The sequence below is a fragment of the Bacillus sp. CHD6a genome (assembly GCF_001293645.1).
Lineage (GTDB): Bacteria > Bacillota > Bacilli > Bacillales > Bacillaceae_I > Sutcliffiella_A.
In genome coordinates this window covers 1-114,381 of record NZ_LBMD01000011.1, presented here as the reverse complement: position 1 = coordinate 114,381, position 114,381 = coordinate 1, and the positions used below count along the sequence as shown (strand labels likewise).

Annotated in this window: 123 protein-coding genes, 1 tRNA gene, 1 other RNA gene, 1 pseudogene and 3 riboswitches (1 of these 129 only partly in view); of the genes and pseudogenes, 21 read left to right on the top strand and 105 right to left on the bottom strand. The window is 40.2% G+C overall.

Annotated elements, in window-relative coordinates:
* A protein-coding gene (locus AAV98_RS10450) for a hypothetical protein (RefSeq protein WP_060665504.1) crosses the window boundary here: on the top strand, positions 1-169 show its 3' portion. 1,145 nt of this gene lie to the left of the window's left edge; the window shows 169 of its 1,314 coding nt (coding positions 1,146-1,314); the start codon falls outside the window, past its left edge; the stop codon is at positions 167-169.
* A 180-nt stretch (positions 170-349) separates the two neighbouring features.
* On the opposite strand, the gene AAV98_RS10445 is transcribed toward AAV98_RS10450, so the two are convergent.
* The 15 genes and pseudogenes from AAV98_RS10445 to AAV98_RS10385 form a co-directional block, all read right to left on the bottom strand.
* Positions 350-1,444: a hypothetical protein gene (locus AAV98_RS10445; RefSeq protein ID WP_060665503.1), complete on the bottom strand. Its 1,095-nt coding sequence runs from the start codon at positions 1,442-1,444 to the stop codon at positions 350-352.
* Positions 1,445-1,994: 550 nt separating this feature from the next.
* Positions 1,995-2,922, bottom strand: a pseudogene (locus tag AAV98_RS10440) (HNH endonuclease).
* 46 nt (positions 2,923-2,968) lie between these two features.
* On the bottom strand, positions 2,969-3,541 hold the full coding sequence (locus AAV98_RS10435; protein WP_060665502.1) for a recombinase family protein: 573 nt from the start codon (positions 3,539-3,541) through the stop codon (positions 2,969-2,971).
* A gap of 172 nt (positions 3,542-3,713) precedes the next feature.
* Positions 3,714-4,541, bottom strand: coding sequence for a hypothetical protein (locus AAV98_RS20750; protein WP_231687735.1), 828 nt, complete (start codon positions 4,539-4,541; stop codon positions 3,714-3,716).
* Positions 4,516-6,324 carry a DEAD/DEAH box helicase gene (locus AAV98_RS10430; RefSeq protein ID WP_231687734.1) on the bottom strand — a complete coding sequence of 603 codons (1,809 nt, stop codon included), beginning with the start codon at positions 6,322-6,324 and terminating at the stop codon, positions 4,516-4,518. Before AAV98_RS10430 ends, AAV98_RS20750 begins: the two co-directional genes overlap by 26 nt.
* 33 nt (positions 6,325-6,357) lie before the next feature.
* Positions 6,358-6,936 carry a hypothetical protein gene (locus tag AAV98_RS10425; RefSeq protein WP_060665501.1) on the bottom strand — a complete coding sequence of 193 codons (579 nt, stop codon included), beginning with the start codon at positions 6,934-6,936 and terminating at the stop codon, positions 6,358-6,360.
* Positions 6,937-7,164: 228 nt separating this feature from the next.
* Positions 7,165-8,322: a hypothetical protein gene (locus tag AAV98_RS10420; RefSeq protein ID WP_060665500.1), complete on the bottom strand. Its 1,158-nt coding sequence runs from the start codon at positions 8,320-8,322 to the stop codon at positions 7,165-7,167.
* 957 nt (positions 8,323-9,279) lie between these two features.
* The gene (locus AAV98_RS10415; protein ID WP_060665499.1) at positions 9,280-9,801 is read right to left on the bottom strand and encodes a DUF1643 domain-containing protein; all 522 of its coding nucleotides are present in this window, start codon (positions 9,799-9,801) and stop codon (positions 9,280-9,282) included.
* Between the two features lie 237 nt (positions 9,802-10,038).
* A complete protein-coding gene (locus AAV98_RS10410) occupies positions 10,039-10,413 on the bottom strand; it encodes a hypothetical protein (protein WP_060665498.1) in 375 nt (124 codons plus the stop codon).
* A 35-nt stretch (positions 10,414-10,448) separates the two neighbouring features.
* Complete coding sequence (locus AAV98_RS20825) at positions 10,449-10,583, bottom strand: hypothetical protein (protein WP_269433459.1); 135 nt, start codon at positions 10,581-10,583, stop codon at positions 10,449-10,451.
* A 38-nt stretch (positions 10,584-10,621) separates the two neighbouring features.
* Positions 10,622-10,858 carry an HNH endonuclease signature motif containing protein gene (locus AAV98_RS20935; protein WP_197284280.1) on the bottom strand — a complete coding sequence of 79 codons (237 nt, stop codon included), beginning with the start codon at positions 10,856-10,858 and terminating at the stop codon, positions 10,622-10,624.
* Positions 10,859-11,631: 773 nt separating this feature from the next.
* Positions 11,632-12,663 carry a tyrosine-type recombinase/integrase gene (locus AAV98_RS10400; protein WP_060665496.1) on the bottom strand — a complete coding sequence of 344 codons (1,032 nt, stop codon included), beginning with the start codon at positions 12,661-12,663 and terminating at the stop codon, positions 11,632-11,634.
* A gap of 177 nt (positions 12,664-12,840) precedes the next feature.
* Positions 12,841-13,203, bottom strand: a complete 363-nt coding sequence (locus AAV98_RS10395) for a HesB/IscA family protein (RefSeq protein ID WP_060665495.1) — start codon at positions 13,201-13,203, stop codon at positions 12,841-12,843.
* A 114-nt stretch (positions 13,204-13,317) separates the two neighbouring features.
* Positions 13,318-14,172, bottom strand: a complete 855-nt coding sequence (gene dapF / locus AAV98_RS10390) for a diaminopimelate epimerase (RefSeq protein WP_060665494.1) — start codon at positions 14,170-14,172, stop codon at positions 13,318-13,320.
* 575 nt (positions 14,173-14,747) lie between these two features.
* Complete coding sequence (locus AAV98_RS10385) at positions 14,748-15,983, bottom strand: NupC/NupG family nucleoside CNT transporter (protein WP_060665493.1); 1,236 nt, start codon at positions 15,981-15,983, stop codon at positions 14,748-14,750.
* A gap of 310 nt (positions 15,984-16,293) precedes the next feature.
* On the opposite strand from AAV98_RS10385, the gene AAV98_RS10380 reads away from it, so the two are divergent.
* On the top strand, positions 16,294-16,986 hold the full coding sequence (locus AAV98_RS10380; protein WP_060665492.1) for a DUF2225 domain-containing protein: 693 nt from the start codon (positions 16,294-16,296) through the stop codon (positions 16,984-16,986).
* A 76-nt stretch (positions 16,987-17,062) separates the two neighbouring features.
* Here AAV98_RS10380 and AAV98_RS10375 read toward each other — a convergent pair whose 3' ends face one another.
* Positions 17,063-17,299 carry a YuzB family protein gene (locus tag AAV98_RS10375; protein ID WP_187442110.1) on the bottom strand — a complete coding sequence of 79 codons (237 nt, stop codon included), beginning with the start codon at positions 17,297-17,299 and terminating at the stop codon, positions 17,063-17,065.
* 338 nt (positions 17,300-17,637) lie between these two features.
* Here AAV98_RS10375 and AAV98_RS10370 point away from each other — a divergent pair, with 338 nt between their 5' ends.
* Positions 17,638-18,705 (top strand): NAD(P)/FAD-dependent oxidoreductase, encoded by a 1,068-nt coding sequence (locus tag AAV98_RS10370; RefSeq protein ID WP_060665490.1) that lies wholly within the window; start codon positions 17,638-17,640, stop codon positions 18,703-18,705.
* A gap of 44 nt (positions 18,706-18,749) precedes the next feature.
* Here the strand turns inward: AAV98_RS10370 and AAV98_RS10365 are convergent, their stop codons facing one another.
* Entirely contained in the window at positions 18,750-19,076 is a 327-nt protein-coding gene (locus AAV98_RS10365) for a YuzD family protein (RefSeq protein ID WP_060665489.1), read from the bottom strand.
* 166 nt (positions 19,077-19,242) lie between these two features.
* Here AAV98_RS10365 and AAV98_RS10360 point away from each other — a divergent pair, with 166 nt between their 5' ends.
* The gene (locus tag AAV98_RS10360; RefSeq protein WP_060665488.1) at positions 19,243-19,479 is read left to right on the top strand and encodes a NifU family protein; all 237 of its coding nucleotides are present in this window, start codon (positions 19,243-19,245) and stop codon (positions 19,477-19,479) included.
* 141 nt (positions 19,480-19,620) lie between these two features.
* Here AAV98_RS10360 and thrB read toward each other — a convergent pair whose 3' ends face one another.
* The 5 genes from thrB to yutH form a co-directional block, all read right to left on the bottom strand.
* Entirely contained in the window at positions 19,621-20,541 is a 921-nt protein-coding gene (gene thrB, locus AAV98_RS10355; protein WP_060665487.1) for a homoserine kinase, read from the bottom strand.
* Positions 20,538-21,593 (bottom strand): threonine synthase, encoded by a 1,056-nt coding sequence (thrC, locus tag AAV98_RS10350; protein ID WP_060665616.1) that lies wholly within the window; start codon positions 21,591-21,593, stop codon positions 20,538-20,540. The genes thrB and thrC overlap by 4 nt, the downstream gene beginning before the upstream one ends.
* Entirely contained in the window at positions 21,593-22,891 is a 1,299-nt protein-coding gene (locus AAV98_RS10345) for a homoserine dehydrogenase (RefSeq protein WP_060665486.1), read from the bottom strand. Before AAV98_RS10345 ends, thrC begins: the two co-directional genes overlap by 1 nt.
* 310 nt (positions 22,892-23,201) lie before the next feature.
* The gene (locus AAV98_RS10340; RefSeq protein WP_060665485.1) at positions 23,202-24,164 is read right to left on the bottom strand and encodes a 2-hydroxyacid dehydrogenase; all 963 of its coding nucleotides are present in this window, start codon (positions 24,162-24,164) and stop codon (positions 23,202-23,204) included.
* A gap of 103 nt (positions 24,165-24,267) precedes the next feature.
* Positions 24,268-25,275, bottom strand: a complete 1,008-nt coding sequence (gene yutH, locus AAV98_RS10335) for a spore coat putative kinase YutH (protein ID WP_060665484.1) — start codon at positions 25,273-25,275, stop codon at positions 24,268-24,270.
* Between the two features lie 340 nt (positions 25,276-25,615).
* On the opposite strand from yutH, the gene AAV98_RS10330 reads away from it, so the two are divergent.
* A complete protein-coding gene (locus tag AAV98_RS10330; protein ID WP_060665615.1) occupies positions 25,616-26,098 on the top strand; it encodes a phosphatidylglycerophosphatase A family protein in 483 nt (160 codons plus the stop codon).
* 73 nt (positions 26,099-26,171) lie between these two features.
* On the opposite strand, the gene AAV98_RS10325 is transcribed toward AAV98_RS10330, so the two are convergent.
* The 3 genes from AAV98_RS10325 to AAV98_RS10315 form a co-directional block, all read right to left on the bottom strand.
* A complete protein-coding gene (locus tag AAV98_RS10325; RefSeq protein ID WP_060665483.1) occupies positions 26,172-26,942 on the bottom strand; it encodes a TIGR01457 family HAD-type hydrolase in 771 nt (256 codons plus the stop codon).
* Positions 26,943-27,074: 132 nt separating this feature from the next.
* Positions 27,075-27,512 carry a DUF86 domain-containing protein gene (locus AAV98_RS10320; RefSeq protein WP_060665482.1) on the bottom strand — a complete coding sequence of 146 codons (438 nt, stop codon included), beginning with the start codon at positions 27,510-27,512 and terminating at the stop codon, positions 27,075-27,077.
* A 35-nt stretch (positions 27,513-27,547) separates the two neighbouring features.
* Positions 27,548-28,855 (bottom strand): EAL domain-containing protein, encoded by a 1,308-nt coding sequence (locus AAV98_RS10315; RefSeq protein ID WP_060665481.1) that lies wholly within the window; start codon positions 28,853-28,855, stop codon positions 27,548-27,550.
* 178 nt (positions 28,856-29,033) lie between these two features.
* On the opposite strand from AAV98_RS10315, the gene AAV98_RS10310 reads away from it, so the two are divergent.
* Both AAV98_RS10310 and AAV98_RS10305 read left to right on the top strand, forming a co-directional pair.
* The gene (locus AAV98_RS10310; protein WP_060665480.1) at positions 29,034-29,300 is read left to right on the top strand and encodes a DUF3055 domain-containing protein; all 267 of its coding nucleotides are present in this window, start codon (positions 29,034-29,036) and stop codon (positions 29,298-29,300) included.
* A 74-nt stretch (positions 29,301-29,374) separates the two neighbouring features.
* Entirely contained in the window at positions 29,375-29,680 is a 306-nt protein-coding gene (locus tag AAV98_RS10305) for a hypothetical protein (RefSeq protein WP_060665479.1), read from the top strand.
* Positions 29,681-30,066: 386 nt separating this feature from the next.
* Here the strand turns inward: AAV98_RS10305 and AAV98_RS10300 are convergent, their stop codons facing one another.
* Positions 30,067-30,360 (bottom strand): YutD family protein, encoded by a 294-nt coding sequence (locus tag AAV98_RS10300; RefSeq protein ID WP_060665478.1) that lies wholly within the window; start codon positions 30,358-30,360, stop codon positions 30,067-30,069.
* Positions 30,361-30,469: 109 nt separating this feature from the next.
* Here AAV98_RS10300 and AAV98_RS10295 point away from each other — a divergent pair, with 109 nt between their 5' ends.
* Positions 30,470-31,159: a YhcN/YlaJ family sporulation lipoprotein gene (locus tag AAV98_RS10295; protein WP_060665477.1), complete on the top strand. Its 690-nt coding sequence runs from the start codon at positions 30,470-30,472 to the stop codon at positions 31,157-31,159.
* Positions 31,160-31,442: 283 nt separating this feature from the next.
* On the opposite strand, the gene lipA is transcribed toward AAV98_RS10295, so the two are convergent.
* Complete coding sequence (gene lipA, locus AAV98_RS10290; protein ID WP_060665476.1) at positions 31,443-32,339, bottom strand: lipoyl synthase; 897 nt, start codon at positions 32,337-32,339, stop codon at positions 31,443-31,445.
* A gap of 259 nt (positions 32,340-32,598) precedes the next feature.
* Between lipA and AAV98_RS10285 the strand changes: the two genes are divergently transcribed.
* Positions 32,599-33,582: a M23 family metallopeptidase gene (locus AAV98_RS10285; protein ID WP_156317740.1), complete on the top strand. Its 984-nt coding sequence runs from the start codon at positions 32,599-32,601 to the stop codon at positions 33,580-33,582.
* A 458-nt stretch (positions 33,583-34,040) separates the two neighbouring features.
* Here AAV98_RS10285 and AAV98_RS19975 read toward each other — a convergent pair whose 3' ends face one another.
* From AAV98_RS19975 to AAV98_RS10255, 7 genes are all read right to left on the bottom strand, one after another.
* Positions 34,041-34,145 (bottom strand): methionine/alanine import family NSS transporter small subunit, encoded by a 105-nt coding sequence (locus AAV98_RS19975; protein WP_082380859.1) that lies wholly within the window; start codon positions 34,143-34,145, stop codon positions 34,041-34,043.
* On the bottom strand, positions 34,145-35,671 hold the full coding sequence (locus tag AAV98_RS10280; RefSeq protein ID WP_060665475.1) for a sodium-dependent transporter: 1,527 nt from the start codon (positions 35,669-35,671) through the stop codon (positions 34,145-34,147). The genes AAV98_RS19975 and AAV98_RS10280 overlap by 1 nt, the downstream gene beginning before the upstream one ends.
* A gap of 355 nt (positions 35,672-36,026) precedes the next feature.
* The gene (locus AAV98_RS10275) at positions 36,027-37,592 is read right to left on the bottom strand and encodes a Na+/H+ antiporter NhaC family protein (protein ID WP_060665474.1); all 1,566 of its coding nucleotides are present in this window, start codon (positions 37,590-37,592) and stop codon (positions 36,027-36,029) included.
* Between the two features lie 140 nt (positions 37,593-37,732).
* A riboswitch (Lysine riboswitch) is annotated at positions 37,733-37,924 on the bottom strand.
* Positions 37,925-38,022: 98 nt separating this feature from the next.
* The gene (locus AAV98_RS10270) at positions 38,023-39,129 is read right to left on the bottom strand and encodes an HD-GYP domain-containing protein (RefSeq protein ID WP_060665473.1); all 1,107 of its coding nucleotides are present in this window, start codon (positions 39,127-39,129) and stop codon (positions 38,023-38,025) included.
* Positions 39,130-39,468: 339 nt separating this feature from the next.
* Positions 39,469-39,771, bottom strand: coding sequence for a YunC family protein (locus AAV98_RS10265; protein WP_060665472.1), 303 nt, complete (start codon positions 39,769-39,771; stop codon positions 39,469-39,471).
* A gap of 68 nt (positions 39,772-39,839) precedes the next feature.
* Positions 39,840-41,207 carry a bifunctional metallophosphatase/5'-nucleotidase gene (locus AAV98_RS10260; protein WP_060665471.1) on the bottom strand — a complete coding sequence of 456 codons (1,368 nt, stop codon included), beginning with the start codon at positions 41,205-41,207 and terminating at the stop codon, positions 39,840-39,842.
* A 14-nt stretch (positions 41,208-41,221) separates the two neighbouring features.
* Positions 41,222-42,070 carry a DUF72 domain-containing protein gene (locus AAV98_RS10255; protein ID WP_060665470.1) on the bottom strand — a complete coding sequence of 283 codons (849 nt, stop codon included), beginning with the start codon at positions 42,068-42,070 and terminating at the stop codon, positions 41,222-41,224.
* 82 nt (positions 42,071-42,152) lie between these two features.
* On the opposite strand from AAV98_RS10255, the gene AAV98_RS10250 reads away from it, so the two are divergent.
* Positions 42,153-42,851 carry a VC0807 family protein gene (locus tag AAV98_RS10250; protein WP_231687732.1) on the top strand — a complete coding sequence of 233 codons (699 nt, stop codon included), beginning with the start codon at positions 42,153-42,155 and terminating at the stop codon, positions 42,849-42,851.
* Positions 42,852-43,278: 427 nt separating this feature from the next.
* On the top strand, positions 43,279-44,100 hold the full coding sequence (locus tag AAV98_RS10245; protein ID WP_060665612.1) for a DUF817 domain-containing protein: 822 nt from the start codon (positions 43,279-43,281) through the stop codon (positions 44,098-44,100).
* A 44-nt stretch (positions 44,101-44,144) separates the two neighbouring features.
* Here AAV98_RS10245 and sufB read toward each other — a convergent pair whose 3' ends face one another.
* From sufB to AAV98_RS10140, 22 genes are all read right to left on the bottom strand, one after another.
* Positions 44,145-45,542, bottom strand: a complete 1,398-nt coding sequence (sufB, locus tag AAV98_RS10240; protein WP_060665469.1) for a Fe-S cluster assembly protein SufB — start codon at positions 45,540-45,542, stop codon at positions 44,145-44,147.
* Positions 45,543-45,618: 76 nt separating this feature from the next.
* Positions 45,619-46,053: a Fe-S cluster assembly sulfur transfer protein SufU gene (sufU, locus tag AAV98_RS10235; protein WP_060665468.1), complete on the bottom strand. Its 435-nt coding sequence runs from the start codon at positions 46,051-46,053 to the stop codon at positions 45,619-45,621.
* Entirely contained in the window at positions 46,043-47,263 is a 1,221-nt protein-coding gene (locus AAV98_RS10230; RefSeq protein ID WP_060665467.1) for a cysteine desulfurase, read from the bottom strand. Before AAV98_RS10230 ends, sufU begins: the two co-directional genes overlap by 11 nt.
* Positions 47,263-48,555, bottom strand: coding sequence for a Fe-S cluster assembly protein SufD (gene sufD, locus AAV98_RS10225; protein WP_060665466.1), 1,293 nt, complete (start codon positions 48,553-48,555; stop codon positions 47,263-47,265). The genes AAV98_RS10230 and sufD overlap by 1 nt, the downstream gene beginning before the upstream one ends.
* A gap of 15 nt (positions 48,556-48,570) precedes the next feature.
* Positions 48,571-49,353 carry a Fe-S cluster assembly ATPase SufC gene (gene sufC, locus AAV98_RS10220; RefSeq protein WP_060665465.1) on the bottom strand — a complete coding sequence of 261 codons (783 nt, stop codon included), beginning with the start codon at positions 49,351-49,353 and terminating at the stop codon, positions 48,571-48,573.
* A gap of 382 nt (positions 49,354-49,735) precedes the next feature.
* The gene (locus AAV98_RS20585; protein WP_197284281.1) at positions 49,736-49,888 is read right to left on the bottom strand and encodes a hypothetical protein; all 153 of its coding nucleotides are present in this window, start codon (positions 49,886-49,888) and stop codon (positions 49,736-49,738) included.
* A 296-nt stretch (positions 49,889-50,184) separates the two neighbouring features.
* A complete protein-coding gene (locus AAV98_RS10215) occupies positions 50,185-50,367 on the bottom strand; it encodes a hypothetical protein (RefSeq protein ID WP_060665464.1) in 183 nt (60 codons plus the stop codon).
* 229 nt (positions 50,368-50,596) lie between these two features.
* The gene (locus AAV98_RS10210; protein ID WP_060665463.1) at positions 50,597-50,968 is read right to left on the bottom strand and encodes a carboxymuconolactone decarboxylase family protein; all 372 of its coding nucleotides are present in this window, start codon (positions 50,966-50,968) and stop codon (positions 50,597-50,599) included.
* A 125-nt stretch (positions 50,969-51,093) separates the two neighbouring features.
* A complete protein-coding gene (locus AAV98_RS10205; protein WP_060665462.1) occupies positions 51,094-51,927 on the bottom strand; it encodes a MetQ/NlpA family ABC transporter substrate-binding protein in 834 nt (277 codons plus the stop codon).
* A 19-nt stretch (positions 51,928-51,946) separates the two neighbouring features.
* Entirely contained in the window at positions 51,947-52,603 is a 657-nt protein-coding gene (locus tag AAV98_RS10200; RefSeq protein ID WP_060665461.1) for a methionine ABC transporter permease, read from the bottom strand.
* The gene (locus tag AAV98_RS10195; RefSeq protein WP_060665460.1) at positions 52,596-53,621 is read right to left on the bottom strand and encodes a methionine ABC transporter ATP-binding protein; all 1,026 of its coding nucleotides are present in this window, start codon (positions 53,619-53,621) and stop codon (positions 52,596-52,598) included. Before AAV98_RS10195 ends, AAV98_RS10200 begins: the two co-directional genes overlap by 8 nt.
* A 135-nt stretch (positions 53,622-53,756) precedes the next feature.
* Positions 53,757-53,869, bottom strand: a riboswitch (SAM riboswitch).
* A 99-nt stretch (positions 53,870-53,968) separates the two neighbouring features.
* Positions 53,969-54,853: a diacylglycerol/lipid kinase family protein gene (locus tag AAV98_RS10190; RefSeq protein WP_060665459.1), complete on the bottom strand. Its 885-nt coding sequence runs from the start codon at positions 54,851-54,853 to the stop codon at positions 53,969-53,971.
* A gap of 69 nt (positions 54,854-54,922) precedes the next feature.
* On the bottom strand, positions 54,923-55,258 hold the full coding sequence (locus AAV98_RS10185; RefSeq protein ID WP_060665458.1) for a hypothetical protein: 336 nt from the start codon (positions 55,256-55,258) through the stop codon (positions 54,923-54,925).
* Between the two features lie 123 nt (positions 55,259-55,381).
* Positions 55,382-56,653: an MFS transporter gene (locus tag AAV98_RS10180; protein ID WP_060665457.1), complete on the bottom strand. Its 1,272-nt coding sequence runs from the start codon at positions 56,651-56,653 to the stop codon at positions 55,382-55,384.
* A 125-nt stretch (positions 56,654-56,778) separates the two neighbouring features.
* On the bottom strand, positions 56,779-57,102 hold the full coding sequence (locus AAV98_RS10175; protein ID WP_060665456.1) for a thioredoxin family protein: 324 nt from the start codon (positions 57,100-57,102) through the stop codon (positions 56,779-56,781).
* Positions 57,103-57,125: 23 nt separating this feature from the next.
* Positions 57,126-57,473, bottom strand: coding sequence for a toprim domain-containing protein (locus tag AAV98_RS10170; protein ID WP_060665455.1), 348 nt, complete (start codon positions 57,471-57,473; stop codon positions 57,126-57,128).
* A gap of 154 nt (positions 57,474-57,627) precedes the next feature.
* The gene (locus AAV98_RS10165; RefSeq protein ID WP_060665454.1) at positions 57,628-57,873 is read right to left on the bottom strand and encodes a YusG family protein; all 246 of its coding nucleotides are present in this window, start codon (positions 57,871-57,873) and stop codon (positions 57,628-57,630) included.
* A 58-nt stretch (positions 57,874-57,931) separates the two neighbouring features.
* Positions 57,932-58,315, bottom strand: coding sequence for a glycine cleavage system protein GcvH (gcvH, locus tag AAV98_RS10160; protein ID WP_060665453.1), 384 nt, complete (start codon positions 58,313-58,315; stop codon positions 57,932-57,934).
* A 76-nt stretch (positions 58,316-58,391) separates the two neighbouring features.
* Positions 58,392-58,748: an arsenate reductase family protein gene (locus tag AAV98_RS10155; RefSeq protein ID WP_060665452.1), complete on the bottom strand. Its 357-nt coding sequence runs from the start codon at positions 58,746-58,748 to the stop codon at positions 58,392-58,394.
* 472 nt (positions 58,749-59,220) lie between these two features.
* Entirely contained in the window at positions 59,221-61,005 is a 1,785-nt protein-coding gene (locus AAV98_RS10150) for an acyl-CoA dehydrogenase family protein (RefSeq protein WP_060665451.1), read from the bottom strand.
* A 441-nt stretch (positions 61,006-61,446) separates the two neighbouring features.
* The gene (locus tag AAV98_RS10145; protein ID WP_060665450.1) at positions 61,447-62,625 is read right to left on the bottom strand and encodes an acetyl-CoA C-acetyltransferase; all 1,179 of its coding nucleotides are present in this window, start codon (positions 62,623-62,625) and stop codon (positions 61,447-61,449) included.
* Between the two features lie 200 nt (positions 62,626-62,825).
* Positions 62,826-65,210 carry a 3-hydroxyacyl-CoA dehydrogenase/enoyl-CoA hydratase family protein gene (locus tag AAV98_RS10140; protein ID WP_060665449.1) on the bottom strand — a complete coding sequence of 795 codons (2,385 nt, stop codon included), beginning with the start codon at positions 65,208-65,210 and terminating at the stop codon, positions 62,826-62,828.
* Positions 65,211-65,703: 493 nt separating this feature from the next.
* On the opposite strand from AAV98_RS10140, the gene AAV98_RS19970 reads away from it, so the two are divergent.
* Positions 65,704-65,850 carry a YuzL family protein gene (locus AAV98_RS19970; RefSeq protein WP_082380856.1) on the top strand — a complete coding sequence of 49 codons (147 nt, stop codon included), beginning with the start codon at positions 65,704-65,706 and terminating at the stop codon, positions 65,848-65,850.
* A gap of 599 nt (positions 65,851-66,449) precedes the next feature.
* On the opposite strand, the gene AAV98_RS10135 is transcribed toward AAV98_RS19970, so the two are convergent.
* A complete protein-coding gene (locus AAV98_RS10135) occupies positions 66,450-67,367 on the bottom strand; it encodes a proline dehydrogenase family protein (RefSeq protein WP_060665448.1) in 918 nt (305 codons plus the stop codon).
* 276 nt (positions 67,368-67,643) lie between these two features.
* Here AAV98_RS10135 and AAV98_RS10130 point away from each other — a divergent pair, with 276 nt between their 5' ends.
* The 3 genes from AAV98_RS10130 to AAV98_RS10120 all read left to right on the top strand — a co-directional run bounded on the left by AAV98_RS10130 (position 67,644) and on the right by AAV98_RS10120 (position 69,126).
* A complete protein-coding gene (locus AAV98_RS10130) occupies positions 67,644-67,922 on the top strand; it encodes a hypothetical protein (protein WP_060665447.1) in 279 nt (92 codons plus the stop codon).
* 17 nt (positions 67,923-67,939) lie between these two features.
* On the top strand, positions 67,940-68,278 hold the full coding sequence (locus AAV98_RS10125; protein ID WP_060665446.1) for a spore coat protein: 339 nt from the start codon (positions 67,940-67,942) through the stop codon (positions 68,276-68,278).
* A 203-nt stretch (positions 68,279-68,481) separates the two neighbouring features.
* Positions 68,482-69,126 (top strand): hypothetical protein, encoded by a 645-nt coding sequence (locus AAV98_RS10120; RefSeq protein WP_060665445.1) that lies wholly within the window; start codon positions 68,482-68,484, stop codon positions 69,124-69,126.
* Positions 69,127-69,337: 211 nt separating this feature from the next.
* On the opposite strand, the gene AAV98_RS10115 is transcribed toward AAV98_RS10120, so the two are convergent.
* The 17 genes from AAV98_RS10115 to AAV98_RS10035 form a co-directional block, all read right to left on the bottom strand.
* On the bottom strand, positions 69,338-69,589 hold the full coding sequence (locus AAV98_RS10115; protein ID WP_060665444.1) for a YusU family protein: 252 nt from the start codon (positions 69,587-69,589) through the stop codon (positions 69,338-69,340).
* A gap of 72 nt (positions 69,590-69,661) precedes the next feature.
* Entirely contained in the window at positions 69,662-70,480 is an 819-nt protein-coding gene (locus tag AAV98_RS10110; protein ID WP_060665443.1) for an ABC transporter ATP-binding protein, read from the bottom strand.
* Positions 70,481-70,661: 181 nt separating this feature from the next.
* Positions 70,662-71,420 (bottom strand): (S)-benzoin forming benzil reductase, encoded by a 759-nt coding sequence (locus tag AAV98_RS10105; protein WP_060665442.1) that lies wholly within the window; start codon positions 71,418-71,420, stop codon positions 70,662-70,664.
* Positions 71,421-71,436: 16 nt separating this feature from the next.
* Entirely contained in the window at positions 71,437-71,892 is a 456-nt protein-coding gene (locus AAV98_RS10100; protein WP_060665441.1) for a site-2 protease family protein, read from the bottom strand.
* A 153-nt stretch (positions 71,893-72,045) separates the two neighbouring features.
* On the bottom strand, positions 72,046-72,828 hold the full coding sequence (locus AAV98_RS10095; protein WP_060665440.1) for a sulfite exporter TauE/SafE family protein: 783 nt from the start codon (positions 72,826-72,828) through the stop codon (positions 72,046-72,048).
* 152 nt (positions 72,829-72,980) lie between these two features.
* On the bottom strand, positions 72,981-74,114 hold the full coding sequence (locus AAV98_RS10090; protein ID WP_060665439.1) for an MBL fold metallo-hydrolase: 1,134 nt from the start codon (positions 74,112-74,114) through the stop codon (positions 72,981-72,983).
* A 48-nt stretch (positions 74,115-74,162) separates the two neighbouring features.
* On the bottom strand, positions 74,163-74,717 hold the full coding sequence (locus AAV98_RS10085; protein WP_060665438.1) for a sulfurtransferase TusA family protein: 555 nt from the start codon (positions 74,715-74,717) through the stop codon (positions 74,163-74,165).
* Positions 74,718-74,745: 28 nt separating this feature from the next.
* The gene (locus tag AAV98_RS10080; RefSeq protein ID WP_060665437.1) at positions 74,746-75,042 is read right to left on the bottom strand and encodes a rhodanese-like domain-containing protein; all 297 of its coding nucleotides are present in this window, start codon (positions 75,040-75,042) and stop codon (positions 74,746-74,748) included.
* Between the two features lie 25 nt (positions 75,043-75,067).
* Positions 75,068-75,424, bottom strand: a complete 357-nt coding sequence (locus AAV98_RS10075; RefSeq protein ID WP_060665436.1) for a rhodanese-like domain-containing protein — start codon at positions 75,422-75,424, stop codon at positions 75,068-75,070.
* A gap of 15 nt (positions 75,425-75,439) precedes the next feature.
* Positions 75,440-75,916: a DsrE/DsrF/DrsH-like family protein gene (locus tag AAV98_RS10070; protein ID WP_060665435.1), complete on the bottom strand. Its 477-nt coding sequence runs from the start codon at positions 75,914-75,916 to the stop codon at positions 75,440-75,442.
* A gap of 32 nt (positions 75,917-75,948) precedes the next feature.
* Positions 75,949-76,176 carry a sulfurtransferase TusA family protein gene (locus tag AAV98_RS10065; RefSeq protein WP_060665434.1) on the bottom strand — a complete coding sequence of 76 codons (228 nt, stop codon included), beginning with the start codon at positions 76,174-76,176 and terminating at the stop codon, positions 75,949-75,951.
* A gap of 243 nt (positions 76,177-76,419) precedes the next feature.
* A complete protein-coding gene (locus AAV98_RS10060) occupies positions 76,420-76,680 on the bottom strand; it encodes a metal-sensitive transcriptional regulator (protein ID WP_010196754.1) in 261 nt (86 codons plus the stop codon).
* A 410-nt stretch (positions 76,681-77,090) separates the two neighbouring features.
* Positions 77,091-77,849, bottom strand: a complete 759-nt coding sequence (locus tag AAV98_RS10055) for a sugar phosphate isomerase/epimerase family protein (protein ID WP_060665433.1) — start codon at positions 77,847-77,849, stop codon at positions 77,091-77,093.
* Between the two features lie 70 nt (positions 77,850-77,919).
* Positions 77,920-78,888 carry a sugar phosphate isomerase/epimerase family protein gene (locus AAV98_RS10050; RefSeq protein WP_060665432.1) on the bottom strand — a complete coding sequence of 323 codons (969 nt, stop codon included), beginning with the start codon at positions 78,886-78,888 and terminating at the stop codon, positions 77,920-77,922.
* A 15-nt stretch (positions 78,889-78,903) separates the two neighbouring features.
* Complete coding sequence (locus tag AAV98_RS10045; RefSeq protein WP_060665431.1) at positions 78,904-79,941, bottom strand: Gfo/Idh/MocA family protein; 1,038 nt, start codon at positions 79,939-79,941, stop codon at positions 78,904-78,906.
* A gap of 13 nt (positions 79,942-79,954) precedes the next feature.
* Positions 79,955-80,677, bottom strand: coding sequence for a ThuA domain-containing protein (locus AAV98_RS10040; protein ID WP_060665430.1), 723 nt, complete (start codon positions 80,675-80,677; stop codon positions 79,955-79,957).
* A gap of 516 nt (positions 80,678-81,193) precedes the next feature.
* Complete coding sequence (locus tag AAV98_RS10035; protein ID WP_269433463.1) at positions 81,194-81,781, bottom strand: substrate-binding domain-containing protein; 588 nt, start codon at positions 81,779-81,781, stop codon at positions 81,194-81,196.
* A gap of 190 nt (positions 81,782-81,971) precedes the next feature.
* On the opposite strand from AAV98_RS10035, the gene AAV98_RS10030 reads away from it, so the two are divergent.
* On the top strand, positions 81,972-82,385 hold the full coding sequence (locus AAV98_RS10030) for a VOC family protein (RefSeq protein ID WP_060665429.1): 414 nt from the start codon (positions 81,972-81,974) through the stop codon (positions 82,383-82,385).
* Between the two features lie 52 nt (positions 82,386-82,437).
* Here AAV98_RS10030 and AAV98_RS10025 read toward each other — a convergent pair whose 3' ends face one another.
* From AAV98_RS10025 to AAV98_RS10005, 5 genes are all read right to left on the bottom strand, one after another.
* The gene (locus AAV98_RS10025; protein ID WP_060665611.1) at positions 82,438-83,169 is read right to left on the bottom strand and encodes an SDR family NAD(P)-dependent oxidoreductase; all 732 of its coding nucleotides are present in this window, start codon (positions 83,167-83,169) and stop codon (positions 82,438-82,440) included.
* Between the two features lie 710 nt (positions 83,170-83,879).
* Positions 83,880-84,222, bottom strand: a transfer-messenger RNA (tmRNA) gene (ssrA, locus tag AAV98_RS10020).
* A gap of 198 nt (positions 84,223-84,420) precedes the next feature.
* Positions 84,421-84,888: an SsrA-binding protein SmpB gene (smpB, locus tag AAV98_RS10015; protein ID WP_060665428.1), complete on the bottom strand. Its 468-nt coding sequence runs from the start codon at positions 84,886-84,888 to the stop codon at positions 84,421-84,423.
* A 116-nt stretch (positions 84,889-85,004) separates the two neighbouring features.
* Positions 85,005-87,368 (bottom strand): ribonuclease R, encoded by a 2,364-nt coding sequence (gene rnr, locus AAV98_RS10010; RefSeq protein ID WP_060665427.1) that lies wholly within the window; start codon positions 87,366-87,368, stop codon positions 85,005-85,007.
* A gap of 214 nt (positions 87,369-87,582) precedes the next feature.
* A complete protein-coding gene (locus AAV98_RS10005; RefSeq protein ID WP_060665426.1) occupies positions 87,583-88,323 on the bottom strand; it encodes an alpha/beta hydrolase in 741 nt (246 codons plus the stop codon).
* A gap of 449 nt (positions 88,324-88,772) precedes the next feature.
* Positions 88,773-88,886: riboswitch (cyclic di-GMP riboswitch) on the top strand.
* 32 nt (positions 88,887-88,918) lie between these two features.
* On the opposite strand from AAV98_RS10005, the gene AAV98_RS19965 reads away from it, so the two are divergent.
* Positions 88,919-89,065 carry an anti-repressor SinI family protein gene (locus AAV98_RS19965; RefSeq protein WP_082380855.1) on the top strand — a complete coding sequence of 49 codons (147 nt, stop codon included), beginning with the start codon at positions 88,919-88,921 and terminating at the stop codon, positions 89,063-89,065.
* 88 nt (positions 89,066-89,153) lie between these two features.
* Positions 89,154-89,489 (top strand): helix-turn-helix domain-containing protein, encoded by a 336-nt coding sequence (locus AAV98_RS10000; RefSeq protein ID WP_060665425.1) that lies wholly within the window; start codon positions 89,154-89,156, stop codon positions 89,487-89,489.
* Between the two features lie 34 nt (positions 89,490-89,523).
* Here AAV98_RS10000 and AAV98_RS09995 read toward each other — a convergent pair whose 3' ends face one another.
* The 10 genes from AAV98_RS09995 to AAV98_RS09950 form a co-directional block, all read right to left on the bottom strand.
* Positions 89,524-89,727 carry a hypothetical protein gene (locus AAV98_RS09995; RefSeq protein WP_060665424.1) on the bottom strand — a complete coding sequence of 68 codons (204 nt, stop codon included), beginning with the start codon at positions 89,725-89,727 and terminating at the stop codon, positions 89,524-89,526.
* An 85-nt stretch (positions 89,728-89,812) separates the two neighbouring features.
* Positions 89,813-90,631, bottom strand: coding sequence for a hypothetical protein (locus tag AAV98_RS09990; RefSeq protein ID WP_060665423.1), 819 nt, complete (start codon positions 90,629-90,631; stop codon positions 89,813-89,815).
* A 52-nt stretch (positions 90,632-90,683) separates the two neighbouring features.
* Positions 90,684-91,349: a hypothetical protein gene (locus AAV98_RS09985; RefSeq protein ID WP_060665422.1), complete on the bottom strand. Its 666-nt coding sequence runs from the start codon at positions 91,347-91,349 to the stop codon at positions 90,684-90,686.
* A 69-nt stretch (positions 91,350-91,418) separates the two neighbouring features.
* On the bottom strand, positions 91,419-91,964 hold the full coding sequence (locus AAV98_RS09980; RefSeq protein WP_060665421.1) for a signal peptidase I: 546 nt from the start codon (positions 91,962-91,964) through the stop codon (positions 91,419-91,421).
* 84 nt (positions 91,965-92,048) lie between these two features.
* Positions 92,049-92,540, bottom strand: coding sequence for a hypothetical protein (locus AAV98_RS09975; RefSeq protein WP_060665420.1), 492 nt, complete (start codon positions 92,538-92,540; stop codon positions 92,049-92,051).
* Positions 92,530-93,204, bottom strand: a complete 675-nt coding sequence (locus tag AAV98_RS09970) for an LPXTG cell wall anchor domain-containing protein (protein ID WP_060665419.1) — start codon at positions 93,202-93,204, stop codon at positions 92,530-92,532. The genes AAV98_RS09975 and AAV98_RS09970 overlap by 11 nt, the downstream gene beginning before the upstream one ends.
* 289 nt (positions 93,205-93,493) lie before the next feature.
* Positions 93,494-94,120, bottom strand: coding sequence for an LPXTG cell wall anchor domain-containing protein (locus AAV98_RS09965; RefSeq protein ID WP_060665418.1), 627 nt, complete (start codon positions 94,118-94,120; stop codon positions 93,494-93,496).
* Between the two features lie 48 nt (positions 94,121-94,168).
* Complete coding sequence (gene sipW / locus AAV98_RS09960) at positions 94,169-94,747, bottom strand: signal peptidase I SipW (RefSeq protein ID WP_060665417.1); 579 nt, start codon at positions 94,745-94,747, stop codon at positions 94,169-94,171.
* Between the two features lie 11 nt (positions 94,748-94,758).
* Entirely contained in the window at positions 94,759-95,643 is an 885-nt protein-coding gene (gene tapA / locus AAV98_RS09955; protein ID WP_060665416.1) for an amyloid fiber anchoring/assembly protein TapA, read from the bottom strand.
* A gap of 107 nt (positions 95,644-95,750) precedes the next feature.
* On the bottom strand, positions 95,751-96,359 hold the full coding sequence (locus AAV98_RS09950; RefSeq protein ID WP_060665415.1) for a TasA family protein: 609 nt from the start codon (positions 96,357-96,359) through the stop codon (positions 95,751-95,753).
* Positions 96,360-96,600: 241 nt separating this feature from the next.
* Here AAV98_RS09950 and AAV98_RS09945 point away from each other — a divergent pair, with 241 nt between their 5' ends.
* Positions 96,601-96,978, top strand: a complete 378-nt coding sequence (locus tag AAV98_RS09945) for an XRE family transcriptional regulator (protein WP_060665414.1) — start codon at positions 96,601-96,603, stop codon at positions 96,976-96,978.
* On the top strand, positions 96,975-97,109 hold the full coding sequence (locus AAV98_RS19960) for an anti-repressor SinI family protein (protein ID WP_082380854.1): 135 nt from the start codon (positions 96,975-96,977) through the stop codon (positions 97,107-97,109). The genes AAV98_RS09945 and AAV98_RS19960 overlap by 4 nt, the downstream gene beginning before the upstream one ends.
* A 64-nt stretch (positions 97,110-97,173) precedes the next feature.
* Here the strand turns inward: AAV98_RS19960 and secG are convergent, their stop codons facing one another.
* The 10 genes from secG to AAV98_RS09895 form a co-directional block, all read right to left on the bottom strand.
* Positions 97,174-97,404, bottom strand: coding sequence for a preprotein translocase subunit SecG (gene secG / locus AAV98_RS09940; protein ID WP_060665413.1), 231 nt, complete (start codon positions 97,402-97,404; stop codon positions 97,174-97,176).
* 229 nt (positions 97,405-97,633) lie between these two features.
* Complete coding sequence (eno, locus tag AAV98_RS09935) at positions 97,634-98,929, bottom strand: phosphopyruvate hydratase (protein ID WP_060665412.1); 1,296 nt, start codon at positions 98,927-98,929, stop codon at positions 97,634-97,636.
* 155 nt (positions 98,930-99,084) lie between these two features.
* Positions 99,085-100,620, bottom strand: coding sequence for a 2,3-bisphosphoglycerate-independent phosphoglycerate mutase (gene gpmI, locus AAV98_RS09930; protein WP_060665411.1), 1,536 nt, complete (start codon positions 100,618-100,620; stop codon positions 99,085-99,087).
* Positions 100,613-101,374: a triose-phosphate isomerase gene (tpiA, locus tag AAV98_RS09925; RefSeq protein WP_060665410.1), complete on the bottom strand. Its 762-nt coding sequence runs from the start codon at positions 101,372-101,374 to the stop codon at positions 100,613-100,615. Before tpiA ends, gpmI begins: the two co-directional genes overlap by 8 nt.
* Positions 101,375-101,568: 194 nt before the next feature.
* Complete coding sequence (locus AAV98_RS09920) at positions 101,569-102,753, bottom strand: phosphoglycerate kinase (RefSeq protein ID WP_060665409.1); 1,185 nt, start codon at positions 102,751-102,753, stop codon at positions 101,569-101,571.
* Positions 102,754-102,897: 144 nt separating this feature from the next.
* The gene (gene gap, locus AAV98_RS09915) at positions 102,898-103,905 is read right to left on the bottom strand and encodes a type I glyceraldehyde-3-phosphate dehydrogenase (RefSeq protein ID WP_060665408.1); all 1,008 of its coding nucleotides are present in this window, start codon (positions 103,903-103,905) and stop codon (positions 102,898-102,900) included.
* 48 nt (positions 103,906-103,953) lie between these two features.
* Positions 103,954-104,973, bottom strand: a complete 1,020-nt coding sequence (locus AAV98_RS09910; RefSeq protein ID WP_060665407.1) for a sugar-binding transcriptional regulator — start codon at positions 104,971-104,973, stop codon at positions 103,954-103,956.
* A gap of 167 nt (positions 104,974-105,140) precedes the next feature.
* A complete protein-coding gene (locus tag AAV98_RS09905; protein WP_060665406.1) occupies positions 105,141-105,383 on the bottom strand; it encodes a glutaredoxin family protein in 243 nt (80 codons plus the stop codon).
* 14 nt (positions 105,384-105,397) lie between these two features.
* Positions 105,398-106,732, bottom strand: coding sequence for an RNA polymerase factor sigma-54 (gene rpoN / locus AAV98_RS09900; protein ID WP_060665405.1), 1,335 nt, complete (start codon positions 106,730-106,732; stop codon positions 105,398-105,400).
* A 471-nt stretch (positions 106,733-107,203) separates the two neighbouring features.
* Positions 107,204-107,281, bottom strand: a tRNA-Arg gene (locus AAV98_RS09895).
* Positions 107,282-107,625: 344 nt separating this feature from the next.
* Between AAV98_RS09895 and clpP the strand changes: the two genes are divergently transcribed.
* Positions 107,626-108,210 (top strand): ATP-dependent Clp endopeptidase proteolytic subunit ClpP, encoded by a 585-nt coding sequence (clpP, locus tag AAV98_RS09890; protein WP_060665404.1) that lies wholly within the window; start codon positions 107,626-107,628, stop codon positions 108,208-108,210.
* A gap of 148 nt (positions 108,211-108,358) precedes the next feature.
* Here the strand turns inward: clpP and AAV98_RS09885 are convergent, their stop codons facing one another.
* From AAV98_RS09885 to trxB, 6 genes are all read right to left on the bottom strand, one after another.
* Positions 108,359-108,616: an HPr family phosphocarrier protein gene (locus AAV98_RS09885; RefSeq protein ID WP_060665403.1), complete on the bottom strand. Its 258-nt coding sequence runs from the start codon at positions 108,614-108,616 to the stop codon at positions 108,359-108,361.
* A gap of 72 nt (positions 108,617-108,688) precedes the next feature.
* On the bottom strand, positions 108,689-109,633 hold the full coding sequence (gene whiA / locus AAV98_RS09880) for a DNA-binding protein WhiA (RefSeq protein WP_060665402.1): 945 nt from the start codon (positions 109,631-109,633) through the stop codon (positions 108,689-108,691).
* 87 nt (positions 109,634-109,720) lie between these two features.
* Positions 109,721-110,689, bottom strand: coding sequence for a gluconeogenesis factor YvcK family protein (locus AAV98_RS09875; protein ID WP_060665401.1), 969 nt, complete (start codon positions 110,687-110,689; stop codon positions 109,721-109,723).
* Positions 110,689-111,579 (bottom strand): RNase adapter RapZ, encoded by an 891-nt coding sequence (gene rapZ / locus AAV98_RS09870; RefSeq protein WP_060665400.1) that lies wholly within the window; start codon positions 111,577-111,579, stop codon positions 110,689-110,691. The genes AAV98_RS09875 and rapZ overlap by 1 nt, the downstream gene beginning before the upstream one ends.
* Positions 111,580-111,606: 27 nt before the next feature.
* Positions 111,607-112,065, bottom strand: coding sequence for an 8-oxo-dGTP diphosphatase (locus AAV98_RS09865; RefSeq protein ID WP_060665399.1), 459 nt, complete (start codon positions 112,063-112,065; stop codon positions 111,607-111,609).
* A gap of 862 nt (positions 112,066-112,927) precedes the next feature.
* Positions 112,928-113,884 (bottom strand): thioredoxin-disulfide reductase, encoded by a 957-nt coding sequence (gene trxB / locus AAV98_RS09860; protein WP_060665398.1) that lies wholly within the window; start codon positions 113,882-113,884, stop codon positions 112,928-112,930.
* Positions 113,885-114,381 lie beyond the last annotated feature (497 nt).

Genomic DNA, 114,381 nt, shown 5'->3' with positions numbered 1-114,381 from the left:
TTATTGCAATTTTTTGTGGATCATTTTTATGAGAGGTGAACAAACAGATGAACTTGTGAATGTTAGAGTTAGGCAGACAAGTATATTCTTACTTATTAAACAACTTCCAAGAAGCAAACAAAAGCACTACTTGAATTTGTTAAATAAAATTTCAGAGAAATTAAACTAAAATAAAGATATTTTATGAAATTTAATAATCGAATTTTCTAGTCTAGCTATGAAAAATAATGTCGTGTCAGGTAATCAATTATACTCCTACACATAAAAAGAGGGGGGAACAAATGTGGAAATCCCCCCCGTCTAGTAATACTTAATTGCTGAATTTACTCTTAAATTCATTTATATGATTCTAATTTGATTGTTCTGTAACTTTCGTTAAATCTCTTGGATTTGAATAGCAATAATTTACATATTCTCTGTACTCTTTTATTGTCATTTCATTAAGTTCTCCTAAGTATTTGAGAGCCGAAAGCCACTTCTTTTTATCAAGCTTCGCAGCCACATCCCTACGCTGAACCCAATCAAAAGGGTTAAAATAATTCTTGGAGATATTCAAACTTGCAGCTATCGGAAGCATATTGCTTATCGTTGTACCACCATAACCTGTCGCTAAACAAATAAAATGATCTAAATGCGTATCCTCGTCTATTTTACTAATAGCGCAATTACCAAAGTGTTTTTTTACCTTTAATGCTTGCTCAGCAGTTAAATCGTTAGGTAGTCTTTTTATTTTTGCTCTTCTCCGCTGATTATTCGCTAGTTTAACGTGTGGATTTTCTTCGTAGTATTTACGCTTGCGTTCTTTAATTAGCTGTGCGTTTTCCTTACGGTACTGCCTACGGCTCTCTCTAATGCTCTGTGCGTTCTCTTTCTGCCATTGTTTTTTATAGGCTGCTATTTTTTGGGCGTTTCGCTCTGTATAAAGTCGTTTTGCTGCTGCCATTTCTTCGTAATTTTTAATTCTGTAGGTTTTGTTTCGCTCATCAATGGCTTCTTTATTTTCTCGATAGTATATCTTGTGTTGCTCCAAGATTTCTAATTTGTTTTCCTCATAGTATTTTCGTGCCTTCTCATTCTGTACTTCTTTATTTTCTTGATAGTACTTGCGCCTATATTCCTTTAAGCGTTTCTTATTCTTTTCATTGTACTCTTTTAGTTGCGCCGCTATACGTACTTTGTTTGCTTCCCTATACTTGCGTCGCATTTCTCTTACAGTTTCTTTATTCTTATCTACATAACGCTTGCTTGTAGCGGAAACCTTGTCGGCATTATTTTTTCGATATTCTTTATCTTGTGCAGCTTTACACAACTTGCACGCTGATTGCTTTCCAAATTTTCCTTTTTTATCGTTACTGTATTCTTCAAATTTTTTAATACTACCACATTTTGTGCATTCTTTATAATTTTCACCTTCAATATTAATTAACTCGGTTTTTCTTCTCATAAAGATTATAACATTCCTCTCCAAGCAGTTTAAAATAGCCTTTTTTCAACTATAACAAAAAATAAACTATCATAATCTTAAAGGGACAGTTATGATCGCCTGTAAATTTTTCGACAACATTCGACAAATCCCTCTATATAATATCCCACCACTTTTCCTACAAAATATCGCTGGGGAAAACGCAGTAAATATTCGAATGGAGAAAATTGAAAAAAATTCTGGTGTTGGTTTGCACTTACCTACGACTATTCCCAGAAAACCCTAGTTAATTTTTGTGGAAAATCCCCCCCCATATCCTCAACTACTGAAAAGAGACTCCCCTGTTCGGGAGTCTCTTTAACTAGATTCACATTCCTTAACCTTGGGATAGAATGTAGCTTTAGTCAAATTTAGTTTCTTTATTACTTCAACAGCAGTAATAGTTCCAAGTTTTCATTGCTTATAAGCCTGCTCGAATGAATTCTATTAATTATTTTTACGCCTTTTTATAATTTGTCTTGTCCTTTTACTGAAGCATGTGTTCTCACCTTGAAGAGTTTAAACAAATATCTTACTCAGTTTTAACATTTCTAACAAACTTGTTTTTGAAAATATTCTTTTTATGCCATTTAAAATAGATCGTATTCTCAGGATAAATCTGAACCTTAGTCATTGGCTCTAAATCATAAACCCCATAATCTTCTTCACTAATCTTTGAGGAAATATGTAAAAGACCATTATCATATAGAGCATTATGGTTACAACAAAGCAGCACCCCATTGTAAGGATCTATTCGTTCTAAATTATTACTATCTTTCCAGGGCTTTGAATGACTTGCTCTCAGTAATTCTGGAATAGTAATCTTACATAATGCGCACTTTCCATGCCAAAGTGGAAAAAAGCTATATCTGAACTTTTGTTGAACCAATCGTATTTTAGCCTTAACCTCAGAATCAGTCACTGCTATAACAGGATATAATGTATTTTTCTCAGTTCTTCTTACATTGTCGATCGATTATTCCAATTGTTCTTCATTTAACTGATAAATGTTTAATTCACCAATTAATTCAAGTAATTTAATCGATAACTCTTCGTTACATGGATATAAATAGCCTTGATTCCCTTTTGAATCCTTCTGAAAAGGTGAATATTTTATAGGTAATAATGGTGATATCTCATCAAAACTGTCACAGACATTAACTGGATTTTCTAATTGATAATAGTTTAATTTAACTAAATAGCCTTCATTATTCCAATTACTATGACCCTGTAAAGTAAACGGTTTATTTCCCATTATACAATCATCACTTGCAATACTAATAGCATCGAAGTATCCTTTTACATAGTGAAATACTCTATCTTCCTTTTTCATTCTGTCATTCGTTTCCATGAATGAGGTACGTTATTACGTTTATCTAACTGTGGTGACCATATAATCCCTAATCTTTTTCCTCCTGGTAAGTATGGCCTTGGCCTTGCATAACGATAAAGCTATTCAAGTAAATTTCCTCCTAATACGTTGAATTGACTTTGCAAATATTAATACTATTGGTCAATTTTATTAATGATTCTCTGTTCATTCTTTCTTCGTATTAAAGTTCGCTTTGTTATACCCGTTTTAGCTTCAACCTCTCTATATGTATGAGTTTCTAAGAGCATTAGTGCATGCTGTACTTGCTGTTTAGAATGTTTTCTTGGCCTACCTTCTTTGAAGTCATCTCTCAGCTTAGCAATCGCTTTCCCTTCACGGGTACGTTCAATAATCATATCTCTTTCAAATTCTGCGAAGGAACTCATAATATTAAAGATTAGTCTACCTGTTGGGGTATCCTCTATTAATCCCATATTAAGTATATGAACCTTTACCCCTTTAGCAAATAACACTTTTACGGTTTTTATTGCATCTTCTGTTGAACGTGCAAATCGATCTAACTTAGTGACAACTAATGTATCTCCTTCTTTAAGAAAAGAAAGTATTTCTTTGAATTTTGGCCTATCAGCTTTAGTGCCTGTGAATTTTTCTGAAAATATTTCTTTACAACCTTCTTTTTCTAATACTTTAACCTGGCTTTCTAAATCCTGTGAAGCTGTAGAAACCCTAGCGTAACCATATTTCATGTTTATCCACCTTTCTTTTTTGTCACTAAATATTGACACCTCTCTATACGTTGATAATACTGACTCTCAGCTGCAGTGTCAATACTATTAAGTTTTGGCACTTTCAAAGTTTCAATTTAATAAGGGGATGAGCAAAGAAAAACAGCCTACAAAAATAGACTGTCTAACTTAGTTAATTACCTTTTTCCATTTCACTGACCCTAATATCCTTTAGTAATTCAACAATATCTCTATAAGTGAGATTTTCTTGTTCAATGATTTGGCATATATATTCTTTTGTTTGTAGGGTACTACCATTTTCTTTTGAAATCATACTTCTTATTTTCCTTAGTACTTGAGTTATTTTAAGAGATAAATCTCTAACTTTATCAACCTCTAGATGAAATAGATCTTGTCCATGTGGTACAGCTTCAGTGTGGATTTTATCCTTATGACTCAAAATAGTAACATTTACATCCTGCTCTTTTTTTAATTCTTTTTTATGCTTTATCCAGTCTTTATGTCCTAAAGCCTGCCTACAAGCACTTATTGAAATACTATGTTCTTTATTCTCTTCTGATTTTGCCTCAAATGCCCAAATTAAATCACTTAAAATCCATATACCATCTGGAACACCATCCCCAATTGGTCTTTCAGATTCAAACCCTAGGAATTCACCTAACCTACTAATCCCTTTTTCAAATTTTTCACCTTCATCATTTTGGATTAACTCTAAGAACTCACTTACATTTTTTTCGAATTTCCCACCATAGAGTCCCAAGTTAGATAAGAAATCTTCAATATTTTCCGCTTGTAAAGACAGGTTGGGATCAATATTAACTACATCTTTACTGTCTAGCGATAAGTGACTTATTATTTCTGCTAACCAGCTTATTCCATATGTCATTCTTAGTGCAGAAGAGTAATATTCGGAACTTAATTTTTTTGCTGAAGGAACAGTTTCTTTCGCTAAATATGCTGTATTTCCAGCTAAATTAATACCACCAAGCCCTATAACCATCTAATTCTTTTCCGCCACTTGCTGTATCTAAAACAGATTTAACCTTTTCTAAAGACCATTCTAAGTCATTTTTCCACATGCCATAAACATATTCAATTTCGTATTTCACACTATTAGTTAAAGCACTGGTTGATTTTTGGGTTTGCTTTTCATAGTCTTCTCTGATACTTGTTATAGCGCTATTAATCTCAGAGAATAGCTTTTTATCATCTATGAAATCATTCATAAGTGATGTGACTTCCTCGATTGACTCAAAATTTTCAGAGTTCTGAAGTCCAAAGTCTATTTCAGCTTGGATTTCTGGATGAAATCCCTTTAAATTGTCGTTATTAGTACAAAACTTAAGTAAAGACGGATCAACCATTAAAACATTGGCAAAATCATCACTAGAACGTGTACACCTTCCTAATGCCTGAGTAATTCTTGTCTTTACCAGTTCTTTTAAAAGAATATTTGCGTTAAGCCTATTCCACAAAAATCCTTCTTGAAGATTTGTGGCTTCAGGCATTCCATAAAGGACTAATAAGCGACAAGAATCCTCAGATAGATCAATTCCATCATACCTCGAAGTTAAGATAAGAACAGCTCGTTCTTTATTGGTAAAAGAAGAGAGATTTTCTTCTATATCTGCCGCTTCTACAATAGGTATTTGTGGATGTACTTTGGCAAACTCTTTTTTAAAGAAGCTAGATGTTCTGTTATCGGGACATAAAACTAAAGCCCTACCATGCTTATTAATTGCATTAAAAGTTAACTCTAATGATTCGCTTCTATTGAACTTCCTATTAGGAAAGAGTATCAACCTTCTACCATTACTGTATTTATCCCATCCTTTAGGAATAGGAATCTTATTAATTTTTTTTATTCCAGTTATCCTTTCAAGTTCTCCACCTTCCCCTAATGTTGCTGACATAAATACCCTCTGCTTTGCATTTGCAAAAGGAGAATGTGTTAGTGTGGGAGGACTTAATGGTCTAATGTTTATTTCTCCCCAAGAAAAGAAGAGCTGGCAAGCTTCTAAATTATTCCTTATCATAGACCAAGGGTATTTAGCACTATTTGAAATTGTATCTATATTTTGATCTATATATTGATTTAATTCTGGTAGTTTCTCTAAATATTTGGGATATGGTACAAGATCATAGATAGGCTTGTTATACTCATAATCCTCTCTAATGATCCTCGAGTAATTGTAATCAGATATATCCTCTTTAAATAGCTCAATTATACTACGGAATATCTCGGAATTTTCCTTTCTTGTTAGAGAGAATGTCCATAATGATGAGATATAATTTTCTGCAGAGTGTGCATCATCAAAAATTATAGTATTTGCATCATTCAATTTTGGATTGGTATTAAATATTGCACTATAGGTTGTTATCGCAATTGTGCTACCTGTTAAATAATCACCATAATCCTTTTCAGAATAATTTGCCTGCGCACCAACTAAGATACTTGCTTTAATTCCATACTCCTGTGATTTCTCAAACACTTGATAAGCCAGTTGTCTTGTAGGACACAAATAGATAACTCTTTCTTTTTTGCATCGTCTTCTATATTCAGCAATCAACAAACCCACAAGTGTTTTACCCGTTCCTGTTGGAAGTTCAATTGCAACGTTACCGCTTTCTTTATATTTATTATAATAATCTCTCAATATATCTGCTTGCTGAGACCAAAGACCCTTCACACTTGGAATTTGAAGCTCCCTAAATATAGATTCTGGATCTTTTTCTGTATAATTTTTAGGCTTCGGTACAATAAAACGTGGTTTTTTCTCCATAATTACACCTCATTCTTCGAATATATACATTCTTCATCGATTTTCCCTGTTATTCCTATACATCATGTATTGGAGCAATGAAGAAGGAAAAAAGTGTCGAGCATTATACTTTTGATTTGAGTATTTTTTTATCCGTGAATATATAAAGTCCTCTACATGTTCAAGAGTATAGGTCAAAAATGTATCTTGATTGTCTGTCCCATGTTCTGTGATAAGCAGTTTTAATAGAATCTTTCTATTATGATTTAACATAAACGAACTACTATTACAGGAGAGCATTTCTTTTATCTCAATATCCGAGAATCCAACTCTATTAAGGGTATATTTAACTTTTCTATTTTCAAAAACTCTGGAAATATTGGCTCGATGACCTGTTTTCACCTCACATAGTATAGCTAGCACATCATACTCTCCTAGGTGACTAAACAAGCTCTCATCCCAATCTCCTAAATTACCTCCAATAGGCTCTTTAACATAAGGTAAACGCAAAGCAATTAAATCGGCATCCCCGTCTCTACTGTTTCCAGTTCTGTGATAAACAAAGTTGTCTATAACAAAAAATCCATTTAGCCGTAAATACCAATACGCAAGCTCTTCCCCATAATTTATCATGCATTATTCTCCTAGACCTCTAAAATGTCCTTGTAATTACTAAGTAAACCAGGAATATTATACCATATAAAATAGAGGAAAGCGGATCTTCCTCTACTATTTCTATATTTATGTTAGCTATACAAATAGAGCATCTCAATTACGAGATACTCCTGAATTGATTATTTATTCTTTTCAGTTACCCAACGAATGGCTTGGAACTGCGAAATTGGATTAATTCTTTTTGATTCATTTAGTAATTTCAAATTCAACACCATCATAATTTTTTATGACTGTTCCGAACGATTCTATATTACTGGGCCTGGACTTAAGACAACTTGTGCATCTAAAGTATTTCAATAGCAGCTCCCACACAGGGGCATATTGTTTCATAATCTTTAAACACTTAACCCTATTCGAATCAGAATTGTTCGAGATATTCTTTTCTCTTCCCTTTGCAAGTTCTAATGAATGCTTACTTTGCATGTCCTTGTATATCTGAGTCATGATAAAGGCATTTTCCTCAGTTAAACTGTATGCGAAGTCTAATTCACCCTTCTCATGTAATTTATTTAGGTAATCCAACACCCCTAAATCACTATCTTGTAGTACACAAAAGTGAGCGTCATAATAATATTTCAAGTTCAATTCTTCATTTAATTGCTTGCCGAAATCCTTTTTAAAAGCCTTAACCTCTTTCATATTGGTCTTGAATAAATCTCTTCCTTTTAGTCCATGAGTATTGAGGAGAATACGTCTTATTTCAGCTATTGACTTAACCTCTTGCCTTGACAGTTTTCTGTGCCTATTTTTGGATGTGCAGCCCCATACTACCTTCTGATGAATAATTACTTTTGCTTTAGCCAACTTATTGAAGACTGATACAATACTAGATTTAACATGTTTAAGGTAAACTTCTAGGAAGTCATCCAGCATATCAATATCCGACTCGTCTTTGTTATAATCCTTGTTTATCATACTAAACTGCACCTGCAGTTTTTCTAAGTGAATTCCTTTATCACTATAGATTGCACCTGTAAGTCTTCTATCAATGATACCTAGTTCGGTAATCCATTTAGTTGCACTCATAGGTCTTACGTTATTATCATTCTGAATCAGATAATTTACCACTAGAGAATTCAATTCAAACTCTCCTACTAATTGTCCTTGACCATTTTTGGACCGATTATCAACTGGCTCAAGTTTTTTTGGACGCTTACCAATGCATGTAATGATACGTTTAGAACCTCTGCCTTCAACTTTATAGGATTCCCACACAGTCTCAACTGATTTCATGAGAAGGATAAATTCCTTTCCTGAAAGGTTTCCATTTTTCTTTAATGATTCTTTTTGAGCTTTACTCCCATACTTTTTAACAAGTGCTTCTAATGTAAATACTTGTTCCAATGATATTCCCTTTTCTGATGACTAAGTTTCGCTATTTTTAGCAGCCATCTTGATCAACTCCTTTATGGTTTTATTTTATAAATGAACTTTGGTGTTGGATTACTGAATCTTTTATTGATGTTGCCCCTTTTAAATCCTGTACCGAATCGACCTAATAAAGTAAATAACTTAGTACCCCGATTTGGTACAGTTTTTTGTCTTAGATTAGATTGGTTTTTATTAATGATTAATGGTATTAGCCCCTCCAAAAACATGCTTCAAAACTCAATACTCACTTTTTAAAAAAATTCAGGGCATTCGCTGCGCTCACAAAGATTTGGGTCAGTCGCAAAGCTCCTTCGTTCCCTTCGGTCACTCTCCACCTAAAGGTGGCGACCCTATATATCCAATCTACTTGCCTAACGTATTTATTGGGATTTCTCAATTCGATTAATACCCAATTGTTATCTTTAGACAACAAAAAAGGAGTGAATCTACATACAATCCAGCCCGTCAGAAAACACACTTATTCCTGTACAATATAGGTATGATTACCCTATCCCTATGATATATTCATAGGATTACAGAAATATATAGTGTGCCTCCAAAGAGGCGGTTGCATGAGATTCAACTCCTTCATAGTTTATTTATTTTATGATAGATTCAATTTTTAATAATAATGTCTAAAATTATAATACGATTAATGTTGTATTGCAATATACTAGTTCATTGTTCTTCTTAGAAATAATTTGAGTATTGCATCGACGCGGAAAAAGAATAATGAAATACGTGTGTCGAGATTTACTTTAGAAACGCTTATTGTTTAAGTGTTTTTATTGGATTAAAAGCAGAAAATATCCGTCTCGTATCGGCATTTTTAATACCTTGTTTGTGTGAAATGAGGTGCTTCATTGCATTAAAATAATTATAAAATCCTTCCTGTTTGCAAAAGGTGCTTTTGAATTGAAAATAAATGTTTTAATTTTCAATGTACATAAATTTGTATTCCACAAGTTTCCAATCTAATCCTAAATCTCTTGGATGTCTCAGTTTTTTTCCAGTACCGTCCTCAAAACATTTAATCTTGTTCTTAAATTGAAACAATAGTGTTTCCACTTCTCTTTTTCTCTTTACATATTTATCTTTATCTCTAACCCAAGCAACTATAATGGTATACGAATTAGAGAAAGACTCCACCAAATATTGATCATTAATTAATTCTTGAGCCTCCTCTCGCTGGTTAAGTAATTTAGGATCTGTTGTCCTATATGCAAATAAATTTACAACCGTTGATGATCCATAATTATGCTCAATTAAAAAGTTAGTTACATTCATAACTGTTCGATCAGTAATTAACATATCCGCTTTACTAGGATTCAACATAACAACTGTAGCCTTAGGTTTATTTTCATCCCAAACTCTCGTCAGTTGATATCTGTATAGATCATCATCAGAGAAAGTTGCGGTAGACTTTATTATTTTTTCTATTACTTTAACCATTACATATCCTCCACTCTACAATGGTAATCGTACCTAAGGGCATTTTGATTCTTTTCCTATAAATAAAGTTGATACACCAATCATTAAAGTCTCCCTGATCTGTGTGGAGGTGGCTTATATCTCTCTTCGTCTCTCTTATTACAGTACCACAAAGTGTCTCATTTCAGACACTTTGCGTACTTCTATATTAAATTTAACCCCAATCAAATTTAGTAAATCTCATTTCTCTAAAAGATTTCATATTCTAATTGATAATTCAAATTCACTATTCAGATCGAATTTTAGATCAACCAAGAATTTTAATATTTTTTCAACCGCTTCTGCATCAATAGATACATGCTTTTTATCATATATAACTGCGCTTTCATTAATAGAATTTATTAAATAAATTATTGTATTCCTGCATTTAATTAATAGTTCTGGATCATCCATTGTAAAAGAAACAATATCTGAAATGTCAAAGTTGAATATTTTATCTTGACTCTTTTCACAAGATATTAAATACGTTAAATAACTACTAAAGTTTCCACCGTGCATCTTTTCTGACTTTCGCAGAGCGTAATTATATATATCTTCCCTTAAACTGATATTCTTCTTAATAGTATCTTCCATAGAAGCCGCCACCTTAGCTTTGAAATTTATTGAAACTACCTTTCTTTATTTTCTTTACGTATGGTTTCGAGCTTTTTTTTCAACTCTTCATCTTCTGCCCATGTTCCATCAAGCATCTTTTTCACATCACTAAAAGGAAGTCCCCAAAATGGTTTTTTCTTGTTTTTCATTCTTCTGCCTCCCTTCCTAATGGTTCTTATAAATTTTTCTATAATTTTCTTTTTAGAAATTCTTCTAGTTTGAGGTCCGCCTTTTCATTATTACATCTCATACAGGCACAAACACAATTATTTAAGGAGGTTTCCCCCCCTTTTGACTTAGGTATAATATGGTCAACAGTATTACCTCGCTCACCACAATACCCACAGACATATTTGTCCCTTACTAGAACTACCTCTTTAATATTGAATTGAAGGATAAGCGAACTATTTACTATTCCAGCCATACCCTCGCTGACCATTTTTACAGCTTCTTCATAGGTTACTCTATGAAAACTGATTTTCTGAGGTCTTAATTTAACCCTAACTTTAATGTTTGATTTTTCTAATATGCTTTCAGTATTAAAGATGTCTTTTGATCCATTTCTTTTAAAATACTTACACTCATGGCAATAGGACTTCCTCCTACTCTTGTCCCGTCCGTTTGAAGCAAATTTGGTATGGTGCTTTAATCTGCCACAAATATTACATGTTTTATAAAGTAAGCAATACTCCCCGATAAGAATCTCTCCTTAAAGTTAACGAAATCACTATTTAAACTTATGAGTACAATATAATAAGAACTTGTTTTATTGTCAAATTTTACCATTAAGCAAAAGTATTGCAATACTTAATAAATCTGAAACAGATTTCACATAGAATCTTAAAGTTTACGAGGGTTCAAAATCTTTCTTTGAAACTAACGTATTTAATACCTTGGTATTAGTCGCTGCTTTTCTTCTTGCCATGTTTATTCCTCCCATTGCGTGTTATTCGGTGCGTGGTATAAACATTTGAAAAGCAACCAAACAAACAAAACAAAAAAGACCCCGTGCCTGCTGAAAAACTCAACAAACACAAGGTCTCTGGTACGCCCTCGAAGGGAACAGAACCCCATTTTAAGAACCGGAATCTTACGTGCTATCCGTTGTCAAAACAGCTATAGGTGACACTATATCAAATGTTAATGCTTTTTTGAGTGTTTTTCAATAAAGGATTCCTTATAACCTTTTCTGTAGACTTATCTCCTCTTATTTATCATCTTCATTACTGGTGAAAATGTATCATGACTTTTGCGAAGGTCATCGGTATCCATCTGAATATAACGTCTCATTGTTCGTATATCTGACCAACCACCCATTTTTTGCAATGTGAATGAATCACAGCCGTTAAGAGTCATATTCTTTGCCCAAGTATGCCTATAGACATGAGCGGTGACCTTTTTATCCTTAATTCCAGCATTTTCAGCATAATATTTAAGTCTCTTATTAAAATGATTCTGTCCAAGCGGCTCACCATAAGAAGAAAGAAAAATCCTATCTGTTGAAAAATGCTTTTTATTTTCGTTAATCAGTTGCAACAGTAATTTAACTGTATGTGCTGAAATCGGGACAATACGTGGTTTTCGATTCTTATTTTTCTCTCCTCCAAGGGTGATAATCCTTGTTTGGAAATCGACATCTTCCGTACGCAAGCTAAGAAGTTCATTAGCTCTAATTCCGCTATCTAAAAGCAATATCATGGCTACATAATCCCTATAACCAACATAATCCCTTTGATTTGGTTGTCTCAATACCTCTTTTACCTCATCGTCTGTAAAACAGTTTGTAAGGTCTATATCTTGTTTTAATAACCTTACACCTGAGATAGGATTAATTTCGATTAAATCTTCCCTCTCCAGAAAATTAAACATAGCACGATACACTCTGAGTCGAATGTTAATGGTTGTTTCAGATAAGCCGATACCTTGGTCATTTTGAATATACTTATGCCCATCATACTTTGGAGCATCAAATTTTAAGTAGTTAATGTAATCCCTAAATACATGTGGTGTTAGTTCATCAATTGTTTCAATTTCATAATTTTTTTGTAGCCAATTAACAAAGTAGCCCCAATCTTTTTTATAATCCCTCAAGGTTCTTTCTCTTAATCCTTCTGCACTCTTTCCAGAAATAACAAGGTCTATTGCTTGCTCCATCGTTATCTTCGGATATTCCTTTTGATTTGACAATTTACCAACTGGTTTCTTCCTAATTCGCTTGTTTAAAGACATAAAAATAGCCTCCTCAAATAGTAATGTTTTACAACATTAACTTTCGAGAAGGCATGCAATTCACAACCCTAAACTTATAAATTCAGGATTGTTAATACACATTTTCAGGATTGTGTACACTCAAAATTCAAGTGTAATCCTTAACCCCTTACGATTACTCTTTACAACCTCTAAACATTAGCATTCTTCCGGTGTACCAGTGTTCGTCGCTGTGCGGAAGGAAGAACCACACCCACAGTTGGCAATAGCGTTCGGGTTATCGATGGTAAACCCGCCGCCCATCATGGATTGTTTAAAATCAATTTTTACATCTTGTAGAATTGGCTTGCTTTCAGCGTCGATTAAAATCTTAATTCCGTGCTGTTCTAATTCGATGTCCTGTTCGCCTTTTTCTTCTTCAAAACCCATACCGTAAGAAAGACCACTACAGCCTCCACCTTTCACACCTACACGTAAAAAGACCGACTCATCACCATGTTCTTTCATCATATCTTTTATTTGAAAAGCTGCTGCTTCTGTAATTGTAATCACATCACTCATATGTTACACCTCCCAATGTATTTCCAATTTCGTTACCACCATTATATCGTGAAACGGAATTCTGCTCAAACTTACTGTTTTACTAGTATATGCAAAAGGAACAAGCCTTTGTGATTAATAATAGAAAGTTCCGGTACAGATAACTTCCGCTGGCCCACGCATTTTTACAGATCCCTCGTTCGTCCAAGTGATATAGAGGTCTCCTCCTGCTAGATGAACAACCGTCTCTATGCCACGGGCCGTCTTTTCATTAAGTACAGACGCTACTACTGCTGCACACGCTCCAGTCCCGCATGCCTGGGTGATGCCAGAACCTCTTTCCCAAACACGGAAATGCAATTCATCTTCAGCCACAACCTCCACAAACTCAACATTTACCCCCTCAGGAAAGCGAGGATCCTTTTCTACTACAGGACCAAGTGTTGTTAGAGGAGCATCCTTTATATCATCCACATAAAAAATGACGTGTGGATTGCCCATGGATACAGTTGTTATTTTGTAAGTTTCTCCGTCCACTGTGAATGGTTCAGCAACTAATGCTTCCTTTTCGTCCACAAGTATCGGGATTTCCTTTGTATGAAGCTTTGGTTCTCCCATGTCGACCGTTACAGAGGTAACCTGGCCACCTGCTAATTCAACTTCAGCTTCCACTAGTCCAGAAAGTGTTTCAATTTTAAACGTTTCTGTTTGGACGATTCCATGCTCGTAAGCATATTTCGCCACACAACGAAGTCCATTCCCACAATTTTTTCCTTCGGATCCGTCATTATTAAAGATTCGCATTTTTACTGGTGCTTTCTCAGATGGGCAGATCAAAATCATTCCATCAGAGCCGATGCCGGTATGGATATTTGCAACTCTTATGGCAAGGCTGGATAATTCATCTTCCTCTAACTTTTCCTCAAACATATTAACATATATATAATTGTTCCCTAGTCCGTGCATCTTGGTGAATTGAAAGGAGCGCATGTTTACTTTTCCTCCAAAAATAATTTATTTCTTCAAGTATAAATACATAAAAGTCTGAACACAATAGAAATATCCCCCGTTTTATATGAAAAACCCATGTATCGTTTGCTTCAGTGGAAGCACGAAAACATGGGTTTTTCTGGTTTGGGCGATGGTACACTTTATAAAGACTGCGCTCGCTTAGAATTTTTCTCGAACAGGTCATTATACGACTTCTAAAGACCTCGTTCGTTCGAAATCCCTCTCTGGAAGGGCGTTACACTCTCTATAAAGACCTCGCACTCCACGCGTTCTTCTTCAACAGGTCTTTATACTTTAAAGACCTCTCACACCACAAATTCCTCTTCAACAGGTCTTTACACACTCTTTATAGACCTCGCACTCCACGCGTTCCTCTTCAACAGGTCTTTACACACTCTTTATAGACCTCACACACCACAAATTCCTCTTCAACAGGTCTTTAAACACTTTATAAAAACCTTGCACACTCCATATTCCTCTCTCACAGGTCTTTTTACTTATCGACAACAAAAAATCCACCCACCGGGACACCGGCAAGTGGATTTTCTATCGTTTTAGAACAAGAACATACCGGCAATTGCAGCACTCAACAAGTTAGAAAGCGTACCAGCAATGATGGCGCGGAATCCTAACCGTGCGATATCAGGACGACGACTTGGAGCTAAGTTCCCAAGTCCTCCTAACAGAATTGCTAAGGAAGAAAGGTTAGCAAATCCACAAAGTGCGAATGCGATAACTGCAACAGATTTTTCGCTGAACATATCAAGCTGTGCAGAGAAAGTAGAGTAAGCAACGAACTCATTTAATACAAGCTTTTGGCCAATCAGGTTACCTGCAGCAACGGCTTCACTCCAAGGAATACCGATAACGAAGGCAAGTGGTGCAAATAGATACCCAAGAACGTAGTCAAGTGAGAAGTTTTCAGCACCGAACCAGCCACCAATTCCACCTAAGATTCCATTGATTAAAGCAATCAATGCGATGAATGCTAGTAGCATCGCACCAACATTTAGTGCAAGTTTTAAACCGTCAGAAGCCCCGCGAGCAGCAGCATCAATAACGTTCGTTGCTTTGTCTTCTTCAGATTCACCAATTTGAGCATTGGTATCATTTTTTGGCTCTTCCGTTTCAGGAATAAGCATTTTCGCCATGATCAATCCACCAGGCGCTGCCATGAAACTTGCTGCCAATAGGTACTCAAGCGGAATTCCAAGTGCAGCATAACCGAACAATACAGAACCTGCTACAGATGCAAGTCCACCTGTCATAACAGCAAACAACTCAGATTTAGTCATTCCTGCAATATAAGGACGAATTACTAATGGTGCTTCTGTTTGTCCAACGAAAATGTTAGCGGAAGCAGACAATGATTCTGTCTTGCTTGTTCCTAAAAGCTTCGCAAGACCCCCACCAAGGAATCGAATAACAACCTGCATGATACCAAGATAGTAAAGGACGGATATTAATGCAGAGAAGAAAATGATAATCGTTAGTACATGGAATGCGAATACAAATCCTGTAGCTTCAGACCCAGGGTTGCCTAGTACAGGTCCGAAAAGGAAGCCAATACCCTCATTCGCGTAATTGATAATATTTTGAACAAGTTCAGTCAAACCAAGAAAAGCTGTTCTTCCTAACTCCCACTTCAATACAATAAATGCGAACAGCAATTGAATAGCCAATCCGCCTAAAATTGTACGAATCTTGATCTTTCGTTTATTTTCCGAAAGTAGGAATGCGATTGCAAAAATCACTGCGATTCCCATTAAACCCCAAAGGATATTATTCATAATATTCACCTCTATTAGAAATTTCTGCAAGTTGTTTGTCGTCAGACATCTAACTATTACAGTACCACTTTACTACGAAATGAAAGCGTTTGAAAGAACTTTTTTTTGTCAATATGTTACAACCTTAAAGAAACCGTTTTCCTACCTGTGTGTTCTTAAATAAATTACCCAAGAATTGCAAAATAATGTATAGACAAGAAAAAAACACACCGCTTTTTATAGGCATTTCGATTTATTTAAGTTGTCCACCTCACCCTCTTATGGTACTTTTGAATTATATTGTTAAAAAAGTAAAGAGAGGGTGACCAAAATGGAACAATACTTTAGCCGTGAGATTTCATGTGATAATTGTAAACATGCATATAGCACGTTAAAAATAAAATCCCGTTATATTCGTCCTGTAACTCATGATTCGGATTTTTGTTCCACTTACCAGTCATTAGAGACCAACCCTCTCCTGTATTACGTTTCTGTTTGTCCACATTGTGGATACGCTGTTTCAGACGAATTTAACCCTAAACTGACGAAAGATGCACAACTAGCCATCCAAACAAAGATACAAAAGCATTGGAACTATAAAAACTATGGGCAGAAGAGATCTGTTGAAACTGCCATAAACTCATATAAATTAGGTATTTATTCCGGGATCATTAAAAAAGAAACACCCATTGTCATGGCAGGTCTATATCTTCGACTCGCTTGGATATATCGCACCATTGAACAAAGCAATACCCAGGAGCAGAGATTTTTAAAGCTTGCGGTAGAGCAATTTGAACTATCCTATACATTGGGGGATTATGAAGAAAAGGGAATGTCTGAAATAAAATTACTTTACTTAATAGGTGATCTTAATTGCAGGTTAAACTTAGAACGGCAAGCCATACGATATTTCCAGATGGTGATTGGGCACAAGAATAAAGACAAGGAACAGCGTCTTGTCGAAAAAGCAAGGGACCGTTGGTATGAGATCCGGAAATCTTCAAAATTGAAAGTAAGTAGCTAGTTAAAGAAGTATCATCACAAGATAAAAGATAAAAAGAGCATGGCTCCCAAATGTGGGCTCCATGCTCTTTTTTGGATTAGAACATCGGGTTCTCTTCCAAATAAATATATATGTTGTCTACCAGTTGTTCTGGAGACTCTCCAGCCACAACATCTCCATTAACGAGAGCAAAAAGTGTGTCAAAGCATTTGCCACAATACCCCAGACAGCCGTATTCCACAATATCCAGATTTGGGTCTTTTTCCAACACTTCTCTCGCTCTTTGCGAACCACTGGCTAAATTACTTATACAAAATTCGATGATTGGCTTCACTAATTTCACCCCTCTATTGCACTTCCATGCTACCTTTTTTTCCTTAAAACGTCAATTATGAAGTTTCTCTAAAATGTGTTGATATTAATCGACTTAACTCAACAATTTTCCGAAAGAATGTTGTTATTTAGTCATAATTTCGATATACTTTTAATGTTATTTTATTTAAACGTGTTATACATTTTCAAAATGAAAGCGCAATTGTCATACAATATGTGTTTTCTTTCACATAAAAGTTTTCCTAGAATACTAGTTTTATCTATCTTCTTACCATTACCTTCAAAGGGCTACTTTATTATACTTTTGATTCTATTCGCTTAAAAAGGGGTTTAACTGCTATGAAAAAACTTGTTGTGCTTGGCGCAGGCTACGGCGGTATGCGCGTTTTACATCGACTTCTTCCTAATCAATTACCATCTGATATTGAAATTGTATTGGTGGACAGAGCTCCATATCATAGTTTGAAAACTGAATTCTATGCGTTGGCTGCGGGAACGATTTCAGACCATCACGTCCGTGTCACTTTTCCAGAGCACGAAAGACTTTCTGTTAAATACGGGGAAGTTTCCAAGGTCGATGTGGAGGAGAAAATTGTACACTTTGAAGATGGGAGCACACTTTCCTTTGATGACCTCATCATCGGTCTAGGCTGTGAGGATAAGTACCATGATATTTCTGGTGCTGAAGAACACACGTACAGTATTCAGACTATCAATAAGTCCAGAAAGGCTTACCAAGCTTTAAACGACTTACCGGCTAATAAAGTGGTTGCGATTGTCGGTGGTGGATTGAGTGGGGTTGAGATTGCGAGTGAGCTGCGTGAGAGTCGCCCGGACTTAACCATTAAATTATTCGATCGCGGTAATATTATTCTTTCCAGCTTTCCTGAAAGACTTAGCAAATATGTACAAAACTGGTTTGAGACGCATGGAGTAGAAGTAGTGAATGGCTCAAACATTACTCGTGTAGAGGAAAACACCCTTTACAATCATGACGAGCCGGTGCATTGCGATGTTATTGTTTGGACTGCAGGAATTCAACCAAATAAAGTAGTTCGTGAGCTAGATGTTGAAAAAGATGGACAAGGTCGCGTAGTGCTGACAAAACAGCACAACATACCTGGCCATGAAAACGTCTATGTAGTTGGAGATTGTGCAAGCCTGCCTCACGCACCAAGTGCCCAATTAGCAGAAGGACAAGCAGAACAAATTGTCCAAGTATTATTGAAACGCTGGAATGGCGAAACTCCACCAGAAGAATTCCCTGCCATCAAGCTAAAAGGCGTATTAGGATCTCTTGGCAAGAAGCATGGATTCGGCTTGGTAAATGAAAGACCGCTAACTGGCCGAGTGGCTCGGTTATTGAAATCTGGTATTCTATGGATGTATAAGTATCATAATGGTTAAAAAATATCCCCAAAAGTCGCTTAGACTCTTGGGGTCATTTTTTTTTACGATGCTACGTATCCATATTTCTCCATTTCGGAATAAATGGTTTTCAACTTCGGATTGCCTTCTCCTACAATCTCCCCTTCGATGACCACAACGGGATAAAACATATCTTCCTCTACAACTTTAGCGGCAAAATCTCTTTTTTCACCGTCACAATCTTCCGTTTTATAAATATCTATATAAGAGATAGTGAATTCTTGATTTGGATATTTTCTTGCTACAGCTGCTTGTAACCATTCATAGGTTTCTTTAGATGATGGAAGGTTAACACAACTGGGACATAGCACCTCTGCACCAAATACACATATTTCTACCTTTTTCATCATATGCCGACATCCCCCAATATTCATAACTTTTATTCTTTATTTTAACGTAAAACGCTTACCTTTTCATGAATTAAATTCGATTTCCTAAAAAGACCCAGTGCAGAGCGATAGATTTTTTGAGAGGTTTTCTTTATAATAGAATTATGTAAGGAAAGGAGCGATAACTATGTCTAACCCGGAAATCAATTCGCAAGTTCAGGAAGTACTAGATAAATTACGTCCATTTCTTCTTCGTGACGGAGGGGACTGTGAATTAGTAGATGTGGAAGATGGCATCGTAAAGTTGCGTCTATTAGGTGCATGCGGTTCTTGCCCAAGTTCCACTATCACGTTGAAAGCTGGTATTGAGCGTGCATTACTAGAAGAAGTACCAGGCATTATTGAAGTAGAGCAAGTATTCTAATTTTTTTTTTTAAAAAAACCGGCAAGCAGACATGTAACGTCAGCTTGCCGGTTTTTTATATTGCTCTTACTTTTTATAACGAAGAAAAGAGCACGACAGTACGTAATATAAGGGATTGAGGTGAGTATACGAAAACTGCTTTTATATGGATGATACTTTACATAAGTGATTGGAATGCACCTCGCTGCCTGCTTTACTTACTTGTAAAAGCTCCACTCTATGCTGGGAGAACTCCGAAGACAGCGTGCTAACAACTTTTCTCCCTTTTCCTTTTTCACAAAAGCAGATGACCGTCGGGCCGGCACCACTAATTGTCACACCAAATGCACCCGCCTCCCCTGCTCTCTCCTTTAGCTGTTGGAAATCAGGAAACAACTTTTGACGATATGGCTCGTGGAAAATATCACTTTCCATCATTTTGCCGACAAGATCCCATTTTTTGAGCATAAATGCCCCAAGCATGACATTCGCATGGCTGCTACCGGTCACTGCTTCACTAAATGAAAGCCTGTCGGGCAATAACCCTCTTGAATCCTTTGTTTTGGCCTCAAATTCCGGAATAACCGCAACCAGTTCCAACTCCTCCACTGGAAGTTTGACATATTCCCATTTTTCGTTTTGATAGGTAGAGACGACAAGCCCTCCATAGAGAGAGGGTGCTACATTATCCGCATGACCTTCAAATTTTGCTGCAAGTTGCAGTTTTTCATCAGGACTAAGATTTTTCTCACATAGTACATTCATGATTTCAATGGCTCCTACAATGGCTGCTGCACTGCTGCCAAGTCCTCTTGCTAGCGGAATATCACTCATGGTCAAAACATGCGCAGGAGGAGCTTCAATGTTCCAAAGCTTCTGTAATTCTTGACAGACGGTGTAGAGGATATTTTCTTCCTTTTTGATAGAAAGAGGCGGAACACTTGTAAACTTCCATTCTTCTGAATGGTTGACAAAAAGGGTAACGTATTTGTTTACAGCCATTCCAATCGAGTCAAATCCTGGTCCAAGATTGGCAGAGCTTCCTGGTACTTTGATAACAAAACCATCTCTATATCCGTTCATACTGTTACACCTTCGAACGATTTGATGAGTTGGGAATAGTCATTCGGAATCTTTTGTACGTTTACATTGGCATAACTCGTAGCTGTTACCGGATCTTTCAAACCATTTCCAGTCAATACCGCAACGACCTGCTTACCTTTTGCCAGTTCTCCGGATTTTAGCTGTTTGATAACTCCTGCAACGGACGCGCTAGATGCTGGTTCTGCAAACACTCCTTCTGTTTGAGCAAGTAGTTTATATGCATACAGCATTTCTTCATCTGTAACAAAGTCTATTTTTCCTTTTGACTCCTCTGCTGCCCGAACCGCATACTCCCAACTGGCAGGATTTCCGATTCGAATGGCTGTTGCGATTGTTTCCGGGTTAGAAATGACCCGGTTTTGGACAATTGCCGCTGCTCCCTCCGCTTCAAAACCACGCATTTCAGGTAATCCCGTTCCTTTGTCTTGATGATATTCTTGAAAACCTCGCCAATATGCGGTGATGTTCCCTGCATTTCCCACAGGCAGGGCGAGGACATCTGGTGCTTTTCCAAGCTGATCGCATACTTCAAATGCCGCCGTTTTTTGTCCTTCGATTCTATATGGATTAAGGGAGTTTACGAGCGTGATAGGAAGCTCCTCTGATAATTGCCGTACCATTTGCAAAGCTTCATCAAAATTTCCGTCCAAGGAATAAATCTCTGCTCCATACATGACTGCCTGTGCAAGCTTTCCCTGCGCAATTTTTCCGTCTGGAATTACGACAATGCATTTCAAACCCGCTCTTGCCGCATAGGCTGCTGCAGAGGCTGAAGTGTTACCCGTAGACGCACAGACAACTGTTGTACTGCCTTCTTCTTTTGCCTTTGCAACGGCTAAGGCCATTCCTCTGTCCTTGAAGGAACCGGTTGGATTGGCCCCTTCCACTTTTACATGTAACTCCACTCCAAGTTGTTCAGAAAGATTTTCGAGAAACAGCAGTGGTGTGTGACCTTCCTGAAGAGAGACGTTTGGCGTTTGCTCACTAACTGGTAGAAATCTGCTATATTCCTTAACTAGTCCTCTCCACATCATACTGCTACTTCCCCTTCCACCCGATAACTGCTTTTTATTTCTTTCACATACTTCATATCTGCCAGCTCTTGAAGAAGGTTGTCATAGCGCTCTAGAGATGCGTGATGCGTCACTACCACAACTTCTGCCAATGCCTCTTCTTTTAGTGGAAGCTGCAGGATTTTTTCAAAGCTGACCCCCTTTTGCGAAAATAAATGAGTAATGTGTGAGAGTACGCCTACTTCATCTTGTACATGTACTCGAAGGAAATGTTTTGCTTGAATTTCTTCTTTTTCTTTAAGTGTTTTTTTGAACTGAGGGGATACCATGCTTTTGCCATTCACTCCAAGGCGCATGTTTTTCATCACTCCGACAAGGTCGGACACCACAGCTGTTGCAGTAGGCAAACTGCCTGCACCTGGCCCGTAAAACATCGTTTCTCCTACCGCTTCCCCGTACACATATACCGCATTATATTCGTTCTGCACACTCGCCAACGGATGTGTATGCGGGAGAAGAGTCGGCTGAACGCTGACCTCGACCTTTTCTTTTTCACGATGCGCGATGCCAATCAGTTTCATAGTGTATCCAAGTTTTTTGCTATAGTTTAGATCCTCTTCAGAGACGGAACTGATTCCCCTTACTTGAACATCTTTTAGTTCGATATTCATGGAAAATCCTAACGTGGAAAGGATGGCCATTTTCCTGGCTGCATCGATTCCTTCCACATCGGCTGTTGGATCAGCTTCAGCAAATCCAAGTTCCTGTGCTTCTTTGAGAACTTCTTGATAGGAAGAACCTTCATTGTTCATTTTTGTAAGGATGAAATTTGTTGTACCGTTCACAATCCCCATCATTTTTGTGATTCTATCTGACGCAAGCCCATCTACTAACCCTCTAAGAATAGGAATCCCACCTGCCACACTTGCCTCATAAAATAGGTCACAATTGTTCTCGGCAGCTGCTGCTAACAGCTCTGATCCATACACGGCCATTAAATCTTTATTTGCAGTAACAACATGTTTCTTGTTATGCAGCGCCCTTAATATATGATGACGAGTCTCTTCGACTCCTCCCATTACTTCTATTACCACATCAATTTCAGGGTCATCCAGCACCTCTTCTGCATGCAAAGTCAACAAATCCGGATTCAAATCCACCAACCGCTCCTTATGCAAATCCTTCACCAGCGCCTTCTTCACCCGCACCGGACACCCCACCTGATGCATCAACTTATCCTGATGTCCCTCCACAATCTTCACCACACCACAACCAACCGTCCCCAACCCCAACAAACCAACAGAAATCACCTTCACTGCACTCCACTCCCTTTTAAGGGGTCTGACCCTCAGTGCGTTAAAGGGGTAAAGAGGGGTCTGACCCTCACTCCTCTAAAGCACTAAAGAAAACCCCCTTCTTCTATTTTGTATTTTCTTTATGTCTTTTCTGAGTGTACATTTGTTTTTGTATAATGGACATTATAGAGGGGTTTTGTGTACTTGACAAGGGGATATTTTTGCGATTTTAACTTGTAAGCGCTTAACTTATTGGGGGAGTAATAAGAAAAAAATAAGGGACCGGATCTCTTCTCCACACATCGTTGCGTAGAAATGAATCCGGTCCTCATCAGACCTTTGTCTTCACTTGATTTCCTTGTAATACCGCGACAATATTATCCCTGCATAGCTTTATCATTGTTGTCCTGGTTTCGACACTTGCGCTTCCGATATGAGGAATTGCCACAACTTGTGGAAAACGAAGCAACGGATGGTCCGCTCCTATAGGTTCCTCATAGAACACGTCCAATCCAGCACCGGCAATATCATGGTCGTTTAACGCAGCAATAAGCGCTTTCTCATCCACCACTTGTCCCCTGCCTACATTAATAAAGAAGGCCGAATTCTTCATACGCTTGAATGCTTCTTGATTAAACAGATGCCTCGTATCATCTGTTAACGGTGTTAAGCAGACAACATAATCTGATTCCTCTAACAACTGTTCAAAGCTGCGGTATGACACCCCTAGCTCCCGTTCAGCTTCCATATGACGATTTCTATTATGGTAGAGAACCTCCATTCCAAAGCCACCAGCTCTCCTAGCAACAGCTTGTCCTATCTTCCCCATGCCGACAATCCCGATCGTTTTATGATGCACATCGGAACCTGCAAGCAGAAAGGGACTCCAGCTTTGCCAGTGCCCCTCTTTTACAAAGCCTTGAGCTTCCGTAATTCTTCTTGCTGTTGCTAGCATCAACGCAAAAGTAAGGTCTGCAGTCGTTTCTGTCAGAACATCCGGTGTATTACAAACAGTTACTCCTCTATGTGCTGCTGCCTGTATGTCGATATTATCATATCCAACTGCAAGGTTAGCCACAACCTTAAGATTTGGGGCTTGCACTAACAGTTCTTCATCTACTTTATCTGAAAGCATCGTCAATAGAGCCGTTGCTTTTTGAGCTTCTTTTATCAATATCTCCCTTGGAACAGGCTCGCTCTCACTGTCCCACATCTTTACATCTGCAATCTCCTTAAGAGGTGTGAATACTTCTTCTTTGAGTTTTCTTGTTATAAACACATATGGCCTTATCATCTGTTTCTCTCCCTACATCTTGTTGTCTGGAATAGTTACTCAAGCTATCTGTTATTTTATCACTCATAGCTTTTCCAAAACATACTAATATAGGGCAAGCGTTTTATTTTTTCACCCAATCTAATACTGGAATCCCATAGTTTTTAGCAGGCACGCCTGCAAGATCATAGAAGTTTCCTAGAAGCTGTTCATAGTGAGTGGAAGAATACAGAATTGCTTTCATCCGGTCCTCATGCCATTTTTTATCCGAAACAGGTCCGCTCGTATAATAGTCCTCTACACATTCAAAGTAGTGAATGGGGAATGTCAATCTTGCATACAGTAATCGCCATGAAAAGCTTGAAAGCGGTGATACCCGTTCATAGTCTTGTAAAAAAGTTTGGATTTTCTCATGGTTCATGTCCTTTCCTTTGCGACATTCGACCCTTATCCATTCTGAAATGTCTCTGCTTGCGTGATCAAAAATCCAATCTGTCGGAAGCTTCATCCATTGCGCCTGCTGCCAAGTGAGATCTGTGAAGCGATGGTGGCAGAGCGTACCTGCATCATTGATCATCGGACTATCATCGAGCTCTGTGTCCACTAAATATTGAATGGCATTTTCGGTCAATCCTAAATAGTAAGGAAAGGACTCCACAAATTGGGTATCAAAAACATCAACTGGATTGCTTCTTACCTTTTCTCTGAAAAAGCTCTCCATCTGGTCAACCCTTTTCACCCATAAGCTTTTCCATTGACCAATTCGATTGATAGCTGTCACTTTTGCAGGATAACTTCTAGCATGCGTGTGAAAGGCAGCCAGTTCTTTTCCAACGACTAATTTCCTTGAACTGTAATCATACGGCATCCGAAAAAGGGCAATCTGACGGCCATCTATCTCCGTTGTATAGCTATCATTCTTATTTTTCACAAAAGAACTAACATATATATCTTTATGCGTGCGTATCATATAGTCACTTATCTTTTGAAGCTCATCAATTTCTTCTGCTTCCAAGTGAGCAACAGGTACCATGATATAAAGTACACGATTAGACCAAAAAGCATCAAACTGTCGTACCCTTTGCTTTCTTTCCACCCTTAACTCATATTGATCATAAATAATCTGCTTCAACTCTGTTCCCTCCTTCTCCCTAGTACCAACTATATGAAGAAAACAAAGGAAACTTGTTACAAATTATAACCATCTTCCTAAACTTAATGACCAAAACACCACCAACCACACAGATAAATCACACCAAAAGCTATTAATTCCACCAAATTAGGGCATAAAGGGAAGATAAAGAAACAAAAAAGGATAAAAGGGGTCTGACCCCCACTATTCTAAAGCGTTAAAGAGATAAAGAATTAAAGAGGGGTCTGACCCTCACCGCTCTAAAGTACTAAAGAGGGACCTAAATCCCCCTCGACTATATTATAAAAGATGGGTGAGTTGTATGAAGAATTTTGAGAGTATGGATGATGTGGAGAAAAAGGCTCGGACCTTATTAGAGGAGCGCGGGGTGACAATGGATGATATTGCAGAGTTGGTGTATTTCTTGCAGTCGAAGTATCATCCTTCCCTAGAGCGTTCCGAGTGCCTGGAGAATGTGGACCGAGTTCTTTCTAAGCGAGAAGTTCAGAATACCGTTCTTACTGCAATTGAATTAGACATATTGGCTGAGCAAGGAAAGATTCAAGAGCCTCTCTTAAGAATATTGCGTGATGATGAAGGTTTGTATGGAGTCGATGAGGTTTTGGCATTATCCATTGTAAACGTATACGGCTCCATCGGCTTTACGAACTACGGTTATATTGATAAATTGAAACCAGGCATACTAGAACATCTAAATGACAAAAGCTCTGGAAAAGTTCACACCTTCCTCGATGATATCGTCGGCGCTATCGCTGCTGCAGCATCAAGCCGTTTGGCTCATCGAGCAGCGAATACAGAATGAACAAATAGACAATAAAAAACCAGGAAGCGCTCGCTGCCTGGTTTTTTACGTCCTCGCATGATAAAGAGATTTCTTATATTCTTTCAATCCATTCTTCCAATGAATCCACCGTATAAGTCGGTAGCTCCTCATACGTTTCTAAATGTGCCTTTGTCGTTACACCTGTGTGCACAAGCAACGTATCCATCCCTGCATTCATTCCAGCCTTAATATCTGTATGATAATTATCTCCTACCATCAACGTATCTTCACGAGGTACCCCCAATACTTTCAAGGCCTGCTCCATGATTACTTTTTCTGGTTTTCCGATAAAGGTTGGTTGTGTTTCCGTTGAAACCGTCAATACCGAAGTCAATGATCCGTTTCCAGGAAGTAGCCCTCTTTCCGTCGGTATGGCAATATCGCCGTTAGTGGAAATAAATCGCGCACCATTACGAATATTAATTGCACCAAGTGCCAATTTTTCATAACTGATGGATCGGTCGATTCCGCTTACTACCACATCTGCACCTTCATCAACCAATTCGAACCCCTTCTCGAGCAACGCCGTTCTAATCCCTTCCTCGCCGATTACATATATTTTCGCCTCAGGCTTATAATCATAAATATAATTGGCGGTGGCATTGCTTGTGGTAAAAACTTGTTCATCTAACGTCGGTATGCCAAAGTCTCTTAATTTCTGGGCAACCTGTTGTGGTGTTCTAGAGGAATTATTCGTTACAAAAAGATAGGGAATCTTCTTTTCAAATAAGGCTTTCACAAAATGGCCAGCCTCTTCAATCTTTTCTTTTCCACGATACATCGTGCCATCAAGGTCAATTAAATATCCTTGGTACTTTTTCATCTATCTTCACACTCCACTTTAGTCATTTCATTAGTTTAGGTTTCTTTCAACCTGTTCATGTTAGCACAATTTACTAGCCCGTTAAAAGCAAGAAAGAACGCTCCTATAAAAGAAAGCGTTCTCAAATCAGCATTACTTCTTAAAAGCCGAAACAGGTCCTAATTCATTTTCCAAATAGATGCGGACTGCTCTACAGAAACCAACTATTGTCTCCTGTACATCCGTTAAACACGTCTTCACCTCTTCGTGAGAAATCAAAAGATATTCTTGTACTAGTGTTTTTCGGAGTCGAACAAGTCTCTTTAACTGCTGGGCCATGTCACTTGTCACTACTTTTTCATCTTCCAGGATGTCAATGATGTCTTCATAGCTGCCAGGGTCCCGCATGATAAAACCGTCAATCATCGCATTACCCACATCCAGTATGCCTTCAATGATTGCTACGGCAATACGCTCAAGCGCTTTCTTTTCAATAGAAGAATTCCAAAAGTCGTGCTGTTGATATAAGGCGATATTTTCTTCAATATAAAGTAACGTATGCTCCATTTTTTCTCGATCCACAAAGTACATTCTAATTACTCCTTTGTATGTCATCTTGGCTGTAGTTATGTTAAGGGTTGCAGCAGTTTGGGTCTTGCGTAAAAATAACCTTGCGCCATGTCCACTTTATGCTTGGAGAGAATCTGGACCTCTTCAGGACGCTCGATTCCTTCTGCTACCACTAGTGATCCTGTCTCATTTGCTATCAACAAAAGTCCCTGCAGCATTTTCTCTTTTACCATGTTTTTATCAATATCTTGAATAACAGAACGATCAATTTTTATGATATCTGGCATGATTTTATTGATGGTATGAAAGCTCGCATAACCGGCTCCAGTATCATCAACAGCAATCTGAAAGCCCAAATTTCTAAGCGCGTCAATGTTACGCTCAAAATTTTTCAAGCCATCAATAGAATCTTGTTCCGTCACTTCAATCGCAATATTCTGCGGTATAATCTCTGGATACTTTTTTAAAAGTGCCAGCATTTTCTCTATTAACTCTATCTCATTTAATGTAGTAGGAGTAAAGTTGATAAAAATTGCTTCTTTCATTTTGCACTGATAAATTAGTTGAAATGCCTTTTCTAAAATAAGTAATTCGAGCATAAATAACCGGTTAGTCTGTTTGGCAATGGAAAATAACTGTAATGGATTTTCCATCAATGAACCTTTAGGGCCGCGAGTCAGCAATTCCCATGCCTTGATGCCGCCTTTAGACACATCCATGATTGGTTGGGCCAAAAGCGTGATATCTTTAAATGCAATAATCTGGTTAATTTGAAATTTTAATTGCTGGTACTGCAATTTATCCTGTTTCTCTGCCATGGCCATTGCCTGTACATGAGCTTTAAGCACACATTCAGACAACGAATACTCCCCTGACTCCAAGAAAATATAACCAGATTGCACACACAAATGCTGGTTATCCAACTGTTTATACTTTCGGCCTTCTATGACATTCTTTACTTTAGATAGCCTATCTTCAAGTTCTGTTGTACTGTGAAACCTTCCATCTACTTTCAATAACAAAGAAATCCCACTACTATAGTGTTCATGTAAACACACAATTTCTTCATCTGCAAATGTTAGCCCAATGACTTTTCTAAGTTGCGCCTTGATAACTTCTCGACACGATAAATATTTACGCCTGCCTATTTTTGAAATGATGTTCTCCAAGTCAGGAAAATAAAAGGAAATCACCGCTACCTGAAACCCTTTTTTTAAAGTATGCTTCACTCGTTGTTCAATTGGATTTCTCAAAGTTATGATTGGCGGATAATAACGTAGATATTTGGACGGAAGCATTATTTTTACTAGATGTGAGCCATTCTTTTTATAATATCTTTTTATGCGATTCCAGCTTCGCCCCATGAAGTGGCTCCCTTCTCTCTAGAAAAAAATCAGCAAGTTATTTTTCTTATATTTTATCACATAGAATAAGAAAATTGTCCCATTTCTTGCAGACCGTAGATATAATTGAAAATATCCGATAACAAGAAAGACGTTGTATTTGTTATACTAGAAAAAGATGCAAGAAGGAGGTTTCAATATGGGAGAAAAATTCTTTTTATATGACGATACAGTCGATACCAAAACAAGATTTGTGAGCTTTATGGGGGAAAATAATCGCTTTGACTTGGCAATAGTCAAATCCGATCGTTATTATGGAAAAAGTCTTGTCCTCGATATCCAAGGCAACCGTTTTGCCATCATTGGCAGTGATGACCTGGATGAGCCTGGCTATCTTGAGCATGCATACCAGCTATCAGAAGAAGATGCAGCAGAATTACGTTCTTTTTTATATGAGGTAATCTAAACACTTTTATCTATCATAATCCCCTATTGTCTTGGTAAAACTAACCTTACTCTAAGACAAAGGGGGTTTTTTTCATGTTCATTGATGAAAAGGATAAAGAAGAAGAGCATTATACTGATTTCTCTAATGTGGAAACACAGCGGAACTTTATAGTCCCAGAAATTACACCGGAAGGACCTTATGGCGCACCACGCGGTAAGGATACACCAGTGGAAAATAAAAGCACACCTTGGCGTGAAGGACAGCGTTATTATAGTGCGTTTAATTATGAAAATAAAAATCTTCACCAGGATATTCCCAGACAACACCCTGGTGCCCATCCCACCCATGATGATAAGAAAAGGAATGAAGAGCCACCATATGGGAATGAAAATGACTAAAAAAAAGACCCCAGAAAACTTCCGAGGCCATTGAAAAAATCTTGATTTTTGTAATTTTTATTAACACCGTTGTTGATTTCCGCAAACGGCTTCGCTTTCCTAGGGGCGCAGCTGGAGCCTCCTCGGCTTCGCCTGTGGGGTCTCCACCTACCGCTATCTCCCTCAGGTGTCTTCGCCTTTTGTTCCAATCAACAGCTAGGAATCAATAAAAACTTTACGTTTTAAGTTATTCAGTGGCCTCGCTACGCCTGCGGGGTCTCCACCTAACGCTATCTCCCTCAGAAGTCTTCGCCTTTTGCTCCAATCAACAGCTAGGAATCAATAAAAACTTTACGTTTTCAGTCTTTCAGTGACTTCAAAACTTTCATGGGGTCTTTTGGACAAAATTATTTTGCTTCCGTTGCAGGTTTCTTTACTTTCTTCAATACAAAGTAGGCACAGCCAAAATTACAATATTCTAAAATGTAATCTGGAAGGGTGCTGATCTTTGTGTCATGGGTGGATTTATGATTTTGGTCTTCAAAAAATCCGCGCAACCGCAATTGGTTATAACCCCAGTCTCCGACAATATAGTCGTATTTGTTTAGTACATCAATATATCTTGCGCGAAAGGTTTCTTCGTTGAAACCGTTTCGATTTTCTTCCAACAGTTCGTAGCAATGGTTTCCAATACAAATCATTTGCCGTTCCTCCATTTCTGCTCTTATTTACATTATAGACCATTCTCCACTAATTTCTAAGTCAAAATTTTTTTCAACGGGCAATCCTATACATAAGGAGGTGTTTCCATTGAGGAAAACAATAAAAATTCTTGCAGCATGCAGTTTAGTTACTGCCATCACTTCGGCCTGTTCTTTTGACCCAACGCCAGAGGAACGCCAAGCCAGAAGCACCATATACGGGCGTGATGGGCAGCCAATGAATACAAATACAGGACACCGTTACGAAATGTATGATGTAAGAGACAGCAATAACCACGATCAAACTCGTTTCGGTTACGTTCGCGACCAAGCTGAACCAGTGAGAAACTCTCAGCGCTACAATGAAAATATCGCTGCCGTTGATTATGGAGAAATTGCCAATATCATCAACAAAATGGTTGTTCAGTTACCCGCAATAGAAGATTCTGCAACACTTGTTACAGATGAAGAAGTACTTATTGCGTATGAAACAAACAGTGAAGACCGCGAGCTAACAGCAGATCAAGTAAGTAAAACTGGATTATCCATCGTTCCACGTTATTACCATGTTTACATTTCTGATAATCCAGAAATGATTCATGATATTGAACGCTTTCGTTCCCTTGGTGTGACAAGTCCTAGGGTGGATGAAATTTTGGAATCCACGATTAATGAGATGCTTAAATCTCCACAAGGTAAACAGTTGAACACTGGCGAAAATGGAAACGGTGAAGCAGATGGAGAGATGAATGAAGGATCAGACAAAAGTGAATTCCGAAAACAAATGAAAAACGATTAACAAAAAAGGTACAGTTCCTTAGAAGTAAAGTAGGAGCTGTACCTTTTTTGTATAATAAACCCAAGTTGATTGAAGTGGAAGGCGCGCAGACTCCTCGGCTACGCCTGCGGGGTCTCCACCTACACTAGCTCCCTCAGGAGTCTTCGCCTTTTGCTCCAATCACCAGCTAGGATTCATAAAAAACTTTACGTTATCAGTTTTTCAGTGGCCTCCAACGAAGTGAGGAGGCTCCCGGACCGCCCTTGGAAAGCGAAGCGCCTGGAACGGAAATCAACTGTCAGTGCTAAGCTTGTGCTTGTCTTGCTTTTGACGCTTCGTTTACTTGCTCATCAGCGTGATAGGAAGAACGTACAAGTGGACCTGCTTCACAATGACTGAAACCTTTTGTCATTGCGATTTCCTTCAACTCCGCAAACTCATCAGGATGGTAATACTTCTGCACCTTAATGTGTTTTTTTGAAGGTTGCAGGTATTGACCAATTGCCATAATGTCTACATTGTTGGCACGAAGATCATCCATTGTTTCAATAATCTCTTCTTTTGTTTCTCCAAGTCCAATCATAATGCTTGATTTAGTTGGAATATCAGGTTGTAATTCTTTTGCACGACGTAATAGTTCAAGAGAACGGTCATATGTAGCTCTCGCACGAACTCGAGGTGTTAAAGAACGAACTGTTTCAATGTTATGGTTAAGAATATCCGGTCTTGCTGCCATTAACATTTCAATGTTCTCATAAACTCCGCCCATATCAGAAGGTAAAACTTCAATCGTCGTAAAAGGGTTTTCACGGCGAACCGCTCTAATCGTTTCTGCAAAAATGGCTGCTCCGCCATCTTTTAGATCATCACGGGCAACGGCTGTAATAACAGCGTGCTTTAAGTTCATTAATCTTACTGATTCTGCTACGCGTTCCGGCTCTTGTGTATCAAGCTCTGTTGGTAATCCTGTCTTGACTGCACAGAAACGACACGCTCGCGTACAGATGGCACCAAGGATCATGAATGTAGCTGTACGTCTAACTGCCCAGCATTCATGAATGTTCGGACACTTTGCCTCTTCACATACTGTGTTAAGGTTGTGCTCTCTCATCAGTTTCTTAAGTCCTGTATAGTTTTCATTCGTATTCAATTTGATTTTCAGCCAATCAGGTTTACGTATATACTCCTCTTTTTTAGCCATATGATCAACTCCAACTTGTCTTATTTTCAAGATGACTTCACCAATAATTTATCTGTATATTTTCACTATTCTAACTTATCTTATAGGGAAAATGACATATTCACACCTGTCACTTTATCAAACATCTGGTAAAGAAACAAGTCCAAAACCTTCCACGAACATACTCCAGACAATCTTCCATGAATTAGTATTTATGAAATGAGGAAAACTTACCAAACTAACAGTAGGAAATGAAAGAAAAGGAAGGAGTGAGGATTTGATACGGCTATTTTTTTGTGTGATTATCCTAATGAGTTTGATTCCAACAGATGCTTTTGCTAAAGAAACAAACTTAAAAGACGAACAAATATATGCTAAAAGGCAAGATCTATATACCCGAATGCAATCTGTCACCCAGATACCCTGGTACTATTTTGCAGCTGTTGATCAATATGAAAGAAATGTCCGCAGAGTAAGAAGAGATATTCCGAAGGCAAAAGGTGTTACCGGTATTTATTACAAACCTGAAGTGTGGGCTGGTCCGTTAAATCCTAATTCACAGGACAGCAATCCAATGAGCATTCAATTTTTTGGCGGAATGGGGATGGATGGAAACGGGGATGGAGTAGCTGATTCTACAAATGATGAAGATGTATTGTTTACATTTGCTAATTACCTCCGATCATACGGTACAGATAAGGAAAATATAAAAATTGCCTTGTGGGAGTATTATCAGCGCGATAAAACGGTCGGGCTTATCATGAACCATATGAAACTTTATAGTACGTATAAAACCCTTAAGCTTGATACCCATGCTTTTCCTCTTCCAATCCGGTCCAATTTCAGCTACAAAAATACGTGGGGAGATGCACGCGGCTGGGGTGGCAGAAGAATGCATGAGGGGACAGATATATTTGCAAGTTACGGTGTCCCAGTTCGTTCCACTTGTTATGGTGTCATTGAGATTAAAGGATGGAACAAGTTCGGCGGCTGGCGCCTTGGAATTCGTGACATAAATAATACTTATCATTATTTTGCGCATTTAAATGGCTTTGCTAAAGATCTAGAAGTAGGACAGGTGGTAGAACCAGGTCAAATTATCGGATCCGTAGGTAGCTCTGGTTATGGACCTCCTGGAACGGCAGGGAAATTCCCTCCACATCTTCACTATGGCATGTACAAAGACAACGGCTATTCTGAATGGTCCTTTGACCCGTTCCCACACCTAAAATCTTGGGAACGTGGGGATAGAAGAAAGCGTTAAGGATTTGATATAAAAACTTTATTAGTTTGGTTAAACGCGGCTGTTCCTTTCCGCAAATGGCTTCGCTTTTCGCGGGGCGACCTTGAGCCTCCTCACAACGCTTCAGGGGTCTCAACAATGTCGCTACTTTCCCCGCAGGAGTCTTCGCCATTTGCTCCAATACAAAGCTAGAAATTCCGTTTAAAGAGACGATAATTCAAATTCAGTTAACTCGTTTAGATACTCTTCTTTAACCTTTTGGTATGTGAAATTACCTTGTTGATAAGGAGTGGAAGGCGCGTAGACGCCCGCGTGAGGAAGGGACAGGTGAGACCCCGGAAGGCGAAGCCTGAGGAGGCTCACGCACCGCTCGCAGGCAAGCGAAGCGCCTGAAACGGAGTTCAACCAGACTACTTGCTTTCTTAAGCATAAAAGAAGCTGCTGACCGAATTGACATTCGATCAACAGCTTTTTTATATTTAAGCTTCCTTACCCTTTTTCATTGCCCATAGTATACTTCCAGCAAGGCCACCCCAAATGATGACAATTCCGACAACCATCATGAAAATCGCACTTGTTTCCATTATTTATTGACCTCCTTTGACGAGGAAGCTGGAAGCTCCAACGCGTCTTTTTTCCAATTAATTAGTGAGAAGGCAATACCTACGAGCAATGCAAGTACCGCGACAACTACACCATATTGAATCGTGAAGATACGTGGATAATCTCCGTATACTTCCGCAATATTTGTACGAATAAGATCAATCATCATATAACCAAGGACAATTGGTGTGATAACTGCTAAGGACCAAGTCCACCATTGTCCAAGGAACCCAGTTAATTTAATATCTGAGATTTCGTTCGCATGGTTACGCAATGTCTTAAGCTGTCTTGCAAAATAGACAACGATAATTACTTGGACAAGACCTGCAAGTGCCACACCGAATTGATTGATGAAGTAATCTGCAACATCAAGGAAATTCAATCCGCCTTTTGTCGCAAATAGGATGGAGATAACGGCAGACAGTCCACCACCGAATGCAACTGCTTTCGTACGGGACACTTTAAATTTGTCTTGCACCCCTGCAACAAAAGTTTCGACAATTGAAATCAGGGATGATAATCCAGCCAAAACTAAAGATCCAAAGAACAAGAACCCGAACAACTCTTTAAATGCAGGGAACTCATTAATGATTTGTGGAAACACAACGAATGCCAATCCAACACCGCCTGCTACCACATCCTCTACTCCAACACCTTGCTGTACTGCCATGAATCCCAGAATACTGAATACACCAATACCTGCTAATAATTCAAAGCCCGAGTTACTAAAAGCTGTAATGAATGCATTATTTGTAATATCCGCTTTTTTCGGAAGATAACTGGAATACGTGACCATGATGGCAAATGCAATGGATAAACTGAAGAAAATTTGTCCATATGCAGCTACCCAAACTTTACCGTCTGCAATTGTGCTCCAGTCCGGTTTGAAGAACGCGTTTAGTCCTGTTGTTGCTCCTTCTAAAGTCAAAGCGCGAACAACGATAACCAAGAATAAAATGACAAGTGCAGGGATGAAAATTTTATTTGCTACCTCTACACCTTTCTTAACGCCTTTGAAGAGAATTCCAAGTGTTACAACCCAAACAATTACTAATGGAAGTAATACGGAAGGAACAAGTCCCCCAATCTCACCTGGCGCTGCAACCTGAAGGTACTCTCCAATAAGGAATCCGCCTGTATCGTCTCCCCACTTCAAATTTAGCGAGAAAACCGAGTAGGACATGGCCCAAGCGATGATGACGGCATAATAAGTAGAAATTACAAATGCAATACCAACTTGCCACCAGCCGAGCCATTCATACTTTTTGTTCATTCTTGCATAAGAAAGTGGTGCAGAGCCCCGGTACTTATGACCCATAGTGAATTCAAGGATCAATAACGGAATACCTGCTGTCAGAAGAGCGAATAAATAAGGTACAAAGAATGCTCCTCCTCCATTTTCATACGCAGTTGCTGGAAAACGCCAAATGTTTCCTAAACCGATGGCCGATCCAACCGCTGCTAAAATAAATCCTGCTCTTGTCCCCCATTGCGGTCGATTTTCCATTCTTTTTCTCCCCCTACTTAGACTCTTAATTTACCAAAAAATAGATAAAAGAGTCTAAATGTTTTATTTTTTCTGATTATTTAATATAATTTATACATAGTATAACTAGACTTTATGACTATGTCAAAACAAACTTTTATGCTATATTAGTCGACACTATGTGACAATTCTCTACAGTGTATTTTTATTCTATTAACAGTCCATTAAAAACCACACATGCTGATACACGTGAGTTTCAATGTGAATATTTATTCATTTATTTTATCAAAAGAAAAAACACCTCCCTTTTTATCTCTTAATTAAAAATAGATAAAAAGACGGTGTTTTTTACTTTATTTGAAAAGTATTCTTTTGTTTATTCTGCTGTTTTTACCGCTTTAAAACTAAAACCAATGATTACAAATGCCACTAACACTACGAGCAGACCAAGTAATGTGCTACCTGTCAATCCGAGCACAATAAATCCTGCAATCGCGACACCTGCACTAATTAACGCATATGGCAGCTGTGTTAAAACATGGTCAATATGGTTACATCCTGCACCAGTGGAAGAAAGGATCGTAGTATCGGAAATTGGTGAACAATGATCACCGAATACCGCTCCAGCCAATACTGCTGCAAGAACAGGTAAAAGAATGGTTACATCTGTAGCTGCTGCTATCTGCCCTGCAATAGGAAGTAATAACGTGAAAGTTCCCCATGAAGTACCTGTTGCAAGAGCTGTAAAACCGGCAATGACAAAAATGATAGCCGGCAAAAAGGCAATATTAATATTTGAATTTTCTACTTGTTCCGCAATATATGTTCCGGTTCCCAAGCCATCAATCAATCCTGCAATAGTCCATGCAAATAATAGAATATAAATGGCAGGAAGCATGGATTTTGTTCCTTCTACTAAACCGCGGCCCACAACGTTGTTTGATACTCCACCTCTGGAAATTTGACTGAAAAGTAAAATGAAAGAAACTACTAAAGCGAACAATCCACCATAGAATAATGCTGCAGAGGGGTCTGTATTTTCAAAAATACCTAAAACCGTAATATCTCCATCAATTGCAGAAGCTCCTGTCCAGATCATCGCTCCAATAACACCAACAAAAAGTGCTACAATCGGCCATACAAGATTACCAATCGTTCCTTTTGTGCTAGTAGGAAGCTCGTCTGATAATTCTCCAGGTACTTCTTTTTCTGGATCGTATAATTCACCAGTCTCCATTGCACGTTGCTCATGCTTTCTCATTGGACCAATATTGAAGTTAAAATAACTTACCAAGAATACCATGATCAATGCAGAAAAAACGTATAAGTTCATCGGTATGATTTGCATAAAAGCACTGATTGCTGTTAAGTCACTAATGTTTTGTCTTACGATTACATCTGTTCCAATAATACCAATAATAACGGCACCCCAACTTGAAACAGGGGAAATGACACAAATCGGTGCAGATGTGGAATCAATCAAGTACGCTAATTTGGCACGTGACACTTTGTAGCGATCCGTTACCGGCCTACTGATCTGACCTACTGCCAATGCGTTAAAATAATCATCAATAAAGATTACGATTCCTAAGATAGCGGTTAGGAATTTCGATCCTCTTCGTGTCTTAATTTTTGTCTGTGCCCAGTCAGCAAAAGCCCTGCTGCCACCAGTAATCGAAATAAATGCCGTGATAATTCCTAGTATTATTAAGAACACAAGAATGTAAATATTCCACAAGTTCCATTCTTTATCGTCTACAGAATAAAACAGCCCTAAAACCACATCCCAGATTAAAACAACCATCGTCACCGGATTAAAATCCGCCAACATTAAGGCTGCCGCCAGAATACCTACTCCTAGTGAAAGCAACACTCTTCTGGTCAAAATAACCATCAAGATTGCTAGCACCGGAGGAATCAAAGAATAAATTGTTCCTTCCACAAAAAAAACCCCCAATAAGCTGTAATATGTTTGACAGAATTCAAACGGTTTACAACAATGGAAGGCGCTGAAAGAAAACAAAAATAAAAAGTAATGATAGAAAATAACTATCATTACCTATGTAATGTGTTATCCTCCATCCGATCAGTAGCCCTCCATTATAGAAACCGTCCGTACCGGTCATAATGGCAGTGTTATCCTTATTCAAGATAACCCCAGCAATAAGAGTTCGACCGCTCTTATTGCTTCGGCACAGCATCCTTTCTTTCTACCATCTTAGGTGTCAACCTCCAGTAGTTTTACTCTTATGCTATGCAGCCTCTACCTCATCGTATGATAAGGGAAGTATATTATTTTATGAGTTCACTATACCATACATCCTCATATAGGACAAAGGAAATATATCTCTTTTTTCTCCTAGACTTTCCTATTAGCTGACGGCCGCTATCTTTTGGAGGGAATCGCAATCCACAATCGCTAAACTCAAATGGTCTTTTAAGTTAATATCGTAAGATGTTTCCAATTCTTCTCCCTCTTCTTCTACTACCCGTATGACAGGTCGTTCTGTTAAATCTTTATTTTGGCCAACAACAAGCCCTTTTCTCCCATCATTCAAGGTAACCATTAAGCCATATGGATAGATGGCCACCGATTTTCGGAAGGCTTCAATAATCTCAGGTTCATACAAAGTGCCAGACCCTGCATATAAAATTTCGAGCCCTTCATGTGGAAGCATCGCGCTCCGGTAAATGCGGTGGGAGGTCACTGCATCAAAAACATCCGCTACAGCAAGAATTTTACCAAACAGATGGATATCGTCCGATTTAATCCCACGAGGATAGCCACTGCCGTTTAGGCGCTCATGATGCTGAAAAGCACAGTGTGCAACCATTAAAGGAATGGTCTGCATGTTGCGAAGAATATCGTAACCATAGGTTGCATGTCGTTTCATTTCAGCAAACTCATCACTTGTCAGCTTTCCTGGCTTAAAGAGAATTTCATTGGGAATCAACATTTTTCCAATATCATGAAGAATACCGCCAAGACCTAGTGTCTCTAAATCTTTTTGAGAGAGTCCTAATTTTAATCCTATAGATAGGGAATAAAGAGTCACATTTAACGAATGGGTAAACACATAATTGTCGTGTACATACACATCTGTTAAAAGCGCGGACACTTCTTCATTTGATTTCATATCAGAAAGAAGGTTTTGAATAAGTGATTTGATGCTTTTGGAAGACTTGTCCATGACAAACCACTTACTTAACTCTTTTTCATGTTCCACAGATTTAAAGGTATCCGTAATTGTCTTTATTGCTTCCTTACGCGTTTTATCCGAAATTATTGTCGGTACATCCATCCCGCTTGTACGGGCATCTTCTATATATACATACGTAACATTCAATTGCTGCAGCCGTGTGATCATTCGTGAAGTAACAGAGATTCCTTCACTCAACAGTACTCTTCCAGAATTATTGTAGATTGACCTGGCCAACACCATTCCCGGTTTCATTGATTTTGTAGGTAATAGTCTCATAACTTCTCCTATCTTCACATTTCGACAAAATCTATATATTTCCTATTATAGTAAAAATTCCGGGATAAAGCTTGATAAAATAAAAAAAAGTTTTGAAAAGTTTACTACAACCAAAATAGTTAGGAAAACAAAATTGTTGATTGAAGTGGGAGGCTCTTGACTCCTGAGGGAGATAGTGCTAGGTGGAAACCACGCAGGCGAAGCCGAAGGAGACTCTCGTCAGCCCCTAGGAAAGCAAAGCCATTTTCGGAATTCCACAGCGACATAATAAAATACCACCGTATAAGACGATGGTATATATATTTGTGGCAGAAGGTTTAAACTAACATCTCCTAGCCTCTATAACATTTTTAACAAAGCATCTTTCCCAGACATCCCTACAGTAATACCAACATTCTCTGCCTCATACGTAATGGATTCCAAAGGGGCCTCTATTAATTGCTCGATGGTACGCACTCCAACTGCCCGCCCTGCAATGATTTTACGGTCCTTTAGCTTCGCATTCAATAAGCCAACATCAAGCGCACCGCACATGATATAACCTTTATCGCTAGTCACCGCCAAGAAATTGGTTTTTGGCAATCGTACCGTAATTGCTGTAAACGTATGGCCTTCGATTGTAATTGGTGTCATTTCAATCATAGATAATTGTCACGCTCCCTTCCCATATCAATTTATGGTATGTGCATAGAAAGGGTGTGAAAAATAGGTCAATTATTAGAAAATGAATGTGCTAACACATCTCGAAGTAGTTCTGGAAGAAAAAACTTCTTTTCTTTTGCACGGATGATGCTTGGATACATCCTGCCAAAAGTGAACATATCAATGGTACCAACGGTTACATATTCTTTTGCTGCCAATCGTTTATCTCCTATATAAATATCTGTCACCTGAACGCTACCGTCTTTTATGGACTCTGTGTCGAACCTGACTTCGCTGAACGCCATGCGCCCCATTACCTCACCACGAAACCCAAGACCTTTCACCCTCAAGTTCTCCATATCAGGGTGAAGAGCTTGCTGGACAACTTCCCTTAACTCCTCGCCTGTCAGTGTTACCCTGCAAGGATTAATAGGATGAGGACATATACGGTGAAGCATACCAAAAGTTACATCACCTTTATCTAATCCATCAAGCAAAACACCGGCATTGACCATTCCTATATCTGCCTGACACCATTCCCTTAACTTCTTTGCAAGTAAATCTGGAAATATGGAAGGCGCGAACCATTCCACCGGAAGTGATTCTTCAATACGTCCAACTTTTTTATTCAAATGATTCTCCGCTACTTGTTCCATTTCTTTTATTCGCTCTGTTAATTGCTGATCTGGTCTGTAGCGTTCCAATTTATGAAGCTTCGCGGTAGAATGAGTGAGTGATTTTACCTCTTGATCATAATCAAGATCTACCTGGCCGATGTATTGCCCATACTTCCCAGCTCCACATATTAATGTATTTCCAATTCGTCTCCCTTCAGGCAAAACATGGTGGGTATGTCCGCCAAGGATGACATCTACATCAGGAAACCTCCTTGCCATCTCCTCATCATCAGAAATTCCCAAGTGGGAAAGCACCACAATTACGTCCGCCTCTTCTTTTAAAGCAGGCAGGTATTTTTCCAGCATAATATAAGGGTCTTCTATTTTCCAGCCAAGCAGCGAATAGAAATGCTGATAGAAAACAGTCACTCCGATAAAGGCAACTTTGACATCTCCCATATTTTTTACGTCATAAGGCTTTACCCAACTAGGATAATCTCCATTTTCTTCGAATAGATTGGCAGCCAAAACGGGAAATTCCGCTTCCTCATAAAGTTGTGATAACCCCTGATAGTCCAATGTTATTCCTTCATTATTTCCGAAAGTGACATAATCATATCGCAGCATGTTTAGTAGGCTAGTATTTGCCTTTCCACCAGTAGCTTCTGTGATAGGGTGAAAACGGTCCATATTATCACCAATGTCGACAAGAACGGATGGCTGTCTAGACGATTGTTCATTTAAAAAAGTCGCAAGCTTTGGATACGCATCAAAATGACTATGGATATCATTTGTATGTAAAATTCTAATTTGCGGCACACCATTTCTCTCCTCTAAAATAAATCTAGTTGCCTTGGGGCCAGCCCTGTATACTCGACACCCAAAAGGTCAATCATCTGTTTTGCATTTCCAGCGGCATGACCTCCAGAATTATTGTTAAATAATAAATAGATGGTACGAGATGAAGGAGCTATCCTCTCAAGATTTTCCTTCCATTCCATTAGTTCGTTAAGATTATAATCATACAGATAACGGACCTCTCTCCAGTCCTTCCCTTTTGCCGGTTTTGTCCAACCATGAACATTCCTCCCATGGAGACGAATAAGGGTATTCTCAGAATCGGTGGGATGCAGGACGGTAGGAATAGACCCTTTTCCCGCTTGCGGTTCATCACAGATACTATGAATCCACCCCTCCTCTTCCATAAATTTCAGTGTTCTGTCATGATAGGCAGGATGAAACCATGTCTGATTGCGGAACTCAAGCGCTACCTTTGTGTCTCCCATCTGCTCTTTACACCATCTCAAATAATCAACATTCTCCTTCTTGCATTCAAACCATGGTGGAAATTGAAAAAGAACCATGGCCATCTTTCCGGCTTTTTCATAGGGTTCAATAGATTGCTTAAAGGCTTGAAACATTAGTTCTTTCGTGTCAAAAGGAATCTCTCCTCGCTGATGACCTGTCATTCCTTGGTAGGCTTTTACAATGAACTTAAAGGTCTCAGGTGTATCTGCCACCCACTTTTCTACGTTCTGCTTTGGCTGAACAGCATAAAAGGATGCATCCACTTCCACAACAGGAAAATGAGCACCATATTCTTGTAGTTTGTCTCTTGGCGCGGTGCCTGCAACATATAGTGAATCATGATCTCCCCAGCCTGTCACACCTACATAAATCATCCGTTTCACCTCATTTTTTTCATTTTATCATATTCTGAGGAAAATTCTCCTGTTTATAGTGCAGAATATGGGAGTAATTGGTATGATAATTGTATCCTTTATCTTTTACGGAGGTTCTATGAAAAATAAAATCGTTATGTTCGACTTACTTTTCTACTTAGCTTTACCTTATTTGATTTGGAAATTTGGACAAGAACCATTAGGAGACTATTATGCGATATTGCTTTCCACTGCGCCGGGGTTTGTGTATACCATTGTCCGTTTTGCAGTGGAGAGACAGTTCAATGTGACAGGGATGTTTATAATGGTTTCTTTGTTTGTAAGCACACTTGTTGATATCCTTTCAGGGGATGCCTTTACCATGCTGCAGAACTCGGTTTATGTGTCTGCTGGTTTTGGAATATTCATCTTTGCAACCATGCTTGTAAAAAAACCATTAGCTCTTTATCTTGGGGTAGATATCGCTTATCTTCAAGGCCATAAGCGTGAAGACAGCTTACGGCTTTATCGTCAAAAATCAATTCTGCCCGCTTTTTATATCCTTACCGGAATATTTGCCTTGCGGGGATTCGTTGCTGCCGGTTTGAAATACTATCTGATTGGTGTTTACGGAGTTCAAGGGTATGACAGGATTTTGTTCTTCATGAAGGTAAACGGCTGGGTGTTTGGGATATTGATTGCTGGTGGGTTTATTTATTCCAGCTTGAAGGTTAATGAGTATTTGGAAAAGCAGAAAGAAGATAAGATATCAGATTCTGATGATACGGAATTAGTTAGGTGATTGTGAGTTCGATCGTTGAGGCATTCCCATTTAGGGGGATGCTTTTTTGTGTGGTTGGGGTGGCAGAGAGTGATGAAGACAATGTCATGCTGATTTCCTTGTCTAAAGTGTCTTCATTGATGAGATGAAGGAATTCTCGTGGTTATTTCTATGCCGAAAGTGTCTTCATTGATGAGATGAAGACATTCTCGTGGTTATTTCTATGCCGAAAGTGTCTTCATTGATGAGATGAAGACACTTTCATGCAAATATTTGGATCAAAAGTGTCTTCATCATGAACCAGGTATTGAATACTAACAATCTTATAAAATATAATCGATAAAATTTTATTGTTTATCAATAAATAATATGGTAAGTTCAATATACAATATAAAAATGAGAGGTGTCAGAGATGATACGCGAAGAAACACTGGAACTTAGTTCAAGGATGAAAAAGAAGCAATGGGCCAGCGTAGGCGCATTCAAACAACTCGTTCGCTTTGGCTGGCAACAAGCATTATCCTGTGTGTTTCCTGTCGTTATTTTTGCTTCCCTCGCCTTAACACAAGTGATTCCTCTACCATTCCTGCCACGGTATGATTGGCTTCTAATCATCTGTCTCATCATGCAATGGTGGATGCTACGGTCTGGACTTGAAACCCGCGATGAGTTAAAAGTCATCACGTTATTTCACCTGATCGGGCTGGCACTTGAGATCTTCAAGGTGCATATGGGATCTTGGTCCTATCCAGAGGAAGGCTATTCCAAGATTTTTGGAGTGCCATTATACAGCGGGTTTATGTATGCCAGCGTGGCAAGTTATCTTTGTCAGGCCTGGAGAAGGTTGAATGTTGAACTCATTGACTGGCCGCCTTTTTGGGCCGTTGTATCGCTCGCAGTAGCCATTTATCTTAATTTTTTCACCCATCATTATTGGATCGATATTCGTTGGTGGTTATCAGCATTGGTCATTATCCTGTTTTGCAAGTCTTGGGTACGTTATGAAGTTGGAGGTATTCGTTACCGAATGCCCATTGCACTATCATTTGTCCTCATCGGGTTTTTCATATGGGTGGCAGAAAATATTGCAACATTTTTCGGCGCTTGGGAATATCCGAATCAGACAGACGCATGGAACCTCGTTCATTTAGGAAAGGTTAGTTCCTGGCTTTTGCTGGTAATTGTCAGCTTTCTGATTGTGGCAACATTGAAGCGGGTGAAAGGGAAAGAATCAAGAAGCTTAAATGATAAAATAGTATCACACAAATAAAAACCTTGGCATGCAAACATGCCAAGGTTTTTTATGACTAAATGTTACCCAATAGAACCTTCCATCTCGAACTTAATCAGACGGTTCATTTCTACTGCGTATTCCATTGGTAATTCTTTTGTGAATGGCTCGATGAAGCCCATTACGATCATTTCTGTTGCTTCTTCTTCCGAAAGACCACGGCTCATTAGATAGAACAGTTGCTCTTCTGATACTTTGGATACCTTCGCTTCGTGTTCAAGAGAAACGTTGTCGTTGAACACTTCGTTGTAAGGAATTGTATCAGAAGTAGACTGGTTATCCATGATTAGCGTGTCACACTCGATGTTGGAGCGTGCGCCGGAAGCTTTTTTACCAAAGTGTACGATTCCACGGTATGTTACTTTACCACCTTGTTTGGAGATGGATTTAGAAACGATCGTAGAAGACGTGTTTGGTGCAAGGTGAATCATTTTCGCACCTGCATCCTGGTGCTGCCCTTTACCAGCTAATGCGATGGAAAGAGTCATACCACGAGCGCCTTCTCCTTTAAGGATGACCGCTGGGTATTTCATCGTAAGCTTGGAACCGATGTTCCCGTCAATCCATTCCATAGTCGCATTTTCTTCACATACTGCACGCTTCGTAACTAGGTTGTATACGTTGTTCGCCCAGTTTTGAATCGTCGTGTAACGGCAGTAAGCATCTTTCTTGATGATGATTTCTACTACCGCACTGTGAAGGGAGTTTGTTGTGTAAACAGGTGCTGTACAGCCTTCTACATAGTGTACGTGTGCGCCTTCGTCTACGATGATTAGCGTACGCTCGAATTGGCCCATGTTCTCAGAGTTGATTCGGAAGTATGCTTGAAGTGGAGTTTCCACTTTCACACCTTTAGGAACGTAGATGAAAGATCCACCAGACCATACTGCAGAGTTCAAAGCAGAGAACTTGTTGTCTGTTGGCGGAATTACTTTCGCCCAGTGCTCACGGAAGATGTCTTCATTTTCTTTTAACGCTGTGTCTGTGTCTTTAAACACTACACCCAGATCTTCTAAGTCTTCTTGCATGTTGTGGTATACAACCTCAGATTCGTACTGAGCAGATACACCTGCAAGATATTTTTGTTCAGCTTCAGGAATACCTAATTTGTCAAACGTTTGCTTGATTTCTTCAGGTACTTCATCCCATGAACGCTCAGACTTCTCAGATGGTTTTACGTAATACGTAATTTCATCAAAGTTTAAGCTGTTCAAATCGCCGCCCCATTGTGGCATTGGCATGTTATAGAAATGTTCTAATGATTTAAGACGGAAATCCAGCATCCATTGAGGCTCTTCCTTCATACGAGAGATTTCTTCAACGATCTCTTTCGTAAGACCACGGCCGGAACGGAAAATGGAAACGTCTTTGTCCTTAAAACCATACTTGTAATCGCCGATTTCAGGCATTTTTTTCGCCATTTTTATTCCCTCCATTCAAGAGGTGAGCAACAATGCAGCACTTAATGCCACATTCTCACTCCCTATCTTGCCTTGCTTATTCCGATTTGACTCCCTTTTCCATGGCTTTCCATGCAAGAGTGGCACATTTAATACGTGCCGGGAATTTCGCCACTCCTTGAAGTGCTTCAATATCCCCTAAGTCAATCGTTTCATCGTCATATTCTTTGCCTAACATCAAATCATAAAAGATTTGGGATAGCTCTAGAGCCTTTTCCACTTCTAACCCTTTTACCGCTTGGGTCATCATGGATGCAGATGCCATGGAAATGGAACATCCTTCCCCATCAAACTTTGCATCCGCCACTTTTCCATCTTCTACTTGAAGTGTCAAATGGATGCGGTCACCGCACGTAGGGTTATTCATGTCGACCGTGATGCTGTCAGACTCGATTGCCCCTTTGTTACGCGGGTTTTTGTAATGATCCATAATTACTTGACGATATAGAGTATCTAAATTATTAAAAGACATTACTAAAGTACTCCTTTGTTTTCACTAATGATGCTACTAGCTTATCAATTTCTTCCTCTGTGTTATACAGGTAAAAACTAGCACGCGCAGTGGAAGAAACGTTTAGATACTTCATTAATGGCTGTGCACAGTGATGTCCTGCGCGAACAGCAATCCCTTCAGCATCCAGCACAGTAGCTACATCATGTGGATGTACGTCGTCTATATTGAATGTAACAAGTCCCGCTCTTTTCTGTGGACCGTAAATGGTGATTCCTTCGATTTCGGACATGCGGTTCATCGCATAGTCTGCAAGCTTATGTTCATGGGCAAGGATATTATCCATTCCCACCTGCTCTAGGAAGTCAATTGCTGCACCAAGTCCGATCGCACCCGCAATAATGGGGGTACCTCCTTCAAACTTCCAAGGCAGCTCCTTCCAAGTGGATTCCTGCAGTCCCACAAAGTCAATCATTTCCCCACCGAATTCGATTGGTTCCATGTTCTCAAGTAAATGTTTTTTTCCGTAAAGTGCACCAATTCCTGTTGGAGCACCCATTTTATGACCAGACAGTGCGAAGAAATCGCAGTCTAAATCCTGTACGTCCACCTTCATGTGCGGGGTACTCTGGGCACCGTCGACCACCATAATTGCACCATTGCGGTGGGCAATCTCAGCGATCTCTTTAATAGGGTTGATGGTACCAAGTACGTTGGAAACATGCATCACTGAAACAATTTTTGTGTTTTTCGTGATGGTAGCTTCCACATCTGCCAAGGACAGGCTCCCGTCTTCTGTAAGAGGGATATATTTTAAAGTAGCTCCAGTGGCTTTTGCCGCCTGTTGCCATGGAATGATATTACTATGATGCTCCATGTAGGTGATAACTATTTCGTCGCCTTCCTTCAGGTTGGCGCGTGCATAGCTGCCAGCTACAAGATTCAGAGCGGTCGTTGTACCACGAGTGAAGACTATTTCTTCTCTGTGGGCCGCATTGATAAAGTTCTTCACCTTATCACGTGCGCCTTCGTAACCGTCTGTCGCTCTCGTACCCAAAGTATGAACTCCACGATGAACATTGGAGTTATACCCTTTATAGTACTTCTCCAACGCCTCAATGACCGCTAGCGGTTTTTGAGATGTAGCAGCACTATCCAGATACACAAGCGGATTTCCATTGACCTCTTGATGCAAGATGGGAAACTGCTGACGTATCTCCTGGATATTCATTACTTCACTTTCCTTTCAATTACATCAATCAATTGGTTTTTAACCTTTTCGATAGGTAATTGATTTACTACAGGTGCCAAGAATCCGTGGATAACTAAGCGCTCTGCTTCTTTCTTAGAAATTCCGCGGCTCATTAGGTAGTAAAGCTGAAGTGGATCAATTCGACCCGCTGATGCTGCGTGACCTGCTGTTACATCATCTTCATCAATTAGAAGAATCGGGTTAGCGTCACCACGAGCTTTTTCACTAAGCATTAACACGCGGGATTCCTGCTCAGCATTTGACTTGGACGCACCGTGCTCAATTTTACCAATACCATTGAATACAGAGCTTGCACTGTCTTTCATAACCCCGTGCTTAAGGATTTGTCCGTCGGAGTTTTTGCCAAAATGAACAACCTTCGTTGTAAAGTTTTGCTTTTGCTCTCCACGTCCCACTACTACTGTCTTTGTATCTCCAACAGAGCCGTCACCCATAAGGTTTGTTACGTTCTCAGAGATCGTGTCGCCATCATTCATCAGACCTAGTGCCCACTCAAGCGTCGCGTCACGTCCAACTACCCCGCGGCGGTTAACGTAAGTTGTAACACCTTTTCCAAGGTTATCTACAGCACCGTATTGCACTTTAGAGTTTCCGTTAGCGATAACTTCAGTGATGATGTTGAAAATGGAACCTTCCCCATCATTATTGGATAAATAGTTTTCTACATAAGTGACAGCACTATTGTCTTCCGCCACGATCAAAACGTGGTTAAACATAGCTTCCGCTTGGTCTTGAAGGTAGATCGCTTGGATCGGTTCTTCAATAACAACGTTTTTCGGAACATAAAGGAATGCTCCGCCATTCAATAATGCAGCGTGTAAAGCGGATAGCTTGTGCTCATCAACTTTTACACCGTCTTGCATAAAATACTTTTTCACAAGATCACTGTGCTCTTTTGCAGCAGTGATGATATCTGTAAAGATAACGCCTTGTGCTTTTAATTCTTCTTTCACAGTGGAGACAACTGGAGTGTTATCCACTTGAACGTATATATTTTCTCCATCAACTAACGCCTTTACCTCTTGGGGTAATTGGTCCAAAGAAGTAATGGCAGTTTCTACAGTGTGCTTCTGGAAGTTTGTAAAATTCCAGTTCGTAATCTTCGTCTTATCAGGCTTAGGTAATGGCAGTTCTTCTGCCAAGGAATAAGCTTGTAAGCGAAGATCTAACAGCCACTGAGGTTCTCCTGACTCTTTGGAGTAGTTAGTGAGGTAGTCTTGATCAAACGGTAATTTCGTCTCTAACGTCATGATAATCCTCCTTGCTTACGCTTCTTGACCGACTGTTTCGTCTTCGATACCTAGTTCTTGCTTAATCCAATCGTAACCTTCTGCCTCTAGACGTTGCGCTAATTCCTTGCCACCGGATTTCACGATGCGGCCTTGCATCATTACGTGAACGTGGTCAGGAGTGATGTAGTTCAATAAACGTTGGTAGTGAGTGATGATAAGGCAACCGAAGTCGTCTCCACGCATTTCGTTGATTCCTTTAGAAACAACTTTCAATGCATCGATATCAAGACCAGAATCAATCTCATCAAGGATTGCGATCTTAGGTTCGATCATCATTAATTGTAGAATTTCGTTACGCTTCTTTTCCCCACCAGAGAAACCTTCGTTTAGGTAACGCTGTGCCATTGCTTGATCCATTTCTAAGAAGTCCATGTTTTTATCCATTTTACGGATGAACTTCATTAGGGAAATCTCATCGCCCTCTTCACGGCGAGCGTTGATAGCAGAACGCAAGAAGTCCGCGTTTGTTACACCACTGATCTCACTTGGGTATTGCATTGCAAGGAATAAGCCAACTTGCGCGCGCTCATCCACTTCCATTTCAAGAACATCTTTGCCATCAAATGTAATGCTTCCGCTTGTTACTTCATATTTTGGGTGACCCATGATTGCAGAAGAAAGCGTTGACTTTCCTGTTCCGTTAGGACCCATAATTGCGTGAATCTCTCCGCCTTTTACTTCAAGATTTACACCCTTTAAAATCTCTTTATCATTAATGGATACATGTAAATCTTTAATCGTTAACGTTGAACCCATAACTGTAACCTCCAATGTTCTTGTGTTCCTATATGAAAACACATTCTTGTTTTAATTCTCATTTTATTCTCATTACAATCTTATAACAAATAGAAAGTGATAGCAACCTTTTCCGCCTTGTGTAAGATACCCTCAAATTATAACGAATATAAGGGGGCAAAGTCGAATTTTCATGAGAAATTTATTTAATTTAACTCCCGGTTTCAGTCATTCCCTTTCCGCGGGACGTGTGCTTGAGCCTCCTCGGTGCGATGGGAGCAATTAACCTAGATATTAAAAAACAAAAAAGGGTCTGCATTATTCTCTTTTCGTTTGAGAATAACACGTACCCTTTTTCTACTATATTATATGGTCAACCTGACAGTTTGCTGCTGCCCAGGTTTTATGGGCGGAAATTACGGTCTACTTCTTCGACAATCTCCAAGCTTTTTTGGTAATCCTTTTCTCGCTTTTGCTCAACTTCTATGAGTTTCGAGAGCTTATTTGAATACTCCTCATAACCAAAACCGTAAGCTTGATACATTGCCTTCTCCATTTCACCTGTGTACTTCACATGTACCTGATGGATAATAAACCATTCCCTTCCTATTTATAAGTGTTTATTTTTAGTACCAGTTTTTCTGATACCCTCAAAGTATTTGTTATAAACACTTTATTAATCATAGCAGGGGTGGTTAATTTATCCAACTTAGGTATGGGCTGATTACCAGGGATATTGAAGGTTGTGGCGGAGTTAGGGAAGATAGATGAGAGGAAGCTTACTATTTCTCTAAAATGCTAGGGCGTTCTGGTTGTCCCGATATGACCGGTGCTTTTGGTGTTGTTTTGGTGTTAGATCTGGACATAGGTGGTCCCGTTGTGGTTGGTATTTAACCTAAGCAGTCCCAAATGTCCGAAGTTTTTTGAAAGTTGACCGAAGTTTTTCGGTAGTTGACCGAAGTTTTTGCAAAGTTGTCCGAAGATTTTCGGTAGTTGGCCGAAGTTTTTGCAAAGTTGACCGAACCGATTTTTCAAATGACCGAACCCCCTTAGATTCTTGTCCAAACAATCACTTCAATTGTCCGAACACCCTATTAAAATAGAGTGAGAATGTCCGAACCCACGTAAAAATTGACCGAACCATTTTTAGCACGATGAAAACAGTGAAATAACTTTAGTTCTGATGCGGAATATCCAGAAAGATCTCGTAAAAATCTCATTCCAATAAAAAAGCCCAACCCAAAAAGGTCAGACTCCAGAAAAATCAATGCTTCAATTCATTAAAATCACTAATGCAAGACTGCACCAATGTCACGGATTGGCTCATTGCCGCGCCGCCTCCAAATGCTGCTGTCACGCCACACACTTCCAAAATCTCCTGCTCTGTAGCACCTTGATCCAAGCAACCTTTAGTATGATACACAATGCAATATTCATCTTGGGAATACACACTCACACCAAGTGCAATTAATTGCTTTTGCTTTTTATCAAGTACGCCCTCTTTAAAACAAGCTTCTGTAAACTCGTTGTAGTGGTGTGCAAGCTCAGGCATCTTTTCTGTGAATACTCCTAGTCCTGCTTTATAATCATGAAGTGCTGCTTCTGCATAGTTTTTCGGCTCATAATGTTGTTCCATTGAAGACAACTCCCATCCTTATTTTTCACAAAGTTAGTATTTGTTTAGGGGGGAGGTTAGTATTCAAGTATTACAAAAAAATAACCCCGTACCATAAATATAGTACGGAGTCATTGATTCGAACCTTATTCTTCGTCAGATGCCTTTGCGGGTAGCACGGATCCTTTGTATTCTTTTTCAATGAATGCTTTGATTTCATCAGATTGAAGCACTTCAACCAATGCTTTAATTTGTTCATTATCTTTATCTTCCTCACGGACAACGATTAGGTTTACGTAAGGATTGTTTTCACCAGATTCTAGAGCAATTGCTTCTTCTTCAGGGTCAATGTCAGCGCCAAGCGCATAGTTACCGTTGATTAACACTGCATCTCCATCACCATTTAGATAGGCTTGTGGAAGGAAGGCTGCTTCGAATTGTGTATTGAACTCTAGGTTTTTTGGATTTTCATCGATATCATCAATGGACGCAGAAGTAACTTCTACACCTTCTTTTAACGTAATTAGTCCTTTTTCTTCAAGCATTGCAAGGATACGGCCATGATCGGCAACAGAGTTACTCATTAAGATTTCTGCGCCCTCAGGAAGTTCTTCTAGGCTGTCATATTCTTGTGAATAAACACCGATTGGCTCGATATGAACGCCGCCTGCACTTACAAATTCATAATCATTTTCTTCGATTTGACTTTTCAAGTACGGCTCATGTTGGAAAAAGTTCGCATCAATATCTTTATCACGTAAAGCTTGGTTTGGGATGATGTAATCTGTATATGTTTGGATGTCTAATTCAATACCCTTTTCTTCTAGTAATGGTTTTGCTTCTTCCAGGATTTCTGCGTGTGGAACATTTGAAGCACCTATTACCAGCTTACCTTCTTTGATTCCTTTGTCTCCGCCGCCACACGCAGCAAGAACTAGCACTAACAATGATACAACAGCTAAACTTAACACTCTTTTCATGATTTTCGTCCCCTCTTTCCTATCGTTTGTCTAGTTTGTTAGTTATTAAATCTCCAATGAATTGGATGATAAATACAATGATTAAGATGATGACAGTACATACTAAAGTTACTTCCCAGTTATTACGTTGGAAACCATCTAGGAATGCGAGGTTACCCAATCCACCTGCACCGATGATTCCTGCCATTGCTGTGTAACTGACAATGGCAATGGCTGTAACTGTTATACCTGAAACCAATGCTGGCATCGATTCCGGAATGAGCACTTTCCATATTATTTCTGATGTTTTTGCGCCCATTGATCGTGCTGCTTCAATGACACCTTTATCAATTTCACGTAGTGCAATTTCTACCATTCTTGCGTAAAAAGGTGCAGCTCCAATGATTAGAGCTGGCAATGCTGCGTTTGCTCCGATAATGGTATCCATAATGAATCGTGTAAATGGAATAAGTAAAAAGATTAAAATGACAAATGGGATGGAACGGAAAATATTTACGAAAGCTGCAACTAAGCCATTAATCAAACGACTTTCCCATATGTTTCCCTTAGCAGTTAAAAACAATAATAGTCCTAAAACTATTCCTAAAATAAACGTAGCGACAACTGATATACTACTCATATAAAGAGTTTCTAAGGTTGCTTCCCACATCTTGTCCCAGTTAACTCGCTCAAGCATGTGTCATCACCTCCAACTCCACTTGCTGCCCACGTATGAAACTTAATGCCTCTTGCACTTGCGTTTCTTCTCCATCCAGGTGAACAAATAGCGTGCCATATGCTCCATTTTGAGTTTGTGAGATTTTCCCTTGTAGAATGTTCACATCAATGGGGAATTTGCGAATCAAATTCGTTATTAAAGGCTGTTCTGCAGAAGTTCCAACAAAAGTTAATTGTATTACTTTTCCTTGCGGATATTCCGTCAATAAATGTTCTACAGTTTCTTGCGTGTCTTCCGGTTCTGTTACCTGTTTTACGAAGCGTTTCGTGATAGGTTGCTCAGGTTTGCGGAATACATTTAACACTTCTCCCTGCTCCACAACCTTTCCATTTTCCATTACCGCAACTCGATGACAGATTTTACGGATAACGTGCATTTCATGTGTAATTAGCACGATTGTTAGAGATAGTCGTTTATTGATATCGACTAACAGGTCCAAAATGGAATCTGTCGTCTGCGGATCCAAAGCTGAAGTCGCTTCATCACATAAAAGCACTTTCGGGTTATTCGCTAGCGCTCTGGCTATCCCAACACGTTGCTTTTGACCTCCGCTTAGTTGGGACGGATAGGAGTCATCTCTTCCCTCTAATCCGACAAGCTTGATAAGTTCTTCGACTCTTTTGTTCCGCTCTGACCTGCTTACTCCTGCAATCTCAAGTGGAAACGCGATATTTTCCTTTACCGTCCTTGACCATAATAAATTGAAGTGTTGGAAGATCATGCTTATCTCTTGGCGTGCTTCTCTCAGTTCCTTGCCCTTTACTTTTGCAAGATTTCTTCCTGCTACATCCACCACTCCATCCGTTGGAGTTTCGAGCCCATTTAGCATACGAATCAGTGTACTTTTTCCTGCTCCACTGTATCCAATAACTCCGAAAATCTCCCCTTGGTTGATGGATAAATCTATATTATCAACAGCTGTAACTAATCCATTTTTCGTTTTGAAAACCTTTTTTACACCTTGAAGTGAAATCATGCTCGCACCTACCTTCTTACTTTTCCTTGTTTTAGCTTACCCAATTAAGATTAATCAAACGTTTGTTTTATCCTTGAAAATAAAAAATCCCTTCTGCAATAATGAGCAGAAAGGATTAAATGAGAAAAGTCCTTTCTCTCATCTATCAAAGCAAATAGCTTTGTGTGAATTGGCACCAATTTCAACAATTCCTTGTTGACGGTTGCCGGGTTTCATCGGGCACGTCCCTCCACCTCTCTCGATAAGAGATAAACATATATAATTAAGTATTTGGGCAATTTGAATTAACGATTGTAATCGTATCACGGTGATAAATAGCCTGTCAATTAAAAACTTTCTTCCCATATTTAAAAAATCTTTAAAGCTTTCTCTTCTATACTAAAATCTGTGGAGCTATTTGGAACAATTTCACCATCACACTGCATGACCATAGAGGAGTTGTGGCTTATTTTAATAGACGTTCCTCTAAGCATCGTAACATTCCGGTGTTTAATATGTCTCCCTTTAAAAGCAAGTGGAAACACAAATAATAACTCCCATCTTCCAATTCCAGAAACCACACAAACATCCAACACTCCATCATTTCCCCTTGCATCAGGGCAGATCATGATCCCTCCACCATAATAAGGGAGGTTGGCAACCGCTATCAACCAAACCTCCTCAAACTTTTTTACCCTTCCGTCTACTTCAACTGAAACAGCAGAGGGTTGATAAGTGAAAAGAACTCTGAAAATATTTAGCACATAGGACAAGCCGCCTAATCCAAATTTATTCATTAAGCGTTTGGATCTGGAGCTGTTGGTGACTTCAGCAACCTTCCCGTCAAACCCCAGCCCGGCAATTGATATATAATACTCTTTACCTACTTTTGGTACATCTATTAGATGATGAGAACCGTTTAAAATACGATTTAAAGCTCCTCCCACATCAAAAGGGACTCCAAGGCTTCTTGCCAAGTCATTTCCAGAACCGGCAGGAACAATCCCGAGAGCCACTTTTTTATAAACCAATTTATTAACCACTTCATGAATGGTACCGTCTCCACCAACTACGACGACAGCTTGAACCAAATTCTCATCTACATTTAATACTAATTTACCGGCATGACCTGCATACTCAGTAAAAGAAACTTTATAAGGTAAATTTTTCTCCTTTAAAAGATTTTCTGATTCTCTCCACATTCGCAGTCCTTTTCCATTGCCAGCCAACTTGTTAACAATAAAATAATACACTACCCCTACACCGCCTATAATTTCTCTCTGTCTAAATACACTAATTCGTGATAGGCGAGTACAATTCCTTTAAGATACCTCTTTTCTTTCTGAACGATTTACAAGAGTAAACAACGAATCCATCAACAAGAAATGTCGAAAGGAACCTTTAAATGCTAAGCCTTTCACATCTCTCATCTTCGTTCCATTTAGAAGCTCCATTATATCGTCTGCAGAACCCTCAATTACAACATCAGCCACTGTTGCACCTTGTTCCACTTGCAAGTTATTTTTACTTAGAGAAAAAAACGACCGCTCCCCTTGGGACACTAAACAGCAGCGTAGACTGTAGTAAGGCATAATTTCCATTACATGAGATTTACTTTTGGCTTTAAGAAGAAACATTTCTAGGTTCTCTATTACCATTACAAACCAGCCCCCTTTTTCTATTAATTTCCCTGCCTGTCAGCATAATCCCTGCAATAAAAAAAGAACAATTACCGCGTGATTTACGATAACTGCTCTTCATTTCCCAAGAAATATGTCAGACTATGATGTCTTTACCATAGCCTTTTGGTAGGTTGCCGTCGTTTTTTCCCTAAACATCAAATAAAAGAAAATAGAACTTGTCAGATAAAGCACAGCCGTGATGGAGAAAACTATCGAATATCCCCAATATTCCCCATATAAAAGAACAATGGTCATAGAAACCGGCCCCATGCTAGCCCACCCGAGTGAAAAAACCATTTGATTTATGGAGTTAGCAAAACCCTTCAAAGAGTTATCTACCTTCTCCATCATCATGGAAGAAATGATCGGATTTGCCGCATTCATTAATGCCTGCCTGAATAAGAATCCGAGAGCTGCAAGCCAAAAAATTTGAGTGAAGGCGGTTATTAGCATGAATGGTAAGGAAAGAAGCTGTAAAATAACCACTGCTCTCATCTCTCCTACTCTTCGGACAACCGCCGGACCGATAATCATAGCTACGGCTGTTACCGCCTGACCTAAAGATAAAACGATGCCAATGGTAGAATTTGATGTCCCAAAACGATCTGCAAAATACATGTTTAAGTATGGAATGACAAGCCCAGACCCAAATCCTATCAGGATGGATGCAAAAGAAAAAGCAAAAATCAGCTTCCATTGGCCTTTGGGTATAGATGATTGGAAGTTTTTAAAAGTAAAAGCTTTATTTTCTCTTTTTCGTTGTACTTCCGTGGTTTTCCATAAAGGGATGATTCCCAACATGAATATAAGACTTCCAAGTAAAAGCGTTAGTCTAATACTCCAAACAGGAGTAAGTCCTACAACATGTAAAAGTAAATCCGTTAATGAACCTCCCAAAAGATTTCCAATTACGTTTGCTCCCATCATAACTGCAAAGTGATAGCTGAAAAGTTTAACTCTCTGCTCTTTTGTTGAGCTTTCAGCAAGCCATGGTACTGCTGTAACTTGAATGAAGGCCATGGCTATCCCTGCAATGAAAGCACTGATTAAAAGCAGAGATTCTAATTCAAATATACTTCTTAAGAACATAAAGATTCCACTAAAAAACACACCAAAAAGCATCATTTTCTTACGGCCAATCCGATCACTTAATATGCCAGCTGGGATTAAGATGATAGCTGCTGCTAATGATGAAACTGCGATGACGTTCCCATTTACCGTCTCCGCAAACCCAAGCTCCCTTATATAAAAATTGTAAACAATCATAAAAATCCCGAGCCCTATTTGAGTAAGGATATTAACAATAAATAACTTCTGGATAGTATGATCATACCGCATAAATGACTGAAACCAGCTTGCATTCTTCAACATAAATTACCCCTCGTTTGTTTGTTGAATAGATATTTCGTCTCCCTAAACAAACTTACTCCTTTTTCAGAAAAATGGCAATAGGATATTATGTCGAAAGCATAAAAAAACACCCTCACAGGGTGTTTTTAGTCGACTGACATTCCGTCATGTTCCTTGAATAGTTCATATAAAAATCCCACCGAACGGAAGGCATAAATTTTTTCCTTCATCTCACCATGTTTGAAGATCATCAAACAAGGGACGCTTTCAATTTCCCACTTCATAGCAAGATCTTGAATATAATTCACATCAAGCATCCCAAAATTAAGATGCGGAAAAAGCTCTTTCGTCACGTCCAGCATCCGCTTGGCAACCTGACAGGTCCCACACATTGGCGTGTAAAAATAAACCACACTTAGTTTATTTTCGTTGATTTCTTGTAAAAGTTCTTCCTTGGTCCAATCCCTCATGATCTCATCCTCATTACATCTTATTACAAGTATTCTGCATGAATATCAATATTTGCACTAAGTAACACCGTAGCTATATGGTGATGTGGCGCAGAGGCCACTTCTCGATACATTTTATCAATATAAAGATGCTCTGCCTCTGGAAACTCTCTTTTAAAGAGCTTCCGCAATTTTTCACCAGAACTATCCGCATCGACCAAAATATAAACCTCTTTATCCATTATATCTTCCATCAATTCATCAAGCTTTGTGACACTGATTGTGCCATTGGTACATATAATATGAACTGGCTCATTGATGACTTCCTGAACACGTTTTTTATCTGATTTACCCTCTACAATAATAATTTTTTCCTCTTGAATAAAATCCATATCCATCACCTGTTCTAAAAAGATGTATAAAGATAAGTTGCTTTATACTATAACTATTCCGAATAGCGGTAATGTACACATATAATTAGAAATAAGGGCGTCATTTAATATGAAAAAGGGGCGGAACTAATAAGAGTCCCAACCCCACCGATGGTTAACACCATCCATTTTCGTAGTCGCAATCTACATATTTGGCATCTTTTTCAGAAGGCACTTGAACTTGTTGAAAGATCTTGCTACCTTCTTGTTCATAACCATTTTTTAAGGCGTACTGGTTGCCTTGCTCGGTAAACGTTACTTGACCTATGGATTCATTTTCCACGTAAAGCTCAAAGCCTTGGTTTGTCAACTTCCCGTTTACTCTGTCGGTGATATCCAGCCTTTTGTTATCCAACGTCATTTAAGGTCACCTCTTTAGTAAAAGTTAACTAAAGTTAGGTTGCCCCACGTCTAGATAATTAATCTTCTTTTGTCATTTCCTCATATTGCTCTGCAGTCATCAATTTGTCTACTTCACCAGCATCTGCAGGTTCCACCACAATCATCCATGCTTTCTCGTATGGAGATTCATTCACAAATTCAGGGCTGTCATTTAGATCTTCATTAACTTCTACCACTTTTCCACTGATTGGAGCGTAAAGTTCTGATACTGTTTTTACAGATTCAACACTTCCAAATGGCTCATCTGCAGAAATTTCATCTCCAACTTCAGGAAGTTCAACAAACACAATATCGCCAAGCTCGGATTGAGCAAAGTGCGTAATCCCTACTCGTACTTTTTCTCCTTCAACTTTTACCCATTCATGCTCTTCGGAATAACGTAAATCTTTAGGTGTGCTCATCAATAATTCCCTCCATCAAAACTTGTTTATTTTTAGCTCATCTAATAGGCATGCCTATTTAAAAAGAGAGCCTGTCCTATTTCCATGTTTCCTCAAACTGTTTTTCATTAAATCCAACTGTTACTTTGCTGCCGTCCGTCGTAATCGGACGCTTAATCAACATCCCATCCGTTGCAAGAATATCAAGCAATTCCTCTTCGGATGCTGTTTTTACTTTATCCTTCAATCCAAGCTCGCGATATTTCATGCCGCTTGTATTAAAGAACTTCTTCAGTTCTAGGCCGCTTTTTTTGTATAGCTCCTCTAACTTTTCACGTGATGGTGGATTTTCGACAATATGTACTTCTTCTACCGCTACACCATTCGCCTCAAGCCACTTTTTAGCATTGCGACATGTGCCACATTTAGGATACCAATAAAACGTTACTGTCATAACCTTTTTGCACCACCTTAGCATACATGATTTTACTCATATATTGTAGCATAACACAAAGCTTGCGCCTAATTTTCAACATGCTATTTTCTATTATTCGACGTCTTTTTCTATTTTCCTTTTGATGAGATACAATTTTTGTAGACCATCGTGCTGGAAGTGTATAACTCTATATTAGTTATTTGCTTTGGTTGGTTATTTGATTTGAGGTTAAATAAGTTAAATAGCTTGATGAAGACCTTTTCAGCTGAATGTTTGTGTCGAAAGTGTCTTCATATTGTTTATGATGACATTTACAGCAGTTATTTCATTACGAAAGTGTCTTCATACATTGGATGAAGACACTTTTAACTAAAATGCAGCTCCAAAAACGTCTTCATTCTCAAATATATACAAAGCCATCAATTGTTTCGATCTTTTGAAAGGAGTAAAAAAACCAGACTACCCGAAACAGGAGCCTGGTTTTCGATTCTTAAACAGTATATTTTTGAGCATCCAATACGACCGCTGCAATTTCTCGTTTCTTTGCAACAACGTTGATTGGTGTGTGACGAGTGAATTTGCGCAGTGCAGAAATCATCATGCGAAGCGTATCGCCAGTTTCAGCAGCTACCAACGTTTCTCTTGCATCTGCTTCAATTTGGTTGAACGCCTCTTGACAGAATACTTGCGTATAAAGGACTTTCAGTTTGTTTTTGTCTTCGCCGGATTTTGCAATCGCTTTTTCCGTGCGTAGCACAGCAGACTCCATAGAATATACGTTGCTGATGATGTCCGCGATGTTAACAAGCAATTCTTGTTCTCTTTCCAAAGCCTTTCCGTACTTTTGAGCTACAAGACCTGTCATTAAGATAGCGATTTTCTTAGCATTTTTCACAAGATATTTCTCTTGTTCCAACACTCCATCGCCAACTTCTTCAGGCATAAGCATCATTAACTCTTCTTGTAGACTTTGTGCTTTTTGGATAAGTGGAAGTTCGCCTTTTAATGCTTTACGCAGGTACGTTCCTGGTACCAATAAACGGTTGATTTCATTTGTTCCTTCGAAGATACGGTTGATACGGGAGTCGCGGTACATTCTTTCCACTTCGTACTCTGCCATAAAGCCGTATCCACCATGAATTTGAACCGCTTCATCCACCACATAGTCAAGCGTTTCAGAACCAAACACTTTATTTAAAGAACACTCGATAGCATATTCTGCAACTGCTTTTGCCACTGCATTAGGATCTTTTTCCTCTTCTTTCGTCAGACGGCCCATGCTGTCTTCAAAAAGCCCGACTGTACGGTAAACGGAGCTTTCCGTTGCATATGTTTTAACTGCCATATTTGCAAGCTTCTCTTGGATAAGGGAGAATTTTGCGATAGGTGTTTTGAATTGTTGGCGCTGGTTTGCATACGTTGCTGCAAGCTCAATTCCACGCTTAGATCCACCAACTGTTCCAACAGCCAATTTGTAACGTCCAATGTTAAGGATGTTAAATGCGATTACGTGCCCGCGTCCAATTTCACCAAGAAGGTTTTCTTTTGGTACTAATGCATCTTCTAGGATCAATGTACGTGTAGAAGAGCCTTTGATTCCCATTTTCTTTTCTTCCGGTCCAGTGGAAACGCCACCAAACTCGCGCTCTACGATGAATGCGGAGAAGTGTTCGCCATCAACTTTTGCATAGACAACGAATACATCTGCAAAGCCTGCATTAGTAATCCATTGTTTTTCACCATTCAATATATAATGCGTTCCTTCGTCATTCAACTTAGCAGTCGTTTTTGCACCAAGAGCGTCCGATCCGGATCCTGGCTCTGTTAATGCGTACGCTGCAAGCATTTCACCGGAAGACAGTTTTGGAAGGTATTTTTGTTTTTGGTCTTCATTACCGAAAAGAACGATAGGAAGAGATCCAATTCCAACGTGTGCGCCATAGGATAAGGAGAATCCGCCAGCTCTTGAGAATTTTTCTGTGATTAGGGATGAACTGATTTTATCAAGTCCGAATCCGCCGTACTCTTCTTGTACGTCTGCTCCTAATAGGCCCAGTTCTCCTGCTTCTTTTAAAAGTTTTACGGAGATATCGAAGTTGTGGTGTTCGATTTCTTCTAGGTTTGGTACTACTTCGTTTACGACGAATTCTTCGGTTGTTTTGGCGATTAGTTTGTGTTCGTCTGAGAAGTCCTCTGGTGTGAAGACTTTTTCTGCTGCTATATCATCAAGTAGGAAGCTTCCGCCTTTGATTACGTTTTCTAATGTGTTTGACATTTTGTTTTCCTCCCGAATGGTTATTAAAAAACTTTTGTTTTCTGGATAACTCCTTGTTGACTTCCGTTTCGGGTGTTCGCTTTCCGCGGGTCACTTCGTTGGAGTCCACTGAAAAAGTCTTGATTTTAGTATTTTTATAAACACCGCTATTGATTTCCGCAAATGGCTTCGCTTTCCTAGGGGCGCTGCTGGAGCCTCCTCGGCTACGCCTGCGGGGTCTCCACCTAGCGCTATCTCCCTCAGGAGTCTTCGCCTTTTGCTCCAATCAACAGCTAGGAATAAATAAAAAACTTTATTTTATTAGTTTTTCAATGGTCTCCTTCGTTGCGGGGTCTCAAGCTACCGCTACCTCCCGCCGGAGTCGAACTCCCTGCACTTCAGTCAACAGGGGAAGTCACGTTTTATAACAGATATCTATTCATCTTTTATAAAATAATATATTTATGCCAGTAGTTCGAATACTCCTGCGGCGCCCATTCCGCCGCCGATACACATGCTGACGATACCGAACTGTTCGTTGCGGCGTTGCATTTCGTGTAGGAGGGTCAGGGTTAGTTTGGAGCCTGTGCATCCAAGTGGATGACCTAGGGCAATTGCTCCACCGTTTACGTTCACTTTGTCTTCGTCAAGATTCAATTCGCGCATAACTTGAATTGCTTGGGATGCGAAGGCTTCGTTTAATTCTAGTAAGCCGATATCGGAAAGTTCCAATCCTGCCAGTTTAAGTGCTTTCGGGATTGCCACTACCGGACCGATTCCCATTACTTCCGGTGGCACGCCGCCTACTGCAAAGGATCGGAATTTTGCAATTGGTTTTAATCCAAGTGCTTCTGCTCTTTCACGCTCCATCACAAGGACAGATGCTGCTCCGTCACTTGTTTGGGAGGAGTTTCCTGCTGTTACGGAACCTTTAACATTAAATGCAGGGCGAAGTTTGCTCAATACTTCCATGGAAGTACCTGCTCTTACTCCTTCATCCTGACTGAAAGTGAAGGTTGATTCTTGTAATTTGTGGTTGGATCCAACCTTGCGCAACGTTACATCCACAGGGACGATTTCATCCACAAATCTTCCTTCTTGTATCGCTCTTGCAGCACGCTCATGACTGCGAACAGCGAACGCATCCTGATCTTCACGGCTTACACCGTATTTCATTGCTACTTGTTCCGCCGTGTGACCCATCCCCATATAATACTCTGGTGCGGAATCAACAAGTCTTGCATTTGGTCTTACTGTGTGACCGACCATTGGCACCATACTCATGGATTCTGCTCCACCTGCGATGATGGATTCAGAGTGGCCAAGCATGATTCGCTCTGCAGCATAGGCAATGGTTTGTAAGCCCGAAGAACAATATCTATTTATAGTAATTGCAGGTACGCTAGATGGGAGTCCAGCTAATCCTCCGATGTTTCTTGCCATATTGAGACCTTGTTCTGCTTCTGGCATCGCACACCCGAAAATTAAGTCATCGATTGGACCATCATAATTGCCTGCTCTTTTTAGTGTTTCTTTTACTACTAATGCCCCTAGATCATCTGGTCGAACTGTAGCTAGTGATCCTTTTCTTGATCTTCCGACTGGTGTTCTGGCACCAGCAACAATAACCGCTTCTTTCAAAATGCTCCCCTCGCTTTTCTAGTAGTTTAGTAGAATGTTAGTTTTACACCGTTGTTGATTTGCGCACCAGGCTTCGCTTTCCACGGGGCGACCTTGAGCCTCCTCGCAACGCTTGAGGGGTCTCAACATTGTCGCTACTCCCCCGCTGAAGTCTTCGCCTTGTGCTCCAATCAACAGCTTAGGATCTATTTATAATTGGTTTAGTTACGTAATGGTTTTCCTTTTACAAGCATGTGCTGCATGCGTTGTTGGGATTTTGCTTCTCCAACTAGGCTTAGGAATGCTTCACGTTCAAGATCTAGTAGGTACTGTTCATCTACTTCTGTTCCGAACGGTACATTTCCGCCAGCGATAACATAGGCAAGCTTCTTAGCTATTTTTAAGTCGTGCTCGGATATGAATCCAGAATATTGCATGTTGTGAGCTCCAAGCATTAACGTTGCATAGCCTGTTTCTCCCACTACAGGGACCTTTCTGCGAACAGGTGCTGTGTATCCTGCATCATATAGGCTTGTTACCGCCTGCTTCGCATCATGAATTAGGTGGTCGCCGTTGAAGCTGATTTGATCTTTATTATTCAGTAAGTGCAGGTCTCTCGCTTCCGCTGCGGAAGTAGAGACTTTTGCGGTTGCAATTTGTTCAAATACTTTGTTTGCAACCTTTTGCAAATCATACTCAAGTCCTTGTGGCATACTGTTCAAGTGCTTCATGTAAAGCTCTTTGTTACCCCCTCCACCAGGGATCAATCCGACTCCTACTTCTACAAGACCCATATACGTTTCACTGGATGCCTGAAGCTGGCTTGTTGGGAGGCAGATTTCTGTTCCTCCTCCGAGTGTCATGCCAAATGGCGCAGCCACAACCGGTTTGGAGCTGTATTTTAAATTCATCATGGCTTGTTGGAAGTGCTTTACAACCATTTCAATTTCAAAATAATTGTCGTCTTGCGCTTCCATCAGAATCATGGCAAGGTTTGCACCAACACAGAAGTTCTTGCCTTGGTTTCCAATTACAAGTCCTTTGTAGTTTTTATCTACTTCTTCAAGCGCGTAGTTCACCATTTGGATAATATCTAGCCCGATAGCGTTGTTTGGTGATTGGAATTCAAGTAATGCCACATCGTCCCCAAGGTCGATTAAGCTTGCTCCAGAGTTTTTCTTGATCACACCATTTGTTTCTTTTAATGTTTTCAAGTGCACTACTTTTGGATTTATTTCAAGCGCTTTGTAAGTACCGTTGTTATAAAATAAGGTTGTTCCACCATCTTTTTTGTAGAAAGAACGATGGCCGTTCGCTAACATTTCGTCGACCCATTTTGGAACCGGAATTCCGTCTTCTTTCATTTTCAGGACTGATTGTTCTAGACCGATGGCATCCCACGTTTCAAATGGTCCATGATCCCAGCCAAAGCCCCATTTCATCGCTTGGTCGATTGCCACGATATCATCCGCGATCTCACCTAGTAATTCAGCAGAATAGCTCAATACTGGTGCAAGAATGCTCCAGATCAGATTTCCAGCGCGGTCGTCCGCATATACAAGCGCTTTCATTTTGTTGCTGTAGCCTTTTGCTTGTTTGCTCATTTCAAGAGCTGGAGTTTTTAACTTTTTGCGTGCGTCATATTCCAACGTCTCTGGGTTAAGTTCTAGAATTTCTTTTCCTTGCTTTAGAAAGAACCCTTGACCGGACTTCGAGCCCAACCAGCCTTTTTCCTTCATTTTGTTCATAAAGTCTGGAATTCGGAACACTTCTTGTTCCTTGCCCTCAACTTTTTCGTAAACATTGTTGGCTACATGGATGAATGTATCTAACCCTACAACGTCAAGTGTACGGAATGTGGCACTCTTCGGTCTGCCGATTGCGGGACCTGTGACGGAATCCACTTCTCCGACACTATAACCGCCCTCAAGCATTTCATTCACCGTAACAAGTAATCCATACGTTCCGATTCGGTTAGCTATGAAGTTCGGCGTATCTTTCGCAAGAACAATACCTTTACCTAATACATCTTCACTAAATGTTTTAATGAAGCTGACAACCTCAGGACTTGTGTCCTTTGTCGGAATCACTTCAAGTAACTTCAAATAACGCGGTGGGTTAAAAAAGTGCGTTCCAAGGAAGTTCTTTTTAAAGTCTTCGGAGCGTCCTTCTGCCATCGCCTCAATGGAGATACCAGATGTATTGGAGCTGATGATACTTCCAGGTTTGCGGTGTGCATCTACTTTTTCAAAAAGTTGTTTTTTGATTTCCAGATTCTCAACGATTACTTCAATGACCCAGTCACAATCTGCAATCTTTGCCATATCGTCTTCTAGATTTCCTGCCTCAATTAAAGCAAGATTAGATTTGGATGTAAGTGGAGCTGGTTTTTGTTTTAATAGTTTTTGCAAAGCTGTGCTTGTAAACTTGTTTCGGATTGCTTTATCAGAGAGTGTTAAGCCTTTTTGTTCTTCTTCACTCGTTAATTTGTTAGGAACGATATCTAACAAGATTGTAGGAATTCCAACGTTTGCTAAGTGTGCAGCAATCCCGGATCCCATTACTCCCGATCCGATTACAGCAGCCTTTTTAATACTTTGTTTCATTCTTCCTCCCCCTTGATAGTTGGTTTTAAAGAAAATTAATTACCCACCGCTGGTTATTTCCGCACCGGGCTTCGCTTTCCAGGGGCGCTTAAGGAGCCTCCTCGGCTTTGCCGAAGCCACTGAAAAAGACTTTGATTTTGAAATTTTACTAAACACCGCTGTGGATTTCCGCAAATGGCTTCACTTTCCTAGGGGCGGTGCTTGAGCCTCCTCGCGTCGCTGCGGGGTCTCAAGCTACCGCTATCTCCCGTAGGAGTCTACGCCCTATGCTCCAATAACCAGCTAAAAACTGTTAAACAGGTTTTTTGAATGAATGCTCATTCATTTTTACCACAAAAAAATATCTCCTTTGTAAGAGTTCCCTTGGGTTTAACTATAAAGTATTTTGAAAATTTTCGCAATAAATAAATAGCAATTTTCCATTTTATTTTCTAATGTACGCTGTATGTAGCTGATTGGTGTGGGAAAAATGTAGTTGTGGAGGTGAGACATCATGGCAAAGTTGAAAAAACAACCTTCTCATGCAGCAAAAAGTGCTGCGAGTGTAAAAGGAAACGCAGGTCCTACTGTGGAGATGGACTATAGCGGTAAAAAGACGAGCAACAATCATCAGTACGGAAAACAGAACATGCAAGACTGATGTTATAAGAAAAAACGGGCAAAAAACGCCCGTTCCTTCTTTTCCATAAAACATTAGTTAGTGTTTATGAGCCGCTGTTCCTTTCCTTAAATGGCTGCGCTTTCGGCGGGACGGTGCTTGAGCCTCCTCACTTCGTTGCGGGGTCTCAATCTACCGTTACTCCCCCGCTGGAGGAAGGGACAGTTGAGACCCCACAGTGAGGCCCCTGAAAAAAAGATAACATAAGTTTTTAATAACCCCTAGCTGTTGATTGGAGCAAAAGGCGAAGACTCCTCGAAAATGCTACGCATTTTCTTCGTGCGATGAATCGCTGCCGAAGCCTTCCTTGTCCTGAGGGAGATAGCGCTAGGTGGAGACCCCGCAGGCTTGCCGAGGAGGCTCTCGTCAGCCCCTAGGAAAGCGAAGCCATTTGCGGAAATCAACAGTGGTGTCTTAACAGCATCTAAAATCAAAGACTTTTCAGTTGCCTACAACTGAGACAAGTAGGCTCACGGACCGCCCGCAGGCAAGCGAAGCGCCTGGAACGGAAATCAACCGGATTATATATATGCTTTCTTTTTTCATAAACGTAAAGAGCGTGCATATCGCACGCTCTCTTATTATTTCTTGATAATTCCTTTTAGTACGAACGCTACGTTTGCTGGGCGTTCTGCTAGGCGGCGCATGAAATATCCGTACCAGTCTGTACCGTATGGAACATATACGCGCATTTTGTAGCCTTCATTTACTAACTCGAGTTGACGCTCTGGACGAATTCCGTAGAGCATTTGGAATTCAAATTGATCTTTGGAAATGCCATGTTTTTTGACAAGTTCTTTTGTGTATTCGATCATCGCATCGTCATGAGTTGCAACTGCTGTGTAGTTTCCATTAAGCAGGTGCATTTCAATGATCTTCTTGAAATTGTCGTCTACATCTTTTTTTTCTGGGAATGCAACTTCCGGTGACTCTTTGTATGCTCCTTTTACTAAACGAAGATTTGGGTTGTATTGATTAAGGTCTTCCATATCTTTTACCGTTCTATACAAGTAAGCTTGTATGACAGTACCGACATTGTCATACTCTTCTCTTAACTTTTTGAACACATCAATTGTTTTACCGCAGCGGGAATAGTCTTCCATGTCAATCGTTACAAATACACCGTGTTCCTTTGCTGCATCAAGAATTCTACGCATATTCTTCATCACAACTTCTTCTGAGATATCAAGTCCCATGGATGTCATTTTCAAGGACAATTGAGAATCAAGGTTTTCGTTGCCGATTGCACGAATAGCTTCGATGGAGTTGTCCGCCATTTCGTTCGCTTCTTTTTCCGTATCAATAAACTCACCCAAATAGTCTATTGTGACACATAGGTCTTTTTCGTTAAGCTCTTGGATACATTTTACCGCTTGATCGATCCTTTCCCCTGCGACAAAGCGTCCAGCACCGAAACGCAATCCGTACTTTCTTGCCATTTTGGTTAACGATTTGCTTTTCGATAGATACAAAAATGTATTGCGCATTACTTGTTCCATTTGATATTCCTCCCGCTTCTTCTCGATGTCCCTCTCCGATTGCTTTATTCTATTTTCTGAAATATATAGTAAACGCTTTCATTGAGTGTAAAATAAAAATTACACCCTCATTTTATCATCTTTTCAAATTTTTGAATACAAATTATTTGTCGGGAAATAGTGCTTACTTTTGTCGTTTTATTAGTCATTATGGATGTAGCCGTTTTTTTTTGACGTACATATTTTTCCGCTAAAAGGTTACTCTACATTTGATAGATTATGATAGGAGGTCGTTGTATGCAACAGCAGCAACCACAGCAAAATACTACTCAGCAGCCTGGTTATTACCCACAGCCACCAAACGTGGTAACGACAAAAGATTCTCTATACTTTGCAGATATGCTTTCCTGGAATTTACTTGCGATGAAGAAAGCACACTTTTTTGCAAGCCAATGCCAAGATCAGGATGTTGTCACTGCAATTGAAAAAGCCGGCCAAATGCATCAGAGACATTACCAGAAGGTCTTGACCCACTTACAAGGTCAAAATCAAATGCAGCAACAACCACTACAATAGAAAGGAGCCCAACCTACATGAATCAACAAAAAATTCAGAACCCTGAAACACAGGTTGCTAAAACACCACAAATGAATGAGCGCGATTTCATCAACGATATGCTTGCAACGGAAAAATACATGACTGATTCGTATTGCACTGCATTAAATGAAGCAAGCAACCAGCAAATCTATACGGACTTGCTCGCGATTTTTAATGAAACACAAAATTGTCAGCGTGAGCTTTATAATGTCATGTTCCAAAAAGGATGGTACGGACTAGAGCAAGCCGATCAGACAAAACTACAACAGGAATACCAGCAGTTCCAAGGGTACACGAACCAGTTTCCTTATGGAAATAATGGGATGATGCAGTAATTGATAAAGCGACGGAGGAAGCCACTTACTTAGTCTTCTTCTGTTGTTTTTTTGTTACTATGTATACTCTTATTAAAAATCGTATCTTCCCCTCTACCCTTCAGCATATTTTCTAAAACCCTAACCTTCCTAAATAAAGGAATTCACCAAAGGTTTTTTGTGGTAAAATTATACAAATTGGTTTTTGTTTAGGGGGGAATTAGGTGAAACGTATATTCACTTTATTTTTGGTTGGAGTCTTATTCAGTGGTTGCTCTAATTCAGAAGGTCATCAGAAAAAAATCACCAAGTTAGAAAAAGAAATAGCGGAAATTCATGCACAACTTGAGGAGAAAGAAATGGAATTTGAAAAAGTTTCACATTCTCCTGAGGAAGAGGAAACGGGAGAGTTCATCCAACTTTCAAAAGATCAAATACCTCGTTTATGGGTTGACGTAGATGCACAACTTTGGGATTACTTTACATATGATACACGCTCAGAAAAAACTGCCTTGAATAAAGGGGTAACAAATTGGCGTGAGTGGGATGGAGAATATGAACAAGCTTTTGGTAACGCCAATCAAACTTGGGATGCTCCTGGGGTGTTAATGAATGCATGGATGTTGGACGTAGAATTAAGCAGTGGACTTGGTATCGATGTGTGGGAAATTAACACAAGGATTTATTTTTCAGATGAGGACGAAGCGGAAGGCTATTTCATGAGTTTTGTAATGCGTGATGATTCTGTTGGAGGCAGCGATATAAAACTCACGATGTTGAAAGAAAATAATTTTTGGTATGTGGAAAAAGTGGAAGTTCGTGACAGGTGTTCTCGTGGTGTTAGTGAAGATAAAGATCTCTGTTTGTAATTATTATTAAAGGCATTAATGGATAAATGGTCGCTTTCGATGGATATATTGAATTTACAATGGATATGTTACCCTTTGCAATGGATAAACGTCTGTTTAGAATGGATAAATCTCTTTTACAATGGATAACCGTATAAATGCGAGTTTAACTCGTACCTTTTTGAAATAAGAAAGAGCCTTGATTTGCACAATAGCAATCCAAGGCTCTTCCTTATTTCCCGCTTTTCGCACGGTGGGCGTCATTTAACTCTTTAATTTCCTTAATCAAAGTCATCATATCTTGCTTTGCGTCTGGATATTGCTCATTCCAATGCTTGACAAGTGGTGGCATTGATTTTGCGATGTATGTATAGAGCACCCATGCTTTCACATTTTCCTTGTGCTCTTCAGTCACTTCACCTAGAAGAAGCTCCGTGTATTTTTCTAATAAACCGTCCAGTTGCTGGTCGAGTTTTTCGTTCATTGGCAAAACCTCCCCTCAAACCTTTGTTTCATTCAATTACACATTTAAGTTAAGGTTACCTTAAGCCATGTATTAAGCTCTTAAGCCCTCTAAATCCGGAACCAAGCATCTGCCGCGACCGTGCGGAATGCATAATGGAGTTCCAAATAACGGGTCCGTTGTTACCTGACAATTCATATCAAAAACATTTTTAACAAGATCGCAGTTAATTACTTCTTCTGGCTTGCCTTGTGCGTAAATCTGTTTATCACGGATTGCAACTAAATGGTGTGCGTAGCGACAGGCAAGGTTAAGATCATGAAGAACCATTATAATAGTACGGTTTTCTTTTTCATTTAATTCAAAAAGAAGATCAAGAATCTCAATTTGATGTGTGAGATCTAAGTAAGTTGTAGGCTCATCCAACAAAATCACATCTGTTTCTTGTGCAAGGGTCATCGCAATCCATGCTCGTTGGCGTTGACCACCGGATAATGAGTCGACTGTTCTTTCTGCGAATTCCTCCATTCCTGTTGCACGGAGAGAATCCCACACTAACTTTTCATCATGTGTTGACCATTGTTTTAACCATGATTGATAAGGATAACGGCCTTGTTTCACCAGTTGGAGTACGGATAATCCTTCTGGAGAAGTTGGCCCTTGTGGAAGAATGGCAAGCTTTTTGGCAATGTCTTTTGTGGATTGACCGGAAATTGCTTTTCCTTCGAGGAGTACATTTCCTTGTCTAGGCTTTAACAAACGAGCAAGCGAACGAAGCAAGGTGGATTTCCCACAGCCATTCCCACCGATAAAGACCGTAATTTCCCCTTTAGGGATTTTTAGATCTAATTCCTCTATAATGATGGATTCTCCATAGGATAATGTAAGTGACTGGGTTTCTAAAGCGTTCATGTTACTTCCACCTCTCGTTAAGTATTTCCCGGTTTGTAACGCAATCAAATTTTTAGCTATCTATAAGTTTAGGAGAATTAACAGGAAGTGTCAATGATTTTGAAAACCATTCTCATTAAAAGGACTATTTATTATTACTATTGTGGAAGTGGTAAAAAAAGCACACCAATCGGTGCGCTTTTTAGAGAAATTCCTTAATATCATATACTCTTCCGTTTTCAATCTTACCTGTTAATAGGAGATCCATCATGCTCTCAGCCACAAACGATGGACTTCTTAATTGGCCTTCTTCATGATAGTTCTTGAATGTCTCCACGTTGCTGAAATCTTTTTCATCAGAGCTGCGGATGACTACTTGCATATCTGTATCCATCACTCCTGGTGAAAATGAGAGAATGTTTGTCGGATGTGCAGCTTGGCTTTGTTCAAGGCCTACTGATTTCGTGAACATATCTAGTCCAGCCTTCGTCGTGCAATAGGTATTCCACCCATGAATCGGCCGGTTGGCAGCTCCAGAACTAACATTGACGATCACCTTTTTACAGTCCCAATCTTCAGTGAGCCGGATAAATTCGTTGGTCATCAGCATCGGAGTTAGAAGGTTAAGGTGAACAGCCTTGGTCATAGTCGACTCGTCCGCTTTCCCAGCCGGCTTAATCGGGTCAACCATTCCGGCATTGTTTATTAGATAAATCCCCTCTGCATCCCCGTCCTTCTCTATTTTAGATAAAAGATATTGTACAATACCTGTTACGCGATCATGTTTGCTTAAATCCTCTTGTAGAAAAGTAAATTCTGCTCCACTCTCTTTTGCTGTTTGTTCGAGGTCCACATTTTCACTTCTGGCAATACAAATGACATGATGGTTTTCTTTTAGCAGTAATTTCACAGTAGCTTCTCCAAGCCCTTTAGAAGAACCTGTAACGATAAAATAGTTCATTTGATACACTCCCAATCTATTTATTTTTTGCTAATTTGATGAGGGAAGATGCAATCTGCCAACCGTCCGAACATTTTTCTCCTAGTGTAAAAGGTATAAGATTGACGATACCGATCCAGAGACTGAAATAGACGAATAAGGCGGAAAAGGAGAACTGGGATGGCGTCCAAAACGGAAGTACGAAAAGGATGGAAAATAAGTTGAAAAGAGGTCCGCCAAAAGAAATCCAGGCAATCTCTTTATGGGATAACTCCCTTGTCATGTCATTACTGGAGTACCCTCCTAAAAACGGAATAATGTTTACCCTTATCTGTGTTCCCTTTAAGTTAAAATCCACAATCTTGGGCCCTATACCAATTCCAATCTGCGTTCTTTTCACTTTATGAAGCCTTGCCATACTCACATGGCCTGCCTCATGAATCAAGTGGACAAGCGGTACGACCAAATAAAAAAACAACACTGTATCAAGCATACTAAAGCAACCTTCTTTTTCCGTCGTTGATCTTATTATACATGAGGGATCAGCGGTATTGGAGGAATTTGGTGGAGAAAGAAACACCTGTCGGGGTCAGACCCCGACAGGTGTTTTTAATTTTGTATCGAATAAACTAATGTTAGACATTTATTACATTATATCCAGCCATATCTTAATTGTCGTTGCTAAAATCAATAGTGCCAAGATCCACTGCAATACTTTTGTATTCATCTTTTGTCCAAGTTTTGCACCAATTGGTGCCGCTATGATACTTGCGATGACCATGACGATAGCTGGGATCAACAGTACTTGACCAGTCGTAATTTTGCCGACTGTACTACCTATGGATGAAATGAAGGTAATAGCCAATGAACTCGCGATGGTCATACGTGTAGGAATCTTAAGGACCACTAGCATGATTGGCACGAGCAGGAATGCCCCTGCCGCTCCGACAATACCAGACCCGATACCGACGACAAATGCAAGAGTTCCAGCTAGCGCTTTATTAAAAGTAACTTGATCTAACGGTATGTCATCAATGCCTTTTTTAGGAACGAACATCATAATAACAGCTATAAGTGCAAGAATACCGTAAACCATGTTAATACCGTCTGCGCTCATTAGGCGGGACCCATACCCTCCGATAAAACTACCAATGAGGATACTTACTCCCATATAAATAATAAGATCTTTATTTAAATAGCCTCCTTTGCGGTAGGCCCATACACCTGAAATGGTGGCGAAAAAAACCTGTACTGCACTAACACCCGAAACTTCATGCGCTGTGAACGCAGTAAGACCGAGCATCGGTGGGACGTACAAAAGCATCGGATACTTAATGATGGAACCACCAATACCAACCATTCCTGATACAAATGAACCAACAAAACCGATCGTAAACAAAGCTACAAGCCACAAAATATCAAATTCCATAAAGCATCCCTCCTTCTAGGTTGAGGGGGTTTCGACACGTATGCCAAAACTCCTAGAGGGGTCTGACCCCTCTTTTAAACTTTTTTAAATAGTTTTCCGCCCTTCGACAAGAAGGGCGGAATTCCTTTGAGGGTCTGACCCCTCTTCATCAATTATTTTTTTCCGTGCACTGCGCAGCGGTTTGGACCGATTTCCATGTCGCGTTGTTCGTCTTCGGTTGGGTTGATTTTGCCCATGTTTAGTTGGCGGATTTCTTGGTATGCGTTTGGTTGTGGTGGCAGGTTTTCAGAAACGAGTTTACGGAACTCCGCTTCGTCTTCGATGTTTAGGCCCGCATTGTTTTTAAACAAGTCGCCTAGACGTGCTGCCACAAGACCACCTTTCCCTACTTCGGACATGGTGCCAAAGTGAGCAGGTAATACAACTAGATCATCAGACAACTCTTTGTAACGGGAGTAAAGTGTTTCACGAAGATCAGCTACCCAGTCCTCCGCTTTTCCGGCAAGGTCCGGACGACCGATAGACTCGACGAATAAAATGTCGCCACTTAACAAAAAGCGATTATCTACGACAAATGACGTACTTCCGATTGTGTGACCTGGAGAGTAAATCGCCTGCACAGCAACCTTCGTCGTACCTACCGTAATTTCCACCCCATCTTCCAGCGCTGCATAATCAAACGTTACTTCTTCTGCATCCTTTGGAGGCAACCAGTACGTTGCATTCGTTGCTTCACGTAGCATACGTCCACCGGAAATGTGATCGGCATGCAAGTGCGTGTCCGCCACATGTACCACTTTTAAACCTTTCGCTTCTGCAAACGAAATGTACTGATCCACCATACGTGTAGAGTCAATGATCATAGCAGAACCATTAGATTCAACAAGGTAGCTTAAGCAGCCTTTTCCGATACGAACGAACTGCCACAATGTACCGCCGTCCGTTAAATCTGCTACTTTAACCGGCTCCAAGTATTCACTCCATGCCTTCATTCCGCCTTGCAAGTAAGAAACATTTTTCACGCCAGCTTCCACTAACATCTCGCCAACAAAGATAGAAGAACCTTCTTTTGCACATACTACCAAAACATTTTCTGATGGAATTTGTTCTAAGATTTCTTCCACGCCATCCATCAACTCAAAGTAAGGTACATTCTTATGCTCAACAGATGCCCCGTCAATTTTCCAATCAGCAAATGCATCTTCGTTTCGCACATCTAAAATAAATAATGATTCATTAGCTAAAATCTTTTTCGTTACATCTTTTGCAGTCATTGCGTTTAACATGAATAAATACCCCCTATGGTATAATTTATTGTAAAAAAATTTAGCGTGTTAAGCTGTAGGACCTTCCCACTTGCTCATACCAGGAACAACATTTTTTACATTTGTAAAACCTAGTTCTGTCAATTTCTGTGCAGCCATGTCACTTCGGCTTCCTGTACGGCAAATGACATATGTTTCTTTTTCTTTTTCTAAACCTGATACTCCATTTTCAAGGTCACCTAATGGTACTGAAACTGCACCAGGAATATGTCCAAATGCATACTCAGCTGGTTCACGCACATCCAGCACCACAATACCCGTTTCTAATTTGCCTTCCAACTCTTCATTCGTTGCAACATGAGGATAGTTTTGCTCTTCTTTTTCCTCTTCAGATCTAGCTTTACGGATATAATGTTTTAATACATCGCCTTCTTCAAGCGTTCCTAAATATTGATGGCCGATTTTTTCTGCCCATGCTTTAATATCTGCTTTTGAACCTTTATCTGTAGCGAGCACTTCCAATACCTCACCAGAATTAACCTGATCAATCGCTTTTTTAGTACGCACGATTGGCATTGGACATGCCAAGCCTTTCGCATCTATCGTCATATTTACATTCATCAGTAGGTCATCTCCTTTTTCGAATAAAATATTATTCTACGTTACCTTCCCACTCCAACATTCCGCCGACCATATTAATGACGTCAAAACCTTGGGCTGCCAAGAACATAGAGGCTTTCCCACTTCTTCCACCTGAACGGCAGACCATGAAATGTGTTTTAGACTTATCAATATCTTGCGTGCGGAACTCCAATAAACTTAATGGAATGTTCACGGCTTGAGGAATCTTTCCTGCAGCTACTTCCTCTGCTTCCCTTACATCAATGATGGATAGCTTCTCGCCAGCTGCAAGCTTTGCTTCTAATTCTTGTGGTGTAATCTCTTTCATGTTTGACAGCTCCTTTTATTTTTATTTACCAGGCATTCATGCCACCTTTTACATTGCTAAGTTTCGTAAATCCGGCTTTCTTCAACTGTTTCACGGCTGCGTTACTGCGCATGCCACTTTGGCAAATGACAATGATTTCTTTGTCTTTTGAAAGTTTATTCATGCTTTTTCCAATGGTGTTCAAGGGGATATTGTGAAACTGACGAATGTGATTGCCTTTGTATTCCATCGGTGTACGAACATCAATAAACTGTTTGTTTTTATCATTTAATTCTTGCTTCAATTCAGCCGTAGTTATCTGACGGACGCCAGCAGTTGGCTTCATTCTGCTGATGAGAAACACGACTGCCAGCCCCATTAGAATGTAAGGAAGAAACTCCATTCAAACACGCTCCTCTTAGATAAATAAGTTCACATTACCTTCAGAAGCATCGCCTAAATATGCGCCAACCCCTGCGTACTCAATTCCATCAATCATCTCTTCATGCTTTAAACCCAGTAAGTCTACCGTCATTTGGCAACCGACAAGTTTAACATCCTGCTCTTTTGCCATTTCAATCAAGCTTGGCAAAGATTGTACGTTATGCTTTTTCATAATATCTTTAATCATTTTAGGACCCATGCCAGCCATGTTCATAGTAGATAGTGGCAACTTGTTCGCACCACGTGGCATCATCTTACCGAACATTTTTTCAATAAAGTTTTTCTTAACTGGTACAAGCTCTTCTTTACGAAGTGCATTCAAGCCCCAAAATGTGTGGAAAATGGTTACCTCGTGATCATATGCTGCAGCACCGTTCGCAATAATATAGGCTGCCATCGCTTTGTCATAATCACCGCTGAAAAGTACAATCGTTGTTTTCTTCTTTTCCATGATGTAATCCTCTCCTTATGTTTTATCTCTTGTTACGCTTTTTTAATATAGAAAGTAAATACGTCGTTCTCTTCTTTCATGTCTAATAGTTCATTACCAGTTGCTTTGCACCATGCAGTTAAGTCTGTCTTGGCACCTTTGTCAGTTGAGATAACCTCTAAGATCTCACCGCTGTTCACTTCATTTAATGCTTTCTTCGTTTTCACCAATGGCATTGGGCAAGCTAATCCTTTTGCGTCTAATACTTTGTTTACATTCATGTGTTATTCCTCCTATTTTTTACCCCTAGGGGTATATTATTAGTTAAAAAAATATAGTAGATATCTTTATACCTGGTAGGGTATATATCGCTTCAAAAAAATATCGGGTTACTTCTAATACCCTTAGGGGTATAATAACATGCAAAAAAATATGATGCAACCCTTCCTGTTCACCAATACCCTAGTGGGTATCTACGACTTTATAATATACCACTTAGGGTATATTATCAAGTACTTTTTTTGCTACCTGCTTTTAATGAGAAGATCAACCGCCTGTTGCACCATTTCGCTGGTCTCTTCCCCTTTTAGTACATTTTCTCGAACGCATTGTTCCAAGTTTGTACTAACAATGACGCCAATGGCGCGTTCAATTGCAGTGGTAGCGGCATTTAACTGAGATACGACATCTCTGCAATCTTCGCCTTGTTCCATCATATGAAGAACTCCCCTGATTTGCCCTTCGGCACGTTTCAAACGATTCTTCATTTGGTTTGTGTATTCCATAGCAGACATGCACCTCCTATTGAAAATAATGTAGTTACAATGTCTATGCTCATATATTATACCCCTTAGGGTATATTGTCAACCCATTGAACTAGAAATCTTTAATTTCCTTAATATATAAAGTGCGGCATGTCCCTTGCTTCTATACTATATAAAAATCTATTGAAAACGTTTCGATTTGTATTATTTTATAAAGGCTTTTCTATTTTACTCTGAGGGGATGAAAAGACATGGTTAAAATGAAGAAGAAGCATTTTTGTTGTGATTTAGCAGAGTTCGTGTGGAAGGTTAGTTCATCCCAAAACGCCTCTAGTTCGTTACAGAATCCATCATGTTGGTGGCGATTTCTAAAAAACAGTATAAAAACAGGCAGCCTCCCTTATCAAGGCGGCAACCTGTTCTATAAAACATTAGATTTTGTCCATCATCCCATGCAAATTGGTAATACTTATTCGCAAACTGTCCAAAGGATTCCCCTCACATACATCCTGCTCTATGATGTACCACTGCACACCGTTCTTTTCTCCCCAACGCAATATCGATTCAAAGTCGATGACTCCTGTACCTACCTCCGCAAAATTTCCTTCTTCACCTGCGGCCATATCTTTCATATGTAATGTTGGGACACGGCCTGCTAATGGTGATAAAAATTCCAGTACATCACGACCTGCTTTTGTTACCCAATAAACATCAAGCTCAGCAAGAAGCAAGTTATCAGCACTTGGCTCTAGTAAATATTCTAAAACTACCTTACCATCAATTTCTTTGTGAAACTCGAAATCATGGTTATGATAGCTGATTGTGTAGCCGTCTTTTTTCAACACAGAAGCAAGTTCGTTTAACTCAGCTTTTAGAGAAACATAATATTCCTCTGTACGGTCCTCGTCAACCACATATGGCATAACAAGATGCTTTGTACCAAATAGCTCTGCTTCATTCAATACTGCTGGAAGCTCATTGCGTAATCGATCCATCCCTACGTGCATGCCAACAACGGATAGATTCCATTCTTTCAGGGTCGCCGCGATTTCCTTTGCATCATGGCCGTAAAGTCCTGCCATCTCCACTCCTGCATAGCCCATTTCTTTTAACGCTTTAAGTACTCCGATAAAATCCTTTTCGCATAGATCACGCACTGTATAAAGTTGTGCAGCGATTTTGTGTTTCATCCTCATCCGCCTCCCATTTTATAAAAAACAAGCAACCAAGAGCCTCTCGGTTGCTGTATTCGCTATATTCTTACACCCACCACATATCAGCAGGTTGTTCTTTTATCAATACAGATTGAAGGTTTGTCACAGCACGTGCAAAGCCTTCTTCAATCGACATGATTGGGTCTTCGTGCTCGATGCTGACTACATAATCATACCCGTACGTGCGCAATGCACTCATCATGTCGGACCATTCTTGGACACTATGTCCGCAACCAACGGAACGGAAGCTCCATGCACGCGTTTGAACTTCACCATATGGCTGCATGTCCGTTAAGCCGTACATGTTCACATTATCTTGATCAATATACGTGTCTTTTGCATGGAAATGATGGATCGCGCCAGCTTTTCCTAAAATTTTGATTGCTGCAACAGGGTCAATTCCTTGCCACCAAAGATGACTTGGATCCAGGTTTGCGCCGATTGCAGGGGACGTTAGCTCACGAAGTTTGAGCATCGTATGAGGCGTATGTACCAAGAATCCGCCATGCAATTCAAGACCAATTTTGATGTTACGCTCTTCTGCATACTTCCCTACTTCCTTCCAGTAAGGTACAAGCTTTGTCTCCCACTGCCATGTAAGTACGTCACCATATTCATTTGGCCAAGGTGCAACAGGCCAGTTTGGCGCTTTTGCTGTTTCGCTGTCACCAGGAACGCCGGAGAAACAATTTACCACTTCAACTCCTGTTAAAGCAGCAAGGTCAATTGTTTTTAGTAATGTTTCATGCGATTCTTTTGCAAAAGCCTCATCAGGTGAAATTGGATTACCGTGGCAGCTGAATGCACTGATTTGCAAACCGCGAGAATGGATTTCCTCCATATACGCATTGCGTGCCCCTTCGTCTTCAAGAAGAGTATCCAATGGACAATGGTTGTTACCAGGGTAGCAGCCTGTACCGATTTCCACTGCATCCAGACCTGCCGCTTTCACATAGTCAAGCATTTCCGTAAAAGGTTTATTTGCAAAAAGGACGGTAAATACGCCTAGTTTCATTAGTGTTCACGCTCCTTAGTTCAATTCGTTTTGGATGTTGACAATCTTCTTCGTTTCGTTCGATTCAAGCGCCCCTAAAATAACCATTAAGGAGTTCTTTCCTTCGTTTCCGTCGACAAGTACTTCTTTGTCTTCTACGATGCTTGCTACAAAATGATCAATTACTTTAGAACCAGTTTGCCCGCCTGCATCATTGCTTTGGATTTTACCTAACTCGTAGCGAACTGTTTCGCCTGTAGCGTATTGAACGACTAAAGAGTGAGTAGGATCGTCTTCTAAACGAAGAACTGCTTTTTCCGCATAGATGATGGTGGAGTTATCTTCACGTTTGTAAGACCAGCTAGCAGCAAGTGTACCGACGATTCCACTTTCTGTTCTTAATGCGCAAACCGCTGTGTCATCGACATCTGTGTTTTCTTTTGCAGATGTTTCAATGAATGCTCCCACTTCCACGATTTCTTCCCCTAAAAGGTAACGCAATAAATCGGACTTGTGTACGCCAAGGTCACCCATTGCGCCGATAAATGCTTCTTCTTTACGGAAGAACCAGCTGTCTTTTCCGTCTACGCTCCAGCCTTCTGGCCCAGGGTGTCCGAAAGCTGTACGGAAGCTGTAGATTTTTCCTACTTCGCCGCTTTCAATCAGCTGCTTCGCTTTTTGGTGGGATGGAACAAAACGTTGGTTGTGCGCAATCATCAGTTTTTTGCCAGACGCTTTAGCTGTAGCAATCATCTCATCGGCTTCTTCTTTGGACGTTGCCATCGGCTTTTCACATAAAACGTGCGCTCCAGCTTTGGATGCATAGATGGATACAGGAGCATGCAAATAGTTCGGTGTGCATACACTCACAACATCCAATTCTTCACGGTCGATCATCTCTTGATAGCTTTCATAAGCTTTTCCGCCAAATGTTTCAACTGCTTCCTCTGCGCGTGCTAATACAACATCGCATAGTGCAACAAGCTCAACATTTGGATTTGCATGGTACTCCGGTAAATGACGGTGCTTTGCGATACTTCCGCATCCTACTACTCCAACTCGTAATTTCTTCATTTTGTTATCCCCCTTATTTACTTTTAATTTCTTCTAATGGTTTCGCATTTCCGTAATATACATCGCCGATTGTTGTCGGTTTTGCCCAGTTAACAGCATTCGTGATTACTTTTTGTACTTTTTCATGATAGTACGTCGGGTATGTTTCATGACCTGGACGGAAGTAGAATACTTTCCCTTTCCCGCGCTTGTAAGTGCACCCACTGCGGAAAACCTCTCCGCCTTCAAACCAGCTCACAAACACTAGCTCGTCCGGATCTGGAATATCGAAGTGCTCGCCATACATTTCTTCGCGCTCAATATCTATGTGCTCCCCAATCCCCTCAGCGATCGGATGGCCTGGTGATACTACCCAGATACGCTCTTTCTCGTCCGCTTCTCTCCATTTCAAGTCACAAGTTGTACCCATCAATGTTTTAAAGATTTTAGAGAAGTGACCAGAATGAAGAACGATTAGTCCCATTCCGTCTAGTACTCTATTTTTTACACGAGTGACAATCTCATCGCTCACGTCATCATGCGCGACATGGCCCCACCATAAAAGCACGTCTGTGTTGTTTAGTACTTCTTCGGTTAATCCGTGCTCTGGCTCGTCCAACGTTGCGGTTCTTACTTCGTAGTTTTCTTCTTTAAGGAAAGAAGCGATAGCACCGTGGATACCTTCTGGATACACTTCTCTCACTTTTTCGTTTGTTTGTTCATGACGGTTTTCATTCCATACAGTTACTTTAATCATTGTGTTGCTCCTTTCTTTGGTTGAAGTCTATTTTGGTTACACCGCTGTTGATTTTCGCGACAGGCTTCGCTTTTCGCTGGAGTCTCCCCCTTTCGTTCCAATCATCAGTTAAGTTACTTACTTTAATTTTTGTAAAATCTCTAACTCTATTAATTTGCTATGGTTATGTTTGTGGGAACGTTTCCATATTGATATATATGTAACATCCCTAGACAACTCTCCTACATTATAAATGGATAATAAAGCGTTTTCAATGTTAAAGTCCGAACTAGATAGTAAAATTCCGACTTCTCAAGGGAAGGTTGGGAGTAAGTTTTAGGACCGGGGAAGAGACACGTTTGTGAAAGTGATGGAAATGAGGAACAATGGATAAGTGCGTTGTATACATGGATAAATCTCTTTTACAATGGATATATTTTTTTACAATGGATAAATGGCTCTGAACAATGGAAAAAATCATTTTACAATGGATAAACGCCGATCCTCGCAAAAGAAGGGTAGTCGAGAAAGGCAATTTTAATCAACAATGACAAATTTACAGTAAAAACTACTTGTAAAGCCGGCAAACTCTCCAACAAAAATGGCTTCCGGGAGCTGGCGTTGTGCAATCAGCATTTTTGTTGCTCGGTACCCACCCTCACGAGTAAAATCTCTTGATAGCTTCCATTTGTTTTGATACTGGATTCCGTGATCCTTCAACGCAGCCATATACCCTTCAAAACGTATTTGATTATCATGAGAATTCATCGGTCCGCTTACATACCCGACTTCCCGATATCCTTTATTAATCAAGTATTCTGTAGCCGCATATCCGCCATGAAAATTGTCTACTTCCACTTGATAGACAAACTTATGATCAATCTTTCGATCAAGTACGACGATAGGGAAACCTTCTCGGGCTGATTCTAAGACAATATCATCTGTAATATTATAGGCAAGGATGATTGCGCCATCCACCCTTTTTTCTTTTAAAAATTTGGCTGAGGTTGACTGTGCACTACCAACAGAGCTGCATGCTATCAGGTCAAAACCATTTGCTGTTGTAACTTCCTGTACCCCTTTGATTAGCTCGGAATAAAATGGGCCTGACAAATCCCTTAATATGATTGCAATCGTTCTGAGGTAAAAGGACCGTCATGGCTGCGTTTCAACTTTTTACATTTGTGAGGTAGTGAATTCGCTTTTAATATTTTTAGAAAAATATTATTTTGTCGAACGTATGTTCTTTACTTTTCTCTTTGAACAAAATATAATGAAGTAGTAAGTACATATTCATTCAGAAGGAGTGTTGAAGATGAAGAATCAAGCTGTACCTTATTTAGCTTTTAACGGCAACGCAAGACAGGCACTTGAGTTTTACAAAGAGGTGTTTGAAGGAGAAATAACAGTTATCCAGACCTTCGGTGAAGCAGATTTTCCGACACCACCAGAAGCCGACAACCTAGTTATGCACGCGCGATTTGAAAAAGGAAACCTTACATTGATGGCATCCGATACATTCCCTGGTCAGACAGTAGAGTTTGGCAGCAATGTCTCTCTTATGCTGGAAATGGAAAGTGAAGAACAAATCGACACTCTTTATGCACGCCTTAGTGAGAACGGAAAAGTGTTAATGGAGCTTCAGGATACCTTCTGGGGAGCACGTTATGGAAGCGTTCAAGATTCCTTTGGCGTGAAATGGGATTTGAATTATACAAAACCTCAATAACTAATAAAACGCTTCGAGATCCCCCATGGCTCTCGAAGCGTTTTATTGCTAGTTATCCCTCGTAAATCATCTTTCTTGTCATGCCACCATCCACCGTAATATTTTCGCCGTTAACAAAATTATTTTCGGAGTCAGTTAGGTACAAGCAAGCCTTTGCAATATCTTCCGGTTTTCCGACCCGGTTGGACAGGTGTTGTGCATGGTCCTTCTCTCTTAGCTCTTCATAGTTTTCAGTCTGAATCCAACCAGGTGAAATAGCATTCACAGTGATATCCAGTTCGCTTAAGGAAGCTGCCAACGCATGCGTCAGCGCTACAATCCCGCCCTTTGTTGCAGCATAAGCTTCTGAGTTTGGTTCTGACATGGTTGCCCTGGTGGAGGCAATATTTACAATAGAACCGCCACTTTTCATATACTTTGATGCTTCTTTTGAAGCAATAAACACACTGCGCAGATTCGTGTTGATGACATCATCCCAAGCTTCAACTGTCAGGTCCTGAAGAGGAGTGAATCTGGATACACCAGCGTTATTGATAAGGATATCAATTTGAGGGAAGTGTTCCATGGTTTTGGTCAACAGATGCTGAATCTCATCCTCTTTTCGGACATCCGTTTTAACGAAAAGAGCTTTTTCCCCAAGCTGCTGTTTAAGAGCCTGTCCTGCTGTTTCATCCATGTCTGCAAGCACAACATTTGCTCCTGCATTTATGTATGACGAAGCGATTCCTTTTCCTATTCCGTTTGCTGCTCCGGTGACGATGACGGTTTTGTTTTGGAAATTCATCATAGTTTTTTATCTCCTTAGTATAAATTTTATCACTGTTTAGTCCTAGACTAAATTTTATATACACATTTTTCTTATACCCTTTTTATTAACAAACTATTAACAAATATAGATTAAGATTAAGAAGGTGCAGTAATGAAAGATTACGAAGCTATGTATCTTGCCATTATTATAGATGGAAAAGGCAGCATCCTATTAACAAACATAAAAATGAATGTAGGCGTCCTTGTATAGCTATTGCTAAAAAGATATAAAATTATTAGAGTATGTAAAGTTTTTAACTGGTTGCTCCATTTCAAGAATGAATTAGTGACCAAGAGAAATGGGAAGTATAATGAGGAAGAAAGGGTAAAAAAGTATTTAACTTTAGATAAAAAGCAAAAACCGCACTTTTAAAAGTGCGGTTTAGTTAATATGGAGACGGTGGGACGTGCAATTCCATGCTTTCGTCATGGCACTGACTATATCTTGAACCTCCAAGCTGAGGTCCTCTGGCGTATTATGCGGACTAAAATTTTTAGTTGCCGCTGCAACTAGCAGTTCCGCATCCTAGTATTACCACTGTTGTGGCAACCTATGAGTCGATACACGGCTGTTGAATTGCTTCACATACCGCTCGGCATTGCCTTATCGCAAAAGAAATACGACTTAGGTTTCACCGATAAAGCCAGATTTTCACTTGTATGTTGCCATACAAGGCGACTAATAATTAATCGAACCCACGTCCAGAAACATCGCCACTTAAGCATCTACGAGTGTAGTCAATATATTAGTATTTCGCTAACCGTTCCGCCTATTGACTGGCATCCTGGCAGCTAGTCTGGTTATTCTCTTCCTTTGACCTCAGACGGCGATCTCCGGCGTAGCCCACTAAGAGTGAGTCCCTGATCCTACCACATGGGCGATGGAGGGAGGAACCGCATCAGACTGTTATTAGGCAGCTAATGCGAAGTTGTTGTTTTCTTTGCCAGTTATTATTGGCGTTGACGTTGATGACGAGGACGATCCCCCCGACTCGCAACCCAAGCTCGAACTATCCCTGTCGAATCCGTAACGTCCCCTCGGTAATAAATGTCTCTATTGAAGTTTAAATCAACAAAGAACAAAAACACGAGGTTTCTACGGGAAAGATAATCAAGCCAATGTGTTGGCTATTCAATTATCAATGCGTCGCTCTGTCTATCAGCGACAACTATATTATAGCACATACAGATCACTTTGCAATTGTAAGTTACTGTAAATTAAACTATACTATTCCTTCTGACGTTCACGGAACGCTCTCTCGATATCACGTTTCGCTTCCTTCTTCTTCAAATCTTCACGTTTGTCATATTTCTTTTTACCTTTTCCTAATCCTATCAATAGCTTGGCATAGCCGTTTTTAAGATAGATTTTTAAAGGAACCAAGGCATATCCCTCTTCTTTAGTAAGACCAATAAGCTGATTGATTTGTTTACGGTGAAGAAGCAATTTACGAGTACGAAGCGGGTCATGGTTGTACCGGTTTCCTTGCTCATAAGGACTGATGTGCAGGTTGTGCAAAAATACTTCACCGTTTTGCACGCGTGCAAAGGAATCCTTCAAATTTACTCGGCCAGCTCGCATGGATTTAATTTCAGTACCTTGTAAAACCATACCTGTTTCATAAGTCTGCTCAATAAAATAGTCATGATTGGCTTTCTTATTGGTACTAATGACCTTGCCTTCCCCTTTTGGCATAGATGTTTCCCCCTTTCTTTCTATTAAGGCGTAGTGAATATTTTACCAAATCCACCACACCTCTACAAGAAAGAAGGGTCTTCCTTTTTGAAAAAGACCCTTTTCCATTTTAAAGCTTAGCGCTTTTTCTTTTTTCGTTTCTGTTTTGGTGCGTTCTCAAAGAACTTCTTGTTTTTCTTTTTCTTCTTGCCAGGACCTTGTGTTGTCCAGCCAATTTCAAATGTGTAGTCATCAATATTGCTTTCATCTTTACGCTTTTGACTGCGACCTTTGGCTGGCTTTTTGCGTTCGCTCTGGATGACACGTGGTGCACTCTTCGTATCCGGGCGACGAGTACCCTTCATACCAACTACTTCAAAGTCGATGGAGCGCTCATCTTTGTTTACATTAATAACACGAACTGTGATCTCGTCACCGATTCGGTACACTTTCCCTGTTCGTTCTCCAATCATCGCGTAATGGCGTTCATCGTAGCGATAATAGTCATCCGTCAGATAGCTCACATGGACAAGACCTTCAATTGTATTGGGCAGCTCTACGAACATTCCGAAGTTCGTTACAGAGCTAATGATGCCATCATATTCTTCCCCAATTTTATCAAGCATGTACTCCGACTTTTTCAGCTCATCCGTTTCACGTTCTGCATCAACTGCTCGGCGTTCCATGTTGGAGGAGTGTTCAGCGATTTCTGGCAGCTTGTCGCTCCATTTCTCTTGGGTCTTTTCATCGAGTTTCTTTTGTATCAAATAAGTACGAATCAGACGATGGACAATCAAGTCAGGATAACGACGTATTGGTGATGTGAAATGAGTATAGAACTCTGTCGATAATCCAAAGTGTCCTAAACTTTCCTCATCGTATTTTGCCTGTTTCATGGAACGAAGCATGACCGTAGATACTACCATCTCTTCCGGCTTACCTTGAACGGCTTCAATTACTTCCTGAAGCGCACGCGGGTGAATCTCATTGCCTTTTCCTTTTACTACATAACCAAAGTTTGTGATGAATTCGAAGAAACGCTGAAGTTTCTCCTCTTTTGGATCCTCATGGACGCGATAGATAAACGGCACATTCATCCAGTGGAAATGCTCGGCTACCGTTTCATTCGCAACAAGCATGAACTCTTCAATTAAGCGCTCAGCTACGGAACGTTCTCGAAGGACCACATCTTTCGGCGCCCCTTCTTCATCTACAATAACCTTGGACTCTTTGAAATCGAAATCGATGGCACCTCGAGTCATCCTCTTTTTGCGGAGGACTGCAGCCAGTTCCTCCATCAGCTGGAACATCGGAACCAAAGATTCGTAGCGGGACGTTACTTCCTCATCTTTATCCACCAGGATTTTATTCACATCTGTATAGGTCATACGTTCTGTTGTTTTAATAACACTGTGGAAAATCTCGTGCTTTACGACTTCCCCAACATTGTTCAACTCCATCTCACAAGAAATAGTAAGACGGTTCACTTTTGGGTTTAACGAGCAAATTCCGTTAGACAGACGATGAGGAATCATCGGGATTACGCGGTCTACTAGATAAATACTAGTTCCACGCTCCTGTGCTTCCATATCAATATGTGAGCCTTCTGTCACATAATGCGTGACGTCCGCGATATGAACGCCAAGCTTATAGTTGCCGTTGTCTAATTTCGTTACTGTTACCGCATCATCCAGGTCTTTTGCGTCCGCTCCATCAATTGTAACAATCACCTGGTCGCGAAGATCACGACGATCCCCCAGATCTTTTTCGTCAATCTCATCCGGTGTGGCGTTCGCCTGATCTAGTACCTCTCTTGGAAACTCCTGCGGCAGCCCATGCTTATGAATGACAGACAAGATATCTACACCCGGGTCATTTTTATGGCCTAGTATGCGGATGACTTCACCCTCGGCACTAAGGCGGCCTTCCGGATAAGTAACTAGTTTTACTACAACCTTATGTCCTTCAACCGCACCATTGCTGGCACTTTTCGGAATGAAGATATCATTGGCAATTTTTTTGTCGTCTGCTATTACGAAGCCAAAACTCTTACTCTCGGTATATGTACCAACAATCTCTTTGACCCCACGTTCCACGATTCGGATGACCGTTCCTTCTTGTCGCGAATCACCAGCAGCCTTTCTGCTTACGCGGACAAGTACGATATCTCCATGCATGGCGTTGTTGAGTTCGTTTGGTGGGATGAACACATCGTCCATATCCGCTTCTTCAGGCATGACAAATGCAAATCCTTTGGAGTGACCGATTACTTTTCCTTTGATAAGATTCATCTTTTCTGGAAGGCCATAGCGGTTGCTGCGCGTTCTCACAACGAGTCCTTGATCTTCCATATATACTAATGCTTTGACGAAGTCCTTGAATTCTTCTGAGTCTTTAATTCCAAAGGCCTGTTCAAGTTCTTGTGTAGTAAGTGGTTTGTAGGCTTCTTCTTTCATATAGGAAAGTAGTCTATCTACGTGTTGCTGAATTGTTTCTTCCATTATATATCCCTCCCCTTTTTCGGGTTCTAAAATTACTGTTGTACACCGCTGGTGATTTCCGCAAATGGCTTCGCTTTCCGAGGGGCGGTGCTTGAGCCTCCTCGGCTATGCCTGCGGGGTCTCAACCTACCGCTATCCCCCTCCGGAGTCTGCGCCTTTTGCTCCAATCACCAGCTAGGTTTCTTCATTAAATAAATAGCCTCTTCAGATAGTATTACCAATCAAGCGACTCTAAAAACTCGTATACGTCTTGGTGGAGTTGTTCTCGTTCTTTGTCGAGGGTGATGACGTGGCCGGATTCTTCGTACCATTTAATTTTCTTATCGTCCGATTCAACTTCCTTGTAAATAATGTTGGCACTGTCTGTGTTGATCATATTATCGTGACGGGCTTGTACGACAAAAGTCGGTGAGTAGATCATGTCTACATTATTCCGCACGTCTGCAATCAATTCCTGCAACGCCTTCAATGTAGCCATTGGCGTCTTTTCGAATTCCTTCATTTCTTGTTCAATCTGCTCCGCACTTTTCCCTTCACGGCGCTTAAATTCACGAGCGTATTCCAGCACACCTTGATACATGATTTCTTCACTCTTGATATACATCGGCGCGCACATAGGCACAATACCCTTCACTGGAACTGTGTAACCTAATTTTAAAGAGAAAACCCCGCCCAATGAAAGGCCAACCACCGCAATACTTTCAAAACCTTTATCCTTTAAAAACTGGTAGGCTTCCATCACGTCCTCCCACCAATCCTCAGGTCCAGTATGAACTAATTCCTCCGGTGGGACACCATGCCCTTTATACTGTGGCGCATGGCAGGTATAGCCTCTCTTCTCCAAGAAACGGCCCATCATCCGCACATCCGCGGAATTCCCTGTAAAACCATGTAACATCAATACCGCACGATCTCCACCTTCAAACGTAAAAGGCTTAGGCAGCTTCACTTTCATCACGTCAGAACATCCTTTCTTTCACTTGTATTTATAATATGCTACTTTTCATTAAATATCAGATATGATTAGTCCGAAAAGAACATTTTACCATAATGGAGTCAGAATAGCTTTTAGAGAGCTTTTTTCGGAGGGATAGTTACGTTTTAGGGGGTAGTTGATAAAGATAGACCAAAAATGAATGTTTAGTAGGAGGATATCGACAAAAATAATGTTTTTGTTTTTATAGGAAAGTACCCTAACTCTTTTATTTATTATTCAATAACCGCACTTCAAGTCCATTTTTCTGCTTTTTTGAGCCTTATATTCCTGAAAGAATTTTTGTAAAATAATTTGATGTTTTCGACACCAATCTGCAACATTTCATAATTAGTTATTTTATAATTAATTTGGGGTATAGGAAGTACGTTGGTAGTAATACCAAAGTTGTATGTCGAATAATTCGAAACAACAGTCAAAGGCAAACTTGCTGAAAAGCAAGGACGCAAAGTCTACAGATCTAAGGTTGTGTAAAAGGAAAACTAGTTAATCCTTTTACAAATTATGATGGCTGGGCTGCCTGAAATACCAAAGTATTTTAGGAGGGAAAAGGAAGATGGAGAACGTTACAGTTGAAATGACAGAAAATTTAGATAAGGAGTGGGTAGATCTAATTAACAACGCACTTGAAATGGGTATTTCCTCTGCAGAAATTAGAGATTTCTTACATAATTATCGCAATCATTCATCATTTAAACTCTAATTTTGTGAATATTAACGGATTTTTGTTCTAAATATCTAACAATCCCTTCGTTATATGCTATAATGAGCATGATAGGAAGGTGAAAGCCGTGATTGGTGAACGAATAAAAAAATATAGAGAACAGCGAAAAATGTCGATGTCTGAACTTGCAGAACGTGCAGGTGTGGCTAAATCTTATCTAAGTTCGATCGAACGGAATTTACAATCCAATCCCTCCGTTCAATTTCTGGAAAAGGTCTCAACCGTACTTGGAGTATCTATGAACACTCTTTTACATGATGAAGATGAATCCCAATCTAAAGATAACCTTGACCGAGAATGGGCCACCCTTGTAAGAGAGGCGATGGATTCCGGTGTAACCAAGGATCAGTTTAAAGAATTCTTAGAATTTAATAAATGGAAAATAAATCAGGAAAACAAATAATCGCTGACCGAGGTCAGCGATTATTTTTATGGATTTAGATTTGTTGATTTATTTTAGACGACTTAATAACAAACGTTAATTGCTTTGTAAATGGAAGGGCTCTTTTTACAACCGAGCCTCCAGCTACTGATGCATATTGGAGTGTTAAATCTGTTGCACATACAGGACATTCCCAATCAAATGTCGAACAACTGCTAAAAGATTTATGACTGCATGTCGGACAAACTTTCGTGTACATAAGAGCCCTCCTTTTTTGTTCATCTAGTGTGTGTGTAGTGGTAAATGAACGGATTTTTAAAGCTTTATTAGATGCATGAAGCTAATTATTCTGTATCAGCCGGGCGATCTACTTGATTTGCTTCTACATGGATCTGGAAGTCCATTTTCGCGTTTTGGTATTCGTTACCAGCTGTTTCCTTCAGGCTTGTTCCAAATAGAACATGTACATAATGCTGACGGGAAATGGTTTCTCCGAACAAGATACCTTTTTCCATGACTTTTACTGGATCGTGGGACATTGTTCCTACAGAAGAAACGCTATTCTCAAGCTGCGCTTCAATGTATTCTGAGCTTACTATTGCAGCAACTGGAGCATCCTCGGAAGCCTCAAGAGTTTCCTCAAGTTCTTCAACATCCTCTTCTCCTTCAATTACGACAATTTCCATCTTCGCTCCGTAGAATTCTTGCAACATTTTCTCAAATTCAAGTTCGCTCATATCATCTTCTTCTAAGTATGCTCTGAGAGATTCATCAATAAATTCTGCATCTTGAACACCACTTGCATCTTTGTTGAATACAAATAATGCAGTAGATTTATATTGAGAGAAGTCTATATTAGAAGAATCTCCATATAGCTTACCTGTAAAACTAGCACTTAAGCTGATGCGGCGGTCGGTACTGTTATTTTCGATGGTCTTCCACTCTTCAGCAATTTGAGATCTACTTGGAGCAAGATAGCCAGAAGAATAGTCAAAACTAGCTTGTCCTCCACCAGCAATCTCAACAATTGCGTTTTTCACATGACCTTGTGCTTCTGTGCTATCTGTAAACCATGAATATGTTCCAAATCCTGCGCCAGTAACCATTACTCCTGCCAAAGCTGTACCTAGCACAGCTTTTTTTACGTTATTTATCTTTGCCATTACCTTTATTCCTCCCCCAACATTTTAATAGTTCCGTTCTGTCGTATTTAAATTAATCGTTGTTGATTTCGTCCTCATACAACGCATCAAAATCAATTTGTTTTGCATCAACCATAACAACCGGTCTTAGAGTTGCCCCTTGAAGGTTGTTGTTTGCGTCATCATGAAGTGTCACTTCTACGTCCACTTCAAGCTCTTCACCATTCGCAAGCGTCATTTCCTCTAGGAAATCCTCGCCATTGTTGTACCATTCCCATCCAGACATTGTTTTGGTGGTCTCACCCCAACTGAAAGTGAAGTGATATTGCTCTAATGCCTCCTGTAGGGAGTAAGCAGCTAACCCTTCATACGTTCCATTGCGCGGGAAAGCTTTGTGCATATTATCTGAAGTTAATAAATCACCCTTTTTATTCACTGCGAACTTCAACTGGCCGCGAAGTACAACATCCTCAAACGTCATATCCCCATCATGATCATTGGAAATCGTGAAGTCCGTCATCACACTACGGGAAGGAGCAAGACGTGTAAATGCATCTCTTTCAAAAGTGAATTCGCTAAATCCGCTACCTTCAATTTTCAATTGAGAGTTTTGCACCTCTCCTGTAACAGCTGCATGGCTAGTAAACCAAGAGTATGTACCAAACCCTGCCCCAACTGCTAATGTTCCAGCAAGTGCTGTCCCAATTAACGCTTTTTTGACATTCTTCATGTTTGCCATTCAAAAACATCCCCTTTGCTAATTTGGTTATATAGTGGCAAATAGAGTGTATCTCTATTTGTTGATCCCTTAGTTGGATACTTCTTCTTTTTGCTCGGTCCTAATAATTCCTGTTCTCTGAAAGATCTCAATTATGAAGTAGATAAAAATTGGAAGCCCAATCAGTAAAATAAACCCAATCGGTCCTGAAACAAACTTAGCAACATGTCCAGCCCCCGGAATGATGCTCGTTTGAACACCGATAATACTATTTGGTGCTACCCTCACGTCATCAGCAATATTATTGTTATCACCTTTTGTAATGTAAAAGGTCTTCCCATCTTCTACCGTTGAATCAATAATTCTATGTGTCACCAAGATGCCCTCAGGGTGCTTGAAGGTAATCACATCATTGACTTCTGGCTTCTGATCGGGCTTTATTAAGATGACGTCACCCGCTTCAAAGACAGGCTGCATACTGTTTGAAAGAATGGTGAGAGGCTTATAGCCCATAACACTTGGAACCTTTTCAATATCTCCCTTTGATTGAGAGACAAAGTAGATGACCAGCCCTGCAGATAGTGCAAGAAATACTAGGATAAGGGTGGAGAGGACTTTCATAATACGTTTGAACACTGCTACCACTCCTTTTTTATTGAGAATTTTTTGTTGTTTATTAAGAACAGTATTATGAAAATAAAAGCTGATTTTTATCAGCGTTTACCCTTCACCTTCATCACCCGTTTCATCCCCTGTATTCTCATCACCTGGCTCTGTATCTGTTGGGGTTTCTTGTGATTCTTCAGCCTTTTCTACCTCGGCATCTGGATCACTTTCCGGATTGGTTTCTTCTTCCTTAACCTCTGTTTCTGGTTCAGTTGGTTCTTCTACTTCATTAACTTCTTCGGCTGATTTTTCTTTTTCTTCTGTACTTACCTTCTTATCTTGTGGTTCTTCTACTGGTTCTTCCTCAGTCGGTTCTTCTTTTATTGCTTCTTCTTTAACTGCTTCTTCCTCTACATGCTCTTCTTCAGGTTGTAGTGGAAGCGGTATACCGAAATCCTCCTCGCTAACAATTGAACCCGCAATTTCCACTTCAGACGTGAAGTAAGAATAGCTATCGGCAATGAGAACACTCCCTGCATATATGGTGGCAAAACCAACTAATAGTATCAGGTAAAATTTATTTATTTTTTTAAGTTTATCCCCCATAGAGGTTCCCTCTTTTCCTTTGGATCATTCTGATAGAATAGTAGATCAGTAGAGCTGATCCTCCAATCGACAACAATATTCCTATATACATAAAAGTCCAAGTATCTGTAGCCGTTTTAGGAAGAGAGTTCCCCTTGGTTTCCTCTTTATTTTTTACAATTGTTCCAACCTGACTTTTTTCTGTCAAAGAGTCAATGAATAACTCCCCATGTAGGGTAACAGCTTGAAAGTCATTATGAGCCGTTTCTAGAAGTCGGATGGAATACATAATTTCCAGCGATCCCTTTGAAGGAATTTGATTTAACTCTAGTTCCTGAAGTTTTTCATTCACTTCTGTCAAGCTTGTCCAATTTATATGATGGACTTTACCTGGCAAGTGTATCTTTGCACTCAATTCATAAAATTCAAGCATTTGTTGTAACTTTTGCGACTCTAATCCATTCTTCTCCAAATAGAAATGAAAGCTTGCTGCAAATTCTACCGCTTCTTCATTTTTGTTCGTTATGGTGATTACCTTCTCCTCCATCACCCTAGAAGGAGCTAGTTTTACCGGATGGAACAATGTAACCTGTTCTCCTTGTTCTATGTAGAGATTTTCCAAATTTGCCGCCTTTGTTGAGAAGGGAGTTGTAACTAAAATAAATACCAAGGCCGATACTAACACAATCAAACACCTATGGATCAAGGATACATCACCAACTTCCATTCTAACTTTTTGGTTCTTTATAATGAACTATAATTTGAGTATAGAGGAGTGGGTGTTCTTTTTAAATATTCAAAATACTGCATTTTTGCGCAATTAAGAACAATATTCTACCTAAAGCTCACGATATCTCTTGTATTCGCAGTTTTTTGTTTTGTATAAAGAAATAACAGATTCAATATAAAGAACTTAACTAATAAGTATCCAATAAAAAAATAGCGGGATAAATGCTGCAACCCGCTGTCTCTTTTTAGCTCTCAAGATTCGCTTTTCTTAATCTGTACATGAGTAAAACAATCAAGCCTATTAATAAAAAAGTTCCTCCCACGATCATTATATTCATGGTGTCAGTAGCGGTGTTTGGTAACTTAATACCATTCTCAGCAGGTATTATTCCCCCGAGCGTACCTTCTGCATATATCTTGAATTCCACTTCACACGTTAGTCCCTGGAATTCATTTCCGAGTTCTGCAGGAAAATTCACTTGAAATGTAAGCTGCTCTTTATCAGTTGTTTTTATTTCACGCGGATCCAGCTTATTAAATTGACCCAGAGTTCCGTTAAAAAGCTCCTTATTTTCCTCTGATGTAATCATTAACTTCAACTCATTGTAAAGTTTCTTATTACCGGATTTAAGCTTAGAAGATATGATGTAATTGAAATTTTCTTTCCCTCCATTGCTGATTTCCAGCACTCTATCCGCCCAATCCCCTGGCTTCATATTATTAACATCGAACAATACTTTTTCTGGAGTTGTAATTATATCAATCTCCATCACATCCTCCGATGCTATTGTACTCCCCAACGGTACAAACAAAACCATAAACATTAACAAATAATATATGGAAGCGATACTGAACCATCTTAAGTATTTCATTGTACACCCCCCTTTAAAAAAATTCAGAGTGAGAATGTCTCACTCCAGTTAACTAGCAGATTTTGTATCCTCCAGCTGCTTTTGTTGCTTTTCAATGCGACCAATAGTCTGCCATATGGAGAAGATAGAATAACCGAACAATAGAACACCCGGAAGGATCATTAATAGTGCACTTCCAAGTTGCGATTTAGCGAATTCCACGAAATAACCTACATAAGGGATAGTAAAGTCTGTGTAAACAGCAACAACATTCTCGGATAGAACAGGATCCATATCCTCAGCATTATTATTATCCCCTTTGGTTTTGTACATTACATGCTCTCCACTGGTTATTACTTCGATTATTCTGTGTGTTACTAAGGTTTGTTCATCTTGCTTAAATGTGATGACATCTCCTTCACCGAAGCGTGTCATATCCCCACCAGGCTTTACTGCGATTATTGATCCAGTTTTAATGCCTGGCTCCATTGAACCTGATAGAACGGTTTTAAGCTGGTAACCCATAATTTGCGGTTCTCCACCGGATGCTTTGGTAGAGATAACGACAAAAGCCATGAAAAGTAGTGTTAAAAACAAAATAGTAGTTACTAGGTTGCTAATCCACTTTTTTGCTGTTTTCCATTTCATATTTTTCACCTCTAGTTTGATTGATCTTGGTCTTCTGTTTCCGTTTCTTTATCAGGCGTTGTTTCGTTTGCATTATTATCTGTCTCTTTTGTTTCTGATTGAGTACTCTCAGATTCATTAACTGGTTCTACATCTTCATGCTTATCTCCCTCATTCGTTGTTTCATTATCTACTACCTCTTTATCTTCTTTGTTTTCTTTAACTTCTTTTTGCTCTTCTTTTACGTCTGAACTTTCATCATTTTTAATGTCCTCTTTTATGCCATTGTCACCTTGAGCAGCTTTATTTTCTTTAGTTACATTCTCCTCAGTTTGCTTATCTTCAACTTCTTTAGAAGATTTTTCATCTAGTTTTTTATCTTCTGTTTTTTTCGAGGCATTGCAATTAACAATAACCTTTTCACTCCACTCGATGCTTTTAACATGTTTCATTTCCTTGAAATCTGGACGTTGGTAAAGTTTAAACATATATGCTCCGTCTTTTTCAGCAGTAAAATGCAAGTAACCTATTTCATTCTGAGCTAATGGATCGAGGATTCCTTCACTTATTTTCTTACCTTTTTGTTTTCCGTTTGCCTTGTTTAAGTGGAAAACTTCATATTTTGTGGTATCAAGCATGCTAAAGCCGTTGTTTTTTATACGAACATTAATTTCCATAGGGGGACAGGCTCTTATGTTTAAATCGGATTTATCAATAAAAGTTAAAATGCTCCCATCAAACCATTGTCCAGCTTGTATTAATGTCGTAGTTTGTTTCTGGCTACTAAAATAACCCAATGTAGGAGAAGAAATAATACATGTAGTTATAGTAGTTGAGTAAAAAATAACTATTATATTTGCAAATAAGAAATGATGTCTAAAATTTTTTTTGAATTTCTTTAATCTTGTTTTTCTCATGTTAATAATCACCTACTTTATTTTTTCTCTTACGTTTATAGTGTGATATAAACGTAAGAGAAAAAATAATCAAAGGGTAAGTGTAATTACCTTACCCTTCATTGGGATTACTTTTTAACCCCTGAAGTTTGATGTGCTTCAAACGTCCACTTTAATTTCAAAGTTGCTCCTTGGTATTTATTTTGATCCCCGTTGTCAACAAATTTAAATTGAACATATAATTTATCTGTATTCCCAGGTTTCAACCCTCCTTTTTCTTCAAGTCTAGGTACAAAGACTTTATTAGATACAACATCAGGTTGAGTTTTGGCTAGATTAGCTAAAGTAGTTCTATAAACAACTTGATCTGGGGATAATTCTTCTAATAATGCTTTATCCTTGTTATACAAAAAGTCTACTCTTATATGTTCAGCAAAATCATCAATTCTATTTCCTTGTGCATCATAAGCTTCATATTCAGTGTGTAATAACACTTTTGAGATGTCTAATGTACCATCATTCTTTAAAGTAAATTCACGAGGCATCCAATCCCCTGGTTTTATATCACTAACATTGATAATCTCTGTAGGAGTTGACAATAGTTTCAATGTTCCAGCAGAAAATGTATTATTTGTTACTGCTGTATCACTAAAATATGCATATGTACCCCCACCGATCAATGAAAGGCCAAGAGCAGCAGATGCGACACCTAAACCAAGTTTCTTTTTCAAACTCATTATAAATTCCTCCCGTTTCCTGAGTATTTTGGTTCGTTCTTTTTAACGAACCTTACAATACGTAGTATAAAACACCTAGTCTAAAGTTGGAAAACCTCAAATTTGTTCAATTTTTCTTAATTAAGAACACTTTTTAGCTTATTGCTTTCATTATCTTCATTTTTCTTAATATTTCGTTTTTTATAAAGAATAAATTGTGCTATATAATGAACTTATGTCATAAAATGTTAAGGGGACGAGTATGCTTGGTGAGCGCTTAAAGAGGTTAAGGAAGATAAAGGGCTATTCATTAAGTGAACTCTCGGAACTGGCTGGTGTGTCAAAGTCTTATTTGAGTTATTTGGAGAGAAATATCCAGACGAATCCTTCTCTACAGTTTTTGAATAAGATTGCCGTTACGCTTGAGACAGACTTGGATTTTTTATTGAACGGGGAGTCGGAGGACGATAAACCAGAAGTTCTAGTGCTGGACGAGGAATGGAAACGGTTAGTGCAGCGGGCAATTGCGGAGGGCATGAGCAAGGAAGATTTTATTCACTTCAAGGAGTACATGGAATTTCAGAAGTGGCAAGGTGCAAAGAAAAGTAAAAGTAGCAAAGAGGAGGAAGAAGAGGCTTGAACAAAGAGATTGATTTGGAATGGGTAGAGCTGTTAACGCTGGCAAGAGCTTATGGAATCTCTATTGAAGAGGTGAGAGCCTTCCTCCAAGAGACAAGTGAACAGAACAAGGAAGTCTTGGTCGTAAAGTGACCAAGGCTTTTATTTTAACAGATGCAAAAAACCACTTTCCAGGTTTGGAAAGTGGTTTTATTTATTATGCGAAGTATGCAATTGACAGTGTCAGAATGAAGAATAATACAGAAAGAACAACTGTCGCACGGTGTAGAACAAGGTCTAGGCCGCGTGCTTTTTGTTTTCCGAAAAGTGTTTCTGCTCCACCGGAGATTGCTCCTGAAAGACCTGCACTTTTACCTGATTGAAGTAGTACTACTGTGATCAAAGAGATTGCTACGATAATAAGTAAAATAGTAAGAAATAACGTCATGTAAACTACACCTCCTGCGGAACGTACATATGTGATTATATTAAATGTACCACATTATGACAAGGTGGACAAGAGGAAATGAGAGGTAGACAATCCCTCTTAGCTACCGCTGTTTCTTTCCGCAAATAGCTTCGCTTTCCGCGGGACGAATTTGCTCCAATCCACAGCTTGTAAATTATATGAACCTAAAAAAGAACCCAACCGAAGTCGGGTCCTCATGTAGAAGAAATTACTTCTTCAAGTTGTAGAAAGAACGTAAGCCGTCGTAGCGAGCTGTGTCACCAAGTTGGTCTTCAATGCGAAGAAGTTGGTTGTATTTAGCTACGCGGTCTGTACGGGATGGTGCACCTGTTTTGATTTGACCAGCGTTTGTTGCTACTGCGATGTCAGCGATTGTGCTGTCTTCTGTTTCACCAGAGCGGTGAGAGATTACTGCAGTGTAGCCTGCGCGTTTAGCCATTTCGATTGCTTCGAACGTTTCTGTAAGTGTACCGATTTGGTTCACTTTAATTAGGATGGAGTTACCGATTTTGCGCTCGATACCTTCAGCTAATTTCTTTGTGTTTGTTACGAATAGGTCGTCTCCAACTAATTGAACTTTGTTTCCAATGCGCTCAGTTAATAGTTTGAATCCTTCCCAGTCGTTCTCGTCTAGGCCGTCTTCGATAGAGATAATTGGGTACTTGTCCGCCATCTTCTCGTAGAAGTCCACCATTTCAGCAGAAGTGTAAACAACGCCTTCCCCTTTAAGGTGGTATTTGCCATCTTCTTTGTTGTAGAACTCAGAAGCCGCAGCGTCCATAGCAAGCATTACTTGCTCGCCTGGTTTGTAGCCAGCTTTTTCGATTGCTTCAATGATTGTTTGAAGTGCTTCTTCGTTAGATCCTAGGTTTGGAGCGAATCCGCCTTCGTCACCTACAGCAGTGTTTAAGCCTTTAGCGCTTAATACTGATTTAAGTGCGTGGAAGATTTCAGCGCCCATACGTAGAGCTTCTTTGAAGTTTTCAGCTCCAACAGGCATTACCATGAATTCTTGGATGTCCACGTTGTTGTCCGCGTGCTCTCCACCGTTGATGATGTTCATCATTGGTACTGGAAGAGTTTTGGAGTTGAATCCACCAAGGTGTTGGTATAAAGGAATTTGAAGGAAGTCAGCTGCTGCACGCGCTACTGCCATGGATACACCAAGGATTGCGTTAGCACCTAATTTTCCTTTGTTTTCTGTTCCGTCAAGGTCGATTAACGCTTCGTCAATTGCTACTTGCTCAAGTACGTCGAAAAGACCTACTAGTTCAGGAGCGATGATTTCGTTCACGTTTTCTACTGCTTTTTGAACACCTTTTCCAAGGTAGCGGGACTTGTCGCCGTCGCGAAGTTCTACTGCTTCGTATTCACCTGTAGATGCTCCACTTGGTACTAATGCGCGTCCGAAAGCTCCGGATTCTGTGTATACTTCTACTTCGATTGTTGGGTTACCACGGGAGTCTAGGACTTCGCGTGCGTAAACGTCAGAGATAATTGGCATATTTGTAACTCTCCTTTTGATTTGAAATATTTACATGGCTACTGCTTTTACATCGCTATAGATCTCCGTTTCAGGTGTTCGCTTTCCGTGGGACGGTGCTTGAGCCCGCTTGAGTCTCACACCCTACACTTCGATCGATAGCTAGAAATCAGCTATTACTTTTTGATTAAAGAACTACCTGTCATTTCGGATGGTTTGTCCACCCCTAGTAAGTCTAGCACAGTTGGGGCTAGGTCACCAAGGATTCCGCCGTCGCGGAGTTCTACACCATTTTTCGTAACGATAACTGGTACCGGGTTGGTGGTGTGGGCAGTCATTGGGTTGCCTTCTGTCGTTACAACTTCGTCAGCGTTCCCATGGTCTGCCGTGATGATGGCAACTCCGTCTTTTTCTAAGATGGCGTTGACTACCTTCCCTAAGCACTCATCTGTTACTTCCACTGCCTTAATTGTTGGTTCAAGCATTCCGGAATGCCCAACCATATCAGGGTTTGCGAAGTTAAGGATGATCGCATCGTGTTTATCTGCAGCTATTTCTGCTAAAAGAGCGTCGGTTACTTCATACGCACTCATTTCAGGTTGTAAGTCATAAGTTGCTACCTTAGGAGAATTAATTAATATTCTTTCTTCTCCAGGGTAAGCTTCCTCACGTCCACCGCTCATGAAGAACGTAACGTGCGGGTATTTTTCCGTCTCCGCGATACGAAGCTGGTTCAAGCCTTTTTGGGATAACACTTCGCCCAAAGTGTTGTCCATTCCTACTGGTTTGAAGGCTACATATCCATCCACCGTTTCACTGAAGTGAGTTAAACATACGAACTGAAGGTTGGTCGGATGTTCTGGCCCACGTTCAAATGCGCGGAAGTCAGAATTGGTGAATGTGTTAGAAATCTGGATGGCACGGTCCGGACGGAAGTTATAGAAAATAACAGCGTCTTCGTCCTGAATCGTTGCAACAGGGCTGCCATCTTCTTTTGTCATAACAGATGGAATGACGAACTCATCAAAGATTCCGTTGTTGTAGGAGTCATTGATACACTCCATTGCGTCGTTATACGTAGGGCCTTCACCGTACACCATCGCACGGTAAGACTTCTCTACGCGATCCCAACGCTTGTCACGGTCCATGGAATAATAACGGCCAGAAATAGTTGCAATTTCGCCTACTCCAAGATCTAGAAGTTGCTCGTTCAATTGCTCAATGAATTCTGGAGCAGATTTCGGTGCAACATCACGACCATCAAGGAAACCGTGAATATACACACGATCCAAGCCTTCTCTTTTCGCAAGCTTTAAGAGAGCGAAAAGGTGCTGGATGTGACTATGAACGCCTCCATCTGAAAGCAAACCGAACAGGTGAAGGTTGGTTCCTTTTTCTTTTGCATGCTTGATTGCATTTAGGAACGTTTCATTTTCGTAAAAGTCGCCTTCGCGAATTGCCACATTCACACGTGTCAAACTTTGGTACACAATTCGGCCGGCTCCGATGTTTAAATGGCCTACTTCTGAGTTACCCATTTGCCCTTCTGGAAGTCCTACCGCTTCTCCGCTTGCAGTCAACTGCGCGTGAGGGTATGTGCTCCAAAATTTATCAAAGTTAGGTTTGTTTGCTTGCGCTACCGCATTACCGGTTGTTTCGCCGCGCATCGCAAAACCGTCTAAGATGATTAGTGCTACTGGTTTTTTAGTCATTCTTACCTGCCTCCAAAAGCTGTAAGAAAGATTGGTGCTCAAGGCTTGCTCCACCTACAAGTGCTCCATCGATATCAGATTGAGCCATGTAGTCTGCAATGTTTCCAGGTTTTACAGATCCGCCGTACTGGATACGCACTGCGTCTGCTGCAGCTTGATCATATTCAAAAGCGATCACGCTACGGATGTGCGCACACACTTCGTTTGCATCTTCCGCTGTGGAAGATTTTCCTGTTCCGATCGCCCAGATTGGCTCGTAAGCAACAACCGTCGTTTTAACTTGATCTGAAGTTAAGCCTGTTAGAGCTTTCTTCACTTGGTTTCCAACGATGTCGTTTGTTTTGCCCGACTCACGTTCTTCTAGTGTTTCCCCGCAGCATACGATCGGAGTTAATCCGTGTTTGAATGCTGCAAGAGTTTTCTTATTAACCGTTTCGTCTGTTTCAGCAAACATTTCGCGGCGCTCGGAGTGACCTAAAACTACATAAGATACACCGATGTCTTTTAGCGCAACAGGGCTCACTTCGCCTGTGAATGCTCCGCTGTCTTCGAAGTGCATGTTTTGGGCACCGATTTTAAGGTCGCGGCCTTCTGTGTTTGAAACAAGTCGCTCTAGGAAAAGAGCTGGTGCACATACTACTGCGTCTATTTTGTCAGCAGCAGGAACTAGTCCTTTTACCTCTTCTACGAAGCTTGTTGCTTCGGAGAGTGTTTTGTGCATTTTCCAGTTACCAGCAATAATTGGTTTACGCATGGTATCCATCCTTTCGGGGTTGGGGTTGTAAAGTTTCCGTTACTCCGCTGTTGATTTCCGCAAATGGCTTCGCTTTCCGCGGGGCGACCTTGAGCCTCCTCACTTCGTTGCGGGGTCTCAACAATGTCGCTACTCCCCCGCTGGAGTCTACGCATTTGCTCCAATCACCAGCTAGAAACTTTATAGTACAGAAATTATTTATCGTTTAGCGCTACTACTCCTGGAAGTTCTTTGCCTTCCATGAATTCTAGGGATGCGCCTCCACCAGTTGAGATATGGCTCATTTTGTCTGCGAGGTTGAATTTTTCAACAGCAGCCGCAGAGTCTCCTCCACCGATGACAGAGTATGTATCGGTAGCTTCTGCTAGGGCTTCACCTACTGCTTTTGTTCCGCCAGCAAATGCATCAAGTTCGAATACTCCCATTGGTCCATTCCAGATAACTAGCTTGGAGTTTTTGATTACATCCGCGTAGATTTCACGGGATTTAGGTCCGCAATCAAGGCCTTCCCAGTCGCTTGGAATTTCTTCAACAGGTACGATTTGTGTGTTTGCGTCGTTGGAGAAATCATCTGCCACAACAACATCCACAGGCATGTACATGTTCACGCCTTTTTCTTTTGCTTGCTCCATGAAAGATTTAGCAAGGTCGATTTTATCTTCTTCCAATAAGGATTTTCCTACATCATAGCCTTTTGCTTTGATGAACGTGTAAGCAAGTCCACCGCCGATGATCAGGTTGTCCACTTTGTTTAGAAGATTTTCGATGACACCGATTTTATCTTTAACCTTAGCTCCACCGATGATTGCCGTGAATGGGCGCTCAGGGTTGGAAAGGGCTTTTCCTAATACTTCTAATTCTTTTTCCATTAAGAGGCCTGCTACTGCCGGTAAGTGCTGGGCAATACCTTCTGTGGAAGCATGTGCACGGTGAGCTGCGCCGAATGCGTCATTTACATACACATCTGCAAGCTCAGCAAACGCCTTTGCAAGTTCTGGATCGTTTTTCTCTTCACCAGGGTAGAAACGAACATTTTCAAGTAAAAGAACGTCTCCCTCGCTCATGTCGTTAACGATGGCTTTTACGGAATCTCCGTAAGCTTCATCCGCTTTTTTTACATCTTTTCCAAGAAGCTCTTGTAGACGAGCTGCAACCGCGTTTAAGCGAAGCTCTTCGACTACTTGCCCTTTTGGACGTCCTAAGTGGCTTGCAAGTAAGACTTTCGCGCCGTTATCCACTAAGTGCTTGATTGTTGGCAATGCTGCACGGATACGTGTTTCGTCTGTTACTTGTCCGTCCTTCATCGGTACGTTAAAGTCCACACGGCAAAATACGCGTTTGCCTTTCACGTCGATGTCACGAATACTTTTCTTGTTCATCTTGAACGGCCTCCCTTAAAAGGAAATTTGTTTTGAAAACATGAAAAGAGGGAGGGGTGTGTTCCCCAATCCCCCTCTACTTCACATGTCTTATTATAGAATGCTGATAAGGTTTATCCAAGCAATATCTATTGCTTGGAAAAATTATAGTCCTTTAGCAGCGATGTATTTCGCTAGGTCTACTACACGGTGAGAGTATCCGCTCTCGTTGTCATACCAAGAGATTACTTTAACCATGTTGCCTTCCATTACCATTGTAGATAATGCGTCGATTGTAGAAGACTCAGGGTTACCATTGTAGTCACCAGATACTAGTGGCTCTTCAGAGTACCCAAGAATTCCTTGTAATTCGCCTTCAGCTGCTGCTTTGAATGCTGCGTTTACTTCTTCAGCAGTTACATCTTTGTCAAGCTCAGCTACAAGGTCAACTAGAGAAACGTTTGGAGTTGGAACACGCATTGCTCCACCGTTTAATTTACCTTTTAGTTCAGGTAATACTAGAGATACTGCTTTTGCAGCTCCAGTAGTTGTAGGGATGATGTTCTCAGCTGCTGCACGCGCACGACGGTAGTCTTTGTGTGGCAAGTCTAAGATTTGTTGGTCATTTGTGTAAGAGTGAACAGTTGTCATCATTCCACGTTTGATACCGAACTTGTCGTTCAATACTTTCGCGAATGGCGCCAAGCAGTTAGTCGTACAAGATGCATTAGAGATTACGTTGTGGTTAGCTGCATCGTACTTGTCTTCGTTAACACCCATTACGATTGTGATATCTTCATCAGATGCAGGTGCGGAGATGATTACTTTCTTCGCTCCAGCTTCTAAGTGTTTCGCAGCGTCTGCACGCTTTGTGAAGAAACCAGTAGATTCTACTACTACTTCTACTCCAAGCTCACCCCAAGATAATTTCGCTGGGTCGCGCTCAGCTGTAACTTTGATTGTTTTGCCGTCAACAACTAGGTTGTCTCCGTCAACTTTTACGTCAGCAGCTAATTTGCCGTGTACGCTGTCATATTTTAAAAGATGTGCAAGCATGTTAGCGTCTGTTAAGTCGTTAACTGCTACCACTTCTACGTCGTTGTTTTTTAATGCTGCGCGGAATACGTTACGTCCAATACGTCCAAATCCGTTAATACCAATCTTTACTGCCATGTTCATTTCCTCCTTAGTTTTTCTAAGAAATTTTTTATAGAAGGGATGTTACTCCCTAATTAACTCTTTTGCTGCTCCTTCATCCGTAATGAGGATGGTGTGGGGAGCTTTTTTTAGATACGCTTGAATCGCTTTTGCCTTTGAGGCGCCGCCGGCTACTGCAATCACACATTCTATCTTTTCCAAATCTGCGAGTTGCATTCCAACTGTCTGAACTTTATGCACTACTTCTCCGGCCTCGTTGAAATAGTACCCGAAAGCTTCAGCTACCGCATAGCTTTGTTCGATCTTGCGCATGTTTTCCGGCGCTGTTTTACGGCGCTCTGCCATTGTTTTAGCGTCTCCAATTCCATGAATAACCATACTAGAATTTTTGATGAGAGAAATTACTTCTTTTATAGAAGGTTCCTCAATCATCGACTGGTAAGATTCATGACTCAACGAATCTGGGATATGCAAGAGCCTGTAGTCGCCAGATGCCTTTTCTGCCATGGTGGCACAAATGGTGTTCGACTGATTTTGGACCTTTTCGCCAAGACCGCCTCGAGCTGGGACAAACAACAGATTACGGTTTTTTGTGTCGGGAGTCATCATTTCCGCTACAGAGGAAACAGTCGTTCCACCGGCTACGGCAATGACATTTTCGTCATGGAATCGTTCTCGCATTGCGGATACACATGCGCGACCGAGTTCCTTTTTCACCCAAGGGGATTGGTCACTGTCACCCGGAACCACGACAACTTTTGTAATCCCTAACTTTTCTTCTATTCCCGCTTCTAGTTGCTTTAAACCGGAAACTTCTTTCATAACTTCTTCCAGGTCTTTAATGAGGTATTCCCCTTCTTTCGTCAGTGTCATGCCGGCAACACTAACGTGAATCAGGTTCTGCGCTTTAAGAAAATCAACTTCCCCTCTCAGCACCCGCTCACTCAAACCTAGACTGCCTGACAAACTTCTTCTTCCAATCGGCTGCATCAACCTTATGTATCTCAGGATTTCGTATCGCTTCTGCATAATGGAAAGAAGATCAGGTAACAATTTCTTTTGTACTTCAATAATTTGATTCATTATAGCTTCCCCTTCAGAGTGTGTATTTTACCTGATGGACAAAATATAATCTGCCTTCTGGACCTTAAATGTCCCACTGTGACATATTATGTCCCAGTAGCGGTAAAAAAAATCACCCTTGCTACAAGTTGATTGTAACAAAGGTGAAACCCTTATGCAACTAGGGTTTAGCGGATTTTTTCAAGTAAACGCTTTCTTACTGTTTCTTTGTCCACTTGACCATAGGAAAGCATTTCTCCCTCATGTTCCACTACAGGAATCATCAACTGATATTTTTCTAGTAGTGTGTCATCTTTATAAATATCAAATTCCTCTATGGTAAAATCTATTTCGGATTGCAACTCATTAAGTTTTGCTTTCGCTTTATCGCAAAGCGGGCAATCCACTTTTGTGTAAAATTGTATGTTCATTTTGCATCGCCTTTCTAATCATACCTTTTTCTCATCGAAGACCCGGGAATGTTTAATATATCTCTATATTTTGCAACGGTTCTTCTGGAGATGGTTATATGATACTGCTTTTGCAGGATGTTTGTCAGTTGTTGATCCGATAGAGGTTTCTGTTTGTCTTCCATTTTGATCAGTTCTTCTACCAACTGCTGCACCTGCTTGGTTGATTTCTCTTCATCATGCCTGCCTGTAAGGCTCTGGCTAAAGAAATACTTCAATTCAAACAATCCATATGGCGTCTGAACATACTTTTCCTTTGTCGCCCGGCTAACCGTAGACTCATGGATGTCTAGCCTTGTAGAGATATCCTTTAATGTTAACGGTTTCAAAAATGATGGTCCATTGAGAAAGAAAGATTGCTGGGTACGTAGTATCTCTTCCATCACTTTGACGAGTGTGTGTTTGCGGTGCTCCATAGATTTGACAATCCATTGGCATTGTTGCATCTTTTCTTGCAAGTAGGATTCCAATTCATTCTTCCGTTTAAGGGCTGACTCATACCGCTTATTTATTTTAACTTGTGGGATGATTTCTTCGTTTAATGACACGATAAAATGATTTTGGTGCCTTTGGACGATTAGGTCCGGGGTAATGTATTTAGGTTTTTCTATGGTTTCATACCTGTTCCCTGGTCGAGGGTTCAGTTTGACAATTTCATCATGAATCGTCTGAATTTCTTTTAGGCTGATCTCATATTTCTTTGAGAGAGTCTTCCACGCTTTTTCTGCAAAAAGGATGAAATCATTTTCTAAAATAGCTTCTGCAAGCTCATTTTGGGATGATTTCCTTTTTAGTTGAAGCAAAAGGCATTCCTGGAGATTGCGTGCTCCTATTCCTGCCGGTTCTAACTGCTTAATGGTGGTTAGAATTTTGGTGACGGTTACTGTTGTTGTTTTTAGCTGTTCAGCAACTGCAATGGGCTCTTCTTGTATATAGCCATTCTCATCCATGTATTCGATGATGCGCTTTGCAAGTTGTTTTTCTTCGGTTGTCAGAGGAGTGTCCAGCAATTGTTGTTCAATATATTGATGTAACGTTTCTCCATGCTTACTGAAATTTTCAATGGAAAAGGTCTGTGTGGTGGTCGTTCCGATTTTCTTTGGTTTTAAGCGTTGCACGCGGGAAGAAGCTAGTTCCCTATGGACGGTGGGTTCTTTCAGATCCATAAGCGGGTTCTCGAGCGACTGCTCCTTCAGGAAATCCACCAGCTCCAATGTCGAATACTGCAACAACGTTATCGCTTGCTTCAACTCCTGCGTCATCGCAAGCCTCAACGACTGCTCCTGATACAAACCAACTGACTGCTTCATACATCCAACCCTCCTCCGGCCAAACTTAATAATTCCTGTCTCTACCTATATTCTACATGACTTTTTAGAACTTGTAAGCTTTTAAAATCTTCCTAAAATTCACTTTTGGGGGTCAGACCCCTGCAGGATTTTCTCCATTTATGTCGAAGCATATGGTATAAGCTGACGGTGCTAGCTGTCTATTTCTATTTTATTATGGTGTTTTGGTTGTCATACTATTTTTTGGATAAAGTTGGTGTGGAGATTTGCTTGTGGAGGGGCTGAACGAGATTTATTTTCCGTTAGATCTGAAATATTTTCCGTTTCCTTTGAGGACAAAAGGCATCCCCTCTTAATTTTGGCAAAATAAAAACCCAGTGTGCCGACACTGGGTGAGTAGATAATATGAGATAACGGCGCTTGTCCGTTACAAGTAATACTTTAGCATGGTTGTTGATTATGTATCAAACGTAAGTTTTTCCAATTATTTAATGGCGCGCTCGGAGGGATTCGAACCCCCGCATGACGCGGTACCGGAAACCACCGCTCTATCCCCTGAGCTACGAGCGCACGTTGCAAATGGAACTTTACTAATATACCAAATTATACACCAATTGTCGAGAGTCAGGCAATAAGAAGTCGCATCAGCATAGACATATACTTTTATTATAAAGTGTTTGGTATCACAGTTTAAAGTTTAATCCCACCTCATACTGGATATGATTATTACATGGGGAAAAATGGGGGTATTTGCGATGGTTTTTATTTGACCATTCTTGACCTTGTATGTATGATAAAAGTACATAAAGATTTAGTAATACTTACTAATTGGTATAGGCTCACTGAAGGTTTTCCCATTTTTACATAGGAGTCTATGTCGATAGAAAATTTAAATTTTAAGGAGGAAAAGTGAGATGAACTTAATTCCTACAGTTATTGAACAAACAAGTCGTGGGGAGCGCGCGTACGATATTTACTCCCGTCTATTAAAGGACCGTATCATCATGCTTGGAAGTGCGATTGATGACAATGTGGCTAACTCCATTGTTTCTCAGCTTCTATTCTTGGCAGCGGAAGATCCTGATAAAGATATTTCTCTTTATATCAACAGCCCAGGTGGTTCCATCACTGCGGGTATGGCTATCTACGATACAATGAACTTCATTAAGCCAAATGTCAGCACAATGTGTGTGGGTATGGCGGCTTCCATGGGAGCATTCTTGCTTGCAGCTGGAGCTAAAGGCAAGCGTTTCGCACTACCTAACAGTGAAGTGATGATTCACCAACCACTTGGTGGAGCACAAGGTCAAGCTACGGAAATTGAGATTGCGGCTAAACGCATCTTGTTCCTACGTGAAAAATTGAACACGATTTTATCCGAGCAAACTGGCCAGCCAATCGAAGTGATTTCACGCGACACTGACCGCGACAACTTCATGACTGCTGATCGTGCACTAGAATACGGACTAATCGACAAAGTAATTAGAAACAACAACTAATCATTTTCAACTGTTGATTGGAGCAAAATGTGAAAACTTCTGGCTCAAGGCCGCCCCGCGGAAAGCGAAACATTTTGCGTAATGCAACAGCGAGTTTTAACAGACACATAAACAAAACCGGGTTCCCATCAAGGGGAGACCCGGTTTTTTAGTTCTCTTGTTGTACGTAATCTGCTAACGCAGCAATTGCATCCTCTTCATCATGACCGTCAGCAATCAATGTAATCGTAGCACCAGTGCTAATAGCTAAGCTCATCAAGCCCATAATACTTTTCGCATTTACCTTTTTCCCGTCCTTTTCTAAGAAAACCTCACTTGAGAAGCGGTTGGCTTCTTGAACGAAAAGTGCTGCCGGGCGTGCTTGTAATCCCGTTTTCAAACGAACATCCACTTGTTTTTGTACCATTATTATTCCTCCTCTATCTAATGTATAGTTGCTGGATGGAGTCAACTTGAAACGAAGTGACTCTCACCAGTCTTATTTAACAGATTCCCCTGCTCGAAGTTTATCGGCAATCTCATCTATTTTTCGTAGTCGGTGATTGATACCGGATTTGCTGATCGTACCGCTCGACACCATTTCTCCAAGCTCTTTCAATGTTACATCTTGGTAGGTGACGCGCAGTTCCGCAATTTCACGTAGCTTGTCAGGCAAGATACTAAGCCCGACTGTGCTATCGATGAAGCGGATATTTTCCACCTGGCGGATTGCGGCACCAATCGTTTTGTTGAGGTTGGCAGTTTCACAGTTCACGAGGCGATTAACCGAGTTACGCATATCACGCACAATTCGGATGTCCTCGAACTTCAGCAAAGCTTGGTGGGCACCAATGATGCTTAAGAATTCAGCAATTTTTTCGGCCTCTTTCAAATAGGTGATATAGCCCTTTTTCCGTTCTAATGTTTTACTGTTTAAGTGAAACATATTCATCAATTCACATAGTGATTCGTTATGTTCATGATAGAGAGAAAAGATTTCAAGATGATAAGATGATGTTTCCGGATTATTCACCGAACCGCCTGCCAAAAAGGCACCTCGCAAATAAGATCGCTTGCAGCATTTTTTGCTGATCAGCTCTTCTGATATGTCACGAACGAAGGTGAAACCATCCTTCAAGATTTTTAACTCATCCAAGATATAATGTGCTTGCTCGGCATAACGAACGATATAGACGTTATTCTTTTTTAATCTCATCTTCTTTCGTACAAGCAATTCGACGCGCACATCATAAATCCTTTTTGTTAACGTATAGATTCTGCGGGCAATAGCTGCGTTTTCAGTTTGTATATCTAAGATCAGTTTACGATTGGAAAAGGATAAAGACCCGTTCATTCGGATCAGTGCCGCAAGTTCCGCCTTAACGCAACAATCTTTTGTTTCTATGGTCGTTAACTCTTTTTTCGTTTCAGAAGCGTAGGACATTGTGTTCACCTCCATTGTGAATGTACTAGGTGTATGCGAGGTGTTCAAACATTATCCCCTTACCACCAGCAATGCATCCGTTTGCATTTAGTTTTCGTCCAGTTTTATCATGGAGTACAATAATGCCGCTACTTTTTGGGTATCGTGACGAATCACTCCATCATCGTATCGGATAATTTTATCATGAACGATTTCTAGTCCCAAATTAGATAAAGCAGCAATATCATACACGACAGGTGTAGCAAGTTCTTTTTTATAGCGAACGGCTATTTCTTCAGGAATATCTTCTTCATTAACAAGAATGGTATCCATGAAGCGGCAACCTAGATGGTCATAGAGTGCTTTAACATGATCACTTGCCGTGTATTCAAGCGTTTCACCGGCTTGGGTCATCACATTACATATATACACTTTTTTAGCGTGTGCGTTACACACAGCCTCTCCTATTTTTGGTACTAGCAGATTTGGAAGAATGCTTGTGTAGAGACTTCCTGGTCCTACAATAATTAGATCCGCTTTTTCTATTTCATCCACTGATTCCTGCAAAGGCTCCACTTTATCGGGGGTAAGAAACACCCGCTTTATTCTCTGCCCGTTGGCCGGAATCTTGGATTCTCCCGTAACAATGGATCCGTCTTCCATTTCCGCATGTAAAATAACACTTTGGTTAGCGGCAGGTAGAACCTTCCCTCGAACGTTCAACACTTTGCTCATCTCACGAATGGCATGGACAAAGTCACCTGTTATGGTAGTCATCGCTGCAAGCAAGAGGTTACCGAGTGAGTGTCCTGAAAGCCCGTTGCCTGTTGCAAAACGGTGCTGGAAGAGATCTTCAATCAAAGGCTCCACATCCGATAAGGCAGCAAGCACATTTCGGACATCTCCAGGAGGTGGGATGTGCAATTCATCGCGCAATCTCCCCGAGCTTCCTCCATCGTCGGCAACTGTGACCACTGCAGTTATATCCACATCATAGTGCTTGAGGCCCCTGAGTAAAACAGGCAGCCCGGTTCCCCCACCTATGATGACAATCTTAGGTACTTTTTGACGTCTCATTAGTGTTTGCCCTTTCGTTTCTCAATATCTCGATGTGTTAGGAGTGTATCATACTCAGTCTTGAAATGCTTAGCAAAATACTCAGCCAAGGTCACAGAACGGTGTTGCCCTCCCGTACACCCGATTGCAAGGACGAGCTGACTCTTCCCTTCTCGCTTGTAGTAAGGTAGCATAAAGGTCAACAAATCCGTAAGCTTTTCTACAAACTTCTGCGTTTCCGACCACTTCAACACATAGGAAGAAACCTCTTCATCAAGCCCTGTCATCGGTCTCATATGGTCAATGTAATGGGGATTTGGTAAGAAGCGTACATCAAACACAAGATCTGCATCTATAGGAAGTCCATATTTAAAACCGAAGGAAACGACATTCAATTTAAAAGTTTGTTTGGAGTGTGTGGCAAATTGTTTGAGGATTTTCTCTCTAAGTTCACGTGGCTTTAAGTTGGAAGTGTCCAAGATCAGTTGGGCACGGCCCTTTAACTCTTCTAACAACTCGCGCTCATGTTCGATTCCTTCAAGTGGCAGGCCTGATTTCGCCAATGGATGCGCTCTTCGTGTCTCTTTATAACGAGTTACTAGGACAGAATCCTTCGCATCAAGGAATAATATTTGCGGAGTTACCCAAGACAATTCAGAAATATCATCCAGCGCTTCAAATAGACTGTCAAAAAATTCACGTCCGCGTAAATCCATTACTAACGCCACTTTATTCATTTTATTGCCCGACTCTTCCATCAGCTCCAAAAATTTTGGAAGCAAAGTCGGCGGCAAATTATCCACACAGAAAAATCCCAGATCCTCTAAAGCTTGAATGGCCACTGTTTTTCCTGCTCCACTCATACCAGTGATAATGACTAATTCTACATCACTGCTCGTACCTGTACTCATGTTTCTTCCACTCCCTTTTTTGTCTAATCAGTTTGGATCAAGACGGTAGGACAACAGTTCAAAGTCCGGGGTATAAGTAAACGTCCCGAAAATCATCCCTGATCCTTTTATAAGGTAATCAAGAATATGAAAATCGCCTGGTGCCATCGGTAGTTTTGCGATGTCTTCCTGCTTATGCCACTCGATTATCCCTTCTTCTGATTCCTTTACATTCTGTCCGTCGTATTCCGTTGCAAGAAATGTGAACATCATCCATTCAGAGACAATATCCTTGCCTTCTTTTATCACAAATGTAAAAACACCCTTCAGGGCAGGATTTTTTAAGTAAATACCTGTTTCTTCTCGATATTCGCGCACAACCGAATCCTTCACTGATTCACCGTGCTCCATCTTTCCACCAGGTGCAACCCACCATCCACGACGTGGCTTTTGCAATAGTAGCACTTGGTCATCTTTCACTAGCACACAATTTGTTACTCTTTGCATGGTTACAACCCCTTTTGAGCTTGGCTGATTCTGTTTTTTTTAATAACTCCTATAGATATCCGTTCCTGGTGTTCGCTGTCCTAGGGGCGGTGCTTGAGTCTTCTCAATTCGTTGCTGGGACTCCACCTACCGCTAACTCCCTCAGGACAAGGACTTCGGCAGCAATTCATCGCACGAAAAAAATGCGGTAGCATTTTCGAGTAGTCTCACAACATGCACTACAATCTATAGGTGAATTTGTATGAAATTTAAAACTAGCCAAGTGTATCATTTTTATTTTACAGCAAAAGTATTGATTAAGACACAGTAAAGTTCTACAAATTAGCAAACTGTGTGTCAGGATTTCTAACAGGTATCGATTCCAGAATTGGTTAATGGTGTGTAAACGCTTTACTTTTTAAGTATATCATAGCTCTGTTGAGTATAGTAAACAAGCTGTAATGGGCTGAGGGGGGATGAGACCTTAATATGGAGTTTGTTTCTAAAGGACTTTTACGCTTGGAGATCACTTGCTTAGGGCGTTTATTTCTATTTGACCTTTATGCTTGATAACCACTTGCTTCAGGCGTATAGAACACTTCTATTTGACCTTTCTGCTTATACTCCATCTGCTTCGGGCGTTTAAGCAAGGGTATACAGCGTGCCTCTCTAAAAAAAGGCATAAAAAAAGGACACGGGAAAAAGGGAACCCGTGTCATCAACTATATTTATAAAAGGGGGTCAATTACTATTTATATAATAACCGATTATTGTTTCAAAGCTGTTACAGATGCGTTAAGGCGCAATTACGTTTTGATTAAAGGAAGATTTCGACATGCTCTTTTATAGTTCGACATACCTAGCACCCCAAACCTTTAGCCCATTATTTCGCTGCGTTTGCCTTAAGTTCTTCTACTAGCTCTTCTACATAATGTTGCGCACTTTGAGCCGCGATGCTTCCGTCACCTGTTGCGGTAACAATTTGGCGTAGAGTTTTCTCACGGATATCCCCCGCTGCGAAAATACCAGGAATTTTCGTTTCCATGCGCTCATTTGTTTCAATGTAACCCATGTCGTTCGTGATCCCAAGGTTTAAGAACGGTTTTGTCAGAGGTAGCATCCCCACATAGATGAAGACACCGTCTGTTTTGAATTCTTGCTCTTCGCCGTCTTTCGTGCTGACAAGTGTTACACTGCCAACCTTGCCGTCTTTTTCGTTAATTTCTTTGATAGTATGACTCCAAATAAAGTCAATTTTGTCGTTGTCAAAAGCACGTTGCTGAAGAATCTTTTGTGCACGAAGCTCGTCACGACGGTGAACAATCGTCACTTTAGATGCAAAGCGAGTGAGGTAAACACCTTCTTCTACAGCAGAGTCTCCTCCACCGACAACTACTAATTCTTTATTTTTGAAAAATGCGCCGTCACATACTGCACAGTAGGAAACCCCACGTCCGCCAAGCTCTTTCTCTCCAGGCGCACCAATTTTTTTGTACTCCGCACCACTTGTGATAATGACCGTACGAGCTTTGTAAGACTTGCTTCCAGCGTTAACGGTTTTATATTCTTTTCCATCAATAACTTCTTTTACATCGCCATATGCATATTCTGCACCGAATTTCTTCGCATGCTCAAACATTTTCGTTGATAGCTCAGGTCCGAGGATATGGTCGAAACCAGGATAGTTCTCTACTTCCTCTGTGTTTGCCATCTGTCCGCCAGGCATCCCGCGCTCGATCATCAATGTACTTAAGTTCGCACGAGATGTGTAAACCGCAGATGTCATTCCCGCAGGTCCAGCTCCTATAATAATCACATCATAAATTTTTTCTTCTGTCATGTTGCCCACTCCTTTAACTCTTTTGTTGCATTTTATGCTAACACTATGTTCATCCGATTTTAGATATATATTTACAGAATACCTTTAAAAGTATTCCCAGTTACTATCCTATATAACAGGGTGGTTGTCCGTCCAATTTTTTGCTCATGGGGAGTTTGGTGGAGGTCTTTGTCTTTTGGAAAGCTTTAAGGACAGTGCATTTTCTATTACGTAGGATCGGTTGGATTCAAAGACACTGTATGAGGACGGTGTTTCTTCTTTTTCTGCGGCTCAGGGGGTCATTCGCTCCCTATGAGGACAATGTTTCCTCTTTTTCTGCGGCTCAGGGGGTCATTCGCTCCCTATGAGGACAATGTTTCTTCTTTTTCACATGCTCAGGGGGTCATTCGCTCCCTATGAGGACAATGTTTCTTCTTTTTCTGCGGCTCAGGGGTCATTCGCTCCCTATGAGGACAATGTTTCTTCTTTTTCACATGCTCAGGGGGTCATTGGCACTC

What these genes read in the sequence shown, in the direction of transcription:
- AAV98_RS10445 (WP_060665503.1), bottom strand. Translation starts at nt 1,444, where the DNA reads ATGAGAAGAAAAACCGAGTTAATTAATATTGAAGGTGAAAATTATAAA.
- AAV98_RS10435 (WP_060665502.1), bottom strand. Translation starts at nt 3,541, where the DNA reads ATGAAATATGGTTACGCTAGGGTTTCTACAGCTTCACAGGATTTAGAA.
- AAV98_RS20750 (WP_231687735.1), bottom strand. Translation starts at nt 4,541, where the DNA reads ATGGTTATAGGGCTTGGTGGTATTAATTTAGCTGGAAATACAGCATAT.
- AAV98_RS10430 (WP_231687734.1), bottom strand. Translation starts at nt 6,324, where the DNA reads ATGGAGAAAAAACCACGTTTTATTGTACCGAAGCCTAAAAATTATACA.
- AAV98_RS10425 (WP_060665501.1), bottom strand. Translation starts at nt 6,936, where the DNA reads ATGATAAATTATGGGGAAGAGCTTGCGTATTGGTATTTACGGCTAAAT.
- AAV98_RS10415 (WP_060665499.1), bottom strand. Translation starts at nt 9,801, where the DNA reads ATGGTTAAAGTAATAGAAAAAATAATAAAGTCTACCGCAACTTTCTCT.
- AAV98_RS10410 (WP_060665498.1), bottom strand. Translation starts at nt 10,413, where the DNA reads ATGGAAGATACTATTAAGAAGAATATCAGTTTAAGGGAAGATATATAT.
- AAV98_RS20825 (WP_269433459.1), bottom strand. Translation starts at nt 10,583, where the DNA reads ATGAAAAACAAGAAAAAACCATTTTGGGGACTTCCTTTTAGTGATGTG.
- AAV98_RS20935 (WP_197284280.1), bottom strand. Translation starts at nt 10,858, where the DNA reads ATGGCTGGAATAGTAAATAGTTCGCTTATCCTTCAATTCAATATTAAA.
- AAV98_RS10400 (WP_060665496.1), bottom strand. Translation starts at nt 12,663, where the DNA reads ATGTCTTTAAACAAGCGAATTAGGAAGAAACCAGTTGGTAAATTGTCA.
- AAV98_RS10395 (WP_060665495.1), bottom strand. Translation starts at nt 13,203, where the DNA reads ATGAGTGATGTGATTACAATTACAGAAGCAGCAGCTTTTCAAATAAAA.
- dapF (WP_060665494.1), bottom strand. Translation starts at nt 14,172, where the DNA reads ATGCGCTCCTTTCAATTCACCAAGATGCACGGACTAGGGAACAATTAT.
- AAV98_RS10385 (WP_060665493.1), bottom strand. Translation starts at nt 15,983, where the DNA reads ATGAATAATATCCTTTGGGGTTTAATGGGAATCGCAGTGATTTTTGCA.
- AAV98_RS10380 (WP_060665492.1), top strand. Translation starts at nt 16,294, where the DNA reads ATGGAACAATACTTTAGCCGTGAGATTTCATGTGATAATTGTAAACAT.
- AAV98_RS10370 (WP_060665490.1), top strand. Translation starts at nt 17,638, where the DNA reads ATGAAAAAACTTGTTGTGCTTGGCGCAGGCTACGGCGGTATGCGCGTT.
- AAV98_RS10365 (WP_060665489.1), bottom strand. Translation starts at nt 19,076, where the DNA reads ATGATGAAAAAGGTAGAAATATGTGTATTTGGTGCAGAGGTGCTATGT.
- AAV98_RS10360 (WP_060665488.1), top strand. Translation starts at nt 19,243, where the DNA reads ATGTCTAACCCGGAAATCAATTCGCAAGTTCAGGAAGTACTAGATAAA.
- thrB (WP_060665487.1), bottom strand. Translation starts at nt 20,541, where the DNA reads ATGAACGGATATAGAGATGGTTTTGTTATCAAAGTACCAGGAAGCTCT.
- thrC (WP_060665616.1), bottom strand. Translation starts at nt 21,593, where the DNA reads ATGTGGAGAGGACTAGTTAAGGAATATAGCAGATTTCTACCAGTTAGT.
- AAV98_RS10340 (WP_060665485.1), bottom strand. Translation starts at nt 24,164, where the DNA reads ATGATAAGGCCATATGTGTTTATAACAAGAAAACTCAAAGAAGAAGTA.
- AAV98_RS10330 (WP_060665615.1), top strand. Translation starts at nt 25,616, where the DNA reads ATGGATGATGTGGAGAAAAAGGCTCGGACCTTATTAGAGGAGCGCGGG.
- AAV98_RS10325 (WP_060665483.1), bottom strand. Translation starts at nt 26,942, where the DNA reads ATGAAAAAGTACCAAGGATATTTAATTGACCTTGATGGCACGATGTAT.
- AAV98_RS10320 (WP_060665482.1), bottom strand. Translation starts at nt 27,512, where the DNA reads ATGTACTTTGTGGATCGAGAAAAAATGGAGCATACGTTACTTTATATT.
- AAV98_RS10315 (WP_060665481.1), bottom strand. Translation starts at nt 28,855, where the DNA reads ATGGGGCGAAGCTGGAATCGCATAAAAAGATATTATAAAAAGAATGGC.
- AAV98_RS10310 (WP_060665480.1), top strand. Translation starts at nt 29,034, where the DNA reads ATGGGAGAAAAATTCTTTTTATATGACGATACAGTCGATACCAAAACA.
- AAV98_RS10305 (WP_060665479.1), top strand. Translation starts at nt 29,375, where the DNA reads ATGTTCATTGATGAAAAGGATAAAGAAGAAGAGCATTATACTGATTTC.
- AAV98_RS10300 (WP_060665478.1), bottom strand. Translation starts at nt 30,360, where the DNA reads ATGATTTGTATTGGAAACCATTGCTACGAACTGTTGGAAGAAAATCGA.
- lipA (WP_060665476.1), bottom strand. Translation starts at nt 32,339, where the DNA reads ATGGCTAAAAAAGAGGAGTATATACGTAAACCTGATTGGCTGAAAATC.
- AAV98_RS19975 (WP_082380859.1), bottom strand. Translation starts at nt 34,145, where the DNA reads ATGGAAACAAGTGCGATTTTCATGATGGTTGTCGGAATTGTCATCATT.
- AAV98_RS10280 (WP_060665475.1), bottom strand. Translation starts at nt 35,671, where the DNA reads ATGGAAAATCGACCGCAATGGGGGACAAGAGCAGGATTTATTTTAGCA.
- AAV98_RS10270 (WP_060665473.1), bottom strand. Translation starts at nt 39,129, where the DNA reads ATGAGACTATTACCTACAAAATCAATGAAACCGGGAATGGTGTTGGCC.
- AAV98_RS10265 (WP_060665472.1), bottom strand. Translation starts at nt 39,771, where the DNA reads ATGATTGAAATGACACCAATTACAATCGAAGGCCATACGTTTACAGCA.
- AAV98_RS10255 (WP_060665470.1), bottom strand. Translation starts at nt 42,070, where the DNA reads ATGATTTATGTAGGTGTGACAGGCTGGGGAGATCATGATTCACTATAT.
- AAV98_RS10250 (WP_231687732.1), top strand. Translation starts at nt 42,153, where the DNA reads ATGATAATTGTATCCTTTATCTTTTACGGAGGTTCTATGAAAAATAAA.
- AAV98_RS10245 (WP_060665612.1), top strand. Translation starts at nt 43,279, where the DNA reads ATGAAAAAGAAGCAATGGGCCAGCGTAGGCGCATTCAAACAACTCGTT.
- sufB (WP_060665469.1), bottom strand. Translation starts at nt 45,542, where the DNA reads ATGGCGAAAAAAATGCCTGAAATCGGCGATTACAAGTATGGTTTTAAG.
- sufU (WP_060665468.1), bottom strand. Translation starts at nt 46,053, where the DNA reads ATGTCTTTTAATAATTTAGATACTCTATATCGTCAAGTAATTATGGAT.
- AAV98_RS10230 (WP_060665467.1), bottom strand. Translation starts at nt 47,263, where the DNA reads ATGAATATCCAGGAGATACGTCAGCAGTTTCCCATCTTGCATCAAGAG.
- sufD (WP_060665466.1), bottom strand. Translation starts at nt 48,555, where the DNA reads ATGACGTTAGAGACGAAATTACCGTTTGATCAAGACTACCTCACTAAC.
- sufC (WP_060665465.1), bottom strand. Translation starts at nt 49,353, where the DNA reads ATGGGTTCAACGTTAACGATTAAAGATTTACATGTATCCATTAATGAT.
- AAV98_RS20585 (WP_197284281.1), bottom strand. Translation starts at nt 49,888, where the DNA reads ATGGAGAAGGCAATGTATCAAGCTTACGGTTTTGGTTATGAGGAGTAT.
- AAV98_RS10210 (WP_060665463.1), bottom strand. Translation starts at nt 50,968, where the DNA reads ATGGAACAACATTATGAGCCGAAAAACTATGCAGAAGCAGCACTTCAT.
- AAV98_RS10205 (WP_060665462.1), bottom strand. Translation starts at nt 51,927, where the DNA reads ATGAAAAGAGTGTTAAGTTTAGCTGTTGTATCATTGTTAGTGCTAGTT.
- AAV98_RS10200 (WP_060665461.1), bottom strand. Translation starts at nt 52,603, where the DNA reads ATGCTTGAGCGAGTTAACTGGGACAAGATGTGGGAAGCAACCTTAGAA.
- AAV98_RS10195 (WP_060665460.1), bottom strand. Translation starts at nt 53,621, where the DNA reads ATGATTTCACTTCAAGGTGTAAAAAAGGTTTTCAAAACGAAAAATGGA.
- AAV98_RS10185 (WP_060665458.1), bottom strand. Translation starts at nt 55,258, where the DNA reads ATGGTAATAGAGAACCTAGAAATGTTTCTTCTTAAAGCCAAAAGTAAA.
- AAV98_RS10180 (WP_060665457.1), bottom strand. Translation starts at nt 56,653, where the DNA reads ATGTTGAAGAATGCAAGCTGGTTTCAGTCATTTATGCGGTATGATCAT.
- AAV98_RS10175 (WP_060665456.1), bottom strand. Translation starts at nt 57,102, where the DNA reads ATGAGGGATTGGACCAAGGAAGAACTTTTACAAGAAATCAACGAAAAT.
- AAV98_RS10170 (WP_060665455.1), bottom strand. Translation starts at nt 57,473, where the DNA reads ATGGATTTTATTCAAGAGGAAAAAATTATTATTGTAGAGGGTAAATCA.
- AAV98_RS10165 (WP_060665454.1), bottom strand. Translation starts at nt 57,873, where the DNA reads ATGACGTTGGATAACAAAAGGCTGGATATCACCGACAGAGTAAACGGG.
- gcvH (WP_060665453.1), bottom strand. Translation starts at nt 58,315, where the DNA reads ATGAGCACACCTAAAGATTTACGTTATTCCGAAGAGCATGAATGGGTA.
- AAV98_RS10155 (WP_060665452.1), bottom strand. Translation starts at nt 58,748, where the DNA reads ATGACAGTAACGTTTTATTGGTATCCTAAATGTGGCACATGTCGCAAT.
- AAV98_RS10150 (WP_060665451.1), bottom strand. Translation starts at nt 61,005, where the DNA reads ATGTCAAACACATTAGAAAACGTAATCAAAGGCGGAAGCTTCCTACTT.
- AAV98_RS10140 (WP_060665449.1), bottom strand. Translation starts at nt 65,210, where the DNA reads ATGAAACAAAGTATTAAAAAGGCTGCTGTAATCGGATCGGGAGTAATG.
- AAV98_RS19970 (WP_082380856.1), top strand. Translation starts at nt 65,704, where the DNA reads ATGGCAAAGTTGAAAAAACAACCTTCTCATGCAGCAAAAAGTGCTGCG.
- AAV98_RS10135 (WP_060665448.1), bottom strand. Translation starts at nt 67,367, where the DNA reads ATGGAACAAGTAATGCGCAATACATTTTTGTATCTATCGAAAAGCAAA.
- AAV98_RS10130 (WP_060665447.1), top strand. Translation starts at nt 67,644, where the DNA reads ATGCAACAGCAGCAACCACAGCAAAATACTACTCAGCAGCCTGGTTAT.
- AAV98_RS10125 (WP_060665446.1), top strand. Translation starts at nt 67,940, where the DNA reads ATGAATCAACAAAAAATTCAGAACCCTGAAACACAGGTTGCTAAAACA.
- AAV98_RS10115 (WP_060665444.1), bottom strand. Translation starts at nt 69,589, where the DNA reads ATGAACGAAAAACTCGACCAGCAACTGGACGGTTTATTAGAAAAATAC.
- AAV98_RS10110 (WP_060665443.1), bottom strand. Translation starts at nt 70,480, where the DNA reads ATGAACGCTTTAGAAACCCAGTCACTTACATTATCCTATGGAGAATCC.
- AAV98_RS10105 (WP_060665442.1), bottom strand. Translation starts at nt 71,420, where the DNA reads ATGAACTATTTTATCGTTACAGGTTCTTCTAAAGGGCTTGGAGAAGCT.
- AAV98_RS10100 (WP_060665441.1), bottom strand. Translation starts at nt 71,892, where the DNA reads ATGCTTGATACAGTGTTGTTTTTTTATTTGGTCGTACCGCTTGTCCAC.
- AAV98_RS10095 (WP_060665440.1), bottom strand. Translation starts at nt 72,828, where the DNA reads ATGGAATTTGATATTTTGTGGCTTGTAGCTTTGTTTACGATCGGTTTT.
- AAV98_RS10090 (WP_060665439.1), bottom strand. Translation starts at nt 74,114, where the DNA reads ATGTTAAACGCAATGACTGCAAAAGATGTAACGAAAAAGATTTTAGCT.
- AAV98_RS10080 (WP_060665437.1), bottom strand. Translation starts at nt 75,042, where the DNA reads ATGAAAGAGATTACACCACAAGAATTAGAAGCAAAGCTTGCAGCTGGC.
- AAV98_RS10075 (WP_060665436.1), bottom strand. Translation starts at nt 75,424, where the DNA reads ATGGAGTTTCTTCCTTACATTCTAATGGGGCTGGCAGTCGTGTTTCTC.
- AAV98_RS10070 (WP_060665435.1), bottom strand. Translation starts at nt 75,916, where the DNA reads ATGGAAAAGAAGAAAACAACGATTGTACTTTTCAGCGGTGATTATGAC.
- AAV98_RS10065 (WP_060665434.1), bottom strand. Translation starts at nt 76,176, where the DNA reads ATGAATGTAAACAAAGTATTAGACGCAAAAGGATTAGCTTGCCCAATG.
- AAV98_RS10060 (WP_010196754.1), bottom strand. Translation starts at nt 76,680, where the DNA reads ATGGAATACACAAACCAAATGAAGAATCGTTTGAAACGTGCCGAAGGG.
- AAV98_RS10055 (WP_060665433.1), bottom strand. Translation starts at nt 77,849, where the DNA reads ATGAAACACAAAATCGCTGCACAACTTTATACAGTGCGTGATCTATGC.
- AAV98_RS10050 (WP_060665432.1), bottom strand. Translation starts at nt 78,888, where the DNA reads ATGAAACTAGGCGTATTTACCGTCCTTTTTGCAAATAAACCTTTTACG.
- AAV98_RS10045 (WP_060665431.1), bottom strand. Translation starts at nt 79,941, where the DNA reads ATGAAGAAATTACGAGTTGGAGTAGTAGGATGCGGAAGTATCGCAAAG.
- AAV98_RS10040 (WP_060665430.1), bottom strand. Translation starts at nt 80,677, where the DNA reads ATGATTAAAGTAACTGTATGGAATGAAAACCGTCATGAACAAACAAAC.
- AAV98_RS10030 (WP_060665429.1), top strand. Translation starts at nt 81,972, where the DNA reads ATGAAGAATCAAGCTGTACCTTATTTAGCTTTTAACGGCAACGCAAGA.
- AAV98_RS10025 (WP_060665611.1), bottom strand. Translation starts at nt 83,169, where the DNA reads ATGAATTTCCAAAACAAAACCGTCATCGTCACCGGAGCAGCAAACGGA.
- smpB (WP_060665428.1), bottom strand. Translation starts at nt 84,888, where the DNA reads ATGCCAAAAGGGGAAGGCAAGGTCATTAGTACCAATAAGAAAGCCAAT.
- rnr (WP_060665427.1), bottom strand. Translation starts at nt 87,368, where the DNA reads ATGGAAGAAACAATTCAGCAACACGTAGATAGACTACTTTCCTATATG.
- AAV98_RS10005 (WP_060665426.1), bottom strand. Translation starts at nt 88,323, where the DNA reads ATGAAAGTGAAGCTGCCTAAGCCTTTTACGTTTGAAGGTGGAGATCGT.
- AAV98_RS19965 (WP_082380855.1), top strand. Translation starts at nt 88,919, where the DNA reads ATGGAGAACGTTACAGTTGAAATGACAGAAAATTTAGATAAGGAGTGG.
- AAV98_RS09995 (WP_060665424.1), bottom strand. Translation starts at nt 89,727, where the DNA reads ATGTACACGAAAGTTTGTCCGACATGCAGTCATAAATCTTTTAGCAGT.
- AAV98_RS09990 (WP_060665423.1), bottom strand. Translation starts at nt 90,631, where the DNA reads ATGGCAAAGATAAATAACGTAAAAAAAGCTGTGCTAGGTACAGCTTTG.
- AAV98_RS09985 (WP_060665422.1), bottom strand. Translation starts at nt 91,349, where the DNA reads ATGGCAAACATGAAGAATGTCAAAAAAGCGTTAATTGGGACAGCACTT.
- AAV98_RS09975 (WP_060665420.1), bottom strand. Translation starts at nt 92,540, where the DNA reads ATGGGGGATAAACTTAAAAAAATAAATAAATTTTACCTGATACTATTA.
- AAV98_RS09965 (WP_060665418.1), bottom strand. Translation starts at nt 94,120, where the DNA reads ATGAAATACTTAAGATGGTTCAGTATCGCTTCCATATATTATTTGTTA.
- sipW (WP_060665417.1), bottom strand. Translation starts at nt 94,747, where the DNA reads ATGAAATGGAAAACAGCAAAAAAGTGGATTAGCAACCTAGTAACTACT.
- tapA (WP_060665416.1), bottom strand. Translation starts at nt 95,643, where the DNA reads ATGAGAAAAACAAGATTAAAGAAATTCAAAAAAAATTTTAGACATCAT.
- AAV98_RS09950 (WP_060665415.1), bottom strand. Translation starts at nt 96,359, where the DNA reads ATGAGTTTGAAAAAGAAACTTGGTTTAGGTGTCGCATCTGCTGCTCTT.
- AAV98_RS09945 (WP_060665414.1), top strand. Translation starts at nt 96,601, where the DNA reads ATGCTTGGTGAGCGCTTAAAGAGGTTAAGGAAGATAAAGGGCTATTCA.
- secG (WP_060665413.1), bottom strand. Translation starts at nt 97,404, where the DNA reads ATGACGTTATTTCTTACTATTTTACTTATTATCGTAGCAATCTCTTTG.
- eno (WP_060665412.1), bottom strand. Translation starts at nt 98,929, where the DNA reads ATGCCAATTATCTCTGACGTTTACGCACGCGAAGTCCTAGACTCCCGT.
- gpmI (WP_060665411.1), bottom strand. Translation starts at nt 100,620, where the DNA reads ATGACTAAAAAACCAGTAGCACTAATCATCTTAGACGGTTTTGCGATG.
- tpiA (WP_060665410.1), bottom strand. Translation starts at nt 101,374, where the DNA reads ATGCGTAAACCAATTATTGCTGGTAACTGGAAAATGCACAAAACACTC.
- AAV98_RS09920 (WP_060665409.1), bottom strand. Translation starts at nt 102,753, where the DNA reads ATGAACAAGAAAAGTATTCGTGACATCGACGTGAAAGGCAAACGCGTA.
- gap (WP_060665408.1), bottom strand. Translation starts at nt 103,905, where the DNA reads ATGGCAGTAAAGATTGGTATTAACGGATTTGGACGTATTGGACGTAAC.
- AAV98_RS09910 (WP_060665407.1), bottom strand. Translation starts at nt 104,973, where the DNA reads ATGAATCAAATTATTGAAGTACAAAAGAAATTGTTACCTGATCTTCTT.
- AAV98_RS09905 (WP_060665406.1), bottom strand. Translation starts at nt 105,383, where the DNA reads ATGAACATACAATTTTACACAAAAGTGGATTGCCCGCTTTGCGATAAA.
- rpoN (WP_060665405.1), bottom strand. Translation starts at nt 106,732, where the DNA reads ATGAAGCAGTCAGTTGGTTTGTATCAGGAGCAGTCGTTGAGGCTTGCG.
- clpP (WP_060665404.1), top strand. Translation starts at nt 107,626, where the DNA reads ATGAACTTAATTCCTACAGTTATTGAACAAACAAGTCGTGGGGAGCGC.
- AAV98_RS09885 (WP_060665403.1), bottom strand. Translation starts at nt 108,616, where the DNA reads ATGGTACAAAAACAAGTGGATGTTCGTTTGAAAACGGGATTACAAGCA.
- whiA (WP_060665402.1), bottom strand. Translation starts at nt 109,633, where the DNA reads ATGTCCTACGCTTCTGAAACGAAAAAAGAGTTAACGACCATAGAAACA.
- AAV98_RS09875 (WP_060665401.1), bottom strand. Translation starts at nt 110,689, where the DNA reads ATGAGACGTCAAAAAGTACCTAAGATTGTCATCATAGGTGGGGGAACC.
- rapZ (WP_060665400.1), bottom strand. Translation starts at nt 111,579, where the DNA reads ATGAGTACAGGTACGAGCAGTGATGTAGAATTAGTCATTATCACTGGT.
- AAV98_RS09865 (WP_060665399.1), bottom strand. Translation starts at nt 112,065, where the DNA reads ATGCAAAGAGTAACAAATTGTGTGCTAGTGAAAGATGACCAAGTGCTA.
- trxB (WP_060665398.1), bottom strand. Translation starts at nt 113,884, where the DNA reads ATGACAGAAGAAAAAATTTATGATGTGATTATTATAGGAGCTGGACCT.